The organism is Paenibacillus validus NBRC 15382 (genome assembly GCF_004000985.1).
Lineage (GTDB): Bacteria > Bacillota > Bacilli > Paenibacillales > NBRC-103111 > Paenibacillus_G > Paenibacillus_G validus.
Genome location: NZ_BIMH01000008.1, coordinates 57,672 through 169,388, shown reverse-complemented (window position 1 = coordinate 169,388; position 111,717 = coordinate 57,672). Strand labels below are relative to the sequence as shown.

The 111,717-nt window shown below is 54.3% G+C and carries 108 protein-coding genes and 1 riboswitch (1 of these 109 cut by a window edge); of the genes, 32 read left to right on the top strand and 76 right to left on the bottom strand.

The features are described from left to right. Nucleotides 1–262: 262 nt before the first annotated feature. The 7 genes from tsaD to PVA01S_RS08635 all read right to left on the bottom strand — a co-directional run bounded on the left by tsaD (nucleotide 263) and on the right by PVA01S_RS08635 (nucleotide 4,820). The gene (tsaD, locus tag PVA01S_RS08665) at nucleotides 263–1,330 is read right to left on the bottom strand and encodes a tRNA (adenosine(37)-N6)-threonylcarbamoyltransferase complex transferase subunit TsaD (protein WP_054797575.1); all 1,068 of its coding nucleotides are present in this window, start codon (nucleotides 1,328–1,330) and stop codon (nucleotides 263–265) included. A gap of 67 nt (nucleotides 1,331–1,397) precedes the next feature. Then, nucleotides 1,398–1,898, bottom strand: coding sequence for a ribosomal protein S18-alanine N-acetyltransferase (gene rimI, locus PVA01S_RS08660; RefSeq protein WP_127606848.1), 501 nt, complete (start codon nucleotides 1,896–1,898; stop codon nucleotides 1,398–1,400). A gap of 16 nt (nucleotides 1,899–1,914) precedes the next feature. After that, entirely contained in the window at nucleotides 1,915–2,802 is an 888-nt protein-coding gene (gene tsaB, locus PVA01S_RS08655; protein ID WP_244932926.1) for a tRNA (adenosine(37)-N6)-threonylcarbamoyltransferase complex dimerization subunit type 1 TsaB, read from the bottom strand. After that, nucleotides 2,763–3,239 (bottom strand): tRNA (adenosine(37)-N6)-threonylcarbamoyltransferase complex ATPase subunit type 1 TsaE, encoded by a 477-nt coding sequence (gene tsaE, locus PVA01S_RS08650; protein ID WP_054797573.1) that lies wholly within the window; start codon nucleotides 3,237–3,239, stop codon nucleotides 2,763–2,765. The genes tsaB and tsaE overlap by 40 nt, the downstream gene beginning before the upstream one ends. Nucleotides 3,240–3,241: 2 nt before the next feature. Continuing rightward, nucleotides 3,242–4,300: a thiamine-phosphate kinase gene (gene thiL / locus PVA01S_RS08645; protein ID WP_127606846.1), complete on the bottom strand. Its 1,059-nt coding sequence runs from the start codon at nucleotides 4,298–4,300 to the stop codon at nucleotides 3,242–3,244. A 137-nt stretch (nucleotides 4,301–4,437) separates the two neighbouring features. Continuing rightward, nucleotides 4,438–4,620, bottom strand: coding sequence for an H-type small acid-soluble spore protein (locus PVA01S_RS08640; RefSeq protein ID WP_054800003.1), 183 nt, complete (start codon nucleotides 4,618–4,620; stop codon nucleotides 4,438–4,440). Then, nucleotides 4,617–4,820 (bottom strand): hypothetical protein, encoded by a 204-nt coding sequence (locus PVA01S_RS08635; RefSeq protein WP_054797571.1) that lies wholly within the window; start codon nucleotides 4,818–4,820, stop codon nucleotides 4,617–4,619. The genes PVA01S_RS08640 and PVA01S_RS08635 overlap by 4 nt, the downstream gene beginning before the upstream one ends. A 200-nt stretch (nucleotides 4,821–5,020) precedes the next feature. Here PVA01S_RS08635 and ku point away from each other — a divergent pair, with 200 nt between their 5' ends. After that, nucleotides 5,021–5,902, top strand: a complete 882-nt coding sequence (ku, locus tag PVA01S_RS08630; RefSeq protein ID WP_127606844.1) for a non-homologous end joining protein Ku — start codon at nucleotides 5,021–5,023, stop codon at nucleotides 5,900–5,902. Nucleotides 5,903–5,984: 82 nt separating this feature from the next. On the opposite strand, the gene PVA01S_RS08625 is transcribed toward ku, so the two are convergent. Then, nucleotides 5,985–6,968: an ATP-dependent DNA ligase gene (locus PVA01S_RS08625; protein WP_372813757.1), complete on the bottom strand. Its 984-nt coding sequence runs from the start codon at nucleotides 6,966–6,968 to the stop codon at nucleotides 5,985–5,987. Nucleotides 6,969–7,152: 184 nt separating this feature from the next. Here PVA01S_RS08625 and PVA01S_RS08620 point away from each other — a divergent pair, with 184 nt between their 5' ends. The 5 genes from PVA01S_RS08620 to ligD all read left to right on the top strand — a co-directional run bounded on the left by PVA01S_RS08620 (nucleotide 7,153) and on the right by ligD (nucleotide 11,602). Further along, nucleotides 7,153–7,443 (top strand): ArsR/SmtB family transcription factor, encoded by a 291-nt coding sequence (locus tag PVA01S_RS08620; protein WP_230876192.1) that lies wholly within the window; start codon nucleotides 7,153–7,155, stop codon nucleotides 7,441–7,443. Between the two features lie 16 nt (nucleotides 7,444–7,459). Next, a complete protein-coding gene (locus PVA01S_RS08615) occupies nucleotides 7,460–8,752 on the top strand; it encodes an arsenic transporter (RefSeq protein WP_127606842.1) in 1,293 nt (430 codons plus the stop codon). A 43-nt stretch (nucleotides 8,753–8,795) separates the two neighbouring features. Then, the gene (arsC, locus tag PVA01S_RS08610; protein ID WP_127606840.1) at nucleotides 8,796–9,218 is read left to right on the top strand and encodes an arsenate reductase (thioredoxin); all 423 of its coding nucleotides are present in this window, start codon (nucleotides 8,796–8,798) and stop codon (nucleotides 9,216–9,218) included. A 235-nt stretch (nucleotides 9,219–9,453) separates the two neighbouring features. Then, the gene (locus tag PVA01S_RS08605) at nucleotides 9,454–10,605 is read left to right on the top strand and encodes a cation:proton antiporter (protein ID WP_127606838.1); all 1,152 of its coding nucleotides are present in this window, start codon (nucleotides 9,454–9,456) and stop codon (nucleotides 10,603–10,605) included. Between the two features lie 85 nt (nucleotides 10,606–10,690). Then, entirely contained in the window at nucleotides 10,691–11,602 is a 912-nt protein-coding gene (gene ligD / locus PVA01S_RS08600) for a non-homologous end-joining DNA ligase (protein ID WP_127606836.1), read from the top strand. On the opposite strand, the gene cls is transcribed toward ligD, so the two are convergent. Then, complete coding sequence (cls, locus tag PVA01S_RS08595; RefSeq protein WP_127606834.1) at nucleotides 11,595–13,025, bottom strand: cardiolipin synthase; 1,431 nt, start codon at nucleotides 13,023–13,025, stop codon at nucleotides 11,595–11,597. The two genes, ligD and cls, sit on opposite strands and share 8 nt — an antisense overlap. A gap of 224 nt (nucleotides 13,026–13,249) precedes the next feature. Here cls and PVA01S_RS08590 point away from each other — a divergent pair, with 224 nt between their 5' ends. The 4 genes from PVA01S_RS08590 to PVA01S_RS08575 are packed head-to-tail and all read left to right on the top strand — an operon-like array spanning nucleotide 13,250 to nucleotide 17,724. Continuing rightward, the gene (locus tag PVA01S_RS08590; protein WP_127606832.1) at nucleotides 13,250–14,878 is read left to right on the top strand and encodes a spore germination protein; all 1,629 of its coding nucleotides are present in this window, start codon (nucleotides 13,250–13,252) and stop codon (nucleotides 14,876–14,878) included. Further along, nucleotides 14,875–16,044 (top strand): Ger(x)C family spore germination protein, encoded by a 1,170-nt coding sequence (locus PVA01S_RS08585; RefSeq protein ID WP_127606830.1) that lies wholly within the window; start codon nucleotides 14,875–14,877, stop codon nucleotides 16,042–16,044. Before PVA01S_RS08590 ends, PVA01S_RS08585 begins: the two co-directional genes overlap by 4 nt. Continuing rightward, complete coding sequence (locus PVA01S_RS08580; protein ID WP_127606828.1) at nucleotides 16,041–16,271, top strand: hypothetical protein; 231 nt, start codon at nucleotides 16,041–16,043, stop codon at nucleotides 16,269–16,271. The genes PVA01S_RS08585 and PVA01S_RS08580 overlap by 4 nt, the downstream gene beginning before the upstream one ends. 31 nt (nucleotides 16,272–16,302) lie before the next feature. Continuing rightward, complete coding sequence (locus tag PVA01S_RS08575; protein ID WP_127606826.1) at nucleotides 16,303–17,724, top strand: GerAB/ArcD/ProY family transporter; 1,422 nt, start codon at nucleotides 16,303–16,305, stop codon at nucleotides 17,722–17,724. Between the two features lie 10 nt (nucleotides 17,725–17,734). Here PVA01S_RS08575 and PVA01S_RS08570 read toward each other — a convergent pair whose 3' ends face one another. Then, nucleotides 17,735–18,112 (bottom strand): hypothetical protein, encoded by a 378-nt coding sequence (locus PVA01S_RS08570; protein WP_230876181.1) that lies wholly within the window; start codon nucleotides 18,110–18,112, stop codon nucleotides 17,735–17,737. A 134-nt stretch (nucleotides 18,113–18,246) separates the two neighbouring features. Between PVA01S_RS08570 and PVA01S_RS08565 the strand changes: the two genes are divergently transcribed. From PVA01S_RS08565 to PVA01S_RS08555, 3 genes are all read left to right on the top strand, one after another. Next, nucleotides 18,247–19,281, top strand: a complete 1,035-nt coding sequence (locus PVA01S_RS08565) for a M23 family metallopeptidase (protein ID WP_127606824.1) — start codon at nucleotides 18,247–18,249, stop codon at nucleotides 19,279–19,281. Beyond that, nucleotides 19,278–19,724, top strand: a complete 447-nt coding sequence (locus PVA01S_RS08560; protein WP_127606822.1) for a bactofilin family protein — start codon at nucleotides 19,278–19,280, stop codon at nucleotides 19,722–19,724. The genes PVA01S_RS08565 and PVA01S_RS08560 overlap by 4 nt, the downstream gene beginning before the upstream one ends. Before the next feature lie 132 nt (nucleotides 19,725–19,856). Beyond that, nucleotides 19,857–20,624 carry an HAD family hydrolase gene (locus tag PVA01S_RS08555; RefSeq protein ID WP_127606820.1) on the top strand — a complete coding sequence of 256 codons (768 nt, stop codon included), beginning with the start codon at nucleotides 19,857–19,859 and terminating at the stop codon, nucleotides 20,622–20,624. On the opposite strand, the gene PVA01S_RS08550 is transcribed toward PVA01S_RS08555, so the two are convergent. Together PVA01S_RS08550 and PVA01S_RS08545 are read right to left on the bottom strand one after the other, a co-directional pair. Beyond that, complete coding sequence (locus PVA01S_RS08550) at nucleotides 20,608–22,200, bottom strand: DUF4153 domain-containing protein (protein WP_244932925.1); 1,593 nt, start codon at nucleotides 22,198–22,200, stop codon at nucleotides 20,608–20,610. The two genes, PVA01S_RS08555 and PVA01S_RS08550, sit on opposite strands and share 17 nt — an antisense overlap. Then, the gene (locus tag PVA01S_RS08545; RefSeq protein ID WP_127606818.1) at nucleotides 22,172–22,621 is read right to left on the bottom strand and encodes a hypothetical protein; all 450 of its coding nucleotides are present in this window, start codon (nucleotides 22,619–22,621) and stop codon (nucleotides 22,172–22,174) included. The genes PVA01S_RS08550 and PVA01S_RS08545 overlap by 29 nt, the downstream gene beginning before the upstream one ends. A 162-nt stretch (nucleotides 22,622–22,783) precedes the next feature. Here PVA01S_RS08545 and PVA01S_RS08540 point away from each other — a divergent pair, with 162 nt between their 5' ends. Both PVA01S_RS08540 and PVA01S_RS08535 read left to right on the top strand, forming a co-directional pair. Then, nucleotides 22,784–24,580, top strand: a complete 1,797-nt coding sequence (locus PVA01S_RS08540) for an ABC transporter substrate-binding protein (RefSeq protein WP_127606817.1) — start codon at nucleotides 22,784–22,786, stop codon at nucleotides 24,578–24,580. Nucleotides 24,581–24,641: 61 nt separating this feature from the next. Then, a complete protein-coding gene (locus PVA01S_RS08535) occupies nucleotides 24,642–25,157 on the top strand; it encodes a hypothetical protein (protein WP_127606815.1) in 516 nt (171 codons plus the stop codon). A 93-nt stretch (nucleotides 25,158–25,250) separates the two neighbouring features. Here the strand turns inward: PVA01S_RS08535 and PVA01S_RS08530 are convergent, their stop codons facing one another. From PVA01S_RS08530 to gltB, 3 genes are all read right to left on the bottom strand, one after another. Beyond that, nucleotides 25,251–25,682, bottom strand: a complete 432-nt coding sequence (locus PVA01S_RS08530; RefSeq protein WP_164751777.1) for a SlyX family protein — start codon at nucleotides 25,680–25,682, stop codon at nucleotides 25,251–25,253. A 124-nt stretch (nucleotides 25,683–25,806) separates the two neighbouring features. Beyond that, nucleotides 25,807–27,291, bottom strand: a complete 1,485-nt coding sequence (locus PVA01S_RS08525; RefSeq protein WP_127606811.1) for a glutamate synthase subunit beta — start codon at nucleotides 27,289–27,291, stop codon at nucleotides 25,807–25,809. Nucleotides 27,292–27,307: 16 nt separating this feature from the next. After that, nucleotides 27,308–31,903, bottom strand: a complete 4,596-nt coding sequence (gltB, locus tag PVA01S_RS08520; RefSeq protein WP_127606810.1) for a glutamate synthase large subunit — start codon at nucleotides 31,901–31,903, stop codon at nucleotides 27,308–27,310. Nucleotides 31,904–32,232: 329 nt separating this feature from the next. Between gltB and PVA01S_RS08515 the strand changes: the two genes are divergently transcribed. From PVA01S_RS08515 to PVA01S_RS08505, 3 genes are all read left to right on the top strand, one after another. After that, complete coding sequence (locus PVA01S_RS08515; protein ID WP_127606808.1) at nucleotides 32,233–34,068, top strand: PAS domain-containing sensor histidine kinase; 1,836 nt, start codon at nucleotides 32,233–32,235, stop codon at nucleotides 34,066–34,068. Nucleotides 34,069–34,330: 262 nt separating this feature from the next. Continuing rightward, on the top strand, nucleotides 34,331–34,903 hold the full coding sequence (locus tag PVA01S_RS08510) for a thymidine kinase (protein WP_054797562.1): 573 nt from the start codon (nucleotides 34,331–34,333) through the stop codon (nucleotides 34,901–34,903). Between the two features lie 123 nt (nucleotides 34,904–35,026). Next, entirely contained in the window at nucleotides 35,027–36,475 is a 1,449-nt protein-coding gene (locus PVA01S_RS08505) for a hypothetical protein (RefSeq protein WP_127606806.1), read from the top strand. 135 nt (nucleotides 36,476–36,610) lie between these two features. On the opposite strand, the gene hisC is transcribed toward PVA01S_RS08505, so the two are convergent. Continuing rightward, entirely contained in the window at nucleotides 36,611–37,753 is a 1,143-nt protein-coding gene (hisC, locus tag PVA01S_RS08500) for a histidinol-phosphate transaminase (RefSeq protein WP_244932924.1), read from the bottom strand. A gap of 187 nt (nucleotides 37,754–37,940) precedes the next feature. Here hisC and PVA01S_RS08495 point away from each other — a divergent pair, with 187 nt between their 5' ends. Then, complete coding sequence (locus tag PVA01S_RS08495; protein ID WP_127606804.1) at nucleotides 37,941–38,414, top strand: hypothetical protein; 474 nt, start codon at nucleotides 37,941–37,943, stop codon at nucleotides 38,412–38,414. 163 nt (nucleotides 38,415–38,577) lie between these two features. Here PVA01S_RS08495 and PVA01S_RS08490 read toward each other — a convergent pair whose 3' ends face one another. Then, nucleotides 38,578–40,551: an ABC transporter substrate-binding protein gene (locus tag PVA01S_RS08490; RefSeq protein WP_155615017.1), complete on the bottom strand. Its 1,974-nt coding sequence runs from the start codon at nucleotides 40,549–40,551 to the stop codon at nucleotides 38,578–38,580. Between the two features lie 131 nt (nucleotides 40,552–40,682). Between PVA01S_RS08490 and PVA01S_RS08485 the strand changes: the two genes are divergently transcribed. Together PVA01S_RS08485 and PVA01S_RS08480 are read left to right on the top strand one after the other, a co-directional pair. Further along, the gene (locus PVA01S_RS08485) at nucleotides 40,683–41,921 is read left to right on the top strand and encodes an MFS transporter (protein WP_164751776.1); all 1,239 of its coding nucleotides are present in this window, start codon (nucleotides 40,683–40,685) and stop codon (nucleotides 41,919–41,921) included. A gap of 114 nt (nucleotides 41,922–42,035) precedes the next feature. After that, the gene (locus PVA01S_RS08480; RefSeq protein WP_127606800.1) at nucleotides 42,036–42,509 is read left to right on the top strand and encodes a YdeI/OmpD-associated family protein; all 474 of its coding nucleotides are present in this window, start codon (nucleotides 42,036–42,038) and stop codon (nucleotides 42,507–42,509) included. Nucleotides 42,510–42,631: 122 nt separating this feature from the next. Here the strand turns inward: PVA01S_RS08480 and PVA01S_RS08475 are convergent, their stop codons facing one another. Then, a complete protein-coding gene (locus PVA01S_RS08475; RefSeq protein WP_054795787.1) occupies nucleotides 42,632–42,838 on the bottom strand; it encodes a MarR family transcriptional regulator in 207 nt (68 codons plus the stop codon). Nucleotides 42,839–43,030: 192 nt separating this feature from the next. Between PVA01S_RS08475 and PVA01S_RS08470 the strand changes: the two genes are divergently transcribed. The 3 genes from PVA01S_RS08470 to PVA01S_RS08460 all read left to right on the top strand — a co-directional run bounded on the left by PVA01S_RS08470 (nucleotide 43,031) and on the right by PVA01S_RS08460 (nucleotide 45,442). Next, nucleotides 43,031–44,686, top strand: a complete 1,656-nt coding sequence (locus PVA01S_RS08470) for a hydroxysqualene dehydroxylase (RefSeq protein WP_372813767.1) — start codon at nucleotides 43,031–43,033, stop codon at nucleotides 44,684–44,686. Between the two features lie 52 nt (nucleotides 44,687–44,738). Then, complete coding sequence (locus tag PVA01S_RS08465) at nucleotides 44,739–45,035, top strand: Rieske (2Fe-2S) protein (protein WP_054795786.1); 297 nt, start codon at nucleotides 44,739–44,741, stop codon at nucleotides 45,033–45,035. 68 nt (nucleotides 45,036–45,103) lie between these two features. Beyond that, nucleotides 45,104–45,442, top strand: coding sequence for a L,D-transpeptidase (locus PVA01S_RS08460; RefSeq protein WP_054795792.1), 339 nt, complete (start codon nucleotides 45,104–45,106; stop codon nucleotides 45,440–45,442). Nucleotides 45,443–45,455: 13 nt separating this feature from the next. Here the strand turns inward: PVA01S_RS08460 and PVA01S_RS08455 are convergent, their stop codons facing one another. Both PVA01S_RS08455 and PVA01S_RS08450 read right to left on the bottom strand, forming a co-directional pair. Then, a complete protein-coding gene (locus PVA01S_RS08455) occupies nucleotides 45,456–46,184 on the bottom strand; it encodes an HD domain-containing protein (protein WP_236595701.1) in 729 nt (242 codons plus the stop codon). Then, on the bottom strand, nucleotides 46,184–46,567 hold the full coding sequence (locus PVA01S_RS08450; protein ID WP_127606796.1) for a hypothetical protein: 384 nt from the start codon (nucleotides 46,565–46,567) through the stop codon (nucleotides 46,184–46,186). The genes PVA01S_RS08455 and PVA01S_RS08450 overlap by 1 nt, the downstream gene beginning before the upstream one ends. 361 nt (nucleotides 46,568–46,928) lie before the next feature. On the opposite strand from PVA01S_RS08450, the gene PVA01S_RS27195 reads away from it, so the two are divergent. Together PVA01S_RS27195 and PVA01S_RS08440 are read left to right on the top strand one after the other, a co-directional pair. Then, nucleotides 46,929–47,030 carry a sporulation protein YjcZ gene (locus PVA01S_RS27195; RefSeq protein WP_127606794.1) on the top strand — a complete coding sequence of 34 codons (102 nt, stop codon included), beginning with the start codon at nucleotides 46,929–46,931 and terminating at the stop codon, nucleotides 47,028–47,030. Between the two features lie 111 nt (nucleotides 47,031–47,141). Continuing rightward, the gene (locus PVA01S_RS08440; RefSeq protein WP_127606791.1) at nucleotides 47,142–47,402 is read left to right on the top strand and encodes a hypothetical protein; all 261 of its coding nucleotides are present in this window, start codon (nucleotides 47,142–47,144) and stop codon (nucleotides 47,400–47,402) included. A gap of 89 nt (nucleotides 47,403–47,491) precedes the next feature. Here PVA01S_RS08440 and PVA01S_RS08435 read toward each other — a convergent pair whose 3' ends face one another. The 8 genes from PVA01S_RS08435 to PVA01S_RS08400 form a co-directional block, all read right to left on the bottom strand. Then, nucleotides 47,492–48,127 (bottom strand): stalk domain-containing protein, encoded by a 636-nt coding sequence (locus PVA01S_RS08435; protein WP_127606789.1) that lies wholly within the window; start codon nucleotides 48,125–48,127, stop codon nucleotides 47,492–47,494. A 134-nt stretch (nucleotides 48,128–48,261) separates the two neighbouring features. Beyond that, entirely contained in the window at nucleotides 48,262–48,567 is a 306-nt protein-coding gene (locus PVA01S_RS08430; RefSeq protein WP_054795782.1) for a DUF2325 domain-containing protein, read from the bottom strand. A gap of 186 nt (nucleotides 48,568–48,753) precedes the next feature. After that, nucleotides 48,754–48,873 carry a sporulation protein YjcZ gene (locus tag PVA01S_RS08425; protein ID WP_127606787.1) on the bottom strand — a complete coding sequence of 40 codons (120 nt, stop codon included), beginning with the start codon at nucleotides 48,871–48,873 and terminating at the stop codon, nucleotides 48,754–48,756. A gap of 123 nt (nucleotides 48,874–48,996) precedes the next feature. Then, nucleotides 48,997–49,794, bottom strand: a complete 798-nt coding sequence (gene bacA / locus PVA01S_RS08420; RefSeq protein ID WP_127606785.1) for an undecaprenyl-diphosphate phosphatase — start codon at nucleotides 49,792–49,794, stop codon at nucleotides 48,997–48,999. A gap of 164 nt (nucleotides 49,795–49,958) precedes the next feature. Beyond that, a complete protein-coding gene (locus PVA01S_RS08415; RefSeq protein WP_127606783.1) occupies nucleotides 49,959–52,388 on the bottom strand; it encodes a heavy metal translocating P-type ATPase in 2,430 nt (809 codons plus the stop codon). Nucleotides 52,389–52,531: 143 nt separating this feature from the next. Next, complete coding sequence (copZ, locus tag PVA01S_RS08410; protein WP_054799133.1) at nucleotides 52,532–52,732, bottom strand: copper chaperone CopZ; 201 nt, start codon at nucleotides 52,730–52,732, stop codon at nucleotides 52,532–52,534. Between the two features lie 23 nt (nucleotides 52,733–52,755). Next, the gene (locus PVA01S_RS08405; RefSeq protein ID WP_127606858.1) at nucleotides 52,756–53,073 is read right to left on the bottom strand and encodes a metal-sensitive transcriptional regulator; all 318 of its coding nucleotides are present in this window, start codon (nucleotides 53,071–53,073) and stop codon (nucleotides 52,756–52,758) included. Between the two features lie 183 nt (nucleotides 53,074–53,256). After that, nucleotides 53,257–58,053 carry a cadherin-like beta sandwich domain-containing protein gene (locus PVA01S_RS08400; RefSeq protein WP_164751775.1) on the bottom strand — a complete coding sequence of 1,599 codons (4,797 nt, stop codon included), beginning with the start codon at nucleotides 58,051–58,053 and terminating at the stop codon, nucleotides 53,257–53,259. Nucleotides 58,054–58,551: 498 nt separating this feature from the next. Between PVA01S_RS08400 and PVA01S_RS08395 the strand changes: the two genes are divergently transcribed. Next, complete coding sequence (locus PVA01S_RS08395; protein WP_127606779.1) at nucleotides 58,552–61,116, top strand: HAD family hydrolase; 2,565 nt, start codon at nucleotides 58,552–58,554, stop codon at nucleotides 61,114–61,116. Here PVA01S_RS08395 and PVA01S_RS08390 read toward each other — a convergent pair. The 17 genes from PVA01S_RS08390 to PVA01S_RS08310 all read right to left on the bottom strand — a co-directional run bounded on the left by PVA01S_RS08390 (nucleotide 61,085) and on the right by PVA01S_RS08310 (nucleotide 79,554). Further along, nucleotides 61,085–61,843, bottom strand: a complete 759-nt coding sequence (locus PVA01S_RS08390; protein WP_127606777.1) for an acyl-[acyl-carrier-protein] thioesterase — start codon at nucleotides 61,841–61,843, stop codon at nucleotides 61,085–61,087. The genes PVA01S_RS08395 and PVA01S_RS08390 overlap by 32 nt on opposite strands. 467 nt (nucleotides 61,844–62,310) lie before the next feature. After that, on the bottom strand, nucleotides 62,311–63,642 hold the full coding sequence (locus tag PVA01S_RS08385) for a nickel pincer cofactor-dependent isomerase, group 22 (protein WP_127606776.1): 1,332 nt from the start codon (nucleotides 63,640–63,642) through the stop codon (nucleotides 62,311–62,313). A 62-nt stretch (nucleotides 63,643–63,704) separates the two neighbouring features. Then, nucleotides 63,705–64,667 carry a phosphoglycerate dehydrogenase gene (locus PVA01S_RS08380; protein WP_127606774.1) on the bottom strand — a complete coding sequence of 321 codons (963 nt, stop codon included), beginning with the start codon at nucleotides 64,665–64,667 and terminating at the stop codon, nucleotides 63,705–63,707. Further along, entirely contained in the window at nucleotides 64,667–65,497 is an 831-nt protein-coding gene (locus tag PVA01S_RS08375; protein WP_127606772.1) for a carbohydrate ABC transporter permease, read from the bottom strand. The genes PVA01S_RS08380 and PVA01S_RS08375 overlap by 1 nt, the downstream gene beginning before the upstream one ends. 10 nt (nucleotides 65,498–65,507) lie before the next feature. After that, nucleotides 65,508–66,380, bottom strand: a complete 873-nt coding sequence (locus PVA01S_RS08370) for a carbohydrate ABC transporter permease (RefSeq protein ID WP_230876177.1) — start codon at nucleotides 66,378–66,380, stop codon at nucleotides 65,508–65,510. Between the two features lie 76 nt (nucleotides 66,381–66,456). After that, entirely contained in the window at nucleotides 66,457–67,809 is a 1,353-nt protein-coding gene (locus PVA01S_RS08365) for an ABC transporter substrate-binding protein (RefSeq protein WP_054795773.1), read from the bottom strand. 232 nt (nucleotides 67,810–68,041) lie between these two features. Then, on the bottom strand, nucleotides 68,042–69,700 hold the full coding sequence (locus PVA01S_RS08360) for a response regulator (protein ID WP_127606770.1): 1,659 nt from the start codon (nucleotides 69,698–69,700) through the stop codon (nucleotides 68,042–68,044). Nucleotides 69,701–69,702: 2 nt separating this feature from the next. Continuing rightward, on the bottom strand, nucleotides 69,703–71,409 hold the full coding sequence (locus PVA01S_RS08355) for a sensor histidine kinase (protein ID WP_127606768.1): 1,707 nt from the start codon (nucleotides 71,407–71,409) through the stop codon (nucleotides 69,703–69,705). Next, entirely contained in the window at nucleotides 71,406–72,734 is a 1,329-nt protein-coding gene (locus PVA01S_RS08350) for an ABC transporter substrate-binding protein (RefSeq protein ID WP_230876176.1), read from the bottom strand. The genes PVA01S_RS08355 and PVA01S_RS08350 overlap by 4 nt, the downstream gene beginning before the upstream one ends. Before the next feature lie 186 nt (nucleotides 72,735–72,920). Continuing rightward, a complete protein-coding gene (gene mobA / locus PVA01S_RS08345; protein WP_164751774.1) occupies nucleotides 72,921–73,550 on the bottom strand; it encodes a molybdenum cofactor guanylyltransferase in 630 nt (209 codons plus the stop codon). Further along, nucleotides 73,547–74,086 carry a molybdopterin-guanine dinucleotide biosynthesis protein B gene (mobB, locus tag PVA01S_RS08340; protein ID WP_054795771.1) on the bottom strand — a complete coding sequence of 180 codons (540 nt, stop codon included), beginning with the start codon at nucleotides 74,084–74,086 and terminating at the stop codon, nucleotides 73,547–73,549. Before mobB ends, mobA begins: the two co-directional genes overlap by 4 nt. Before the next feature lie 22 nt (nucleotides 74,087–74,108). Continuing rightward, on the bottom strand, nucleotides 74,109–75,362 hold the full coding sequence (locus PVA01S_RS08335) for a molybdopterin molybdotransferase MoeA (RefSeq protein ID WP_127606764.1): 1,254 nt from the start codon (nucleotides 75,360–75,362) through the stop codon (nucleotides 74,109–74,111). Between the two features lie 169 nt (nucleotides 75,363–75,531). Beyond that, nucleotides 75,532–76,311: a MerR family transcriptional regulator gene (locus tag PVA01S_RS08330; protein ID WP_127606762.1), complete on the bottom strand. Its 780-nt coding sequence runs from the start codon at nucleotides 76,309–76,311 to the stop codon at nucleotides 75,532–75,534. Nucleotides 76,312–76,429: 118 nt separating this feature from the next. Further along, nucleotides 76,430–77,278, bottom strand: a complete 849-nt coding sequence (locus tag PVA01S_RS08325) for a MetQ/NlpA family ABC transporter substrate-binding protein (RefSeq protein WP_127606760.1) — start codon at nucleotides 77,276–77,278, stop codon at nucleotides 76,430–76,432. A gap of 49 nt (nucleotides 77,279–77,327) precedes the next feature. Further along, nucleotides 77,328–77,990, bottom strand: a complete 663-nt coding sequence (locus PVA01S_RS08320; RefSeq protein ID WP_054795768.1) for a methionine ABC transporter permease — start codon at nucleotides 77,988–77,990, stop codon at nucleotides 77,328–77,330. Beyond that, nucleotides 77,983–78,999 carry a methionine ABC transporter ATP-binding protein gene (locus PVA01S_RS08315; RefSeq protein ID WP_054795767.1) on the bottom strand — a complete coding sequence of 339 codons (1,017 nt, stop codon included), beginning with the start codon at nucleotides 78,997–78,999 and terminating at the stop codon, nucleotides 77,983–77,985. Before PVA01S_RS08315 ends, PVA01S_RS08320 begins: the two co-directional genes overlap by 8 nt. A gap of 306 nt (nucleotides 79,000–79,305) precedes the next feature. After that, entirely contained in the window at nucleotides 79,306–79,554 is a 249-nt protein-coding gene (locus PVA01S_RS08310) for a hypothetical protein (protein WP_127606758.1), read from the bottom strand. A 325-nt stretch (nucleotides 79,555–79,879) separates the two neighbouring features. Between PVA01S_RS08310 and PVA01S_RS08305 the strand changes: the two genes are divergently transcribed. After that, nucleotides 79,880–80,182 carry a hypothetical protein gene (locus PVA01S_RS08305; protein ID WP_127606756.1) on the top strand — a complete coding sequence of 101 codons (303 nt, stop codon included), beginning with the start codon at nucleotides 79,880–79,882 and terminating at the stop codon, nucleotides 80,180–80,182. 52 nt (nucleotides 80,183–80,234) lie between these two features. Here the strand turns inward: PVA01S_RS08305 and PVA01S_RS08300 are convergent, their stop codons facing one another. The 3 genes from PVA01S_RS08300 to PVA01S_RS08290 all read right to left on the bottom strand — a co-directional run bounded on the left by PVA01S_RS08300 (nucleotide 80,235) and on the right by PVA01S_RS08290 (nucleotide 81,591). Then, a complete protein-coding gene (locus PVA01S_RS08300) occupies nucleotides 80,235–80,744 on the bottom strand; it encodes a metallophosphoesterase (RefSeq protein WP_127606754.1) in 510 nt (169 codons plus the stop codon). A gap of 85 nt (nucleotides 80,745–80,829) precedes the next feature. After that, entirely contained in the window at nucleotides 80,830–81,249 is a 420-nt protein-coding gene (locus tag PVA01S_RS08295) for a DUF1284 domain-containing protein (protein ID WP_127606752.1), read from the bottom strand. An 81-nt stretch (nucleotides 81,250–81,330) separates the two neighbouring features. Beyond that, a complete protein-coding gene (locus PVA01S_RS08290; RefSeq protein ID WP_127606852.1) occupies nucleotides 81,331–81,591 on the bottom strand; it encodes a YqkE family protein in 261 nt (86 codons plus the stop codon). Between the two features lie 165 nt (nucleotides 81,592–81,756). Here PVA01S_RS08290 and PVA01S_RS08285 point away from each other — a divergent pair, with 165 nt between their 5' ends. Continuing rightward, nucleotides 81,757–82,767, top strand: coding sequence for an LLM class flavin-dependent oxidoreductase (locus PVA01S_RS08285; RefSeq protein ID WP_127606750.1), 1,011 nt, complete (start codon nucleotides 81,757–81,759; stop codon nucleotides 82,765–82,767). A gap of 285 nt (nucleotides 82,768–83,052) precedes the next feature. Here the strand turns inward: PVA01S_RS08285 and mreB are convergent, their stop codons facing one another. Continuing rightward, nucleotides 83,053–84,120 carry a rod shape-determining protein gene (gene mreB, locus PVA01S_RS08280; RefSeq protein ID WP_127606748.1) on the bottom strand — a complete coding sequence of 356 codons (1,068 nt, stop codon included), beginning with the start codon at nucleotides 84,118–84,120 and terminating at the stop codon, nucleotides 83,053–83,055. A 177-nt stretch (nucleotides 84,121–84,297) separates the two neighbouring features. Further along, nucleotides 84,298–84,384: riboswitch (cyclic di-GMP riboswitch) on the top strand. A gap of 94 nt (nucleotides 84,385–84,478) precedes the next feature. On the opposite strand from mreB, the gene PVA01S_RS08275 reads away from it, so the two are divergent. Next, nucleotides 84,479–87,382 carry an EAL domain-containing protein gene (locus PVA01S_RS08275; protein WP_164751773.1) on the top strand — a complete coding sequence of 968 codons (2,904 nt, stop codon included), beginning with the start codon at nucleotides 84,479–84,481 and terminating at the stop codon, nucleotides 87,380–87,382. A gap of 72 nt (nucleotides 87,383–87,454) precedes the next feature. Here the strand turns inward: PVA01S_RS08275 and PVA01S_RS08270 are convergent, their stop codons facing one another. Then, on the bottom strand, nucleotides 87,455–88,780 hold the full coding sequence (locus tag PVA01S_RS08270; protein ID WP_127606744.1) for a hemolysin family protein: 1,326 nt from the start codon (nucleotides 88,778–88,780) through the stop codon (nucleotides 87,455–87,457). A 257-nt stretch (nucleotides 88,781–89,037) separates the two neighbouring features. Here PVA01S_RS08270 and PVA01S_RS08265 point away from each other — a divergent pair, with 257 nt between their 5' ends. After that, a complete protein-coding gene (locus PVA01S_RS08265; protein WP_127606742.1) occupies nucleotides 89,038–89,811 on the top strand; it encodes a DUF1836 domain-containing protein in 774 nt (257 codons plus the stop codon). Between the two features lie 133 nt (nucleotides 89,812–89,944). On the opposite strand, the gene PVA01S_RS08260 is transcribed toward PVA01S_RS08265, so the two are convergent. From PVA01S_RS08260 to PVA01S_RS08225, 8 genes are all read right to left on the bottom strand, one after another. Next, a complete protein-coding gene (locus PVA01S_RS08260; RefSeq protein WP_054799122.1) occupies nucleotides 89,945–90,535 on the bottom strand; it encodes a fumarylacetoacetate hydrolase family protein in 591 nt (196 codons plus the stop codon). Nucleotides 90,536–90,664: 129 nt separating this feature from the next. Beyond that, nucleotides 90,665–91,585 (bottom strand): ribokinase, encoded by a 921-nt coding sequence (rbsK, locus tag PVA01S_RS08255; RefSeq protein ID WP_054795759.1) that lies wholly within the window; start codon nucleotides 91,583–91,585, stop codon nucleotides 90,665–90,667. Next, nucleotides 91,582–92,586: a LacI family DNA-binding transcriptional regulator gene (locus PVA01S_RS08250; RefSeq protein WP_127606738.1), complete on the bottom strand. Its 1,005-nt coding sequence runs from the start codon at nucleotides 92,584–92,586 to the stop codon at nucleotides 91,582–91,584. The genes rbsK and PVA01S_RS08250 overlap by 4 nt, the downstream gene beginning before the upstream one ends. 306 nt (nucleotides 92,587–92,892) lie before the next feature. Beyond that, nucleotides 92,893–93,504 (bottom strand): flavin reductase family protein, encoded by a 612-nt coding sequence (locus tag PVA01S_RS08245; RefSeq protein WP_127606736.1) that lies wholly within the window; start codon nucleotides 93,502–93,504, stop codon nucleotides 92,893–92,895. A 2-nt stretch (nucleotides 93,505–93,506) separates the two neighbouring features. Next, nucleotides 93,507–94,139: an alpha/beta hydrolase gene (locus tag PVA01S_RS08240; protein WP_127606734.1), complete on the bottom strand. Its 633-nt coding sequence runs from the start codon at nucleotides 94,137–94,139 to the stop codon at nucleotides 93,507–93,509. Beyond that, on the bottom strand, nucleotides 94,136–95,086 hold the full coding sequence (locus PVA01S_RS08235; RefSeq protein WP_127606732.1) for a ring-cleaving dioxygenase: 951 nt from the start codon (nucleotides 95,084–95,086) through the stop codon (nucleotides 94,136–94,138). Before PVA01S_RS08235 ends, PVA01S_RS08240 begins: the two co-directional genes overlap by 4 nt. Before the next feature lie 75 nt (nucleotides 95,087–95,161). Continuing rightward, entirely contained in the window at nucleotides 95,162–95,560 is a 399-nt protein-coding gene (locus PVA01S_RS08230) for a DoxX family protein (RefSeq protein WP_054799119.1), read from the bottom strand. Between the two features lie 76 nt (nucleotides 95,561–95,636). Beyond that, the gene (locus PVA01S_RS08225) at nucleotides 95,637–96,086 is read right to left on the bottom strand and encodes a MarR family winged helix-turn-helix transcriptional regulator (RefSeq protein WP_127606730.1); all 450 of its coding nucleotides are present in this window, start codon (nucleotides 96,084–96,086) and stop codon (nucleotides 95,637–95,639) included. Between the two features lie 874 nt (nucleotides 96,087–96,960). Between PVA01S_RS08225 and PVA01S_RS08215 the strand changes: the two genes are divergently transcribed. Then, nucleotides 96,961–97,290: an alpha-helical endospore appendage domain-containing protein gene (locus PVA01S_RS08215; protein WP_127606726.1), complete on the top strand. Its 330-nt coding sequence runs from the start codon at nucleotides 96,961–96,963 to the stop codon at nucleotides 97,288–97,290. Nucleotides 97,291–97,381: 91 nt separating this feature from the next. Here PVA01S_RS08215 and PVA01S_RS08210 read toward each other — a convergent pair whose 3' ends face one another. The 18 genes from PVA01S_RS08210 to PVA01S_RS08125 form a co-directional block, all read right to left on the bottom strand. Beyond that, on the bottom strand, nucleotides 97,382–97,918 hold the full coding sequence (locus tag PVA01S_RS08210) for a hypothetical protein (protein WP_054795757.1): 537 nt from the start codon (nucleotides 97,916–97,918) through the stop codon (nucleotides 97,382–97,384). A gap of 14 nt (nucleotides 97,919–97,932) precedes the next feature. Then, entirely contained in the window at nucleotides 97,933–98,235 is a 303-nt protein-coding gene (locus PVA01S_RS08205; protein ID WP_230876189.1) for an alpha-helical endospore appendage domain-containing protein, read from the bottom strand. A 104-nt stretch (nucleotides 98,236–98,339) separates the two neighbouring features. After that, on the bottom strand, nucleotides 98,340–98,723 hold the full coding sequence (locus tag PVA01S_RS08200; RefSeq protein ID WP_127606722.1) for a hypothetical protein: 384 nt from the start codon (nucleotides 98,721–98,723) through the stop codon (nucleotides 98,340–98,342). Between the two features lie 65 nt (nucleotides 98,724–98,788). Beyond that, nucleotides 98,789–99,754, bottom strand: a complete 966-nt coding sequence (locus PVA01S_RS08195; RefSeq protein ID WP_054795755.1) for an anti sigma factor C-terminal domain-containing protein — start codon at nucleotides 99,752–99,754, stop codon at nucleotides 98,789–98,791. Continuing rightward, on the bottom strand, nucleotides 99,741–100,238 hold the full coding sequence (locus PVA01S_RS08190) for an RNA polymerase sigma factor (protein WP_054795754.1): 498 nt from the start codon (nucleotides 100,236–100,238) through the stop codon (nucleotides 99,741–99,743). Before PVA01S_RS08190 ends, PVA01S_RS08195 begins: the two co-directional genes overlap by 14 nt. A 206-nt stretch (nucleotides 100,239–100,444) precedes the next feature. Beyond that, nucleotides 100,445–100,873: a threonine/serine exporter family protein gene (locus tag PVA01S_RS08185; RefSeq protein ID WP_127606718.1), complete on the bottom strand. Its 429-nt coding sequence runs from the start codon at nucleotides 100,871–100,873 to the stop codon at nucleotides 100,445–100,447. Further along, complete coding sequence (locus PVA01S_RS08180) at nucleotides 100,870–101,646, bottom strand: threonine/serine exporter family protein (RefSeq protein ID WP_127606716.1); 777 nt, start codon at nucleotides 101,644–101,646, stop codon at nucleotides 100,870–100,872. Before PVA01S_RS08180 ends, PVA01S_RS08185 begins: the two co-directional genes overlap by 4 nt. Next, the gene (locus PVA01S_RS08175; protein ID WP_127606713.1) at nucleotides 101,618–102,670 is read right to left on the bottom strand and encodes an ATP-binding protein; all 1,053 of its coding nucleotides are present in this window, start codon (nucleotides 102,668–102,670) and stop codon (nucleotides 101,618–101,620) included. Before PVA01S_RS08175 ends, PVA01S_RS08180 begins: the two co-directional genes overlap by 29 nt. A gap of 343 nt (nucleotides 102,671–103,013) precedes the next feature. Continuing rightward, a complete protein-coding gene (locus PVA01S_RS08170) occupies nucleotides 103,014–104,744 on the bottom strand; it encodes a methyl-accepting chemotaxis protein (protein WP_127606712.1) in 1,731 nt (576 codons plus the stop codon). A gap of 86 nt (nucleotides 104,745–104,830) precedes the next feature. Further along, nucleotides 104,831–106,105: a TRAP transporter large permease gene (locus PVA01S_RS08165; protein ID WP_127606710.1), complete on the bottom strand. Its 1,275-nt coding sequence runs from the start codon at nucleotides 106,103–106,105 to the stop codon at nucleotides 104,831–104,833. After that, on the bottom strand, nucleotides 106,102–106,572 hold the full coding sequence (locus tag PVA01S_RS08160) for a TRAP transporter small permease (protein WP_127606708.1): 471 nt from the start codon (nucleotides 106,570–106,572) through the stop codon (nucleotides 106,102–106,104). Before PVA01S_RS08160 ends, PVA01S_RS08165 begins: the two co-directional genes overlap by 4 nt. A gap of 85 nt (nucleotides 106,573–106,657) precedes the next feature. Continuing rightward, nucleotides 106,658–107,701, bottom strand: coding sequence for a TRAP transporter substrate-binding protein (locus PVA01S_RS08155; protein WP_127606706.1), 1,044 nt, complete (start codon nucleotides 107,699–107,701; stop codon nucleotides 106,658–106,660). A 35-nt stretch (nucleotides 107,702–107,736) separates the two neighbouring features. Next, nucleotides 107,737–108,519, bottom strand: coding sequence for a carbon-nitrogen family hydrolase (locus PVA01S_RS08150; RefSeq protein WP_127606704.1), 783 nt, complete (start codon nucleotides 108,517–108,519; stop codon nucleotides 107,737–107,739). A 3-nt stretch (nucleotides 108,520–108,522) separates the two neighbouring features. Then, nucleotides 108,523–109,206 carry a DUF2848 family protein gene (locus PVA01S_RS08145; RefSeq protein ID WP_127606702.1) on the bottom strand — a complete coding sequence of 228 codons (684 nt, stop codon included), beginning with the start codon at nucleotides 109,204–109,206 and terminating at the stop codon, nucleotides 108,523–108,525. Beyond that, complete coding sequence (locus tag PVA01S_RS08140) at nucleotides 109,206–109,874, bottom strand: GntR family transcriptional regulator (protein WP_054795748.1); 669 nt, start codon at nucleotides 109,872–109,874, stop codon at nucleotides 109,206–109,208. Before PVA01S_RS08140 ends, PVA01S_RS08145 begins: the two co-directional genes overlap by 1 nt. A 317-nt stretch (nucleotides 109,875–110,191) precedes the next feature. Further along, nucleotides 110,192–110,536 carry a cupin domain-containing protein gene (locus PVA01S_RS08135; protein WP_054795747.1) on the bottom strand — a complete coding sequence of 115 codons (345 nt, stop codon included), beginning with the start codon at nucleotides 110,534–110,536 and terminating at the stop codon, nucleotides 110,192–110,194. A gap of 338 nt (nucleotides 110,537–110,874) precedes the next feature. Next, a complete protein-coding gene (locus tag PVA01S_RS08130; RefSeq protein ID WP_054795746.1) occupies nucleotides 110,875–111,228 on the bottom strand; it encodes a Rieske (2Fe-2S) protein in 354 nt (117 codons plus the stop codon). Further along, a protein-coding gene (locus PVA01S_RS08125) for an amidohydrolase family protein (RefSeq protein ID WP_127606700.1) crosses the window boundary here: on the bottom strand, nucleotides 111,225–111,717 show its 3' portion. The gene runs 611 nt beyond the window's last position; the window shows 493 of its 1,104 coding nt (coding positions 612–1,104); its start codon lies beyond the right edge, outside the window — the gene reads right to left on this strand; the stop codon is at nucleotides 111,225–111,227. The genes PVA01S_RS08130 and PVA01S_RS08125 overlap by 4 nt, the downstream gene beginning before the upstream one ends.

The window sequence follows — 111,717 nt, the reverse complement described above, 5'->3', positions numbered from 1 at the left end:
AATCTACTATTCATAATCCCACTGTTCCGGTCGGTTCAATCAACCTCTCGAAGCAGCTTTCATATATTAACACGATCGATTCGTAAATTGCAAGTCTTTTTTTTAAAAGTTTCTTGTAACGAATGCAGCCAATCGTGCCTGCCTCAGAAGCGGCAAAAAGTAATATACCAAAACTAAGAATGAAAAGCAACCGAAAAGTTCGAGGTAATTCCTGCCAGACATAAAAAGCCGCCCGCTCTCTCAAAGAACGGACGGCTGCGCCTTATACCGACCAGGCCTCCAGCTTCAGCAGCGGCTCGGCTTTCAACTCCAGCGGCGCGAACTGACCGCGCCGATATTTCAAGAACGCCGCGGCGGCAATCATCGCCGCGTTATCCGTGCACAGGCTCAGCGGCGGCGCCAGCAGCGGCACGCCCGCCTGTGCACAGCGCGCCTCCAAGGCGGCGCGCAGCCCTTTGTTGGCGGCAACCCCGCCCGCCAACAGCAGCTGCTTCGCGCCGTAAGCCTTCACGGCGCGAAGTGCCTTCTCCACCAGGACATCGATGACCGAGTCCTGGAATCCCTTGGCCACGGCCTCCGGCGCCAGTGGCTGCCCTTTCATCGCCGCGGTATTCAACGCGGCCAATACCGCCGACTTCAGCCCGCTGAAGCTGAAGTCGTAAGAATCCGGCTCCAGCCAGGCCCGGGGAAGCGTCACCCCTTCCCCGGTTTCATGCGCAAGCCGGTCAATGTGCGGGCCGCCCGGATACGGCAGCTTCAAGGCTCGGGCCACTTTGTCGTAGGCCTCGCCGGCCGCGTCGTCACGGGTCTGTCCGATAATGCGGAAGACGCCTTCGGATTCGACGTATACAAGCTCGGTATGCCCGCCCGAAACCACGAGCGCGACGAACGGATACGCGAGCTCATGAACAAGCTGATTCGCATAAATATGCCCCGCAATATGATGCACGCCAATGAGCGGCAGCTCCAATGCGAGCGCTAATGTCTTGGCGGCTACCATACCGACCAGCAGCGAGCCGACGAGACCCGGGCCCTGCGTGACCGCAACCGCGGAGAGCGCAGCCGGAGACACCCCCGATTGTTCGATCGCTTCCTCGATGATACAGGTGATCGTTTCCACGTGCTTACGGGAGGCTACCTCCGGCACTACGCCGCCAAACCGCTCATGCGTGGCCACTTGGCTGGACACGACGTTGGACAAAATCTCTTGGCCGTCTCGCACGATCGCTACCGAAGTTTCGTCACAGCTCGTTTCCACCGCCAGTATATAGACGGGCTCCCCGCCGGACCTTTCCCCCGGCCCGTGGCTTGCCCCTGCTTTCGTATTCACAGACGTATCGCTCCTATCCAAATCCTCTATCAAACTGAGATAAGCTTTCCGGCAAATTGAGCTAAGCCTAAGCCTTCCGGCTGATCTTCGGCAAGTCCGCCCACATGATGATCGCGTCTTCCTGGTTGTCCGTGTAATAACCGCGGCGCACACCGACCGACCGAAAGCCTTTTTTTTCGTACAGCCGCCGGGCAATCTCATTGGAGGGCCGCACCTCAAGCGTCATGCGCTGCACGCCGAATAAGCTGGCCGTTTGCTGCATTTCCGTCAGCAGACGTTCGCCGAGCTTTTGCCCGCGGTACTTTTGGCGAATCGCAATGTTCGTCACATGCGCCTCTTCCATGATAAGCCACATGCCGCCGTAACCGGCGACCTCACCGTCGAACTCCAGCACGGTATATTTGGCAAATTGATTGTTGGTCAATTCGTTGTGAAAAGCGCCTGCCGTCCATGGCGTCGTGAACGATTCCTGCTCAATTTCACAAATAGCGGGAATGTCCGCCTCGGTCATTGCACGAAATCGAACTGTATCGTGATCGGCCTCCGCCGTATGATGGAACTCATTCATCTTCGCGAAGCCTCCCTTAGGTCCCTTGGGCGAGAAGTTTCGCCTCGGCTTCCGCCAATTGCGTATAGTTCGGAACCAATGCATGAACATGCTCCAAATCCCCCCGCTTCCAGCGCATACGACCGAGCTCCGCCACGAACCGGGCTCTCAAGCCATGCTCCGTCGTGTGCACAGACCCGCTCCAAAGATTCGCCATCGCTTGAATCGTCTCCCGATGCAGCCCGACTTCGCCTGTAAAAATAATTCGAACCGGCTTATCCGCTTCCGTCTGTACGCGCAAATCGTCCATCCAGGCCGCCATCAGCCGGATGCCGTCCGGCACGACACAACGCCAGCCGGCGGGCGAAGCTTCGTAAACCGCAGCAAAAGCTTGTCCTCTGCGGGCTTCGATCATCGGCACGACCCAGGTCTTCTCCTGCTGCCCGTTCGCCTGCTGCAACACGACATCCATCGCCGCCAGCCGGCCTCCTTGACCGACTATTGTTTCACCGGTATCCGCCTGCTCCCCCGTCGCGGTCATATAAGCGCCGCCCAGAGCCATCGCTTCAAGCGTCGATACCCCGATTAAAGCGAGGTTATGCGTCCATGCGAACGTTTTGGCCACGGTGACGCCAATCCGTACGCCCGTATACGAGCCCGGACCAACGCCGACCGCAAAGGCAGACAGCTCCTTCGGCCGGATACCGGCTTCAGCCATCAGCTTCTGCAGGGTGGGTACCAAATATAACGAATGGTTCCGCTCCGCATAGGAGGTAAGTTCTCCGGTCCATTCGCCGCCGCGCGAGAGCGCCGTCGTCATCGACGTCGTGGACGTATCGACCGAAAGCATCCATAGTTCATCATCGTATTGCCGCGCCGCTGTCATCATAATAACAATCCGTTCTCCTTTAACTGTATGCACCATTGCCGATACGGCTCCCCTTTCGGGACGATACGAAAGCGGCGGGACTGGTTCTCCCCGTGCTCCAACTGAATCGAAAGACGCTCGGGAGGAAGCAGCTCCTCGATAAGCGAAGCCCATTCGATCAGCGTAATCCCTTCGCCGTAGAAGTAATCGTCAAGCCCAAGCTCGTCCGCTTCCTCCAAGGACAACCGGTACACATCCATATGATAAAAAGGGAGCTTCGTTCCCTCGTACTCTTTAATAATCGTAAACGTGGGGCTGTTGACCACTTCTTCCACGCCGATCGCCTTCGCGACGGCTTGAGAGAATGCCGTCTTGCCCGCCCCGAGTTCGCCGTCAAGCGCGATAACCGTCCCCGGCACAAACAACGAGGCCAAGCGTGCCGCAAGCTTGACGGTATCCTCCAGCCCATGTGCGATAAATACATATGAGGACATGGTTACACCCCGTCCTTTCCGCCGACGTCGTTAAAATGATTATACCCTTTCTTGTCAAGCGGCATGACTTCGCCGCCGCTGCGAATCAAACGTACGCCTGAATGCTCGCCGTTCACGTAACCGATCAGGTGAAGAGAAACACCCGCCTTGCCAAGCGCAATCTGCAGCTCCAAGGCATGCTCCGCGGGAGCGGTGCCCAGCAGCTCGTAATCTTCGCCTCCGTAAAGCACATAGTCGAGCGGGTCTTTGCCAGAGGCTGCCGCGTAGGTATAAAGCTCGTCCGCAATCGGGATCCTCTCTTCGATCAAATCGATTCCCACGCCCGATGCTTCAGCGATTTCCCATGCTTCACTCGATAATCCATCGCTCACGTCGTTAAGGGCGCGGCACAGGCCGGACTGGCGAAGCGCGAGCCCGGCTTCGATTTGCGGAAGCGGACGGCAGTGCGCCTCCACCAGCTTCGCATAGGCGAGCGATTCGGCATCCGCTCCCTCGGGCTCAAGCGGCAGATTGCGTTGCAACAGCCAGTCCAGTCCTGCAGCGGAACGCCCCAAGTACCCCGTGGCGAAAACAACATCTCCCACTTTCGCCGACGAACGAAGCAGCGCCTGACCGGCGGCCGTCTCGCCGATAACCGTCACCGATACGGTCATGCCGCCGATCGAGGAGGTCGTGTCTCCGCCAACGACGCGAACGCCGTAGCGGTTGGCGCAATCATACAAACCTTCATATAAGCTGCGAACCCGTTCCAAAGGCGTTTGCCTCGGCAAGCTGAGTGCAACCAGCGCGAACCTGGGCTTGCCGCCCATCGCCGCAATGTCGCTGACCGCCGAAGCCATCGCTTTGAACCCGATGTCCCTGGATCGCATCGTCACAGGCTTGAAGTGAATATCTTCCGTCATCGTGTCACAGGTTAGAATCAACTGTGTGCCCGGATTCACATTCACGACCGCCGCATCATCACCGATCCCGGTCTCAACTCCGCCCTCCCGCTGAAAGGCGGTCGATTGCTTGCCGCCGGTCAGCAAGCGGATCAGCGCAAATTCATCGACCGTTCCCAAAAATATCCGCCTCCGCAATACGTAATGACCCCATTATAGACCTTGCGAATGGTTCGTAGCAACACAAAAGCTTCCCGGCTCGCACGGGCGTGGAAGCTCGCGCAAGCCGGGAAGCCTGGCTTTCGTTCGATCGTCTTCTATTCGATCTCCTGCAGCGCTTCGACCGGAACGACTTTCACATCGGCCGGCTGATCTTCAGCGTGCACTTTGGCCGTTTTCTGCTCCAGGTCCACGCTATCGATCCAGACGGGAACGCCGTTGAATTCAACCTCGATCTTCGTCTCGGCGTTCAAAATTTCTTGCGCCCGATGCACTCTCATCGTTCCTCACCTCCGGTCACCGAGTCGGGATGATCCATCGTATCCGTTGTCGAATCGTCGATCAGGCCGTTGTGCAGAGTAACGTTGCCTCCACCAAGACCTTCGTTGATCATCCGATCGATGTCCATAAAATGCGAGTCTCTTCCCTCAAGCGTGGAATCGTTTGTTTCCAAACCGCCGGATGTGTTCGCTTCGCTCACCCGTATTCACCCTCCTCTCATCGTTTAAATACGCTAAAGAGCCGACAAGCTCCTTACACGGTAGCTTGTCCGGCGAAGCTTTCGTCCATTCGCCGGGCGGAAGCCGCAAAAAACTTCCCAGCCAAACCTTCAATGAGTGGAGCCCTCTCTGCGCATACTATGGAAAAGGGCCCGCACTTCGGTCCAAAGGAGGCTTGCTTATGCATACCGTATGGAAAGGCGCAATCAGCTTCGGTCTTGTGCATGTGCCGGTTAAGATGTTCTCGGCCACGGAAGATAAAGATATCTCAATGAGAATGATTCACACCGCATGCAACACGCCGCTCAATTTCGTGAGAAAATGCCAGCACTGCGAGAGAGAAGTCGAATGGGGAGAAATTTCGCGCGGATATGAGTATGAGCCGGGCGCTTTCGTCTTGTTTGAGAAGGACGAACTGGAGAAGCTGACCGGCGAGGTGACGAAAGAGATTAAAATTCTCGACTTTGTGGATTTGTCGGAAATCGATCCGGTTTATTTCCAGAAGACGTATTACTTGGCGCCGAATGAAACGGGGGCCGGCGCCTACAGTCTGCTGCTGGAAGCGATGAAGCAAACCGGCAAAATCGGCATAGCGAAAGTATCGATCCGATCGAAGAGCAGCTTGGCGGCTATCCGTATTATCGACCGCTGCATTGCGATGGAAACGATCTTTTATCCCGATGAGATACGATCTGTGGATCAGGTTCCGAATTTGCCGGAGCAAAGCAACGTCAACGACAAGGAGCTCGACATGGCGAAGATGCTGATCAGTCAGCTTTCCACGCCCTTCGAGCCGGAGAAGTATAAGGACGATTACCGGGCCGCCGTGCTGCAGGCCATCGAACAGAAGGTGTCGGGCCAGCAAATCAGCGTGGCGCCGGAGCCGCACCGTGCGAACGTTATCGACTTAATGTCGGCCTTGCAAGCAAGTCTGGAGGCGGTCAAGCCTGTCTCGTCGGAGCCGACGCCTCTACCTGCAGACCGCACCAAACCGGACAAGCCGAAATCGAGAGCCAAAAGCACAAAAGGCAAGGCCAAAGACAAGGAAACCGTGCCGTCGTAAACGGATAGACCGTCGGAAAGTCTCCGGCATGATATAAACCTGGCTGATTCGGCTAGGTTTATTTGTGCGGCAGCCCCCTGTTTTATTTATGTACAATTTGCTTCATCGTACATTGATTTGGAGGTATATCGACAAAAGCCTGAATACTCGGATGCCTCATCGTTTGCCCCGGAGTCCACTCCAAAAACTGTACTTTAACGACAATTTCCGGGGTTACCCAAACAGCATCTTTGCTTCTCTCAGGCTCATTGGCAAACGGTTTAACTCTAGTAGCAAGAGGGGCCACTCTTTGCGTCAATTCACGCCACTCGCGATGGGTGACCTTACCGGTGCCTGCATGACCGATGTAGTACAGCTTTCCTTCCTGATCATACAATCCAAGCAGCAAGGAGTTAACGACATCCCCCCTGAAAGTAACGCCTGCCACTACCGCGAAAAGATCCCAAAACACTTTACGCTTCTGCCAGCGCTTATCTTTCCCGTTTATCGCGTAGGAGCTGTCCAGCTTCTTGCAGATGACCCCTTCCATTTGATGCTCGATCATGACGGCCAGCAATCCTTCGGCGTCGGTAAAGTTTTGAACGGTCTGGACGTCGGGCTGCGAAATGATCAGGTCTTGTAAAATTTGTTGTCTCTCCGAAAGGGCTCGGTCTGTTACCCATGCTCCATTGCAGAACAAAATGTCAAATACCATATACGTGACGGGGGTTTGAGCGACCGCGAGCTCTATACTTTGTTTTTTTCTCAAGCTATCGCGCTTCATAATCTCATGGAACGACGGTTTGTTATCGTCAAATGCGATGAATTCGCCGTCCAATATAAACGAAGAAGCCGTACAGTACCGGGAGGGAGACAAAAACTCAGGATATTGCAGGGAACGATTATTTAATTTCCGATTCACCAATTGGACGTTCGATCCGTCGAAGTAGGATAACATGCGAACTCCGTCCCACTTTACTTGCGCAACCCAATGATCCCCTGCTGGAAGTTTATCGGTGTTTATAGGTTCGAATGGAACGACCGGCTTTAAAATCATAGCGCCTCCTTCAGCTGTTTCATGACTCATCAAGTTCTCTCCTTAGCTTTAGTCATTTGAAGTCCAATCATGTAGCCGGTACGCATCCGTGTCTTTACACAAAATTAAAATATAAGCCATTGATTATATAAGTAATTGATTATATATTTATACTATGATTTAAGGAGCAGCAAAAGCGTGCTTAGGGAGGTTGAATGTGGAGCAATTGGAGGTCATGGCCGAACATTATAAGATGCTTAGCGACAAGTCCCGCTTGACCATTCTTGCATGCCTGAAAGAACGGGAAATGTGCGTGTGCGACCTGGTTGAAATTTTACAGTCGACCCAGCCTAACGTAAGTCAGCATCTGCGCAAGCTGAAAGCCGCGGGGCTAGTTACGGAAACCAGAAAAGGACAATGGGTTTACTATGCTCTTAACGTGAGCGACAAACCGTATTTGGAGGAGACATTAAACTATCTCCCTTCGTTTAAAGAAAAAGTGCTTCAAGTAAAAGGGATTTGTTAACCAACAGGAGGAACTCATGGCCATCGCCGCATTATTGATTTTTACCATTACGTTGATTTTTGTCATTTGGCAGCCGAAACAACTAGGCATCGGCTGGTCTGCAAGCGGCGGCGCTGTTGCAGCGCTTCTATGCGGTGTAGTTTCCATCACTGACGTATGGACCGTTACCGGTATCGTATGGAATGCCACTTTAGCTTTCGTGGCCATTATCCTCATCTCTCTTATACTTGACGATATTGGGTTCTTCGAGTGGTCGGCGCTTCATATGGCCCGTTTGGCCGGGGGCAACGGCGTTCTGATGTTCGTCTATATGGGGTTGTTGGGTGCGGCGGTTGCCGCTTTGTTCGCCAATGACGGCGCAGCTCTGATCATGACGCCTATCGTATTGGCTATGGTGAGAGCGTTGAAATTTGAAGAGAACAAGGTTCTGCCGTTCATTATGGCCAGCGGCTTTATTGCGGACACAACCTCGTTGCCGCTTGTCATCAGCAACCTGGTCAATATCGTGTCGGCCGATTATTTTGGAATCGGCTTTGCGGAATATGCGAGCCGGATGATCGTACCGAACCTCTTTTCGCTGCTTGCCAGCCTGCTTGTACTGTATCTGTATTTCCGCAAAAGCATACCCGAAGCCTATCGCTATGAGGACATCAAGAAGCCTCACGAGGCGATCAAAGATATCCGGTTGTTTCGATTATCATGGGTGATCCTGGGGGTGCTGCTGGCTGCCTATTTTCTAAGCGAGTTCATCGCTTTGCCTGTTTCGTTTATTGCGCTGGCCGCCGCTCTTACGTTTATTGCGGCCGCGCGGAAAAGTCCGCATATGGAAACGAAACGCATCGTCAAAGAGGCGCCATGGGCGGTCGTCATTTTCTCGATAGGGATGTACGTCGTCGTGTACGGACTCCGAAACGCCGGGTTGACGGATATATTGGGTGGACTTATACAAAGGATTGCCGATCAAGGCCTGTTTGCTTCTACAATAGGAATGGGGTTCATTGCCGCCCTGCTATCGTCCATGATGAACAACATGCCTACCGTCATGATTGATGCGTTGGCTATTCAGGGCACGAATACGACCGCTGTTATTCGGGAGTCGCTGATCTACGCGAATGTCATCGGTTCGGATCTTGGACCGAAAATCACACCGATCGGATCTTTGGCAACGCTGCTGTGGCTCCATGTTTTGTCCAAGAAAGGGGTCACCATTACATGGGGGTATTACTTTAAAATAGGCGTCTTGCTGACCGTTCCCACTTTGCTGATCACCTTAACAGGGCTTTATTTGTGGCTAAGCGTGATTTCGTAAGACTCGGTTGAACTTCAAATGTAATTCAAAAGGAGAGCTTATCATGGATAAAAAACGGGTTTACTTCTTATGCACAGGCAATTCTTGCCGCAGCCAAATGGCCGACGGGTTTCTGAAAGCGCTCGGCGGCCACAACTATGAGGTGAAAAGCGCCGGTTTGGAGGCACACGGCTTGAATCCGAGAGCGGTACAGGTCATGAAGGAAGCGAACGTCGACATTAGCGGGAATTCCTCCGATGTGATCGATCCCGAGCTGTTGAACAAGGCCGATTATGTCATTACGCTTTGCGGACATGCGGATGAGCATTGTCCCGTCATCTCGAATAAGCATGTTGTGAAATGGCACTGGGGCTTCGAGGATCCGGCTAAAGCGACGGGCACCGAGGAAGAGATCCTGGCCAAATTTCGTGAGGTTCGCGATGCCATCAAGGCGCGTGTGGAACAATTCGTCGCAACCGGTCAATAGCATAATGGTTTGTAGCCTGATTTAACGGCCCGGTTATGAAACCTTTACATCTTAGCCGCGTATAAGTATCAAGTCCTTGCACGTGTTACCTTAACAATTAAATCTAACATTGTTTTTCGGAGGAGTCTGTCACCCTGGCCTTGCTATGTTCATTTTAGCGGCTATGGTTTGACAGGCTCTTTTTGTATTTTTTTCGTACTTCCACAAAGAATAAAAAATGAAAGGTGGAATCATCATGCTTATTTTTCAACTAGCCGTCATCTTGCTTGCCTCCAAAATCGCCGGAGACCTCAGCGTCAAGCTGGGACAACCCTCCGTGCTGGGCAAGCTTCTCATCGGTATCTTCTTAGGACCAAGCGTGCTTGGGATTGTCACCAACACGGATATTCTGAAAGAAATCAGTCAAATCGGCGTTATCTTGCTGATGTTCATTGCAGGGCTGGAAACGGACACGGAAGAGTTCAAGCGTACCGGGAAAGCTTCAGCCTTCGTAGGGGTTAGCGGCATCGTTGTACCTTTTTCACTGGGGTATTTGGCCGGTATGACCATCGGTCTGGCTCCGACCGAGTCTATCTTCCTTGGACTGCTGCTCTCGGCTACAAGCGTGAGCATCTCCGTTCAAGCGTTGAAGGAAATGGGCAGATTAAAGTCGCGCGAAGGGACCACCATATTGGGCGCGGCCGTGATCGACGACATTCTCGTCGTTATTGCGCTCGCGTTTGTCATGAGCTTTGCAGGCGGCGATGTCCATCTGGGGACCGTCGTTCTGAAGAAGGTTGCATTCTTCGCGGTGGCCATCCTTCTGGCTTGGAAAGTCGTTCCTTGGGTTCTGAAAAAATTCGCGCCCCTTCGCGTCACGGAGGCGGTCATTTCCGCAGGTTTAATGATTTGCTTTGTTTATGCGTATTTAGCAGAATATGCAGGCGTGGCTGCTATCATCGGAGCCTATATCGCCGGTGTTGCCATCAGCTTGACAAAATACAAGCATGAGATAACGGAAAAAGTCGAAACGATCGGCTACTCCATCTTCGTTCCCGTCTTCTTCACATCGATCGGTGTAACCGCTGAATTTAGCGGAATCGCACAGCATATCGGGCTCATTATCGGGCTAAGCCTGCTCGCCATAGCAACGAAGCTGGCCGGGTCGGCGATCGGAGCGAAATTAGCCGGATTTTCATGGAGGAGTTCCTTAGGGATTGGCGCAGCTATGGTATCCCGCGGAGAGGTTGCACTCATCATTGCGGCTATCGGTTTGGAAAGCAATCTGCTTCAACCCGAGTTGTTTTCTGTGATCGTCGTCGTCGTGCTGGTCACCACGATTGTGACTCCGCCCATGATGAAGCTGTTCTTCCATAAACCGGAGACCGGGAAGCAGCAGAAGCAGTAGGCCACGCCTTGACGAAACACCCGTATAGTTCCCTCTCCGGCAACGGATAATAACGGCAATCCGACAAGGAAAGAAGGGACGCCGATTGAGCCCCACGACGAAACGACCGCCGGTGAAAGGGACGATCACAATCGACGGCCAGGAGCTTACCGTGACGAATCCGGAGAAGCCGTTATGGCCGGAGAAGAACATTACGAAAGCGATGTATCTGGAGAAATTGGCACAGCTCGCCCCCTATTTGCTGAAATACTGCCGCGACCGGTATTTGACGACGATCCGCTTTCCGCACGGGTGGAACGACAAGTCGTTTTATCAAAAAAACGCCCCGGAGCCTACGCCCCATTTCGTGAAAACGGCGACGCTGGAGGACATTCGCTACGTGCATCTCGACTCGCTGCCGACCTTGCTGTGGCTCGGCAATCTCGCTTGTCTGGAGTTTCACCCGTCCTTCCACCGGATCGGCGAAAAGCTGCCGGTGGAATGGCTGATCGACATCGATCCGAGCCTTGATCCGGAGCCGCGCATTATGGAGGCTGCGGAGGTGATCGGGGACATTCTCGACAAGATGAACATCCGTTCCATCCCGAAGACGTCGGGCGCCACCGGCGTACAAATTTACGTGCCGATTCCGGCGGAGCGCGGATATACGTTCGAACAGCTGAGACGGATCGGCGCATTCGTCGCCCAGTATGCCGTTCAGAAGTATCCCGGGCTGTTCACCGTCGAGCGCCTGAAGAAGGATCGCGGGACGAAGATTTATATCGATTATTTGCAGCACTGGTACGGTAAAACGTTATCCGCCCCCTACACGCCGCGTGCCCGGCGGGATGCCACGGTCTCGACGCCGCTGGATTGGAGCGAAGTTCGGCTGCGCTGCGATCCGCGGGAATTTCATCTGTTGAACATCGTAGAACGGCTGCAGCAAAAGGGCGATCTGATCGCCGCCGTCCCTCCGCAAAGCCTGGACCACGTTCTCTCCATCCTGCCTCCTACATAAGCGGCGATAAGAGCCGCGCTACCACTTCCTTGCCTTTCTGATACCGGGAGCGTCTTTCGAACTGGTCCAGCTTCAGCTCCCGGCTATCCTTCAAATCCTGCAAGTAATCGGATTCGATACGCTGCAGCGTCTCCTTATCGAATAAAACCGCGTTCATTTCGAAATTGCTGTAGAAGCTGCGCATATCCATGTTGGCCGTGCCGACGGAGGCGAGCAGATGATCGATCAGGATCACTTTGGCGTGAACGAATCCTTTGTGGTAAGCGTAGAAGCGAACCCCCGCTTGCATCAGTTCTTCCATAAACGATAACGAGGCGTAGTTGACGATCCGCGAATCGGGCTTCTTCGGATAAATGACGCGCACGTCGACGCCGCTGATGGCCGCCGTTTTCAACCCCATGATGATGCTGGCCTCCGGAATAAAATAAGGCGTCGTGATAAAGATCCGCTTCTTCGCTGTCGTAATCGCTCCGAAGTACATCTCCAGAACCGTGTCCCAATGAGCATCCGGGCCGCTGGACAAAATTTGCACCGGCTTCCGGCCGGCGCATTCGTGCTCTGGAAACAAGCCCGTATCGGTCAAACGATAGCCGCTGACGAAATGCCAGTCGGTCAAGAACGTATTCTGCAGCGCATAGACCGCATCCCCTTCGAATGCTATATGCGTATCGCGCCAAAACCCGAGCTTCGGATTGCCGCCCAAGTATTCATCCCCGATGTTCATGCCGCCCAGAAAACCCTTCAAGCCGTCGACCACGACGATTTTCCGGTGATTCCGGTAATTGATCCGCTTATCGAAGAAGGCGATCAACGCCGGCAAAAAGAAATACACCTCGCAGCCCGCTTGCTTCAGTTCACCAATGAATTTCTCGCTGAGCTGGTAGCTGCCGATTCCGTCGAATATGCACCGTACCTTAACGCCTTCGCGCGCTTTGCGCATCAGCACGTCTTGAAACTTCCGGCCTGTCGCGTCGTGCCGGATCGTATAAAATTCGAAATGGATGAAGCGCTCGGCCTTCTCCATCGCTTCCAGTATCGCCGGATAGGCGACTGACGCATTCGTCAGCACCTTCACTTCGTTGCGCATCATGATTTGCGAACCCGGCATGTTATTCAAAAGCGCGAACAACCGTGGCTCCTGCCGCCACCCTTGAAGCCGCTCCTCCTCAATCTCCACATCGAAGGGGATTTGCTTCTTCCCCATGTGCCGAATATCCTTTACGAGCCGAAGCCCTTTTCGTTTTACTTTTTTCCGCTGGGAATATTCAGTTGCCAAAAAATAATAGACAACGAACCCGATCACCGGAATAATGAACAAAACAAATAACCAGGCCATCGCCTTGGACGGGTGCCGGAACTCCCCTATGAGAATCGTCAAAATTTGAATGACAAACAGGACAAGTGCGATGACGAGCCAAAGCACCGCTTCACCTCCTCATACGGATGCAGGATACCGCTTCCTTCTTCAAAATTCTTTTCTAGCTTAACCACTCTCTGGATACCTGATTCCTCCCAAACCCCGGCTTTTTCTTTCTTACCCGGCTTTTTCCATCATCGCTGTCATAAATTTTTGAGTTTGGTGAAAAATATACCGGACATGGGAAAGGCAAAGCTTGGCTCTGTTACCGCGAGAAGGGAGGAAGCGTCATGGTGACGACGAGAGGCCGGAAGAAAAAGGAGAGCAGCGACGAGCACTCGCTTTTCAAAAAAGATTACCGATTCATCGACGAGCTGCGTTCAGTCCCGATCTCTTTGAAGCTCGAGGATAACAACCGATATTTGAAGGATTTGTTTGAGGACTGCTCCGACTTCGTCATTCGGGAATTTAAGCTCCAGGACAGTTTGAGAGCCATCCTCTTTTTCGTAGACGGGATGGCCAAGACGGAAGAAGTGCATGAAGCGATGAGGGCGCTCATGATTCTTGAGGGCGGAGAAAGCATCATCGATAACATTTCGGAGAAGGTGCTGCCCGTCTCCCAGCTTCAGAAGGCGGACAATTACGGAGATCTGCTGCTCTCGATTCTCGGCGGCGACACGGGCTTGATCGTCGACTGCAACAATCAGGCGCTGCTGCTCGGCATCCGGGGGATGGAGAAACGGTCGATCAACGAGCCGGAAACGGAATCCGTCGTACGCGGTCCGAAGGAAGGCTTCGTGGAAAATATCCGGACCAACACGTCGATGATTCGGCGCAAGCTGAAGACGCCTCATCTGAAGATGAAACCGATGATCATCGGACGGGAGAGCAACACCAACGTAATCGTCACCTATCTGGATGATTTGGCGAACCCGAAGATCGTGGAAGAAGTCATCGGGCGGCTGGAGAAAATCGACATCGATGCGGTTCTGGAATCCGGTTATTTGGAGGAATTCATTCAAGATTCGGCTTACTCGCCATTTCCGCAGCTTCAATATACCGAGCGTCCCGACATGGTTGCCGGCGCCCTTCTGCAGGGCCGAGTCGGGATTATTGTCGACGGCACGCCATTCGTACTGCTCGTGCCGTTCATCTTCGCCGAAATTATGCAAGCGAGCGAGGATTATTACGAACGTTTCCAAATCGCCACCCTGGTCCGGTGGTTACGTTACTTCTTCCTGATGCTCTCTCTTCTTACGCCGGGGTTATACGTAGCCATTACGACCTACCATCAGGACTTGCTGCCGACAACGCTGCTGTTATCCGTTGCGGCGTCGCGCGAAGCAATCCCGTTCCCCGCCGTCGTGGAAGCTCTCATTATGGAAGTAACGTTCGAGGCGCTGCGGGAAGCCGGAATCCGTCTGCCCAAGACCATTGGCTCCGCCGTCTCGATCTTGGGCGCTCTGGTGGTCGGGCAAGCGGCGGTTCAGGCGGGCATCGTATCGGCGCCTATGGTTATCATCGTCTCGATCACGGGGATCGCTTCCTTCACCATCCCGCGCTTTAATGGTGCGATTGCGGTGCGCATGCTCCGCTTTCCCATCATTATCGCCGCCTCGTTGTTCGGCATGTACGGCATCATGACCTCCGTGCTGCTGATTATCGGCCATATGGCGTCCTTGCGTTCGTTCGGTATCCCTTATTTATCGCCGCTCGGTCCGCTCTCTTCTTCGGATCTGAAGGATATCGTCATCCGTGCGCCCTGGTGGGCGATGAAGAAGCGTCCGGCCTATCTGCCTGTACAAGACAGCCGGCGCATGAGCGACGACGTTGTGGATGAAATTATGGAGCAGTCCGGACAACGCGGGAAGCACGTCCGCCATGAGAATCATGGTCACGGAGAGGAGGATGAATCATGATTCGTACTTGGTCTCGATTCGGCTTGCTAGCCACAGCGATTCTCCTGCTGCCCGGCTGCTGGGACCGGACCGAAGTCAACGACCTGGCCTTCATCCTCTCTACCGCCCTCGACATCGAAAAGGACGGATCGATTCGGTACAGCGTCATGGTGCCGCTGCCGGGTTCGATGGGCGGGGCTACGGGGGGAGGCGGCGGCACCGCCGGCGATAAGAGCTACTATATCGATTCGGAGGTCGGCAAAACGTACCGCGAAGCGCAAGCCAAGCTGCAGAACCGCATGCCGCGCCGTATGTTTCTGGCGCATCGTCGGACGGTCTTGATTGGAGAACAATTAGCCAAAGCAGGCGTGTTCAAAGTATTTGACGCGACTTCCCGGTCGCCCGAAAGCCGGATGACCACCTATTTCATCGTCACCAAAGGTAAAGCCTACGAGCTGCTGCAGGCCAGCCCGCAGTTCGAACGATTTCCTTCGGAAGCGATTCGTGAATTGGCCAAATCGAAAGTGATTATCGACATGAACATGAAAGATTTTGCGCTGGCGCTCAGTTCGCCGGGCGGCGACCCCGTCGCCATCTATATGGGCGTCCGGGAATCCGAGAAAGGGACCAAGCCTTCCAAAGAAGTCGAAGTGCTCGGCTACAGCCAATTCCGCGGTGACAAGATGGTCGATACGTTGGAAGGGCGGGCGGCCGCGGGCTTAGCCTTGTTGAAAGAGCGGTTCGTTAACGTCTCCATTACGCTGCATGTGGAGAATACGGACATTACCGTTCGGATTTTTGAGGCCCACAGCGATGTGCAAGCAAGACTAGCCGGCAACCAATTGCAGTTCGACATCAATTTGATAACGAAAGCGAAGTTGTTGGAAAGCACGGGGACTCAAGACTTTACCCGGGCCGATCAGATCCATCTCATGGAGGCGCGGCTTGCCGAACAAATGAAAAAATCCGTTGAAGACACGTTAAAGCAGATGATCGACAACAATTGCGACTCGGCTCAGCTCGGGGCCTACGTATGGCGCGCCTATCCGAATTTGTGGACCGAGCGTTTCAAGAACGAATGGCCGAACGGCTTAAAGACTGCCAAATTTAACATTAAGGTGAAAAGCATCTTGTCGGAAACCGGAATGATTTACGATAACGTTACAAAATCGGAGGATGCAGAATGAACTTACAGTTCATGGTTCTTTTCCTCGTGCTGTCCCTTATCCTGATGTTTTTAAATTTGAAGCATTGGTCCACCCTCAAACGGGGGATGCGCAGGCTCTATTTTTTGCTGTACGCCATGACCTTCGGCTTGTACGCAGCTGTTCTTTTGGGATACAAGATCCCGATGCCGACCCAATTTTTCATCGCCCACGTTTCTCCGTGGATGTTCTCACTCATTCATGGTTAACAAGGCTTCCAGCTAAAGAGGGAGTGACAGGATGCCAGCCCAAATACAAATTATTAACCACCGGCAATTCGCCTGGTTAATCGCTTCGCTGCTCTCCGGAGGCGGATTGATCAGCATTCAACATGAGCTCATCCGACTAGGCAGAATCGACGCCTGGCTGACTTATTTGTTTCCGGGCTTATACGCACTGCTGATCGGGTTCGTCTTGACACAGTTGGCCCGACGATTTCCACAGAAGCATCTGTTCGAAATTACCACGATCGTATTCGGCCGATGGATCGGCACTTGCGCCAACCTGCTGATCCTCGTTCACTTATGGATGGTGCTTATGCGGGATTTGCGTGCGTTCGGGAGGTTCATCGGCACGATCCTTCTGCCGAACACTCCTCAAGAAATTCTCGTGCTGCTATTCGTGCTGCTGCTCGCCTTCTATGGAAGGACGAGCGTTGAAGTCGTAGGAAGGGTTAACGACTTGTTCTTCCCCTTCTTCTTCGTGCTGCTCTTGTCCATGCCGTTCTTGTTATCGAACGAATTGGACACGCAATTAATCCGGCCAGCCTTAACGGTCAAACCCGTCGAATACTTCTATGCCAACGTGCTCGGGATCGGCTGGTTCGGCGATATTCTGTTCGTCGGCGCTTTCCTGCATACGATCTGGAGCTCGAAGCAAATCCGTTCGGCGTTTCGTCACGGCACTCTCATCGCCACTTTCCTGCTGACGTTGTCTTTGCTTTTGCAGGTGCTTGTGCTCGGACCGGTCATCCCGGGCCATATGGTTTATCCGAACTATAGCTTGGTCCAACACATTCACATTACCGATTTTTTAGACCGCGTCGATCTGTTTATCCTTAGCATCTGGTATCCGATCACCGCGTGTAAAGATATTTTGCTCTACTTGGCGATGTTGACGGGCATCGCAAGCCTGTTGAAGGAACGGGATTATACGTCGATCAATTCGCCCGTCAGCTTGTTTTTGCTGCTGACTACGCTGCTCGCCTTCGACAGTGCGGCCGAGGTGTTCAGTTTCGGTAACTACAGCTCCCCTGTCATCATTCTCGGCTATCAACCGCTGCTGCTCGCCGCGCTGCTCTTGTTCATGCGCAAATACCCGGTGCGGGAGCTGCGCCTGGACCAGGCGCAGAGCGGGACGCCATCGCCCGGCAAGCAGCAGGAACAACCTGCGCAAGGCCGTTCCGACGCTACCACCAGCTCCCGGTTCATCAGCCGGATCGAGTGCATCCGGCACTCCACCTGGATTACGGCCGGGAATGTGCTGCTGCTGTTGAGCGCATGCCTGGTATTCTTAGGCATCTGGCTCGGGATGACATACGCTGTCGTCGGAACGCTAAGCGGGATCGGTTACGCCATTTGCTTGGTCGGAGCGGTGGTAACCTCCCACATGGAAATGAGAGCGGCGAAGAAGTTCGTGGTTCGGCATTCGTCCCAGACATAACCCGGTGTCGTTACCCGATTCGTTCGACGCTGATGACCTGATTCAGAGGAATAAGCATCCGGAGCTCTTCTTCCTCTTCTTCCCGGGTAACGAGCAGCTCGATGAAATCGAAGCCCGTCCGGACAAGCTTCGCTTCGAACGTGCCGGCATAGGTCGTGCGGATGCTTGCAGCCGCTCCCGTTACTTTCAGCGAAGCGCCGAGCAGTACGATTTCCTGCATCGTACTCGGAACGAAATATTGGTTGTTGACGCGCATGAAGCGCTTGCCGACTTTCTGCAGCACGCCGGGCTCGCTGGCGAAGCCTTCGGCTTGCAGAGCGACCTCGAATTTTACATGCTGGGCGAGCCGCTCCTGTAAAGTCATGCGGCTTGTTCTTAAAAACGACAATGGAATTCCCTCCGTTCCCCTTCACATCACGTTCTAGTACAAATCTATGTGGGGGAAGCTTATTTCTTGACAACATACGTTCAATGCCATCTAATTGCCGCCCGCCGGCGGCCACCATACCGAAAGGAGTCGTCATGAATTTCAAGTGGTTTCAAAATAAGCTGACGTTCGTTATCATTCCCGAAGCGAACGGCAGCGTCGTTCGCCTCAAATTGGCCCGGGGTGTCGTATGGAGCGTGGCCGCCTCCGTCATGATCACAGTCGGAGCGGCTGCATTCCTCTACTTGCAGCATGCGCACACGGCCGCTTCAACGTTTCTGAAAACCAGCGAATTGAGCGGTCGAACGGCTAAGCTGGAGCAAGCGTTAACAAGCAAGAATCGAAGAATTGAAGAATTGCAGAACGACATCTACATGCTGTCGAAGCAAGCGGCCGAGGTTCATAGTCAAGTTGCGCAGATGAAGAAGCTCGAGGAGGATTTGCAGAAGCTGGCCCCTGTCAGCGCGGAGAAAAACGCGGAAAGCGGCGGCCTGCCTGCGGGCGAAGCCTCGACCGCAGGCACGGAGGCTGCCTCCGCCGCGCTCGGCATGGGAGGTCCGGCCGTCCCCGTCACCCATGAGGAAATCCGGCGCTTAGCGATGGCGACAGGGGCCGCCTACATGGCGCTGCAAAACGAAATGAACAAGCTGGAGACGAGCTTGTCCGATTCCAGACAGCAGTTGCAGGAAAAGCAAGAACGGCTGCGGAGGACGCCGACGTTATGGCCGACCGACTCTCGCATCGTCACTTCAAATTACGGCTATCGCCAGGATCCCTTCACGAAGAAGCTTAGCTTCCATCGCGGGGTCGATATCGCCGGCAAGCTGGACGACCCGGTCTACGCGGCGGGCGGCGGTGTCGTGCATGAGGTCGGCTACGATAAGCTCCACGGTCATAACGTCATCGTGGAGCATACGTCCGGGCTGCTCACGTGGTACATGCACTTGAACCGGGCGACTGTCCGTAAGGGCGACCTCGTGGACAAAGGCGACCCGATCGGCAAGCTCGGCACGACCGGACGCAGCACCGGCCCGCACCTGCATTACGAAGTGCTGCTTGGCGGTAAAAGCACCGATCCGTCCGGCTATTTGCCGATGGAACGAACGAAAGAGGAGAAAACGAAATCATGATCGGATTATTCGGTAAACCGAGCAACCGCTCGCGCGGGAACGGCGCCGTCACTTTAATCAGCGAAGGCAGTCGGATGGAAGGTGTCATAACGTCTCAAGCCGATCTGCGGATCGAAGGCGAATTCATCGGCACCTTACATGCGAACGGCGAGGTGGCGATCGGCGAGAAGGGAGCCGTGAGCTGCAAGGAGCTTCGCACGCAGGACTTGATTGTCGCCGGACGATTGGACGGCTCCGTGCACGCGGAAGGCATAGTGCGCATCACCTCGACCGGAAAGCTAACCGGGCGCATCGCCGCCGGACAGCTTATCGTCGAGAAAGGGGCGGTATTCGAGGGACTGAGCGCGATGACCGGGCTGGAAGAAGCGCCGGCGGAGACCGGGAGCGGCGCTGCTGCTTCGGACGGACCGATACGGCTGGCCGGCGGTTCGGAGGCCGGGTAAGAAACCTGCTCGCATGGCTTCCCGGGCAGCACCCGCGGGCCGAATGAAACCCGGCAAAGATGCAACCTTGGGTACCCCATGCTATAATGGTTGGAAAAACGCGGATACGCGGGTAAAGCAGGAGAAAAGCCTATGACGAAGCAAATCATCCTTTTCGATATGGACGACACGCTAATTTACTGTAATAAATTTTTCGATTTAGTCATGGAACAGTTCGCCGATCAGATGGAAGCCTGGTTTCACGGGTACAAGCTGTCCATCGACGAGGTGAAGAAAAAGCAAGCGGAAATCGACCTGGAGCGCGTGCTGGTCGAAGGCTTCTCGCCGGATCATTTCCCCCAATCGTTCGTCGACACGTACGACTACTATTCCGACTTGACCGGGCGCCACAAAAGCGAAGAGGAAATCGAGAGGCTGATGGAGCTCGGCGCTTCGGTTTACGGCCACAGCATCGAGCCTTATCCTTATATGGAAGAAACGCTTCGCACCTTAACGGCCGAAGGCCATGAGCTGCATTTGTATACGGGCGGCGATCCGGCAATTCAAATGCGGAAGGTCAAGGAAGCCGGGCTGGAGCGTTATTTCGCCGCTCGGATACATATCACCCGTCACAAGAACACCGAGTTTTTGGACGGCTTGATCCGCTCGCACGGCTTCGACCGCAGCCGCACCTGGATGATCGGCAACTCGCTGCGTACGGACATTATTCCGGCGCTCACCTGCGGTATCCATGCCATCTTCATGCCGGCGGAGCTTGAATGGTCTTACAATCAAGTCGAGGTCAACGTGGCTCCGGTCGGCGCCTACTTCACTTTGTCCTCCCTGCATCTGATTCCCGAAACGATTCGGGATTACACTGCTGCCGCCCGGCAGGCCGAGGCTCCTAACGAGCCGGCTTGACCGGTTGCAGCATCTGCGAGGCTCTCCGCTTGGACACGTTAAACTCCGTCCAGGACGCAGAGCCTTCTTGTCGTTCCAGCCGATAGGTAAAGTTATGCAGCACACCCTCCACGGCGTCCAGCTCCGGGTGATTCTTCCGCAAGTCGACCAAGTGCGGCACCGCTTCGAAGCTCAACCCTCCTAAATAGCCTACGTCGATGACGCCGCTGTTCTCGTAACGCTTGATATTGTTCTGGGCGATCATCGCATCGATCCCCATGTAATTGATCAGGACGTAGGCAGCGAGCGCCGTTATCCCATAATATCGCAGCAACGGCAGCTTCTCCCGCCAAAGTTTCACTAAAGCGAGCACGAACAGCACGAGCAGGAATATCATGAACGCATGGACGAGCAGGCGGGTGACGGTATATCCATACGCTTCTTCGTACATAGAAAGACGCAAGTAGGCGGAGCTGAGCATAATGCCTGTGCAGCCTACCAGAAGCGCAAGCAGCGTGCGCAGCAGCGTCCATGCAAGCGGCCCCGGGCGGCGGACGCCGTATAGAAATGTAATCAGCACGGTTAAGTTGATCAGCGTCACGACGACGAGCTCGGCAAAGCCTTGGCGCGCATAAGAAGCGTATGTGACCCCTTCGGGCAATGCGGCTGCGCCTGCTCCCCCGCCTCCGCCGAAGAAATATGAAAACTGGACGAAGGCAAACAGCAAGTAAACGGCATTCAGCGCGATCAGCACGGTAGACGCGACCGTCGGATCCAGACGAAGATCGGACGGTGCTGCGGATGGAGCGGTCGCCTGAGAGACGGCGCCGTCCGAAGCGAGGACGCCCCATTCGACATTCGCGGACGGGACGCTTGCGGTCTTCGGCATATAGGGAGATGCCGGCCGGGCCGACGACCACAACTTCGGCTGCAGCAGCCCGGCGACGTAAGCGAACACGCCGACCGTTACGGCGCCAATCCACAACGCACGGAATAAGGTACGCCCCAGCTCTACGTCTTCAAACAAATTCGGCAGCCGGGCCAGCGATCGATCGAACATCGTATCGGCCGAGGCCAGCAGCCCGACCACTGCGGCGAGCAGCGGAACCGATAAAAGCAAGCCGAGCAGCACCTTCATCAGCGTCCTGGAGCGCCCGGCTTTCATCCTGACGGACATCCATCCGAACAGGACGGCAAAGGGCCTGGGGGCATAGAGCAGCGTCTGGACGAACACTTGCTCCAGCATGCGGACCCAGATCGGTGCTTTACCGCCCCGGCTGGTCAGCCAGGTTGTATGCAGCACGACAAGGAAAGGGATCGCAAGCGCATTTAAGACGGCAAACAGCATATTCGTATACAGCGCATACGTGAGCGCGAGCAACCCGACCGGCAGGAGCAGCAGCAGCGACGGGTCCTTTTTGCGTCCGATATGTCCTTGAGCCATTGTATAGAAGAGCAAGTAAAAACCTAACACAAATACCGGAACGGAAACGCCCCAGCTTCGATCATAAAAGAGATAGTGGTGGACAACTCCACAACCTAAGGAGGCGAGCAGCAGCTTCTTCTCGTTAAATCGTTCGTTCGAATGCAGTTTCACCGGCGGCGGCCCTCCTTGCAGGATGAAATATCGCGGGGACGACTTCAGCCTCCGGCTGCTTCGCACCTCTGAGCATTCGTAGAAGGTGACTTCCGAGCTCCCGCAATAACGGCTCGTTCAACAAATCCGACAACGCCGAAGCGCCCTGCCCGACCTGCTCGTGAACCTGATAGACGGCGCGCAGTTCCCGCTCAAGCTGAGGCGAAAGCCCGAGTTGCTCCGCTAGTCCCCGATACGTCTCCGACGGGTCGGCATGAAAGCCTTCCAGCGCGCTAACACCGCACAGCCTACCGTAAGCGAGCTGGGCGACGGCCCAAACGGACAACGCCAGCGATCCTGTGTCTTCTGCAGTTCGCAGGTCCTTCTCCGCCTCCTGCAGCAATTGTTCTTCCCACGATAACGTTAAAAGCAAAGCATTCATCTAAAATTCCTCCCATCTATGGGTAATTTTATATATTCAGGGCGCAATAGGGATGTTCGTCTATATGAATCATTGTACCTTGTAAAACAGGAATAAAAATAGCAACTTTTGAAACATGAATTTCGTATTTTAATAAGACTGAATTGGAGGCGATCGTTTGCTATGAAGCTAGCCGCTCATTATATGCGTCTGCATGATCAATATCCGCACGCCGGGGTTCAGCATGAGCTCTCCATCACCTTGAACGAGCTCGCCGAGGCGCTGGGCTGCTCCCCTCGCAATGCGCAGCTGCTGCTGAAAAAGATGCAGGACCTCGGATGGCTGGAATGGACGCCGAAGCGCGGGCGGAGCAACCGCTCGCTGCTGTCTTTCCGCGTTCCGGCCGAGGAGATCGCCCTCCTGCTCGCCAAGGAACTGGTGGAGCGCAAAGATTTGCGCGGTGCGTTGGAGCAGTTGAGCCTCTCGACGCTGGAGGGAACGGTGAAGGAAAGCTTCCACCGCTGGCTGAGCGGGTATTTCGGCATTACCAGCGAGGTGCTTGGCGACAAACGGCTGGATACGCTGCGCTTTCCGTTAACGCAGCCGCTGCAATCACTCGATCCCGCGACCATCCATTTCTCGACGGAGGCGCACCTTGTGCACCAGCTGTTCGACCCGCTCGTGCGGTACAACCGGCTCACGCAAACGATCGAACCGCATCTCGCCCACGCCTGGGAGGTAAGCGCCGACCGGAAAGTCTGGACGTTTCATCTGCGTAAAGGCGTGCTGTTTCATCACGGGCGGGAACTGACGGCGGAGGATGTGGCCTACACGTTCAACAGGCTGCAGCGCTTGTCCGAGGGCGCGCTGTACAGCTGGGTTCATCAGCAGATCGAACGCGTCGACATCGTCGATCCGATAACCGTCAGCATGCGTTTAACCGAGCCGAATGAGCTGTTCCTGCAATTTGCAGGCACGAACCGGGCGTCGATTGTGCCCGCCGACGCTTGCGAGGACAAGCAGGAATCGTTCGCGCTGGCCCCTGTCGGCACGGGGCCGTTCAAGCTGACGCATCTCGACGAATCGTTGTGCATGCTGGAGGCATTCCCCTCCTATTTCCAGGGGCGGGCCCATCTGGACCGGGTGGAGCTGTGGCATATCCCGAATTTGCAAACGCAGGATTACGACCGAACGCTGGAAAGCTTCCAGGTCATCCATAATTTCCGGCTCCCCCTTGATGCGCCGAACCAATGGGAGCAGGTTCAACAGCAGGGCGCTACATGCCGGTTTCTAACCTTCAACCTGCTGAAGCAGGGGCCGATGAACGACCCGGCGCTGCGTGGACTCGTCATGGCCGCTTTGGACCGCGGCAAGCTGCTGGAGAGGCTTGGCGGCGACGCCATCTACACGGCCGACAGCTTCATCCGGTACGGCGAAGGCTTGTCTTCTCCGGTGGCGGAGCCGTATACCTATGAACCCGGACGGCTGAAGGCGCTCGTGAAGCGCAGCGACTACCAAGGCCAAAGGCTGCGCATCTGTACGATCATGCAGTACGAAGAAGACGCTTTGCTTGTGCAAGCGCTGCTGCAGGAAGCCGGCTTCGCCTGCGAGGTCAAGCTGCTGTCCGCACAGGCTTTCAAGAGCGAGCAGCGGCTGCACGCCGATCTGCTGCTGTTCTCCATCATGCTCGATAACGACGCCGAGCTGCGCTTGTTCGATCTCTACACCAGCATGCAGCGACATTTGGAGCCATCGCTTAAAAGCAGCGTCGCCGCCCTGCTCGGGCAAACGCTGCTGGAGCCCTCCCAATCGCGACGGGCTGAGCTGCTGCAGCGAGTGGAGTCGCTGCTAACGGCGAGACGGGTGCTTGGCTTTTTATACTTCAAGCGGCTGAAGACCGTGTATCACACTTCCGTAAAAGGCATTTCGCAGGGCGCCCTGGACTGGGTGCAGTTTAAAAACATCTGGTTCAAGCCATAGGCCAAGTCTCCTTCGCATACGATGGTAGGAAGAAAGCGCAACCGGAAGGAGCGAAGGAGAAGTGGCCAAATCGTCCGATCTGCTGTACAGGAACGATAAATACGGCTTTACGCTGCGTTTTCCGTCGTGGTGGCGGAATTATTGTGTCGTCAGTAAAAAAAAGCTGGAACCCGACTCGGAATACGAGCTGCATTTTCGGTTTAAGTATAAGGGAAACGTGTATGACGATATTTTCACGATACTGGTGTTCCGCATGACACAGGAGGACTGGCTGCGGCTCGGCTATGGGGATTCGCCCTTGTCTTTGATTGCGGCCCGCGACGGGCGCGTGTTCGCCTATTTGACGCCGGATGAGCTGCCGCATGAATTTATCAATCGCAAAACCGGCGATTACGATTACCGCAAGTACGGGACGCCCATCGGGCTGCTGAAGCGGATGGTCAACCGCGATGTGCCGCGTATTGTGCAGACGCTGCGATTTTCCTCCCGTGCGATTACGATGAAATCGACGCCTTACCGATCCAGTAAAGTGTGCAGCTGCCGGATCCCCCGCCGCCGGAGAAAACCGCGTCGTTAAGACCCAAGTTGATTCATGTATTCCTTATAGGCTTATCAACGATAAAAGGGACATCCGTGAAGTCATCCGACTCTCAGGACATCCCTTTTCCAGTTATAGTGAAAACCATCGGCCAATGCCGGTATCTTCATAAGGCTTCGTCCTTTTGCGCCCGTGCGTTTCGGTACGGGAAGGAAGAAGAAGCGCGTCCTCCCTCATGAACGGTTCAACCTGGTTCTGAGGGGGCGACGGCTCCCCGGTTATAGAAGCCAGGTCGGACGCCTGGACGCCCGGACAACCGGCCCGCTCCAGCTTCTCCAGCCGGTCGGTCAGCCGATCGACGGTTTGCTCCAAACGCGCAATTTCCTTGTGCAATTGGGCAACCTCTTGAGCAAGCTGGCGCCCGACGTGATCGGCGTATCCCTGCGCGGCCTTCTCCTCTTCGGCGGGTAACAACGCCTGTAGTTCCTCAGGCGTCAACATCGTTCTCAATTCCTTGTGCACCTTCTCAGCCTCCTCGACTTCCGCGCCGCGATTGAATCTCATATCTGTCCGCTACATAAACTAAATGCAGGCCATCCCGATTCAAACATACGGAATCCACATGGAGACTGCCCGACAAACAACCCGCCTCCGACCGAAGGGAGACGGGTTAGACGCGTTGGCCCGATTAAGGCAAGTTGCTCGAGCCCATCAAATAACGGTCGACTTCGCGGGCCGCTTCCCGGCCTTCGTTGATCGCCCACACGACGAGGCTCTGGCCGCGCCGCATATCCCCGGCGGCGAACACGCCCTCGACGTTGGTCACAAAGCGGCCGTAAGCCGCTTTGGCGTTGCTCCGCTCGTCACGTTCAACGCCAAGCTGCTCAAGCACCGGATTCTCCGGACCGAGGAAGCCCATCGCGAGCAGCACGAGCTGCGCCGGATACACCTGTTCGCTGCCCGGCACCTCAACCGGCACGAACCGGCCTTGGTCGTCCTTCTTCCACTCGATCAGCACGGTGTGAAGTTCCTTGACATGTCCGTTCTCATCGCCGACGAACTTCTTCGTCGAGATCATATATTTACGCGGGTCCTCGCCCTGCACCGCCGCCGCCTCCTCTTGGCCGTAGTCGACCTTGAGCACCTTCGGCCATTCCGGCCACGGGTTGTTCGGTTGACGCTTTTCCGGCGGCTTCGGCATAATCTCGAACTGCGTCACGCTCGCACACTTATGGCGAATGGAGGTGCCGACGCAGTCCGTGCCGGTATCGCCGCCGCCGATGACGACGACATGCTTGCCTTCGGCCGAAATAAAAGCGCCGTCCTGATGTCCGGAGTCGAGCAAGCTCTTCGTATTCTTCGACAGGAATTCCATCGCCAGATGGATGCCCTTCAGCTCGCGGCCTTCGATCTTCAGGTCGCGGCCCAAGGTCGCTCCGCCGCACAAGACGACCGCGTCGTTCTCTTCCTTGAGCTTCGATGCCGGAAGGTCCTTGCCGATTTCCGTACCCGTTACGAAGGTAACGCCTTCGGCAGCAAGCAGCTCAACCCGGCGCTGCACGTATTTCTTATCCAGCTTCATGTTCGGGATGCCGTACATCAGCAAGCCGCCCGGACGGTCCGCGCGCTCGTACACCGTAACGGTGTGGCCGGCTTGGTTCAATTGCGCCGCGGCGGCGAGCCCGGACGGGCCTGAGCCGACGACGGCGACCTTCTTGCCGGTACGCGTCTTCGGCGGGTTCGGCACGACCCAGCCATCGGCGAAGCCGCGGTCGATAATCGACTTCTCGATGTTTTTGATCGTCACCGGCGAGCCGTTCAGGCCGACCGTACAGGAGCCCTCGCAAGGCGCCGGACAGACGCGTCCCGTAAACTCGGGGAAGTTGTTCGTCTTATGCAGACGATCCAGCGCTTCCCGCCATTGCCCGCGATAGACGAGGTCGTTCCACTCGGGAATCAGGTTGTTGACCGGGCAGCCGGCGGCCATACCGCTGATGATTTTGCCCGTATGGCAGAACGGGATTCCGCAATCCATACAGCGTGCGCCCTGCTGCTGCAGCTTCTCTTCCGTCAAAGGGATGCTGAATTCCTGCCAATGCGCGATGCGCAGCAGAGGACCGTTGTCGATCGGGACCTCGCGCTCAAACTCCATAAAACCGGTAGGTTTACCCATTTCGATCGTTCCTCCTTTAGTTGCCGCTGACGCGCGAGACGTCTTTCATATTTTCCTCAAAAGCGACCAGCATCGCATCCTGCTGGGATAAGCCGGAACGCTTCACGCGCTCGATCGCTTCGAACATCCGCTTGTAATCCTTCGGAATGATCTTCACGAATTTCCACAAATAGTGCTCCCAATTGTGCAAAATACGGTGCGCCACAGCGCTGCCCGTATACGTCTCGTGGTGCTGGATCATGTTCTTCAGCTCTTCAGCCTCGTACACTTCCTCCACGTTCTCCAGCAGCACCATCTCCTTGTTGCACTGGTCGGCGAACGTCCCGTGCTCGTCAAGCACATAAGCGATGCCGCCCGACATGCCTGCCGCAAAGTTGCGCCCGGTCGGACCCAGCACCACGACACGGCCGCCTGTCATGTATTCGCAGCCGTGGTCGCCGACGCCTTCCACGACGGCGCGCACCCCGGAGTTGCGTACGCAGAAGCGTTCGCCCGCCATCCCGCGAATGTAAGCTTCCCCGTCCGTCGCCCCGTAGAACGCCACGTTCCCGATGATGATGTTGTCTTCGGCGATGAACGTCGATTTCTCCGATGGGAAAATGGCCAGCTTGCCGCCGGAAAGCCCCTTGCCGAAGTAATCGTTCGCGTCGCCCTCGAGCGAGAGCGTCATCCCGCCGGGCACGAAGGCGCCGAAACTTTGACCGGCCGAGCCGTTGAAGTGCAGCCGGATCGTGTCGTGCGGCAAGCCTTCCTTGCCGTAACGCCGGGTCACTTCGCTGCCGACGATCGTGCCGACGACGCGGTTCACGTTGTGCACCGGCACAATCGCATGCACTTTCTCCCGCCGTTCAAGCGCCGGTTCGCAGATCGCCATCAGCTCCTGCACATCGAGCGACTGGTCGAGTCCGTGATCCTGCTGCATGGAGCAGAAGCGACCGACCTCCTCCCCGACCTCCGGCTGATGGAGCAGCGGCGACAAATCGATGCCCTTCGCTTTCCAGTGCTGCACCGCTTGCTTCGTCTCCAAGATTTCGGTGTGCCCGACCATCTCTTCGATCGTGCGGAAGCCGAGCTCCGCCATCAGCTCGCGCGCGTCCTGCGCCACAAAATGCATGAAATTCACGACATGCTGCGGATCGCCGGCAAATCGTTTGCGCAGCTCCGGGTTTTGCGTGGCCACACCGACCGGGCACGTATCGAGATGACAGACGCGCATCATGATGCAGCCAAGCGCAATGAGCGGCGTCGTGGCGAAACCGAACTCCTCGGCGCCCAGCAGCGCGGCGATCACAACATCACGGCCGGTCATCAGCTTACCGTCCGTCTCCACGGTAATCCGGCTGCGCAAATTGTTCAGCACAAGCGTCTGGTGCGTTTCGGCAAGGCCCAGCTCCCACGGCAAACCGGCATGGCGGATCGACGTTTGCGGCGAAGCGCCCGTACCCCCGTCGTAGCCGCTGATCAGCACGACGTCCGCTTTGCCTTTAGCCACCCCGGCGGCAATCGTGCCGACGCCCACTTCGGAGACGAGCTTCACACTGATGCGCGCCCGCGGATTGGCATTCTTCAGATCATGGATCAGCTCGGCCAAGTCCTCGATCGAATAAATATCGTGATGCGGCGGCGGCGAGATTAAGCCAACGCCCGGCGTCACGCCGCGCACTTCGGCGACCCACGGGTACACCTTGGAGCCCGGAAGCTGGCCGCCCTCGCCCGGCTTTGCGCCCTGCGCCATCTTGATTTGAATTTCGTCGGCATTGACCAGGTAGTGACTCGTCACGCCGAAGCGCCCCGACGCGACCTGCTTAATGGCGCTGCGCCGCAGGTCGCCGTTCCCGTCCGGCTGGAAGCGGTCCGGATGCTCCCCGCCTTCGCCCGTATTGCTCTTGCCGCCGATGCGGTTCATCGCGATCGCGAGACTTTCATGCGCTTCCTTGGATATCGAGCCGTACGACATCGCTCCTGTCTTGAAGCGCCTGAACATGGATTCGACGGATTCGACCTCCTCGATCGGCACCGGTTCGCGATTCGAACGGAACGAGAACAGCGAACGGAGCGACATATAACGCTCGTTCTCCTGATGAATCAGCTTCACGAAGCTTTTGTACATCGTATAATTGTTCGTACGCACCGCCGTCTGCAGCGCGTGAATGGTCTCGGGGTTATAGAGATGCTCCTCCCCGTTCTTGCGCCATTGCAGCTCGCCGCCCGTATCAAGCACCCGATCCACGCCCTCTTGCGGCGAGAAAGCGCGCCGGTGACGAAGCAGCGCCTCTTGCGCGATCGCCTCCAGGCCTATTCCGCCAACCGGCGTATACGTCCAAGTGAAGTAACGGTCGACTACGGAAGCGTCCAAGCCGATCGCTTCGAAAATTTGTGCGCCGCGATACGACTGGATGGTCGAGATGCCCATCTTCGCCAGCACCTTCACAACGCCTTTGGTCGCCGCCTTCACGTAGTGGTAGACGGCTTTCTCGTAGGCAACGCCCTTCAGCAGCCCTTGATCGATCATGCCCTGAAGCGATTCGATCGCCATATACGGATTGATCCCGCCGGCCCCATACCCGAGCAGCAGCGCAAAGTGATGCACCTCGCGCGGTTCGCCCGATTCAACGAGCAGCCCTACTTTCGTACGCGTCCCTTCGCGGATCAAGTGGTGATGCAGCCCGGACACCGCGAGCAGCGCGGGAATCGCCGCCAGCTTCTCGTTCACGCCGCGATCCGACAAAATGAGCAGCGTCGCGCCGCCGGCAATCGCCTCATCCGCCGACACGAATAATGCCGCCAATGCCTTCTCCAGCCCCTCCGCGCCGTCCGCCGCCGGAAATACCATCGGCAGCGTTGCGGTTCGGAAGCCCTCCCGTCGGATATGACGCAGCTTCGCCAGCTCCGCATTCGTCAGAATCGGCGTTTCGATCCGGATTTGCCGGCAGCTCTCCGGCTTCGGATCGATCAGGCTGCCTTCCGGGCCGATTGTCGTGCCTTGAGCCGTAATGATTTCCTCGAAGTTCGCGTCAATCGGCGGATTCGTCACCTGCGCGAACAATTGTTTAAAGTAGCTGTACAAGAGCTGCGGCCGTTCGGACAACACCGCAAGCGGCGCGTCAAAGCCCATCGAGCCGATCGGATCGACACCGGTGCGCGCCATCGGCTCCAGCACCTTGCGCAATTGCTCAAACGTGTAGCCGAACGCCTGCTGACGCTGCAGCAGCGCTTCGCCGGCGGATACGCCGGGCACCTCCGGGGCCTCCGGCAGCTCGCTGAGCGAAACCAAATGTTCGTTCAGCCATTCGCGATACGGGTGCTCCCGCACGATCCGTTCCTTGATCTCCTCGTCCGCAATAATCCGGCCTTCCGTCGTATCGACGAGCAGCATGCGTCCCGGCTGGAGACGCTGCTTGGAGACGATGCGCTCCGGCGCCACCGGCAGCACGCCCGCTTCGGACGCGAGCACGACCCAGTCGTCCTTGGTGACATAGTAACGCGCCGGACGCAGGCCGTTGCGGTCAAGTACGGCGCCGATCGATCGACCGTCGGTGAACGAGATCGCGGCCGGGCCGTCCCACGGTTCCATGAGGCAGCTGTGGTATTCGTAAAACGCTTTCTTTTCGTCGCTCATCGTTTCGTGTTTAGACCACGGTTCCGGAATCATCATCATCGCCGCATGCGGCAGCGAGCGGCCGGAAAGCATTAGAAATTCCAAACAATTGTCGAACATCTGCGAGTCGGATCCGTCCGTGTCGATGATCGGCAAAATCGCATCGTAGTCGTCGCCGAACAGTTCCGTACGGCACACGGCCTGTCTGGCACGCATCCAGTTCACGTTGCCGCGAAGCGTATTGATCTCTCCATTGTGAATGAGGTAACGGTAAGGGTGTGCACGCTCCCAGCTGGGGAAGGTATTCGTGCTGAAACGGGAGTGAACCAGCGCCAAGGCCGATTCGAAGTCGGGGTCTTGCAATTCGATGTAGTAGCGGTCCACTTGCTCAGGGGTTAACATGCCTTTATATACGATCGTGCGGCTCGACAAGCTGGCGACATACAAGGCGCCGCCGCCCTCAAGGCGCCTTGCGCCGTTCTCGGAACTTTTGCGGATGACATACAGCTTCCGTTCGAAGGAGAGCTCCTCCGCCGCGTCCTCGGAAGCGCCGATAAAAATTTGCCTGACATACGGCTCGGAGCCCTTCGCCGAATCGCCGAGCGTTTCGTTGTTCGTCGGCACCGTTCTCCAGCCGAGCAGCCGCTGCCCCGCATCGCGGACCGCCTGCTCCACAAGCTGCTCACAGGCGATGCGAGTCTCCACCTCTTGCGGCAAATAGATCATCCCTACGCCGTAACGGCCTGCCGCCGGCAATTCGATTCCCTCCGTACCACAAGCCTTACGGAAATACTTATGCGGAATTTGCAATAAGATGCCCGCGCCGTCTCCCGTATTCGTTTCGCAACCTTGACCGCCGCGATGATCCAAATTGCAAAGCACGGTAAGCGCCGATGTCACAATATCGTGGGAGGGATAACCTTTCAGATGGGCGACGAAACCGATGCCGCAAGCGTCATGCTCTTGGGCCGGGTCGTAAAGACCTTGCTTCACGGGTAAACCTGTTCTGTTCATTCCTCGCGCTTTCCTCTCATCTACGGATTTTTTGTTGAATACTGTCCAGTCCGATGGGCATGGGTACGAAGCTGTCTAGGGGGATCGATGCGGAAGAATGGGAGCTTCTCCGCCGCGCCCAAACTGTGGAAATCTATGAACCATACAGATAATATGTCTTATATTAACATTCCATTCTTATTATAGCAATTTAAAAAAAGAGCGCTTTATTGTCTAAAATTTCATATATAATCTGATTATTTCTGACATTGCTCTCAACCAAAAAGAGGGATATGTAGATTTTTGACGAATGTTATTTGCATATCGTAATGCATGGAGGAAATGGTGGCATGGATGACCGGATTGCCCGCGATCGAATGCCTGAGAAGCTGCGGCAGGGCGAAAGCGTCAGCTTGGAAGGGATTCTTGTCGAATTGGCTTTAAAAAGCTTCACCAGCTCCCAGGCCGGAGCCGTTCTGCTGGATACGGACTGCAACCTGGTGCTCGCCGGAGATTCGCTTAGCCGACAGCTCGGGTACGGACCCGAAACGCTGCAGAAGATGAATTTGCAGTCGCTGCTCCACCCGGGAGAGCTTCTATTATGCATGCATCACTTAAGCCAGATGGTCGCCGGGCAATTGCCCCGTTACGAAGCGGAACTACGCTGGATACGGGCGGACGGAAGCACCGTGTGGTTAAATGTAAACGCCTACGGTCTGTACGGAGAGAATGCGCTGCCCTCTTATATTTATTTGCAAACGCAGGACATTTCAGAACGTAAAGGGCTCGAGGAATCGTTAACCGAAGCGCTCGTACGCATGACTTCATTAATGGAAATGATGACGGACGCCTACGTGATGCTCAACCGCAAAAACGAATTCGTATACGTGAACAGAGGCGCGGAGCTGCTGCTTGAGCACAACCGCGATGAACTGCTGAACCGGAGCCTGCACACCGTGCTGCCGGAATGGATCAACTCGGGGTTTTATAAGCAATGCCAGCGGGCGATGGATGATGCCGCTCCCGTTTATTTCACTTATTATTTCCAGATGCTTGACAAGTGGCTTGAGGTCAGCTGCCATCCGTCCAAGAATGGTTTGTCGATTTTTTTGCGCGATGTCACGGCGCTTAAGAACCAGGAAGAAACGCTGCGCGCAACCAAACAGCAATTAAAATCCATGATCGAGCACGCTGCCGACAACATCTCGATTTTGGATGCCGATTTCCGGCTTATTCAAGTCAATAAAGCGTTCGTCGAGACGTTCGGTTACTCGAAGGAAGAGCTGCTGGGCGAACAGCCGCCGAATGTACCGGACGAGCTGCTGATCGAATCGGAGCTGCTGTACCGCCAAGCGTTGCAGGGCAAGCAAATTTCCGGGTTCGAAACCAAGCGCCGTCGCAAGGACGGCGCCATGCTCGATCTCAGCTTGACGATATCCCCGGTTGTCGGCTCCGACAACGAGATTACCGGCATCTGCATCATCGGGCGAGATATCAGCGAGCATAAGAAAACCGAGGAGCTGCTGCGCAACTCGGAGAAATTATCCGTCGCCGGCCAACTGGCGGCAGGCGTGGCGCATGAAATCCGCAACCCGCTGACCTCGCTCAAAGGATTTACGCAGTTTATGAAAACAGGCGCTCATTATAAAGAGCAATATTTGGATATTATGATGTCCGAGCTGGACCGCATCGAACAAATCATCAATGAACTGCTGCTGCTGGCCAAGCCGCAAGCCGCCGCGTTCCAGCAGCGCCCGCTCTCGCCGATTCTCGTCCACGTCGTATCCTTGCTTGAATCGCAGGCAAATCTGAATAACATTCAGTTCGACACGCAAATTCACGGCGACCTGCCGTCCATTCATTGCGAAGAGAATCAATTGAAGCAAGTGTTTATTAATATTGTAAAAAATGCGATGGAAGCGATGACCGGCGGCGGCAGGATCCAAATCGCCGTGGAGCAAACCGACCCTCGCTATGTGACAGTCGTCTTCTCCGACAACGGTCCGGGCATCCCGGGCGACGTGCTCAAGCGGCTGGGCGAACCGTTCTTTACGACAAAGGAGAACGGCTCCGGCCTCGGACTTATGATCAGCCAAAAGATCATCACCGAGCATAACGGCCGTCTCGAAATCAAAAGCGAACCGGACCGGGGAACCGTCGTGAAAATTACGCTTCCCATTGGATAAACCTGCTTAAACCGCTCCTCTGTTCCCGACGGAAGAGCGGTTTTTGGCTGTCGCGCCTTCCCCGTCGCCCGATGGAAGCCTGTCCCTCCGGATCATGCTTCCCCTCGAATGGCCGGCGGCCATTTCCTCGAAATTTGTCGAATTTTCGTTTGTGCTACGTCGGGTCTTAGGGAATTTTCCCGAACGCTTCACCCATTTCAAAATCCAAACCCGTATGATATGATAGGTTGCGTCATTCTATCAAGCGGGGTGTAACTATCGCATGGCCCAATTGTATTTTAGATACGGCGCAATGAACAGCGGAAAATCGATAGAAATTTTGAAGGTAGCGCACAACTACGAGGAACAAAACAAATCCGTGCTTATTTTCACCTCGGCGGTCGATGACCGCGACGAAGTCGGCTATGTCTCCTCGCGCATCGGTTTGCGTCGCGAGGCCATTCCCATTTACGCGCATACGGACGTGTTCGCGTCGGTGCAAGCGAACGCCGCAGGCATTTCCTGCATCCTGGTCGACGAAGTGCAGTTTCTGGGCAAGGAGCAAATCATGCAGCTGGCGCGTATCGTCGATGAGCTGCGCATTCCCGTTATGGGCTTCGGGTTGAAAAACGACTTTCAGAACGAGCTGTTCGAGGGCAGCAAATATATGCTGCTGTACGCCGACAAAATTGAAGAAATGAAGACGATCTGCTGGTTTTGCGAGCGCAAGGCGACCATGAATCTCCGGGTCGATGCGCAAGGCAAACCGGTCTACACCGGCGAGCAAATTCAAATCGGCGGGAATGACGCCTATTACCCGGTATGCCGCAAATGTCACGCGAATCCGAAGCTTTAAGTCCGGCCTTAACCTTGCAGCCGCAGGATAAGGCTTTTTCATGTTCCAGGCTCACTTTGATTGAGAACGGCCCATTCGGTGTATTACTTAACTAGAGATTCACCGAGACAGGGAGAGATGGATATGAGCGGAATCGCTCTTCACGAGAAGCGGCTGCGGGCCGCTCAATTTCAATTTATTTTTCCGTTTTCCTTGGACCATAACTGTCAGGACAAGCTGGAACGCGAGCTGCTCACGGACGGCTTCGTTTCCTTCTCGCTGCAGCAGGAGGAGCTGGAAACCGCATTCTACGGCAGCGGTTGCGAAGTTTCCCACCGCCGGCTCGAGAAGTTCTTTCTTCCTTTCGCCAAAAATATGATTTTCCCCCGGCAGCCCGATGCACACGCCTTTCGGCGTTATTCCAAACGCATCGATTTGCCGTGCCGCATGACCGCGAATGAACACCATTGGCGCTTTCATCTGCATGCCGCGGACATGTTCGTTTGCCCCTTCGATATCGGCTTTCTGACCTTGCGGGTGGAATTGACGGATGGGGGCGAGCCTGCGTTCACGTTCTCGCAGGCGCTGGCGTTCGCCAGCCGGTTTCGCATGCTGCAAAGCATGAACGAGGCGGAGCGGAACATCCGCATCGGGGCGGCGGACTGCGAGTCCGAGGAAGTGGAGGGCTTTATTTTCAAAACGGTCGTGCCGGCGTTGACACGGTTCCTGGACGAGTCGGACCTGGAAGAATCGTTCTTCGAGAAGCTCCCCTATTTTGTCGATGAGCGGATGTATGTGCAGGGCCTGCTTGCCTTCGAACGGCAGGAAGAAATCACGACGGTCGACGCTTACAGAGCCTCCCGGCTCGACGGCATGGACGATCGGGGCAGGCCTTACGTCAGCGCCTGCAACACCGCCTATATCGAACGTTTCTGCAGCGAGCGCATATACGACCGTTGGTCGCCGGAAACGTGGTATATGATTGAAGAGACGTCGTTCGTCTGTCTAACGAGACAATCCGGCCACCGGGTGAAGCAGCTCGTCAGCCATATATACGGCGAATACTATTACGCGTTGCTGATCAATCTTTTTCACAAAATTGTACTCCTCAAATTATCCAACCGTTACTCCCATGTGCAGATCGATAAGGACCCGGATAAAATCGAGAAGCTGATTCGCGATATTACGACGTTCTCGTCGAAAAATTTCTTTATAGAAGCGGTATCGCAGTCGCAAGGCAAAGACATGTACGTTCGGCTGCGCGAGCGTCTGGGGATCGAAACGTTGTACGGGGACGTGAAACGGACGCTGGACGATTTGTTCAAATACGAGGAAAACTTCGCTGCCAAACGCTCGAATTATTTGCTGCTCATCCTGACGATTTACACGGTCGTCAGCGGTATTTTCGGCATGAACCTGGTCGTCGAAGATTTGAAGGAGCCGACCGATCTAAGCCGTTTCGCAAACTATTCGGCGTTTCAGTACATGGCCTTGCTCGTAGCCATGACCGGCGTCGCCGTCGCCTTCGGTCTGGGCATCGTCACGATCGTGCGGCTTGTGCGGGAATGGCGCAAAAGCCGGCTTGAACGTTGACCGGGCCATGGGCAGCTGCTGACACGGGGTTCTACCAGCAGGTGAACAGCCATAAGCTAGAGCAGAATAACCCGAAACAAGGGACGGAGCGAATGCGTGCGATTCGCTCCGTCCCTTGTTTCTTCCCGCTCTCGCTTATCGCGATTCTTGAAGGACTTGTTCGAGACATTCGAGGAAAAAAATGTTCTCCTCCTCGGTGCCGATGCTAACCCGGATATGCCGCGGCAGCCCCCATATATCGCCGTAACGAACGATAACCCCTTTGGCCATCAGCGCCCGGAACAGTTCATGGGCGCGCGCTCCCAGCTCGACCAGCACAAAGTTGCTCATGCTCCGCGTATAGGCGAGCCCGAGCTGGTCCAAGCCTGCGTACAGCCGCTCCCTTCCCTGTGCGTTAAGCGCTCTCGAACGGAGCACATGCTCCTTGTCGGATAGCGCAGCCGCTGCTGCCGTCTGGGCAAGCGCGTTGACGTTGAAAGGCTCTTTCACCTGCATAATGCGGCGGATAATCGCTTCCGGCGCAGCGCCGAAGCCGACGCGAATTCCGGCCAGTCCGTATGCTTTGGAGAACGTTTGGAGCACAATCACCGGCCTCCCGGCCCGGACGAACTCCAATCCGTCGGTATAATCCTCCGCGGCTGTATAATGGCAATAAGCCGCATCGTACACGAGCAGGACGCCCTGCGGCAGCCCGGCCAGAAGACGCTCCAGCTCCTGCCGGGGCATGTAGGTGCCGGTCGGGTTGTTCGGGGAGCACAGCCAGACCAGCTTGGTCCGCTCGTTCACGGCGGCTAGCAGCGAAGCGGCTTCATAGCGGAAGCCTTCGGCAAGCGGAACGGAGACAACGCGCGCATCCATCAGGTGCGCGCCGAATTCATATTCGCTGAACGTCGGGAAGGGCGCCACGATCTCGTCGCCGGGCTCGAGGAACGTTTCGGAGAGCAGCGTGATCAGCTCGTCTCCCCCGTTCGTCACAACCAGCTGCTCCGTCCGCAGCTGCAGCTCCTGCGCCAGCGCTTCCTTCAACAGCACCGACTGCGTGTCGGGATACCGGTGAATGTCCGGGAGCGCCGCTTGGATCGCCTCCAGCGCCCCGGGGGACGGACCGAGCGGATTTTCGTTGGAAGCGAGCTTAACGACGCGTTCGAGTCCAAGCTCCCGCTGCACCTCCCAAATCGGCTTGCCCGGCGAGTAAGGCTTCAAGCGGTCCAACACTTTGCGCGGCCGCACCTCGCCCTGTGCCGGCGCTTCTGCCTGCATTCGTTGATCGTTGTTCATAGCGTGATCGAGACTCCTTTTCGCATAATCTACTTTATTGCTTTACTTCAATAAATAAATATTACATTAATGCGTTAATAAAGTAAAGTATTTGTTGATAGGCATACCCGAGAAGCAGGCAACAAACACGCAGCAAAAGCCTCCTGCATATGATGTACCATCCGGTACAAGCAAAGGAGGGACATCCATGATTCCGGTACGTCCCAGTTATAAGTTCGGCATCATCGGTTATTTGCTCGCTTGGTTCGTCGGCAGCTTTTGGTTCGGGGGACTCCTTAAAAGCGGCACGGTAACCTCCGTACTCGGCGTCCATATGGCCGGTTTGGAGCACTACGTTTATTACGCATTAGCCGGCGCCATCGGCGGCACGCTGTACGCTTTGCGCTTGCTGCATGAATATTACGATCAACTGACCGAGCGGTGGCTGGTCTGGTATTTGCTGCGCCCGATCAAATGCGCCGGGGCTTCCGTCATGACGATCGTGCTGTTTCAAAGCGGCATTATGCTGCTGCAAACGGGTAACAGCGTTTATGCCAAAATCGGCATTGCGTTCCTGGTCGGCTTCGGCTACGGCAAGCTGATGGATAAACTGAAGTCGCTCACCGAAGCGCTGTTCAACGGCTCCAAAGAGCAGACTCCGGACAACAAGCCACCCCAGTGATAAAAGCTTTGAAAAACCGTTCGGACGAACGGTTTTTCAAAGCTTTCGCCACGAAGCACCTGAACACGAGGGCCGCAACGCCGCTCACGCTTGGAGCATTGTGCGGTTGCGACCGCCGCCGTCCTTGACGTTCCGCTCTTCGACTCACGCTATTTTCAGCCTATCATGGCGTTATTCTCTCGGCTGACGACATCGCTTCGTCCTTCAAACCCGCGCGAAACCATACGTTCCTGTAATCGGCCCAACCCAGCGCATTAATTGTAACCCCCTCCAGCTCCTGCGGAAAAGAGGCGGTCTGCCGCCAGCGGTACCAAGGTACGACAAACCGCTCTTCGATAAGCTTGGTCTCGATCGCCCTCAGGTCGCGCAAGCGCCGCTCCCGGTTCGCGTGCCGAAGCGCATATGTAACCCGCTCCCCGACCTCCCGTTCGGTCGAGACGGGCAAGCAGCGCCGGACCGGGCCGCCCGGATTCGCCAGAATCGTAAGCAGCGTCCATTCGGCGTCTTCTCCGACGGGCTGCTCCAATAAGAAAAGATCGGCGCGGGCGAGCGTTTCCTCATCCAGCAGGCGTTCGTATTCGACCTGTTCGACCTCTGCGGCAATTCCAAATTCCACAAGTCTGCCTTCAAGCCATTCGGCGTCCCGTTCGTGGCCGGCCCCCGGGTAGGTCACAATGCGCAAGGGGCGATCCGGACGGACAACCGTTGTTGCCGGTTCGATTTGTTCAGCCGGTTCGGCCTGCCGGGCTCCAACGATCCATTCAGTCTGCATACGGCCGGTTAACTCCGTGCCCGTACCCGTACTCGTACTCGTGCTTGTACCTGCATCGGTGACTTTACCAGTATCCGAATATGGAGCCTGTCCATTTGCTTCTTCGTACCCGATGAACGTATCGGCGAAATCGCCGCGGTTGCCGCCCAGCTGCCGGACAAAGGCCGGATCGCGGAGCGCGCGAAAGATGCATGCTCTCATTGCCGGATCGTTCAGCGGACCGGGCTTGCCCAGGTTTAGGCACACGTATTTGCAGCCGCGGTCTATCCGCTCCACCTCGCGCCACCGAGGGCCGAGCGCCGCCTCCTCCCGCTCCCGATAATGGCGAAAATTCAACTCGCCCACTTCGTTATCGCCCTCAAGCCTAACGGCTCCGTCGTTCGATCGGATCGGCTGCCACCGCCACATCTCCACCCGGTCCACATGAGCCGGACGCAAGTAATAATCCGCGAACGCCTCCAGAATCAGGCCGCGGGCGTTGGGCCGTTTTAACCGAAACGGCCCCGTTCCGACCGGCAGCGAAGCAAAGTCGGCAGGCAGCTCCGCCGGCACAATCGACGCGGCCGGAGAAGCCAGCAGCGAGCCTAGATAGGGCGCAGGCGCATGCAAGCGGACCAGCAAACGATGCTCGTCCAAACATTCGATGCCGCTCACTACGGCGAACAACGAGGCGTATGGAGACCCGGCGTCCGGATCGGTAAGTCTGCGCAACGTAAACGCTGCATCCCTTGAGGTGAACGGCTTGCCGTGGTGAAAGCGGACGTGCTTCTGTAAATAAAAGACCCATCGGTCTCCGGCCTCGTTTCGCTCCGCCTCGTGAGCCAGGCCCGGTCGGAATCGCCCGGAAAGTTCGTCGTAGACGAGCAGCGTATCGAACAATTGCCGCAGGAGATGCAGCTCCGTTCGCCGGGTCGTGTAAGCCGGGTCCAGCGCGGCGGGAATCCGATAAGCCGGAAAACGCAGCACGCCTTCGGCGCTTGTTCCGCTCCCCGGCTGCAGGCGGTAACCGAAAGCCTCCCGCAGCAAAACGTCCATTCGGGCCGCGCCCTCGTCCGTAAAAGCCCCCCGTTCGGTCAATGCCATCACTTCTTGAAAGCGGCCTTCAGCCAGAAGCCGTTCCGTCTCCGCCGCCAGCATCGACTCCGGGTCGACCGCGAACGTCAGTCTGGAACGGTGACCGCGTCCTAACCCGGCGCGCCATTCGATCCACAGCCGCTCCCGCATACGTCGAAGCAGCAGCTTCACGTTCCGTTCCGAGCAATGCAGCAGCTGCGATAGCTCGGGAAGCGTCACCTCCGCCTGACGATCCGTCAACCGGAGCCGCAGGCCGCGATACAACTCCAGGTAATGTTCCTCCAGCCTCATACGCCGCTCAACTCCTTCACCGCCCTGCCGAGAAAAGGGGAAATTATTTACGTTCATTTTACCCTTTTCGTACCCTTTTTTCTACGTACAATAAACCTTATCACTTCACGCAGAAAGCGGGTTTCGCCAATATGAACGATACACGACACGCGCCTATCGCGATCGCCTGGATTACGGGCGTCTGCTTGTTGGGCGACTCCATGCTGTACATTGTGCTGCCGGTCTACGGTATGCAGCAGTACGGACTGGATTCCTTCTGGCAAATCGGCCTCCTGCTGTCGGTCAACCGGCTGGTCCGGCTGCCGCTCGGTCCGTTGATCGGCTGGCTGTACGCCCGGATGCCCGTCCGCGTCGGCATCACCGCAGCCGTCGCAGCGGCCAGCCTGACCACATTGGCGTTCGGCCTGGGAAGCGGCTTTGCCCTGCTGCTCGCGGCACGCGCCTTATGGGGGGCCGCCTGGTCGCTGCTGCGGATCGGCGGTTACCTCGTCATCCTCGATGCGTCCGCCCCCGGCGGCGGCGACAATCGCGGACAACTGCTGGGCCGGTACAACGGCATTATGGGCATGGGCAGCCTGGCCGGCATGCTGTTGGGTGGCATGCTGGCCGACGTGCTCGGCGTGCGCCTCGTCGCAGCGGTTCTCGGCGCTGTTATGCTGCTCGCTCTGCCGGTAGCTTGGCGCCGCTTGCCTGCGCGGGCCGCTCACAGCAAAGCTGGCGCGAAACAGCCCGAAACGCAGCCGCCCCAGCGAACGGCCGCCTCCCTGCGAAGCTCACGCTTTGCCGTGCTTACACTAAGCTCCGGCTTGGGGATGGGGTTCGTCTTCTTCGGCATCCTCCTGGCCGGGCTCAGCCCCCTGCTCGCCTCCCGCTTGCCGAATGGAACGGCGATCACGCTGTTTGGCGCGAGCTTGGGCGCCGCCTCCCTCGCCGGGATCGCGCAGGCGATCCGCTGGGGCTGGTCGCCGCTGCTCTCGCCGTGGATCGGCAAGCGCTCCGACGCCCTGCCCGACCGGCGCGGACTTTATGCCGCCGTGCTAGGCCTTGGCGCGGTCTCGTTCGCGCTGCTGGCCGCGCCGGTGCCGCTGCCGCTCTGGCTGCTCGCGCTGCTCGGCGTCATGCTGGCCAGCACCGCGATCACGACGCTGACCGACGCCATGGCTTCGGATGCAGCTGCAGGCCGATCCGCCGTTACCTTCATGACCACGTATACCGTCGTCATCGACGTCGGGGCCGCGCTTGGGCCGCTGGCCGCCGTCGGTCTGCTCACTGCGCTCGGACCGGACGGCCTCAGCAGCGCCTGCGCAATCTGTTTGGCGCTGCTGACGGCGGCATGGCTTATTTTCGGCGGCAAGCGTGATGTGGTATAATGCCTGTCAAACACACGTTCGCTGGTTGAGAGGTCAGCCGGGCATCCTGCTCAGCGATTTTTAAGGGAAGTTCAGGAAGATGGGGAAGCGAGATGGAAAGAGGGAGCGAGGGAGATGCGCAAGATGGAGTTTGAAGCCAAGCTTCACCGACCGGAAGGAATCGGAACATGGACGTATGTGAAGGTGCCGTTTCAGGTGGAAAGCGTGTTCGGCGCCAAGGGCCAAGTCAAGGTCAAAGGAACCGTGAACGGCGTGCCTTACCGAAGCTCGGTCATGCCGCAGGGCGATGGCATACACTACTTGGTCGTGAAACGCGAGCTGAGGGAGGCTGCAGGAGCCGCATCCGGAGATACCGTGAAGGTATCTATGGAACGGGATACGGAAGAGCGAACGATCGAGGTGCCGGACGACTTGTCGGCCGCTCTGCGCCAGTATCCGGCAGCTGAGTCCAGGTTCGAGCAAGCTTCGTATTCCCATCGCAAGGAGTATGTCGACTGGATCGTCTCCGCCAAGAAACCGGAAACCCGTGCCGGCCGGATTGAGAAAGCGATCGGCATGCTCGCTGAAGGCAGAAGGCTGAAGGGCTAATCCGGGTAAGGCTGCCGGACGACGTAAACCGGAACGCGGGCTAAACGTTACCGGAGAAGGAGCAGCATATCGCCGGTGCCTGTTATTCCTTGAAGCTTTACAGGATCTGGCGCTGGTGAGGATTACACCCGCTTGATGATCTCGTTAACCGTGCTCAGCGGCAATCCGGTGTGCTGGCAAATGTCGATCAAGCTGGCTCCCGGATGCAGCTGCAGATAATGTTTGATCTGATGCGAAACCTCAATGTGTTTCTTCAAGCAATCTGTGCATAACGTTTCGAAACGGCCGGTTTGCAGTTTGCCGCACCCGCTGCAATTCGACAATTGCATATTATTAAAGCCCCCTCTTCGGACAAGCCGAATGTTGTTTTACAACATTCGCGGCCTTGTCGACGGTTGAGGGGGTTTATTTTTGTAAAATATCGCTTTTTTTGCTATTTTTCTCATTTTAATCAAAACTTGATTCCTTAGGCCTATGTATTCATGGTATAAAAGATCTAGGAATACATAATTAGGGGAGCGGTGTCGATGAGCGCGAAGGTTGTCGTATTAGGAGGCGGAGTCGCCGGTATGAGTGCGGCCCAGGAATTGGCGGAACGAGGGTTTGAGGTAGCCGTGTACGAGATGCGCAGGCTGCCCGGGGGTAAAGCCCGTTCCATGCCGGTGCCGGGAAGCGGTACGGAGGGACGGAAGGATTTGCCGGGAGAGCATGGATTCCGGTTTTTTCCGCGTTTCTATAAGCATATTGTCGATACGATGGAACGGATTCCTTACGGGGATAACGAGCAGGGCGTCGCCGGCAATTTAGTCGAAGGCACACGGCTCGGACTGGCTCGGGTGGACGGGCCTCCGGTGGAGTTTCTCACCGAGTTTCCACATTCCATTGAAGATGTGAAGGACGCATTCAAGTCGCTGTTCGACAATAATCTCGGACTGACCGATGAGGAGATCCGCCTGTACATGGAGCGCATCTGGCAGGTCATGACCAGCTCCGACGATCGCCGGCAGCAGCAGTACCAGAACATCCCGTGGTGGAGCTTTATCAACGCCGATGAGCAGTCGGCCCAGTTTCGCCGTGTATTCGCCGGGATGACGCGCATTCTGGTCGCAGCTAAAGCGCGGGAAGCCAACACCAGCACGGTCGGGGCCGTTGGCGCCCAAATTATGCTTGACATGGTCGTGCCCGGCGGCAGCGCGGATCGGCTGTTGGACGGACCGACGAACGAAGTGTGGCTTCACCCGTGGCTTGAGTATTTGCAAAGTCTCGGCGTCGACTACCATCTGGAAGCCAAGGTCGAGCGCATTCATTGCGAGAACGGCGTCATCAGCGGGGCGACGATTACGGAGAACGGGCAAACCTGCGAGGTGCAGGGGGATTATTACGTCGCGGCTTTCCCCGTTGAAGTGATGGCGCAATTTGTCACTGACGAGATGCTGCACGCCGACCCGACGCTCGACGGAATTCGGCAGCTGGCGGAAGATGTCGATTGGATGAACGGCATCCAGTTTTATTTGAAGCGGGACGTTCCGATCATCCACGGCCATATGATCTATATGGATTCGCCTTGGGCGCTGACCAGCGTGTCGCAGAAGCAATTTTGGCCTGATTTCGATTTGGCCGATTATGGCGACGGCATGGTTCAAGGCGTGTTGTCCGTGGACATTTCGGACTGGGAGGCACCGGGCGTCCTCTTCGGCAAACCCGCGAAGAGGTGCACGCGCGAAGAAGTGATGCAAGAAGTGTGGACGCAGCTGAAGCAAAGCTTGAACGTGAACGGGGCCGTCGTCCTGGAGGACGACAACGTGCATTCGTGGTTCCTCGACGAGGATGTGCATTTGCCGAATCCGGACGGGGTTGCGGTCAATTTGGAGCCGCTGCTTGTGAACAAGGTTTACACGTGGAATTTGCGCCCGCAGGCATACACCGCCATCCCCAACTTGTTCCTCGCCTCGGATTACGTGAAAACAAATACGGACCTCGCCACCATGGAAGGTGCGAACGAAGCCGCCCGGCGGGCCGTCAACGCGATTATCGAACGCTCCGGGCTCGATGTGCACAAGTGCAAAGTGTGGGAGATGTACCAGTTCCCTCTGCTGACGCCGTACCGAATCCACGACGAGTCACGGTTTAAGAAAGGGCTGCCGTGGGATGGTAAAATTTTCACTCCGATCGGGTAACCGGTAGGAGGACGAACGGGCCATGTCGAATTAGGGAGCTTGAGGTGAGGGGATGAAAGAAATCGTATTGGGCGCAGAGCAGCAATTTCAAAAGCTGCCTGTCGAGGTCGAGGTCGAACAACGTCCCTGCTTTCTTCTGAAAGACCGTGACGTTTACCGGCTCGTCTCCCGCAAATGCCCGCACGCCGGCCAGCTTGTCGACATCGAGGATGAAGAGTTGGTCTGCCCGATGCACGGCTGGTCTTTCGATCCGCATAAGGGCGCTTGTCTGAACGTACCTGCCCGCAGCTTGGCTGCTTATTCGGTCGTAGTCAGGGACGGGATGCTGATCGCTCAGGTGGATGGCTAACTTCGGAAGGCGCGCTTGGGATCGAGCTTGCGTACACTGTAACATCTCGGAAAAAGGAGATGTTGGTTGTGCCTACCTATCGTATCATTGTAGATCTTTCGGATCGAAAGCTGCACGTGTTAGAAGGGAACCGCGTTTATCGGACGTATCCGGTCGGCATCGGCACCATGTTGACCGGCACGCCCAGCGGCGAATTTACCATTATTAACAAAGAACCGAACCCCGGAGGGCCTTTTGGCGCCTACTGGCTGGGGTTATCGAAGCCGCATTACGGAATACACGGCACCAATAACCCTTCCTCCATCGGAAAACTGTCCTCCCACGGCTGCATCCGCATGCACAATGCAGATGTAATCGCGTTATCCAGGCTCGTCTTCGTGGGCGACCGCGTTACGATTCGTCCATAGTCCGCTCCGGAAATTACTTCACGTCTTTTGCGCTGACGCTTGTCCCCCAGTCGTTCTCCACGCCCAACTCCCGGTAAAACTGCGCCAGGAACGCCTCCATATACCGATGACGCTCTTCCGCGAGCTCACGGGCGGCCGTCGTGTTCATCTTCGTCTTCAGCTTCAACAGCTTCTCGTAAAAATGATTAATCGCCGTACTCGGCTGCTTGCGGTACTGCTCTTGACTCATCGAATCGCGCGGGCGGAGGTCCGGGTCGAAAATCAGCTGCCCTTTCCAGCCCGAATAGGCAAAGGTTCGCGCGATACCTACCGCACCCAACGCATCAAGCCTGTCCGCATCCTGAACGATACGTCCCTCCAGGGTAGACAATTGCCCCCCATGTCCGCCGTTGTAAGACATATTGGCGATGATGTCCATCACATGCAGGCGATCCGGCTCAGCCGCGCCATTCTCGATCAGCCATGTATTCACTTTATCCAATCCGGCTTCCTTGCTCGGATTCAGCTTCTCGTCCGCGATGTCGTGCACGAGCGCGGCCAGCTCGCATAGGAAGGCATCCGCCTGTTCACGCTCTGCGAGCAGGCGTGCCGTGCGGGCCACCCGGGCCGTATGCTGCCAGTCGTGACCGCTGCTGTCTCGCCCCATTTCCTCCTGCGCATACGTTCGTGCGCGTTCCAGCAGTCGCTCTCGGTACGTTTCGTTCATTTCGTTCATCTCCCGTTCATCTTCCCTTCCTTCCATCAATCTCCGCCGCCACCGCTGCTGCTGCTTCCGGTATCTCCACCACCGCCGCCACCGCTGCTGCTGCTTCCGGTATCTCCACCGCCGCCGCCACTGCTGCTGCCATTGTCTCCTCCACCCCAGCCGCTTCCGCCGCCGTCAGCCCCGCCGCCCCTACTGCCTGAATCGGTGGAGCGTCTCGAATCGAGGTCGCCCGAACCGCTATAATGATGATGATGACGTCGGGCCATGTCGTCCTCCAAAGACGACGACGCAGGCGGGAACATGAAGCTTTCCCCGCTGCGATGCCGCCTGCCCAGGCCGGAATGCCCGCTCCTTCTACCTATCGAGCTTACGATCACGACGATTGCGAACACCGCAAACAGGATAAAAATAATGCTCATGGATTCCGCCTCCTTCTGTACTTAGTATAGACTGCCGAAGCACGGAAAGAGTTTCGGACTTTTTACAAAAAAGGACAGCAGCCCCTTTATTTTGCGCAAAGCCTTTGAAATTGCCCAAGCAACGCACTATATTTCTTCTATATTTGCACCGGAAGGGGTGAAGAATTCCGTAGAAACGCAAAAAGCGCCTGTTACACAGACGTCGTTCGTGAGCAGGCGGGTGTGAAGATGGGTTCGACTGCCCATTTTCAATGGCTGCGCGGCATTCGCCCATCCAGCCGAATGCCCTGCGACATAGTATGATTATGTGTTAATGAGCTCACGCTCCACAACAACAACAACTCTAGAGGAGGAATGAACAATGGGTGGTTTCTCTTGTTCTTGCGGAGGTTTTACATCGACTGGTGTCATCTTGGTTCTCTTCATCTTGTTGGTAATCGTAAGCCGTGCATGGTTGATCTAATCTGACTAAAAGCACAAAACTACGGCCAAAGGGAAACCTTTGGCCGTTTGCATGTTACGGCGAAGACGTACATATGGTGGTAAGGTATAACTTTTGAGAGAGGTGAGGAGAATGCCTTCGGGTCACACAATCGACCGCAGCGAAGCGAAGGAGCTTTCGGTCAAGGATTGGATCTTGACGATGATCATTCTGGCCATTCCGATCGTCAACATCATCATGCTGTTCGTCTGGGGGTTCGGAGAAGGCACCAACCCGAACAAGCGAAACTATGCGAGAGCCGCCTTAATTATCGCCGCGATCGCGATCGTCCTTTATTTGATCTTCGCTATCGTGTTTTTCGTTGTGCTGAGCGCCTCGATGTCCATGTCATGACGAAGAGCCGGTCCTCCTCCAAGGGGAAGGCCGGCTCTTGAGCAAGTCTGGTCGTGGAAGTATCCCGAGTTGTTCAACCTATACGGCCGCTATTCATAGAGCGCCCCGGCCGTCGATCCGTCCGGATACACGATATGGGTATAAATATGCCGCTCTCCGTTATCCGCTCGGGACGTATACCACAAATCATAACGGTCTACTTGGCCTTCGCCGTTCCAACGAATGAACAGCTGTGCGTCCAAGTCTCCCCGCTTCAGTCCTTGCACGTCGGTCTCGTTCAAGCTCCCGAAGCGATAATCGGTCTTGGCTCCGAGATCATACCGCCAGATCTGCTGGCTCGAGCTATCGATCCACGTCACTTGAGACGGGTCGCCGAACCATCGCTTAACGTCCTTGCTCCCCATGCCCCGCTCCAACCTATACTGCGCAGCCCATACTTTCCGCTCGGCCTCCGTTCCGCCTACAGGCTCCTTCACGACGGATACGGTTCGCGTCTTCTGATCATAAGCGGCGCCCGCTCCAAGCTCTTCCGTCATCAAGCGCAGCGGCACATACGTATGCCCCTCGTAATTGAGCACCGTAAACCGGGACCCGATGTCACGGCTTTCGCCGTCGAATTGAAACTTGACCGGAAACAACAGCGCCCAAACCCCGTCTGCCGCATACAGCGTTGTGGAAGCGGTCAGCGCCGCACCGCACATCATGCCTAACAAGAACTTTTTCAAAGGCGTAAGCTCCTTTATTCTGATAGTCACCGATAGCTCTAGTATACATGACAACCAGAAAACGCGAAAACCGCCCGGCACAAGACCGGACGTCGCTTCGGAGTCCGGCGGTGCGCCGGGCGAGCTCCGACTTCTTATTTATTCAACCATTCGCAGCTGTCGGCACAGTCGCACAGCGCCTTCTTCACGGAACACCATGAACGCTTAGCGTAATAAATCGGCACTTCCTGATCCTTCGCCTGCTGCTTGATCACTTTGGTCAAATTGTGGTTGACGTAATCGGTCAGCACGAGCACCGCGTCAACCTTATCCGGAATACCTTTGCGCACCATTTGGCACTTGCGACCCGACATATGCACCACATCATCAAATCCGATTTCCGCCAAATGTTCGGGCATATTGCCCAAATGATCGGCGCCTACGACCAATATCGACGGCATGCTCTAATCTCCCTTATCTATGTATTTATCATCAATGATAATCATTCTCAATTCCTTATAAATCAATGATAATGGTTCTCAACGCTAATGTCAACCTTACCCGGCTTATTTTTCTAGACTCCCTGGATAATGGCCAAAAAGCCGCATCGCGGGAAATTCGCGATGCGGCGAGGACAGTCTCGTCACTTAGATGAAATAGAGACCGGCAAACAAGATGATGACAAGCAAAATATAGAGAACCAAAATAACGCCCGTTGTCGTAAAGTAACCGCCGCCCCATCCGAAGCCTGCACCCGCAGCACCCATTCGCGATCCACTCCCTCTGTTGAGTTAGCCGTGGGTCACTCTCCCGCGAACATGGTTCAATATATGTCCTGAGCGGGAATCGGTATGGACAATTAACGGGGGGTCTCTAAATAATGGCCCGTTTTATAAGAACAGAATGAGGTAAAATACAATCGCTAACACAAAACGGTAATACGCAAACCACGATAGGCTCAGTCGTTTAATGATGTTCAGGAAGGTCACCACGGCGATCATCGCGACGATGAAGGAAGCGGCCAGCCCTGTAACGAAAAGACCTAAGTCGTCCATGGACAACAAATCCCGGCTTTTGTATAAATCCAGGAAGGTCGCGGCGAACATGATCGGCACGGACACGATGAACGTAAACTCAGCTGCCGCCTTCTGGCTCGTCCCGAGCAATATCCCTCCGGAAATGGTCGAGCCCGAGCGTGAAAAACCCGGCCATAACGCTAAACATTGAAATAAGCCGATCCCGAACGCCTGCTTATATGTAATGTCGTCCATCGTCTCGGCCGTCACGCGCACGCGGGCCCGATCGGCTATAATAATCAGAATTCCTCCGGCCACCAGGCTTATGAGCACAGTTCCCGGTCCGAACAAATATTTCTTGACCAAATCGTGCAGCGCCAAGCCCACGACGACCGCAGGCAGCATGGCCAGCGCGATATGAATCAGGTTGACTCGACCGCTGTTCGAGAGGCTTCGCTTCAAGTTGAGAAAGCCGAAAAACCTCCGCCAATACAAGACAAATACGGCTAGAACGGCACCCAGTTGTACAACGATCTCGAACGTCTTCGCCTTTTCGCCCGTGAAACCAATCAAGTGCGCCGTCAAAATCATATGACCCGTCGAAGATACGGGCAAAAACTCCGTCAATCCTTCCACAATGCCCAGAATGACGGCCGACCAAAAGTCGTTCAATTTCCTCACACTCCCATATACTCTCTATTGTCCACCATTCCTCATTATAGAGGATCGGGAGTCAAGAGAGAAGCGGAAAAAGACGGCTGATCCCTGGTTGGCCATTTTGCCAAGCAAAACCGGAACAGCCGGACCATCAAGGCCCGGCTTGTCGAAGGTGGGAATTAGAGCTTCATCCGCTGCAGGCGCAGCGCGTTCAGCACGACCGAGACGGAGCTGAGCGCCATGGCGGCTCCCGCGAGCCAAGGGGCGAGAAAGCCGCTTGCTGCGATCGGAATGCCAATCACGTTATAGGCGAGCGCCCAAAACAAGTTTTGGCGGATGTTGCTCATCGTTTTTTTACTTAAAAAGATGGCGTCCGGAATACTGTTAAGATCGCCCCGCATCAACGTTACGTCAGCCGCTTCCATGGCGACGTCCGTTCCGGTTCCGATCGCCATGCCGATGTCCGCTGTCGCAAGCGCAGGCGCGTCATTGATGCCGTCGCCGACCATCGCCACCTTGCGGCCGGCGTCTTGCAGCTTGCGCACTTCGGCGGCTTTTCCTTCCGGCAGCACCTCGGCCAGCACCCGGTCGATACCGGCTTTCGCGGCAATCGCCCGAGCCGTCCGCTCGTTGTCGCCGGTGATCATCATGACTTCGATCCCGAGCGCCTGCAGGCGGGCAACCGCCTCTTTCGATGTCTCCTTGATCGTATCGGCGACGGCCACCATCCCTGCATAGGTACCGTCCACGGCGACCAGCATGGCGGTTTTGCCAGCCTCTTCAAGCATGCTCATCGTCTCAAGCGCCGCGCCGGGGCTAACGCCAAGCTGCGTCATAAGCTTCCGGGTGCCGATGGCGATCTGCTTGCCTTCCACCTCGGCGCGAATGCCGAAGCCGGGAATCGCCTCGAATTGCCCGGCTTCCGGCAGGGCAAGGCCCTGCTCTTGGACGCCTGCCACAATCGCCTCGGCGAGCGGGTGCTCGGAGTTGCGTTCCGCGGCGCCCACCCAACGCAAGAAGCTGGATGGGTCGATGCCTTCGGCAGGCAGCACGTCGGTCAATTCCGGTTTGCCCTTCGTTACCGTGCCCGTTTTGTCCAGGACGATCGTGTCGATTCTGTGCGTCGCCTCGAGGTGCTCGCCGCCCTTGAACAGGATGCCAAGCTCTGCGGAACGCCCCGAGCCGGCCATGATGGAAGTCGGCGTCGCTAGTCCCAGGGCGCAAGGGCAGGCAATGACGAGCACGGCGATCGCCTTCTCCAGCGCCCCGGCGAATTCGCCCGGTTCGACGAAGAAGAACCAGACGAGGAACGTGACGAGGGCGATCCCGACAACGATCGGCACGAAGATGCCGGAGATGACGTCCGCTACCCGTTGAATCGGCGCTTTGGAGCCCTGCGCTTCCTCGACGACTTTAATGATTTGCGCCAGTGCGGTTTCTTTGCCGACTTTTGTCGCCTGGATTTTAAGCATGCCGTTCTTGTTTAATGTAGCTCCGATGACACGGTCTTGGGCGCTTTTTTGCACGGGAATGCTTTCTCCCGTCAGCATCGATTCGTCGACGGAGGACGTTCCTTCAAGCACGAGGCCGTCCACCGGAATTTTCTCGCCCGGCTTCACGATGATCACGTCGCCGGCCATCACTTCATCCACCGGGATTTGCAGCTCTTGCCCTTGGCGGAAGACAAGCGCCGTCTTGGCTTGCAGCCCCATCAGAGATTTAATCGCTTCGGAAGAACGTCCCTTGGCCAGTGCTTCGAACAGTTTGCCGAGCAATATTAACGTGATCAGGACGGAGCTTGTTTCATAGTACAACTCGACTTGATGCCCGTGAGCGTTCAACGATTGGACCGTAAGATAAAGGCTGTAAAAATAAGCCGCTGAAGTGCCCAACGCCACCAGCACGTCCATGTTGGCGCTGCCGTTGCGCAGCGCTTTGTAAGCGCCGGTATAAAACTGGCGGCCGATCGCGAATTGTACCGGTGTGGCCAGCGCGAGCTGGAACCACGGGTTCATGAACAGAGCCGGCACCCAGATGAAGGACGTGAAGGAGAAGTGACCGACCATCGCCCACAGTAAAGGCAGGGAAAGGAGGGCTGATACGAGCAGCTTCATCCGCATCTTGCGGATCGCCTGCTGCCGGTGGTCCCCGCTTTCCCGGGACTCTTGCTTCAGGGCGGCGGTGTAGCCTAGCTGCTCGACCTTGCGCACCATGTCGGTTATCGACACTTGGGCCGGATTGTACTCGATACGGGCGGTCTCGAGCGCCAGGTTCACATTCGCGCGAGTGACGCCGCCGAGCTTGCCGAGCCCTTTCTCGATGCGGGTCGCACAAGCCGCGCACGTCATGCCGCCGATTTGGAAATCGGCCGTTTCTTTGACGGTACCGTAACCAAGCGCCTCGATTTTTTGCTCCATATCCTGGAGCTTTATTTGATCCGGGTCATACGTGACCGACGCTTGTTCCAGTGCGAAATTGACGGTTGCTTCGGTGACGCCATCGAGCTTGCCGAGCCCCTTCTCAATCCGGTTGGCGCAAGCGGCGCAGGTCATCCCGGTAATTTGCAAAGTCGTCTGCTGCTGCGTTCCTGCCTGGTCGGTTTTCTCCATATCTCTGCTCTCCCCTACACACTTCCTGGCCTCTCTTGCAATCGCCGCTTTACATCCGGTTATGTCGATTCTGTTGTCGAGTTATAGGAAAGAGAGAGCACACCAAGTTAATACCCAGGTGCTCTCTTTCGCGCGATTCGTCGTTACACGACATCATAGCCTTGATCTTCAATCGCTTCTTTAATCGCGTTCAAGGAAACCTTGCTTTCGTCGAATTCGACGGTTACCGATTTGGCTGCAAGGTCTACTTTGCCGACAGCGCCCAAATTTTTCAGCGCTCCCTCGACGGAATTTACGCAATGGTTGCAGGACATGCCCTCTACTTTCAACGTAACGTTCGACATGCGGTATCCCTCCTTCGCTGATATTATTTCATTAATTTGTTAACCGTAATCAGGAGTTCGTCGATCACGTTGCTTTCGCCGGCTTCGATCCGCTCGATAACGCAGCTTTTCATATGGGCCGCGAGCAGCAGCTTGCCGACTCCATTTAAGGCCGCTTGCACCGCCGCGATTTGGTTCAGCACATCGTCGCAGTACGCATCCTTCTCGATCATGCCTTTAACGCCGCGAATCTGACCTTCAATGCGGTTCAATCTCGCAGTCAGGCTGGCCTTTTCTTTCTCGAAATGATGGCTCTTTCTTTCATCGTCCGGCGGGTAGCAGAGAGTATCGCTGCAGGACATCGGATCTTCGACTTCGTGAGAACTGTTCATCATGGTGGGCACCTCCTGTTCCGATACCGATATCATACAGTACCCCCCTACCCTATGTCAACGGTTTTATAAAGTCGTTTATTTGACTAAATCTCCTCCTTTTACTGAAAAATAAGGGCTGACGACATGCAGCTTATCGTCAGCCTCCTCCTTTTATTCAGATGATTCACGGCGGGCCGGAATGAGCTTCAGCAGCGCCTTCATGTCGGACGAGTCGACCTTCCCGTCCTTATTCCAATCGCTGAGACTCTTCGCCTGCCCGATGACATACTCCAATGTCGCCGCGGCCCGAACCGAACTGTTCCGTTTACCGGACTCGACCGCCACCACGTGTACAGGAGTCGTATGCCCGATTGTCGGCTTGGCTGCCGGATTGTAAAGAAGCGACTCTCGTCCCGGTTCTGTTCCGTCCAGCGAGTAATAATAAGATATGCCGCTCACGGAAGGCAGCACAAGCTGAGATTGTTCGTTGAACGAAACGATCGGCGCAGCCGCCGTATCGGCTTCGAACACCCCGTACGTGGAGAAGTGCGAGATGTGCACCGTGACTTGACGGGTATCCGGATCGATGGATGTTGGTAAAGCTTCCCATTGTTTTGTCGATTCGTTGTAGTCGAATACTCCGACTTTGGATAAGTCCGCCGCGGCATTCACCGGCAAGGTAAGGGCAACGGTACTGCCCGGAGCCAGCGTTACGTTGGACAGTGAAATATGTGCCACGCTGCCTGCTACTTGCATGCCTGGTCTCATATCGTCCGTTGCGCCGGCGGTCACCAATACGGTTGCACCGCTGCCCACGCTGGCACCGGCCAAATTAAGGATGATGCCGCCGTTAAATACCATAGGCCGGTTGGTATCCGCAGTTACAGGCTCACCCATAGGATACGGGGCCCTTTTTACAACGGTAACCGTAAATAGTTGTTGAACGCTTGCCCCGCCCCGGCTAATCGTAGCCGTTAAGGTAACCGTCGCATCGCCCGCGCTGTAAGCCGGTCGATTCACCGTACCGTCATTACCGACCACCGCCGTATGGCTCGAAATCCATGAAATCGATGAACCTTGCGCTCCTGTCGCAGGTAACTGCATATTCGTCGTAATACCGCCCAGGTTATAGGACGTATGGATGAACTCCGTCAACTCGACTTTCGCTCTCTCTACGGCTGTCTGGTCTTCCGCCCCTGTCGGCTCCAGCTTCAGCACCTTCACCACAAAAAGCTTCTCGCTGTATGCTCCGCCGCGGCTAATGACCGCTCTCAGCGTTACTAAAGCATCGCCCTGGCTGTACGACGGTCGCACGACGGTTCCATCCAGCGCGATAACCGAAGGTTGGCTCGAGCTCCACTGAATCGTTGTTCCTTGTACACCTGCGGATGGGAGGTACACGCTTGACGTCACGCTATCGATGTCCGTGTTCGCCTGGCGAAGCTCCAGCCAAGTTAAGGCATGATAGGCCGCGTTTACCGCGATGGCATCCGCATCCGTCTCCGGTTCTTCCTCAAGAACGGTAAGGATGAACGGCTGCAGGGCGCTCGCGTTGCCTCGTGTCAGCTTTGCCGTCAGCGTCACTGTAATGTCGCCCGAACCGTAGGCGGCTCTCGTGACCGTTCCGTTTGGTGAAATGACGGACGATGCGCTGGAGCTCCATGTAATCATCGTTCCCCTTGCGCCTTTCGTAGGGAGGGCGAGATTCGAAACCACTCGATCCGGCGCGCTGTTCCAGCCGCGGATCGACTCCCACGTCAGCGCCGCCTTCGCGGCTGCCACCGCCGCTTCATGGTCGGCCGTTGCCGGCTCGGCCTTCAGCACCGTTAACTCAAATGTCTTTGTCTGCCATGCGTTTCCTTTACGAATCGTCGCTGTCAACGTAACATTCGCGTTTGTCCCGTAAAAAGGCGGGCGATGGACGGTACCGTCCACGTCCACAACAGCGGTCTGATCGCTTTGCCATTCAATCGTCGTACCGTGCAAACCGATAACCGGCAAATGCACATTTTGCGTGACGCTCGCCAGACTCAAGTTATCGCTTTTAATTTCGTTTTCGTCTAATGCCGCTTTCGCTTCCAGCACCATATCCAGCGCGCTCAGCGCCGGACGCGCGATGCGAACGTCATAGTGCCTGGTCGTACCGTCCGTCGCCGTTGTTGTCAGATGAAGCGTCGAAACGCCCTTCGGAAGCGGATCGATCGTAATCGTGTTATCGTTCACCGTATAACTCAAAGCAGCCGGCGATGTATCGTGGACCCTAAACGAGCTGCTGCTGTCGCTCATGATAACCGACAGCATGACGCTTTCCGCCTCCACCTCTGCCGACCAAGCCGGGGGCGTCGTGCTTGCATCGTATTCGAAGTCGTTTTCCCCTACCCGAACCTTGGCGATATCCGCGTTGCCCGCCACTTCGGCCAGCAGGTAAGGATCGCCGGCAACGCCGCTGCCGGTCGTCTTGCTAACACTCGGCTTCAAATACACAACCGGACGAACCGCGGACGGGGCGTCCGAGTAGCGTACATGGCCCAATGAATCTACGGCCAATATGAAATGAGCATTTTCGGACTCCGCCCGAATCGGATTCATCAGAAAATACGTGAACTCCGATTCGTAAGCGGACAGCTCCGCCTTGAGCGCTTCATACCGGTCAACCCCCAGCAGGCCTACATTCGCTACAACCTTACTTTCGAACGAGCTTCTCGTCATGTCGGCAAGCGGAGCTTCGTAATTTAGCAAATACAGGGTTTGATCGAAAGGATGACGCTGAACCAGGCTCTGATCGGCACCCAGCTCCCCCCAGAACATGTGGTTCAAATAATGGGCGATACTCCCCGGCTGCTCGGGCCGGAACACATAACCATCCGCTTCTGCGCCCTCAAAGTACCATGAAGAACCGCTGACGCCCCAATGGCAAGTACCGTCATTGTCCGTCGAGTCAGGGCAGCCCGTATCGACCTCTTTCAACAAAAGCTCGCGGCGGTCTTTATCGACGACGATCCATTCTTTGGAGCCTAGAGACACGATATCTCCATTGTTGATGCCGATCAGCGGAGACGATTCACGGAAAACCGTCAGTCCGTATACGTTGTGATCGGCACCCTTGGAAACCGTAATCGTGATTTCGTTCGAGCCCGGCCTCAGCGAAGGCAGCGTAATTCGACCGTTCGCATCCAGCACATCGGGCGATACCGAGAGAACGGCGTCTGGATCGTTCGTCTCGGGCGTCAAACTTAGGGTGCTTACATCGTTCGGCACCTGGATATAGTAATGCTGAGCCTCATCCGAAACTTCGGGAAAAACAGCGTAACCGCCGTCCACAGCCAACGAAGACAAGTTCAATTCGCTGCTGTACTGGATAGTTGCCGTATAAGGGTCGCTTTCGTTCCCCGCCCAGTCCGAAAATTTCAGATAAAGGGTGTGAACCGGATCACTCCCTCTGAGCAAATAATCAATCTGAGGCACATACGGGTAATTAGCCGTATGCTCAAATTCGGGATCCTCCGATACGATGACGCCGGACACGCCGGACCCCGTTCCATCCGTTGCGCTCAAATCCAAGGTTACCCGGCGGGAGAACGTCTTGGCCGCTCCGCCATTCACCGTAAAGCCGCCGGTCGGTTTCGTTTCGTCCATCTCATAGATAACGGGGAAATAGTCCAAAACCTGTTTTTGATCATCGGTGCTTACCCCAATCAGCAAAGGCTCTGCGCTTTGCCAGCTGTTGGCAATGCCCGCCGCGGGGCTAAATTCCAGCGATACCGGGCTGTCGGCTGCAATGATCTGATCCTTCGCAGGCGTTAAATAGTACACGCCGTTCCCATCCGATCCGATGTGCTGCAGCGCCGTATCATTTAACCGGACCGTTTCGGCCGCCTCGTTGCTTATATGGAACGGCACTTTCAAATAAATCCGGTTATGCTCGCTGATTTCGCTTCTCGCCGTATAGGTCAACCTATAGGCGACGTTCTGCGCACTTGCCGTCAGATTGGAGGCTGCCACGTTTAACGAGCTTGGCGCTATCGTACCGTAAGCGACAGCCGGAGTCGTGTCCTTGCTCGTCGTCACTTGAAATTGAACGCTGCCCATCGTCGGCGGGTTACGAAGAGCTCCTTGCTTCAAGACAACGTTAGCCGTCGAAGAAGCAGGCATCTCACCGAGCCAAATTTCCAGAACGTCCTCGTTCGAAGTGTTTGTCGTAAGGATGACGGCGCTGGCAGGAATGTCGTTCACCGTCACCGCAGGGAGGCCGCTCCAATAAATCCTGTTGTTTTCTTTGAAATTGAAAGTAAACCCTGGCGTCAGGGCCAAATAAATCTTATCTTCGTGCGTCAATGGCTCCGTAGGCGTAAAGGAAAGGCTCCATTCGGTCTCGTTATACACCCTTGCAGTTTCCGGCGACGCCGTTACGCTCAAATGATCAACAGCGCTCGGAGCAGCACGGTGTACCCGGATCGTATAGGACACATGCAGGTTGCCGTCATTCGAAGTCGTCGTGATGACGAATGTGTTGGATCCGCTTGTCAACGACAAATGGTAAGGGATGCCCGGTTCCATCGTTTCCGTACCTAAATGCAAAGTGATGGTCGACTGCAACATGCTATATGCGGTAATGTCGATGCTCTCCTGACCGTACGGGACGTCTACATCGAATTCAAAATGCGGATCGAAAGCATTGAGACGAGAAGTCAGATCTTCGGTTCCGACGATTAATCCGGTCAAAGACGGATTTTCCACGATGCTGACGGGTTCCAATTGCCTGTTTACCTTGAAGGCATACGTGCCCGCTCCCGGGTTGGTTAATCCGGCTGTCGGCAGCAGCGTGACATCATTCTGCTCGTGCGCTGCGATCGGCAAATCCGTACCCGTTCCGCCGGAAATCGAAGCAGCCGCGGATTTATCGGACACGGCCATCGGCAAAATCAACAGCAGCGCGAAGAAGAACGGCAGCAGCCACCTCATCCGCATCCGCGGCTCTCCTCTCTGCCGTATGTAATGAAACTCATCCCCAATCATGCGAGCTTGCTCCCTTCGGATCGATAAATAGTAGTATAATTATACCATAAAAGGAGAGATAGGGATTGACTTTCGAACTATTAACGGGCCGAATTGACCAAGCATATAAAGTTTTTCCCGGTGCCGCCCATGACGACATTCCGTCCATCGCCCAAACCATTAACTGCGTCAAACTTTAATCCGATTAAGGATGAAAGGGGATGACGGGCATAGCTTAACAGCTTAAATATTCATGTACGTTATGGTTACTGTAAATGATTGTTAAACAAATGAAACGTGTGCCCTCCGGCAAGAAACTCTCCATGGCGAACGGTACAAGCCGCTTCCGGGTTTCAAGGAAATCAGCCTCGAACGTCGAAGGATATAGCACGACCTTCCCGCAGCTGTTCCATCGGGTAAGCCGATGTCGGTTGCCGGTTTAACCGGTCGATGAATTGGAGGCTTGTAAGGATGAACCGTATGCTGCATTCCCTGGATTTATGGAAAGGTGACCGGTATTTGGCGCCGCTGGCCAGAGACGATACGTACGAAAAAATAGAAATGCTCAGCCTGGATATCTTCGATACGCTGCTGCTGCGGGCGTGCGACCATCCTACCGACGTCTTCAGGAGAACGGCCGAACGCGCGGTTTCGTCCGGCTCGTTGAAGCGGTCCGTCAGCCCGCACGAATTCCGCTCGATGCGCGGAACGGCCGAACGCCGGGCCCGGGATAAGCAGCTGCGGCTGCAAGGCCACGACGAGATTACATTGAGCGACATCTACGCCGAAATGCCGGCGCATCTCGGCCGTCCGGAGGAGGTTCTGCGCATCGAACTCGCCACGGAGGCCGAGACGTGTTATTTGAACCCGAACGTGGCCTCCCTGCTGCGTTGCTGCAAGGCTGCGGGCAAACGGATCGCCCTCCTGTCGGACATGTACTTGTCCTCGGAGCAGCTGCTGGACCTGCTGGCGGCGGCGGGGCTGGAGCGCACGGAGATCGACGTGCTGCTCGTCTCAGGAGAGCAGCGCCGGAATAAGTCGACGGGCGGCTTGTTCGAACGGCTGCTGGAGCTGTGCCCCGGCCTGTCGCGCGAAGCGATTGTACATATCGGGGACAACGAGCGGGCGGACGTGCGAGGCGCTGCGCTGCAGCGCATTCGCGCCATTCACTATGCGGTCGTGCCCGAGTCCTTCGACAGCGCTTACCATTGGGAGGCGGTCCGGCATCGCGACGTGCTGCCGCCGTTGAAATCGCTGCGCAAGCTGGCGGGGGTCAGTCAGCGTCAGCCGGAGACCGGGGCGCCTGCCGCTGCTGAGGCGGCAGCCTTTCACGAGATCGGCGCGGGGATGGCCGGTCCGTTCTTGACGGCGCTGTGCGACTGGGCGATTGACGTATGCATCGCGGAGAACCGCACGGAAGTGCATCCGCTGATGCGCGAAGGGGTGCTGCTCACACCTATGCTGGAGCAGGCTGCTCGTTCGCGCGGCATTCCGCTGCGCGTTGTGCCGCTTTACGTATCGCGCCAAGCGACGTACTTGGCTTCGCTCAGGCGCTTCGACGAAGCCGAGCTTGAACGCTTGTTCCGTTCCGGCGACGCGAAGGTCGGCGAATTGCTGCAGAAGCTCGGCCAGGCCGAGGAGGCGCACGCATTCGGGGAAGCGCTGGGCCTCTCGCTGCAGGAATGCCGCACGATGAAGGATGAGCAGGCCGGCACGCTGCTTGAGAAGCTGCGGCGGTTTCTGCTCGATGCGCGAACACGCGCGAAAATCGACGCCGCCATCGCGCACCACCGGCAGCTGTTGTGCGATTACTTGAAGCAGACCTGCGAAACGCCGGAGCGTATGGTGACGTTGGATATCGGCTTTCACGGCAACATCAAAAAGTCGCTGCACGCCGCGTTGAAATACGGTCGCGTTCGTCCGGAACATCCGGAGCAATCGGAAGGCGCGGCATCGCGGGCCGGGGAAGATCCGCCGACGATTCATCTGCTTGCCGTCGGCGGCGCCGGAATCGGCGACCTGCTACTGGAGGGAATCGATATTCGTTCGTTCCTCGGCAGCTCGGGCGAGAATGAGGAGCTCGGCAAAGCGCTGGTGCGCAGTCCCGCCTTTCTCGAAGAATTGATGATGGGCGCCTTCGGCTCGACGACGGGATACGCGAGGGACGAGCAGGGCCGTGTACAGCCGCAGTTGGCGCACGTATTGCTTAGCGGGGAGGAGCTCGCCTATAAGCGCGCTTTTCAGGAGGGGGCTCTGGCGTTTCAACGTTATTATTACGCGTGGAAAGCGGAACGCCCGGATTGCCGCCCGGCGCTGGGCGCCCGCGAATCCTTCAAACCGCTGCATCGGCTGATTGACATGCCGACGCCCCAAGAAGCCTCGCTGCTCGGCAATCTCCGGCATCAGGATAACCATTTCGGAACGTACACGCGCATATGTGAGCCGGTGGACGAGCGCTGGTTCGAGCACGGACGCCTGCATTTCCTCGATCACGGGAGCTATGACCCGTCGGTCGTTAACGTATACTGGCCTCAGGGCACGCTGACGCGGCGGCATCCGTATGAGCTGTACCTTCATCACCTCCGGCAGCAGGACGCGACAGGCTATCAAGGCTTGCTGCTCCGGATGTGTCTGGCGGCGAAGGAGCAAGGGGCAGCCGCCCTGCATCTGGTCGGATCGGGCGCTTTCCTGGAAGCCGCCAAACGCGCCGCCTTCCTGCACAAGCTCGCCATCGCCGAAATCGTCGATCCCCGGCGGGAGGAGAGCTGGGCCGCCTTCCTGCTTGCGGCGAAGCGTGCGGAGTCCAGCGGCGGGCGGCGGCATATTTGGCTGGCCTCGGTGTCCGAGGCCGAGGTCGTCGCGTGGCGCGAAGCGATCGCGCAAGCCGTTCGGGGGAGCGGCACGGGGGCAGGAACGTGGGAAGGAACGGAAGCCGGATCGGGAGGCACAGCGGAAACCGGAACGACGATTGCCGATCCGTTCCTCGCGCCGGTGTTGACTCTCCTTACAGCGCCTCGACTTCCAGCTCGGACGTAAAAATCGTGCGCCCGTCCTGCTCGCTCCGCCCCTCGATATAAATCAGGCCCGCTTCCGCCAGCGCGGATGCGTCGCGGAAGAACGATATCGTATCGCCGGGCAGCGCTTCCTGGACATAGTTGACCTGGATCGACTTCACCCGGCAGCTTCGATATTGCTCGATGGAAAAACAATCGACGATGAAATCGACATACTTGGAGTTGTTCAGGTGGCCGTTAACGTCGATGTCGCTGATGCCGATCACCCGCTTGTAAACCGGCTCCGGCGTACCGGACGGCTTGATTTTGCCGAGTTTGCACAGGATGGCTCTCTTCGTCTCGAACGCCGGGAGATCGATCGCCACCGAGTCGGACTTCAAGAGCTCCCTCTTGTCGATGTCCAGCAGGACCCAGGTGGAAACCGCCCTCAGCAGGACGTTCCCCTCGTTGTCCATGACCGCATAATCCCGCTCGAACTCATATTTCTTCGGCGGCTGCGGCCAGGTCTCGATTCGAATCTCTTCATTCCACCGGGGGCGGCGCAGCAGCTCGACGAGGATGCGGGTTAATATCCACGCCGCATTCCGCTTGAGCTCGACAGCCTGAATACTCAAGCCGAGATGATCCGCATGTCTGCTTGCGATCTCTTGAAAAGCGTTGAATACGGCGCTCAGCTTCATGCTTTTTAGAAAATCGACATCACCCAAAGCAATACGGTACGTGTTCGTGTACACAGCGCGCTTCTCCATCTTCGATCCGTTCCCTTTCGTCAGGAAGCCCCGAATGCCTTCGATTCGGCCGCCTCGGTTTACTCGCCTGCCTGCAGCAAGCTTTCCGAAGCATACCGGACCGTTGTCCGTATGTCAACGGCCCTTGTCCCTATTTGTTTCCTCTCCCGAGAACCGCACACGCGGCAGAAATGTAACGCATTTGAAATATAGCGATGATATTCTCTTAACATTCATAGGTTATGATTTAGTTAACCCCCCTTTTTTCATATAGTAAGCTTTAGGCCCGCCGCGTGCGGGCCGTTTTCTTGCCCCCGGGAACGCAAACGACCGACTCCCGCCGGACGTACCGGAAACGACGGATATGGAAAACTTCCGCGAACGAAGGACTAAGATGCGATGGATACGCAAGTGGACGGATCATAAAAAAACGCCGCTCCATCCAGGAGTGACGTTAAATGAATGATTTTGTGTTAAATCGAAGCGGACTACCCGATCAAATGCCCGGTCGCATCAAACTTCCATTCCCGGGCGGCGCCGGTCGCTTCCATCATCGGATGAGCTTCTACCTCCGGAAGCAAGTTCTCCGAGACGAGAATGTCCTCCAAGGCCAGCGTATGCTTGATCCTGACGACCTTCACCTGATCGTATTCTCTTCTTCCCGCCGTGCAGACGGCTACGGATATGGCCTCTTCATCATTGTGAAGAACGAGGGGCAGCTTCCCTCCGCCTATTTCCATCGCGGTAATCACGTTAGTATACATGGTCGCAAAGTCGATTTGCTCCACAACCCGGCGTGTTGTAAAATCGGCCAGGCCGATGCCGACCGCGCTTCCTTTCGTTTCCTCCGTTAAGCCTCCGACTACAATTTTCCGGATCGCCGGGCCTTCCCCGAACGTCCTGCTCGCGCCGGAGCGCCCGATAATATTGGGGTCCATGCCGCTGCCGCTGATGTTTTTCCCGATTTCATCGACGATCAGAACATCGATGTCATTCAGCCACAAGCGGGGCATCAACCGTTTCGCCTCGGCGAGCAATTGTTCTTCCCGGTGCGGAAGCTGCTCCTTCGGCACAAATTCAATATGCGCCGTTTCATGGTACGCATCTTCGACGATGCCCACGCCGCCAAGAATGGGCGTCCGCTCCATCATCAGCGCTCCGACAGCCGGCAGAAGGGTGCCGAAGCGTTCCATGCCGAATTTGTGCAAATAGCTGGCCCCTTTATGTTTGCCAAGGCCGATGCCGAGCATCTTGAGAATGCCGCTTTCGATCGGGCCCTTAAAGTCGGTATGGGGCTTAATCCGCGCAACGACGATAATACCGTCCGCCTGCTCGTAAGCGATTCGATCGAAGTGAACCTCCACACCGTCAAGCACGGTGCCCAGATAGACGGTATCCATCGAGGCCCGGACCGGCGCCCCCACATTCTCTTCGTGAATGCCATACCCGGCGAGCAGCCGCTCCTGGCCTTCCGCTCTTCCTCCGCCATGACTGCCCATGGCCGGAACGATGAAAGGCACCGCGCCCAGCTTCTTCAGTTCCTGAACGACTGCGCGGACAATGAGCGCGAGATTCTCGATCCCCCGGCTCCCGACGCCTACGGCAATTCGCATGCCGGGCGTAATTTTACCGCGAACGTCTTCTCTCCGGAACTGACCGCCGATGATTGCTTCCATGTCCTCCGGATCGATGCGCCTCGCATCGAACCGCTGTCTGACCGGAACCATCCGAGGCAGCCGGACAGGCTCCATCGCCGCAAGATTCACGCGCCCCAAGTTCAAGTGTATCCCTTCGCCCCGGCCGTCCGACGCACCATTCATAAAGCGGACTCCTCCCGAATCTTGATCGCTTTCAGCCTGTGCATGACAAAGCTGCGCCCCGGCTAGCGAAGCAAATTCGCCGGTTCTTTACCCGCGAACACATCAAGCAGCGCTTGCGCCGTAACCAGTCCTACCCGGCGGTACGTTTCAACCGTTTCGGCTGCCGTATGCGGCGTCGAAATCAGGTTGTCGAGTTGAAATAACGGATTATCCGCCGACACCGGCTCCTGCTCATATACGTCAATGGCCGCGCCTGCTATAGATCGCGTTTGCAACGCACGGTGAAGCGCCTTCTCATCGACAAGCGCTCCCCGGGCCGTATTTACGAAAAACGCGGTTTTTTTCATCATCGAAAATTGCTCGTCGCTCATCATATGATACGTTTCTTTCAAGCTCGGCAGATGCATGCTGACCACGTCGCTGCGCTTCAGCACATCATCCGAAGAAACCAGTTCAACCCCATATTCTTTCGCTTTATCTGCGTTCGGATATTTATCATAGGCGATGAGCTTCACATCGAAGCCCTGCAGCTTCTTCGCCGTCATCTGCGCGATATTGCCGAATCCCAGCAGCCCGACGGTTTTCCCCTGAATTTCCTCCCCCACATAGCGGTCCCAATACCCGCGTCTGGCGGACTGATGCAAGGCAGGGATGTTGCGGATCATGGACAAGATCAGCCCTACGGCCAGCTCGGCTACGGCGTTCGCGTTGCCTCCCGGCACGTTGGTCACCTGAATGCCGTACTCGCGCGCTTTGGCCAAATCGATGTTGTCGACGCCTACGCCGAAACGGGCGATCGCCTTCAGATTCGGCGCCAGCTTGAACACGGCTTCATCCCAGGTATCGACGCCTGCAATGACGCCGTCGATATCCGATACGAGAGGAACCAGCTCCTCGAACGTATGCGGACGTCCCACCCGGTTCTCGATGATTTCGCAGCCGCCCTCTTCCAGAAGACGCTTCGCTTCCGCGCACAGCGTCGAATAATTGGTCGCCGTAACCAGCACCTTGTTCAATCTTGTCATTATTTAACTCCTCCTACGGTCATGCCGCTAACCATATATTTTGAAGTGAACAGATACATGATGATGACCGGAATGGAAGCAATGATGGAACCGCCCATCAGCGGACCCCATGCAAAGACGTCACCCACGATCATGTCGGACAATCCGAGCGTAATCGTCTTGTCGACACTTTTGGTCACGACGACCAGCGCGTACAAGTATTCGCTCCAGCACAAGGTGAACGCGAAAATGAATGTAGCCGCAATCCCCGGAGCGGACAGCGGGAAGATGATGCTCAGCATCGTGCGGGCCCGTGTGCAGCCGTCGATCATCGCCGCCTCTTCGATTTCAACGGGAATCGATTTGAAGTACGAGATCAGCATCCAGGTCGCATACGGAATCGTAATGGTCGGATAGATCAGCATCAAACCAAAGATCGAATCATTCAATCCAATCGTGGAGACCAGCATGTACAGCGGAATGAACAGCACCGCCCGCGGCATTAAATAGGCATACAGAATGCCTTTGGAGATCATGGTGCGGCCCCGGAAGCGCAGCTTGGAGATCGCATAGGCCGCCAGCATGCTGACGACAATCGACAGAAAAGCAACGATCAGCGAGACCAGCAGGCTGTTCTTGATGTTGGTAAGAAAACCTTTCTCCATAATCAGCTTCACATAAGCCGACCACGTGAAATTTTTAGGCCAGAAGGATGGCGTCATATTATAGATTTCGCCTTGCGATTTGAAGGACGTATTCACCATCCAATAAAGCGGAAACAGCGCGCATATTAAGAGGACGGCCAGCGTGACGTAAACGACAATTTGTTTGCCGATCGATTTATTTTCCATGCGCATTCACCTACTCGTCGGACGAAAGCGAACGCTTCGTGACGAAGTTGATCAGCATGATCAACGGTGGCATCGTCAGAATGGCAATGGCAATCGCTTTCCCCAAGCTCATATTTAAAAATCCGATCGTATAGCTAAGTGTGGATAAAACCTGTGTGCCGTTGGATGGGCCTCCGCGTGTCAGCAGCCAAATGATTTCAAAGTCGTTAAGCGTCCAGATCGTCGTCATCACGGCAGCCAGCACCGTCACTTCCTTGACGGAAGGCAGCGTCATGTAGATGAACCGCTTGACCGCGCCCGCGCCGTCCAGCATCGCCGCTTCGTACATTTCCTTGGATACCGTCTGCAGACCCGCCAGAATGGCAATCCCCATGAACGGAATCCCTCTCCAGACGTTCACCAGAATAACCGAGAACATGGCAAGATCCGGGGTAGCCAGCCAGCCGACCGGAGCGCCGATCAGTCCGGTCTTCAGCAGCAGAAAATTCAGCACGCCGCCGACATCGGAATAAATCCACTGCCACGTAAATACCGACACGATGGTCGGAATCGTCCACGGGAGGAACAGCAGGACCCGGAACACATTGCGCAGCACGATTTTCTCATTCAAAACGAGCGCCATGATCATGCCGAATACCGTTTTGCCGATAACCGCCACGACCGTGAAGATGATCGTATTCCATACCGCTTTCCAGAACAACGAATCCTTCATGAGCTCGATATAGTTGCTCAAGCCGGTAAACGTTGCCGGTACGCCCACAACCTTATTCGTAAAGCTTAAGTACAGCGCCCAGCCGAACGGAAGGACCATAACGGCAAGTAAATAAATCAGCACGGGACTCATCAGCATATAGGCAAGTTTGTTGTCCGTATTCGTTCTCAAAGCTTATCCCCGCCTTACTTGTGAAGCTATGGAACGACCGCACTGCGCGATCATTCCATAGCGTGAAATGTAAAGATTACTTTTTGTTGTAAACTTCCTCAATCTTCGTGTGCAGATCCTTAACCGCCGTCTCAGGCGTATAATTCGGCTCCAGGAGCAGCTTCTGGAACGCGTCGTTCACGATGCGCAGGTTGAATATTTCTCCGGCCTTCGGATTGTACTCGCCCGGGAAGCCCAAGAAATTGAAGCCTTTGACCGACTCGACGAAAGCTTTATTCTTCTCTTCCTGCCAAACCGGCTCGGTCGTTAATTTGGTATAAACCGGTCCTGTCAACGGCGCGCCCTTCTCGATCCATGTTTTATACCAGTCGGCATTCAGCATGAACTCGACAAACTGCTTGGCCAGATCCTTGTTCTTGGAATCTTTGAAAATCCCCAGGTTGTTGCTGATTCCCGGAATGAAGGTTCCCTTCGGTCCTGCCGGATAAGTGGCGATCCCGGTTTTCTCATACAAATCCGGGTTATCCTTCTTAATGGTGGCCAAGGTGCTTCCGACGTTGAAAATCATCGCCGCCTGGCCGCTTAAATACGCTTTGTTGTTCCCGCTGTCATCCCATCCGAGCGCGCTCGGCGGCGTGCTCTTGTCCGTCAGGAAAATATCGCGGATAAATTTCGTCGCTTCGACCGATTCCGGCGAATTCACGATGACCGTCTTGCCGTCCTTCGTATCGAGGGAGCCGCCGTAGGACCAAATAATGCCGCGCGTCAGGAATTCCGCATCGGAGTTGCCTTTGCCGTAGCCCATGCCGGCGCCGTATACGCCTTTGCTCGGATCGGTTAACGCCTTGGCCATTTTTCTGAACTCTTCCCACGTTTTTGGAGGGGCGTCGAAGCCCGCGTTCTTCAGCAGATCTTTCCGATAGTAAAGCACCTGGGATTCCGTCCAGAACGGCACGGCGTATTGCTTGCCCTGGAACGTGACCGCCTTCTTCATGCTCTCCTGGATTTCGCCGTTCGTGCCCTCCAGCTTCTTGACCACGTCGCTCAAGTCCTCCAGCACGTCTTTGCCGTAGAACTGGCCGACCTCCTGGTAGCCGAAGTACGAAACGTCAGGGGTTGTTTTCGACTCGATCGCCGCGGACCATTTCGGATAAAAATCTTCATAAGCGATCAGCTCGATGTTTACGTTCACATTTTGGTCCACTCCGAACTGCTTGGCCCGTTCCAGAATCAGCTTGTTCTGATCCTCGAACAGCTGCTTTTTCATCCAAAAGGTCAAGGTTGGCTTCTGCCCGCCGCTTGCCGCGCTTCCGCTTCCTTCCTTGGTCGTCCCTGTTCCGGTTGTGCCGGCGCTTCCGCCGCTGCTGCAGCCCGCTGCAAGCGAAGCCATCAATGCGACGGCCACCGTTCTTGTCATCCATGTTTTCATACGAAGAAAGACCTCCCGTGGTAATCTCGTTTAGGCGGCTATCGCCTCTGCGCGATTAGCCCCTACATCCATAGTAAAGCGTTTACTTGCGCGTTAAAATGACAACAATTTAACCCCGATGGCACATTCTTAACGTGATCTGCGATTCGCTGCATGAAAAGGAAAAACTTTGCCAAAGACGAAGAAAAACCCGCCTTCTGAAGAAGGCGGGCTGCACGGAAGACGACCAGAGCTACTGGTCTTCGCCCTTGTCCAGGTTTAAGCGGAACTCCTGCGGAGTTACCGAATAGTACTTTTTAAACACCTTAATAAAATAGTTCGGATTTTGATACCCCAGCTGCAGCGCGATCTCATAGTTTTTCAACGCGGGGTTGGCAAGCATGGCGGCAGCCTGTTCCATCTTCAGCCGCAGTACGTAATCGCTTAGATTTTCTCCGGTTTCGAGCTTGTAAATACGCGATACATGAACCGGATGCATATACATATGATCCGCGATGGCCTGCAGCGAAACGTTCTCCACCAGATGCTTCTGCACAAAATGCTGGATTCTCCGCACGGCATTCTCGCGCTCGTTCCTCGTTTCGTTCTCCATGCACTGCTGAAGCAGCCTGAACGATTGAAAGATCCATTGATGCAAAGCTGTGATCGAACGGCACGGCGTCAAACCGGCCACATCGGATAAAACCGGGCCAATCATATCGGCCAGCTCGCGCCCGTTTTTATGAGCGTAGGAGCTGAAGGAAGCGTAGATGGAGAAAAACACTTCCACCAGATGCTCGTGGGAATCCGCCCATTTCCGGTTTAGCTCCTCCCAGATCGCCGCTAACTTCTCCTCGGTCTGCTCCCAATTGCCGGACTCGAGCAAATGCACGAGCAGCGGGGGCTCGTAAAGCCGCTGCAGCGCATGTACTGGCATCTGCTCCATCTCGTCAGCGACATAAACTAACAGCCCGCTTTGACTGCCCACCCGTCTGCGGAGAGAGAACAAGCTGTCCTCGTACAGCCTCTTCACATCATGCGGGAACACCCCCCACTTGCTGATTAACGCCGAGACGGTCCCCTTCAAATAGTGGTTCACACTGAGCTGCAATTGGGAGGCCATCAGTCGGAGCTGGCCCGCCGCTTCTTCCATGAAGCGCTCGGCGGAAGCCTGCTCCGCCTTCTTCTCACCGGATAACGTCACCACGAATGCCAAATATCCATGTACGTCCTTGCATGACCAGAGCCGGAACCCGTCTTCGAATATTTCCTCCGCCATGTTCGCGACCGCGTATTCCATGAGAGATAAGCTGTATAGATCAAGCTCCGACAGCTGGCCTTCCATCCGGACGAGCAGCAGAGCGAACGGCTCCTCGCGCACAATGTCCATTTTCAGCATATCCAGCTTCTCCGCCAGGCGCGCAGCCGAATAGTTCATGCCCTGCAGCAGCTCATTCAACAATTCGCCCCTGAGCTTGGGGAGATTCTCCTCCAGGGTCTTGACCACCCGCTGGTAAGATTGATTCTCGTCTCGTTCCTTCTGCAGCGCTTCCACGGCGTTGCCAACCTTCAGCAGTACCTCTTCGTCGCTGATCGGCTTCAGCAAATACTCATAGGTATCGTGGGCAATCGCTTCCTGCGCATAGGAAAATTCCGCATGCCCCGAGAGCAGGATGCATTTGATCTTCTTCCAGCTGCGGCGAACCCGCGCGAGCAGCTCCAGCCCGTTCATGCCCGGCATCCGAATGTCGGTCATCATAATATCGATGGAATTCGTATTTAAAATCTCCAGCGCTTCACTGCCCGAATAGGCCTTGAATACGGTTCCGATTCCAATCTCATGCCACGGAAGGGTGTCGGCCAGACTGTCGACGACGCTGGCCTCATCGTCGACGAGCAGCAACTGAAACATGTCTATTCCTCCTTGGATAAAGCGGTCTTGTCCTCCCAAATCAGTTCAACGCGAAATCCGTTTAGCGGCGATTGCGAGAAATATAAGCCGGACGTTCCTTCGTACAGGTGAATCAACCGCTGATGAATGTTCCACAAGCCGCAGCCCGTTTCTTCTTCCAAAGGCTCGGCGACTCTTCGCTGCAGCTCCTCCAGCTTGTCCGCCGAAATACCGACGCCGTTATCGTCGACAATAATCTTGTTGATCCCGTTCACCCGTTCGCCCTTCACTTGAATCACGCCGAATTGAAGGCTGTTTTCTACCCCGTGGATCACCGCGTTTTCAACCAACGGTTGAATCAACAAGCGCGGAATTTCAAGCGTCTGCATCTCCTCCGGGATGTCGATTTCGTAGTGTAAGCGCTGTAAGCGGAGCGTCTGGATCATCAAGTAATTTTCGATCAGCTTGACTTCTTCCTTGAGCTTCGTCATCGTGCTCTCCAGCCTTGTCGTGTACCGGTAATATTCGCCCAGGTTCAGCGACATCGCCACCACCGCTTCCTTATCGCCCAGATTAGCCATGTTCTTGATATAAAATAAACAGTTGTACAAAAAGTGCGGATTGATTTGCGATTGCAGCTGCTTCAGCGTAGCTTCCCTCGAGCGGAGCGTTTCCTTATATACCTTCTCGATAAGCTCTTGAATCTTCTCCGCCATTTCGTTGAAGCTGATGAACAGAAAGTCGAATTCATTGTTCGGCTGCTGCTTGAGCCTGGCGGAATACTGGCCGTCCTTAATGCGCTGCACGCCCCGTATCAGCAGCTGAATGGGCCGCTGCACGTTTCGGTACAACAGCAGGGTAACCAGAAGACTCATCGCCGTCAGCAAGCCGATGGACGTATAAAATAAATTTCGGCTGGTAATGATGGGCGCGAAGATGCTTTCCAGCGGGACAATATCGACCAGATACCACCCGAGACTTTCGGAGCGAATATAATTGACGATATATTTCTGCTTGTTGAGCGATACGGTAATACTGCCGCTGTGCTGAAGCTCCTGACGGTCCAACTGCTCGACGACCCGGCCGACCAGCGTCCGGTCTGCCGTGTAGTTCAGGATCGGCTCCATCCCGGATTGATACAGGAAAGGCTCCCGCTTGTCCCCCTGCTTCAATAAATTCAGCATGTTCTTGATGTTATCATCCGTAAATCGAATCTCAATGTACAGGTTGGGAATATCCGATTCCTTGATTCTGGAAAAAAACGTTTGGTACATCCCGTAAGTAAGCGCGCTGCGATGCGACCACTTCTTCAACTCCGGATTCCGGAGATAGTTCTCGTCGTATTGGACCGAGTAATCGGTAGAGATGATCTCCTTGGAATCGAGCAAATATAAGATGATCTGATTGTTCCAGGCGCTTGTCGCAATTTGCATGTTCAGCATGTCGACAATCCGCATTTGCCGCTGCAGCTGAACGAGCGGCTTGCTCGTGTTCCGCCCGTCCAAATATTCTTTAATGCTGTAATCCCGACTGGCTGTCACCGAATATTTGGTTAATTGGTCGATCATCATCTCCATTTGGCTCATGAAGAAGGCAAGCCGGTTCCGGTTTCCTTCCTCCACCGTTTGGCGGACTACATTAACGCTTACCTGATTCGAATACATGTACAAAAGAATAATCGGAATAAGCAAAGAAATGACGAGCGTGATGACTTTTCCGAACGTATTCATCGGCTCTTCTCCTTGTCGATGAGCGATTGAAAGCTGATGTTGGCCTTGTCCGCGGCGGCCTTAATATCTTCACCCAACAAGCCCTGAATGACAATATCCCCGATGATCTCGCGGGCCTCGCCTACATTGATCACCTGCGGGCGGTCGTGCCCCACTCCGACCCGCATCGATTCCGTAACAACAGGAATATACGCAGCCGGAAACCCGGAAACGCCTTGAGGATCATTCCATACCGACTGGCGGGCGCCGGGATTTCCCCGCTGCTGGGAATGCATCACGAGGTCTTTGCTCGTCGCCCACTGGATGAAGCTCCATGCCGCCTCCTTGCGGCCCGATGCGGCGCTCATCGCCAACCCCCAAGCGGTTATATTAAAAGGCTTGGCGCCGGCTTGTCCCGCAGGAAACATCGCATACCCGATCTTGTCGCCGATCGCCGATTGACCGGAATTGATGACATTGGTATAGATCGCGCTGGCATCGGTATACAAAGCCGCTTTGCCTAACGCGAAAACGCCTGCGGCTTGCTGCCAGCCCATATTAAAGACACCGGGGGGCCCATAATTTTTCAACAACCGGATATATCGGGTCATCCCCCTGATCGCTTCCGGCGTATTGATCGCCGCAAGATCGTTCTTCTGAAAATCCCCGCCCTCGGAATACAGGAAGGAGGAGAGCTGCGTAACCAAAGCGTTTCTTTGGCCCCTGGCGACAAAGCCGTAAACGCCACTGGCCGGATCGTGCAGCCGGCGTGCAGCCGCTTCAAGCTCATCCAGCGTCCGGGGAACGGCCAGCCCGGCCTGCTCGAATAAATCCTTCCGGTAATATAAAATTTGCTGCTCGGTAGACAGCGGGATCGAGGTTAACCGCCCCCCGGTTGTCGTCGAATCAATGGCCGATTGAAAGAAATCGTCAAAGTCATAGCCCGGATCTCTTCGTACGTATTCGTCCAAGGGCTGCAGCCATCCGTTCTTATCAAACAGCCTGAGCTCTTCCAGCGGGCGGATCATGAACACATCGGGACTTGAACTGCCCGCCGTAAGCTGGACCGAGAGCTTCTGGCTCAGCTGTTCATTGGTAAAGCTGAGCAGATCTACTTTAAGGCCGGTTTGGGCTTCAAATTCCGGAAGCAGGGACTTGATCGTATCCGCGGCCGCGCTGTTCCCCATATAGACCGTGATGCTTTGTCCGGTAAACGGGTTGCCTGCTGCAGGGCTAGTAGGATCCGAGACGTCACGGTCCGCGGCGGCGCTGCAGCCGATCACCGCACCTGCCGTCAGCAGCATGCAGCTAATTAGAGCGATCCGGCGAGTAGCCTTCATAGACATCGTACCTTTTGGCCTCCTAAACATGCTTACTATTCATTTTATGGGCTTTCTTAAATTTAGATATGCTATTTATTTAACAATGGGGATATTAAATTAGCAACGTGGAACCGGCAGGAAACATTCTCCATATGCGCACCCGTCCAATAAAAGAATGAAAACGCCGCCCCCCTAGGGAACGACGTTCGATTACAAGGAGCGGTCCGCTCTAGCTTCCGCCTTAGCCGCGCACCGGGCGTACTGCTCCGGATCGTTAAAGCTGAGCGCGAAATCGATGTCCAATCCGGCTGCGGCCAGCTCCTGTTCCGTCGCGAAGTCAGCCCCGATCTCATGCAGCCAGCGAATCAAGCCGGTGGAGCCCCCGCGGATTCGCGCTTCCACGGACGGCAGGCACGTTCTGCGGTACAGCCCGTGCAGCGGATGCGCCTGTTCCCCGGCGCACGGGATGACCGCCGGTGCAGCGCCCGCTTCGAGCCGCCGCAGCAGCCATGCCGCGACCCTCGACGAGACGAACGGCATGTCGCATCCGACGACCCAATGATAATCGTGCGACGAACCCGACAAAGCCGCATGCAGGCCGCTCATCGGCCCCTTATGCGGGATGATGTCGGCGATCAGCTCCGCGCCAGATCCGACCGCTGCAGCGTAAAGCTCCGGTTCGTTCGCGACGACGACGACGCTGTCGCAAACCTTATGCATCTCCGCAACCGTACGCCCGATCAGAGGCTGCCCGGCGATCGGCATCAGCCCTTTCGCCTGCCCCATACGCGTATTGAGGCCGCCGGCCACGATGACGCCCTTCAACATACGGCGCTTCATCGCTTCTCCTCCTGCCCGCCCGCGATATCGAGCCCGAATTTGTCCGCAACGACGCGAAGCAGCGCCTCCGTGTCGTCGATCGCCACGATAGGCGTTCCCCCTGCATGGGGGGCCGCCTGCTCCGGAGCAAGCCATGCCGCGACGGCGATCGGATGGGATACCCGGCCGATCAACGCCAGATCCCCGGCTTCCCGGACGATCACGATTTTCGGGTAATCCTCGGACTTAAAGCCCTCCACCACCACGATATCCAGATGCGCCATCCGCTGTACCAGCTCGTTCAAGGCAAGCGGCCGCTGCTCCAGGATGAACGTCCGCCCTCCGCCGTCCGAGGTGATGGCCACGGCCTCCGCTCCCGCTTCGCGGTGCTGCCATGTATCCTTGCCCGGCAGGTCGATCTCGAAGTCGTGCGCATCGTGCTTGATCGTACCGACCGAATACCCTGCCGCGCGGAACAGGCGGATGAGACGGCACGTGAGTGTCGTTTTGCCCGTATTCTTATACCCGACGACTTGAAAAACCGCTTTCGTTGCCATCCGATTCCTCGTCCTTCCGCCTCTAGCTTAATAGCAGCACGTCGACCAAATCCCCCGGCTGAAGCCCGCTGCCTCCGGCCGGGATCACGATGAGCGCCGTCGTATCTTTAATGGAAATGAGGCTGCCCGATTGATTGTGCCGATGCGTGACCGCATATACTCGCCCTTCGGCAAAAGACAGCGTCCCCCGCACATAACGGGGATAGTTGTTCACCTTCGGAAACCCTTCGCCCAGCAGCGCGCGGATGCGCTGCAGCGCCGGACCGGCCGTTCCCTGCATCGCCGCCAAGGCCGGACGCACGAACAGCTCGAACCCGACAAAACAAGCGCCCGGGTTGCCCGAAAGCGCGAAAATCAGCTTCCCGTTCAACACGCCCGCACTGGTCGGACTGCCGGGGCGCATCGCCACCTTCGTAAACAGCGTCGTCCCCTCCCAGGAGACAAGCCAGTCGGCGAGCACGTCGTAATCCCCGACGGAAACGCCCCCGCTCGTAATAACGGCGTCGGCTTGCGCCAGCGCTTCAAGGATCGCGGCCCGCACATGCTCCAGCTCATCCGCGGCCGTCTCCAGCACGAGCGGGATGCCGCCCAACGCGCGCACCCGCTCGGCCAGCATCCAGGCGTTGCTGTTGCGGATTTTGCCCGGTTCCAGCGGCGCGTCCGCCGGCAGCAACTCGGAGCCCGTGGACAGGATCGCGATCGTCGGACGGCGGTATACCGGCACTTCCGTGATGCCGAAGACGGCGAGCAGCGCAGTCTCGCCTGCGCCTATGACACGCCCTTCTTCCAGCAGCAGCTCCGCTTCGCTCACCTCCGAACCGATCCCGGACACGTTCGTGCCCGAAACAAGCGGCTTCATAACCGAGATGCAGGCCGCACCGTCCCGCTCGATCGTCTCCGTCATCTCAAACATGACGACCGTATCCGCTCCTTCGGGCAGCATGGCCCCGGTCATGATTCTCGACGTTTGGCCGCTGGCCACAGGGCGCTCCGGCACGCAGCCGCACGGGATGTGCTCGACGACCTCGAGCACGACGGGCGTGTCTCTGCTAGCCGCGGCGAGATCCGCCGCCCTTACCGCATAGCCGTCCATCCCCGACCGGCGGAAGGCCGGATACGGATGCGGTGCGGCGATCCGCGCCGCCACCCGTCGGCCGGACGCTTGCGCCAGTGGAACCGTCTCTGTCTCCAGCACGCGAACATGCGCTTGAATGCGGTTCAGCGCTTCTTCCACCTGAACGGTGTCCCGGTTGTATTTCCCGCTTAGGTTCGGCATCCTTCCGTTCCCCTCTTCGCTTTCTTCGACTTGTTAACAAAATTTTATCATTCCGCTTGGTAAAAGGACAGCGTTTATCGCACAAAATGTTGCCGGCGTATGCCGCTGCAAACATAGCGGAGCTGCGACGCTTGGTTAGCGTATCCTCCGCCCTTCGCTTTGCTTCTTTTCAACCCGGCTCGCCTTCCCTTTCTTCCCGGTCGCAGTATACATGCATCGCTTTTTGCAAGAAAGCGGCATACCCCGGCTTGTTCTTATCGAGGTTGGCAGTGAACCGACCATCGGTCACGTATAAATCCCCGAGACCGCGGAAAATCTCCAACGTACAATCGTAAAAATGTTCGGTGATGTACTGCCTCAGCTCTCCCACGCCTTCCTGTACCTCCGGGTCGGCCGGGCCGCGCTCCATGGCGGCGATAATTTTCGCGTTGATGGCCTCGTTCCTTGCCGTTATTCGCGCCCAATCTTCCTTCGTGTACGCGTTGGTCCGTTTCTCGATCGCGTCCATCGTCGCATCGCCGTATGTTTGCCGCGCTTCCGCGGCGTACTTTTTCTTGTGCTCCTCAATCGGCGTCATGTCGAAGCCCTCGAACAGTTCCTTGTCGCTCATTGCGCTCCCTCCTTCAATGGATTGGATCGTCCGGGTCACAGTGTCGATCATACCGTCAAGCCGCCGTTTCTTCTCCAGCAGCAGCTCCCGGTGCGCCTCGAGCGCGCTTTTCCGGTCAAAGCCGGGGCTATCCAGGATGGCTTTAATTTCGTTCAACGAGAACCCGATTTCACGGAAAAATAAAATTTGCTGCAGCCGTTCCATTTCCCGTTCCGTGTAGAAACGGTAGCCGGCCGAATTAACCGCCCCCGGCGTCAGCAGACCGATCTCATCGTAGTGATGCAGTGTGCGCACGCTCACCCCGGCGATCTCGGACACTTCCTTCACTTTATACGGCATCTCGTTCACCTCCCCCATTCATCGTAATCCATCACGCAACGTGAGGGTCAAGGATAAGAAAAAAGCAGAACCGTATTTCCGTATAGGAAATGCGTTCTGCTTGCTTCTTCGTCCAATCTTACTTAAACGCAGGCACAACCGCGCCATTGTATTTATCGTTAATAAACTTCTTCGTATCTTCGGAATTCAGCGCTTTCGCCAGCTTCTGGATCGCCTCCGAATCCTTGTTGTCCGGACGGGAGACGAGAATGTTCACATACGGCGAATCCTGGCCTTCGATAAACAGCGCGTCCTTCGTCGGCACGAGCTTCGCTTCAAGCGCATAGTTCGTGTTGATGAGCGCCAGATCGACTTCACCGAGCACGCGCGGCAGCATAGCGGCCTCAAGCTCTTTAATGGTCAGCTTTTTCTTGTATTCGACGATATCCTTGACAGTCCCCTTGACGCCGACGCCGTCTTTCAGCTTGATCAGGTTGTTCTTCTCCAACAGCGCAAGCGCGCGGCCTCCGTTGGACGGGTCGTTCGGGATCGCGACGGTGGCGCCGTCTTTGAGCTCCTCGATTTTCTTAATCTTTTGCGAGTAAGCGCCGAACGGCTCGATGTGGACGCCGGTGACGGTGACGAGGTTCATGTTTTTATCCTTGTTGAACTGCTCCAGGTAAGGCGTATGCTGGAAGAAGTTGGCATCCAGCTGCTTTTCGAACACCTGTACGTTAGGCTGCACATAGTCGGTGAATTCTTTCACCTCGAGGTTAACGCCCTGCTCCTTCAGCTTGGCTTTGACCGAGTTCAAAATTTCAGCATGCGGCACAGCGGTTGCGCCGACCTTCAGTGTGACTTCTTTCTTCTCTCCGCCTGCGGCGCCCGCAGCGGGGGTGTTCGCGCTTGGCGCTGCTTCCTTCTGGCCGCAAGCGGCGATTGTGAAGGCGAGTACAGCGGATAATGCGGTAATCATGACTTTTTTCATTTCGAATTCCTCCCCATTTTTAACTGAACGATATCTATTTAGTAAATCCTTATTTCCGCTGGTATCTCCGCACGAGCCGGTCGCCCAGAGTTTGCAGGATTTGAACTAACGCGAGCAAAACGAGCACGGTGACGATCATCACCGTCGTTTGGAACCGCTGGTACCCGTAGCGAATCGCGAGATCGCCAAGACCGCCGCCTCCGATAACGCCCGACATCGCCGTGTAGGAGACGAGCGTCACGGCCGTGATCGTGATCGCCGCGATCAAGCCGGGACGGGCTTCAGGCAGCAGGACGCGGCTCACAATCTGTCCGTACGACGCGCCCATCGCCTGCGCCGCTTCGATAACCCCGCGGTCGACTTCGCGCAGCGCCGTTTCGACGAGCCGCGCGAAGAAGGGCGCGGCTGCAATCACGAGCGGCGGGATTGAGCCGGGAACGCCGATCGAGGTGCCGACAAGCAGCTTCGTGAACGGAATCACCATGATCATCAGGATGATGAAGGGTACGGACCGCAGCACATTGACGACCAGCGAGAGCACGCCGTACACCGTCCCGTGCTGAAGCATCTGGCCGCGCGAGGTCAGAAAGAGCAGGATGCCCAGCGGCAGCCCGATCAGCACCGTGAAAACGGTAGACAGCCCGAGCATGGTCAGCGTATCGAGCGTGGCACGGCCGATCTCCGTCCAATCGAGCTCCATCAGCTTATCCATAGCGGATCACCTCCACATCGAGACCGCGGCTGCGCAGCAGGGCTACCGTCTCCTCCGCGTCCGCCCGGCCGCCTTGAATTTCGACCACCATCTGTCCGTATGGCGTGTCCTTGATCCGGGAAATCGTCCCCTGCAGAATAACGAGCGGCACGCTGGCCTCCCGCATCGTTTCATACAGAATCGGCGCATACGTCTGTTCGCCCAAATACGTGATCCGCACGATCGTCCGCTCGTGCGCCGGCGAAGAGGCGGCCTGCAGCGGCTCCGAGCTGTCCGACAGCTGCTCCACGAACTCGCGCGTCGTCGGATGCTGCGGCTTCAGGAACACATCGGTCACGGGCCCGAGCTCTACGATTTTACCGCCGTCGATCACCGCCACCCGGTCGCAGATGGAGCGGATCACGTGCATCTCGTGCGTGATGAGCACGATCGTAATATGCAGCTTGCGGTTAATATCGAGCAGCAGCGCCAGAATCGAATTCGTCGTCTGCGGGTCCAAGGCGGACGTCGCCTCATCGCACAGCAGCACCTTCGGACTCGTCGCGAGCGCACGGGCGATGCCGACCCGCTGCTTCTGCCCGCCGGACAGCTGCGCCGGGTATTTCGCGCCATGCTCTTCCAGCCCGACCAGCTGCAGCAGCTCGCGCACACGGCGCTCCACCGCGCCCGGCTGCTGCTTCGCGAGCCTTAACGGGAACGCGATGTTATCCGCAACGGTAGCGGAAGAAAGCAGATTGAAATGCTGAAAGATCATCCCGATCGAGCTGCGCTCCTGCTGCAGCCGCCGGCCGTTCAACGCCGTCATCTCTACCCCGTCGACGAATACTTGTCCGCCTGTCGGCTGCTCCAGCACGTTAATCGTGCGAATCAGCGTGCTCTTTCCGGCGCCGGAGTGCCCGATAATCCCGAAGATTTCGCCTTTGTTGACCGTGAGATCGATATTCCGCAGCGCCGCAATGGAACGGTCGCCGACCTGGTAGGTTTTCGATACGTTGCTCAGTTGGATCATGTCTTGTCGCACCTCATATGTTAAAGCACTGGCGTATAATTCCTAAGGGTTTGGCTAAATGGTGCGCCGATCTCATAGAATTTATACGCGAAGGGTATCCCCCATGCCATATGGCCCTTGGGCCATTAAATCTTTGATATGATACTAGCAAATCAGCCACCTGTCAATACCCTAGATTTTCCAACAACAGAAAAGACATTCCCGGGTACGAGAATGTCTCCGCTGTACGGATGACTTAATTCATACTAATTTAATAGGAATAGTGATATAATAGCACCGCGCATTTTCCCCTGTCAATAGACCGCTTTACCGCTGTTCCGCAGTTAACCGTTCATACAGGAAGTCCACGACGTGCTCCGCCTTCATCCGCTCCGTCATGCCTTCCAGCACGTGGCTCACATCCTTCACCCGCTCGGCAAAATCATTCGCCGCCTCCGCATACGCCGGATCGTCGTGCAGCAAGTGCCGTACTATCGCGGGATACAGAGGCAGGGGCGTTGGAGCCCCGCCTACGGGGACCGGACGCAGCCGGGCGGGCAAACGCAGTCCGTCCACGGAAACGGCTTTTAGTAAAATGTGTAAATGATTTGTTACATAAATGAAATCTAATTTTCATCTGTCTTTAAGCTTCCCCGCCTATAATAGAACTCGACCCCCTTTTGATATATAAACTTTTAAGACCCGCAAGCCTTGCGCTCGCGGGTCTCTTTCTGTCTTGCCCACCTGCTCGTTCTCTGTGCTCTGTTGTTTTGTTGCCCTGCCCCTCTGTTTCTCTATTCCATCATTCCCCATGACGTCCTGGGCGAAGATCGCAACCCGACGATCGTCTTGATATAATGAACAGTAACTTACCACTGTGCAAAGGATGAGATAGCGGCGCATGGCATTCGGAATTAAACGAGAAGAATTGACGGCGTGGAAGGAAGCGGTGACGCGCGGGGAAATCGCTTATTTGACGCATTATTGGCTGGACCCGCGGTTTCCGGGCATTACGTCGGTGACCAAGGTAGGTTGTGCGGATCTCGAACGGCTCGAGGCATGGTGCCGCGGCAACGGCCTGAATCCCGCGTATATCCATAACCGCCCGCCCTATCCGCACTACGATCTGATCGGACCGAAACAGAAGGAAATATTGCGCCGGGAGCGGTTATGGGATCATTTGGAGCGCTTTAAGCTGTTATAAACCAGACACGGGGCCGCGGCGGGGAGCAGGCGGCAAGAAAGGCAGCTCCGGCTCACTGTTCTTCGCTCGGCACAACCCTGGCCTTAATCGTGTCGAAAGGAACCGGTGTATAGTCCCAATGCTCGACGCTAACGTTGACGTACTGTGTCCCCTCGTACTTTTGCCCGTGGATGTGACCGTGAATGTTCACGTAGGGCATATGCTTGTTCATGTACATCGGCTCGTGGGACAGGAAGAAAAATCCGCCGTACACGATCGGATACTCGCTTACTTCATCGAACCCGGCGTCGAGCCACCAGCGGCGGCCGCGGCCCCGGTCGTGGTTGCCGAGAATCAGCACTTTGTACCCGTTAAGAGCGGACACGATCTGCTTCGTTTTCTCCATATTTAAGAACGAGAAATCGCCCAGATGAAACACCTGATCGTCCTTCCCCACCACAGCGTTCCACTTCTCCGTCATGACTCGCGTCATCTCTTCGCTACCGGTAAACGGCCTCGATTCGAAATCGATAATGTGCTTGTGGCCGAAGTGATGATCGGAGATCATAAATACGTTCGCCATCGTATCCCCCCTGTCGATCCTTAATACTGCCTCTAACCATCGGTTCCCTCATTCGATCCGGAATCGCATCGCAGCCCGGCACCGGCTACGCCCCTACCGGAGGCAGCTCCTCGCCCCGCTTGATTCGCTGCACGCCGTCCTCGCATACCCCGTACGGCTCCCAAGGGCAGCCGGCGCAGATCCGCCCGATGTCGCCTGCCTCCATCGTCTCATCGACCGCGCCGCATACGTCGGCCCAGCTCATCTCGCGGCCGACCCGCAGCCCGAGCTTCTCCAGCACGCGCGAATCGCGATGCGCTACGCTCGTTTCTTCGCAGTGCGGGGGCTTGTCCTTCGGATATGCGGCGCAGATGTCGTCCGGCCCCTCCACCAGCACGACCCGCGTCTGCGGCTGTTCACGAAGCCGCTCATAGATCGCCGTCATGTTGGTGCAAAAGTCGGGCGAGTAGCCCATCCCCCGGTAGCCTAGCAAACATAATAAATGATGCCCTCGAAGTCGAATCATCCGGTGTCCCATCCTTCCCCTTACTTGCGGTCCGTGGTGTCATGAAACAACAGGCTGCCCCGCGGGCAGCCTGATCTTCTCTTACTTATATTGGCGCCAGTCGAGACCGCTGTTGTTCAGCAAATGATCAAAGTCGTTCTCGAGACGCTTCTCTTCGGCCTTGCGGGCTTCCGCCGCTTTTTGCTTGGCGGCTTCCTCGCGTTTAGCCGCTTCCGCTTTCATATCGTCCGCCTGCGCCTTCAGCTTGTTCACGATATCCGGATTCAGAAGATCCTTCAACGTGGCCGGTTTATCGGAAGTAGCCGGCTGAGCGGCGGATGTCGGCCGTTTTTTCTTGACCATATCCATCACCTCGGTTTCATCCACATTATAGCAGGTTTCACCGGGTCGCACTACTGCGCGGTCCCCCGGCAATGGTTCGCATTTACTTATTAAAAATACATCGCTTGCTAAAATATAGTGAATTCATTACTCTTAGATTTAGAACATGAATCGGAGGTGCGAACCATGAAACTCGGAATTTTGGATCAATGCCAAGTCGGCGAAGGACAAACCGCCGCGGATGCGTTGAAGGAAACGACGCGGCTGGCGCAAGAAGCGGACCGGCTCGGCTATGCCCGATACTGGGTATCCGAGCATCACGGCAGCAGGATGCTGGCCTTCTCCAGTCCGGAGGTGCTGATCGCTCACCTGGCCGCGGCGACCTCGCGCATCCGTGTGGGCTCGGGCGGCGTGATGCTGCCTCATTACAGCTCTTATAAAGTGGCGGAAAACTTCAAGCTGCTTGAGGCGCTTCATCCGAACCGCATCGATCTCGGACTCGGCCGCGCACCGGGAGGCATGCCGCTGGCGACGCGAGCGCTGCAGGAGCATAAATATGTAGACACGGACCGCTATCCCCAGCAAGTCGCCGATTTAACGGGGTTCTTGTACGAATCGCTGCCTCCCGATCATCCGTACGCCAAATTGCAGGCGGCGCCTTCGATCGCAACCGCTCCCGACTTGTGGCTGCTCGGTTCAAGCGATGAGAGCGCCAAAATCGCGGCCCAACAGGGGACAGCCTACGGATTCGCGCAGTTCTTCGGCGCGCCCGGCGGGGAAGCGGCGATCCGGTATTACCGGGAGCACTTTCAACCGTCGAGCTTGAACGATCGTCCGCGAGCCCTTGCTGCGGTCCTGGTCGTATGCGCCGATACGGAGGACGAAGCGAACCGGTTGGCGACAAGCTCGGATCTGTTCTTCCTTCGCTTGGGCAGCGGCCTCGACCAGCATGCCTTCCCTTCCGTACAGACGGCTATGGACTATCCGTATACGGAATACGACCTGCTGCGCATTCGCGGGGCCCGTGAGCGCCGCTTCGTAGGCACGCCCGACCGCGTCAAGGCCCAACTGCTCGATTTTGCCGAGCGGTACGGCACCGATGAACTGATGATCGTCTCCCCGATTCACAACTTCGGCGCACGCGTACACTCCTACCGTCTGCTGGCCGACGCCTTCGGGCTTCCGCAGACGCCATGAACCGAACAAGCGACCGCTCCCCGATACAGACCGGGAACGGTCGCTTGCTCGATCTATCCGGTCCCGGCGACTTCCGCCCGGGATAACCGACTCTCTTTTAACCTGTGTATAACCTCGATTGTGGATATGTTAATGAATGTACTAAAACCTATGCACAGGAAGATGAGATAGCCTGTTAGTAATGTGTATAAGCCTGTGAATAACGCAGGTCATTTCCTTGTCACGGATGCGGACGATCGTCTTGCCGCCGACCGGCAGCCGCCCCATGGACTGTTCACAGCTTCCTTACATTTCGGCTTGCTGGCCCGCATCCTGCTGCACCGCCGATTCCGGTTTGGCCTCCCGCCACGCCGGTACGCGCTTGCTGTTGTGCGCGCCGAGCATCATGCCGGTGCCAAGAGCGGTACATTCAAGCGGATGCTCGGCAATATGTACGGGAACCCCGGTCTCCTCGCGGATCCGTTCATCAATTCCTTCCAGCAGAGCGCCGCCTCCGCACAGCAGAATCCCCTGCTCCACCACATCCCCGGCAAGCTCGGGCGGGCACCGCTCCAACGTCGCGCGAATAGCTTCGACCAGCAGCTGCAGGAAATCATCCACCACCGTGTATATTTCCCGGGAGCTCAACTGGATCGAACGGGGCAATCCGTTAATCACATCCCGCCCCTTAATGCCGAGAGTACGTTCTTCGGAGGAAGCACGGGCCGTTCCGATTTGTTTCTTGATTTCTTCGGCCGTTCGTTCCCCGATCTCCAGGTTGTACTGCCGTTTCACATAATCCATAATATCTAGGTCAAGAGACATCCCCGCCCGGTTCACCGTATGGCTGGCCACAATGCCCCCGAGCGACAAGATGGCCACTTGACAGCTGCCTCCGCCAATATCGAGCACCAAATGACCGATCGGCTCGTCAATCGGAAGTCCTGCCCCAAGCGCAGCAGCCAGCGGTTCCTCGACCGCAATCGCCCGTTTGGCTCCCTTATGGACGATCGTTTCTTCAACGGCCCGCTTTTGCACATTGGTAATGCCGCAAGGCACGGAAATATATACTTGAGAGCTTCGCAGCAAAGACGAGCGGCCTTGTATTTTTTTGATAAAATGCTGAAGCATGCTGCTGGTCAGATCGAAATTGGCGATGACGCCATTCCTCAAGGGATAGGTGATGTCGACATGAGCGGGAGCTCGTCCGATCATCGCTTGCGCCTCCGCGCCTACGGCCAGCAATTCGCCGGTGCTTTGATGAAAGGCGACTACAGACGGTTCGCTCAGCACGATGCCTTTACCCTGCTCGAAGATCACCGTGTTTGACGTTCCTAAGTCAATACCGTATAACTTGTCAAATCGTTTAAACATGAAACTTCTCCTCCTTTATTGGAAACCCGATGCGCGATTTGGAGGTGGATCAGCCGGATCTTCTATAGTATTCTGCTTCACTTGCAAATTTGAGGGGTAACTAGCAAAAATCGTGAAAATCTTCAAATATTTTTGACAAAATACGACAGATCGTTTATTTTTAAATGATATAGAACTAAATACCTACGGCAAACTCGTTCGAAAGGCGGGGACGCAAAGCCACAGGTCTTCCGCAGTTTCTGCGATGATGGCTGGGTTGCAATTTAAGACACTACCTTTCGGTAGTGTTTTTTGCTTAGTGGGCGGTTTGTCATTCACAAGGTATGGATCAAAACTATCGTGGATGGGAGCAGCTATTTTGTTTACAAGAACTTCTTCACCTGTCGTTTCATTCTTTTACCTGGTCCTGTTGCTGGTCTTGGCTTGTTTGGGAAACATCATGAACCTGTCTCTATTTTATGGAGTCGACTTTATATTCGGCAGCATCTTTGTATGGCTCATCATGAAGCTCTATGGATTTAAATGGGGATTGATCGGGTCTGTTCTCGCAAGCAGCGCTACCTTAATTTTATGGAATCATCCGTATGCTATGCTGGTCTTTATTGCAGAGACGATATTCGTCGGCCTCTTCTACCGGCAGAAGATCAGCAACTTCGTCTTCCTGGTCGCGTTGTTCTGGATCCTGCTGGGCATGCCGATGATCTGGTTATCCTATCATTATGGATTGCAGATGGACGCTACGGCTACGTTGACAGTTATGCTTAAGGATGCTGTCAACAGTATTTTAAATGCTTTGATTGCAAGCCTTATCCTCACTTATTTGAGGGCTCCCATGGGGACCGGTCGAACCTCCAAAAAAACGTCCCGTTCTTTGTACGATATTCTTTTTAACATTTTTGTCGCCTTAATCGTCTTTCCCCTGCTGCTTGTCATGATCATGGTGAGCCGAGAGGAGATTAAGAAAACCGATGCGGCGATTCAGGAAGCGGCGGAACGCCAATCGGAAATCATTGAGAACGATATCAGCAACTGGAGAAACGTTCATGTGTCGGCTGTCGGGCAATTTTCCAATCTCGCGGCTGAAACTGATCTGAACGATGCAGAGGCTCTGCAGAGGCTTACTGCTCATTTTAAACAAATTTTTCCTGATTTTCATAATATGTTCATCACCAATGCTGCAGGAACAACCGTAACCTTCTATCCCTTACATAATATGAACGGCCAACCTACGCTCGGTTTGAACTTCTCGGACAGGCTGTACTTTATACAAAACAAAGAAAGCTTACAGCTTGTCATTTCCGATGTTTTCGCTGGAAGAGGCGGCGTGTCCGAACCCGTCGTAAATATCAGCGCTCCGATCATGAGCGGCCGGCAGTTCCAGGGCATTGCCGGCGGGGCCCTGGATCTCGGTTATATTAGCCAAAGAATTCAAGCACTCACAACATATACGAACATCCATGTTACCATCGTGGACCGCAACCGGCACGTGATCGCCAGCACCCGTTCCGCGAATGCCGTTATGCAGGAATATGACTGGAAAAAAGACGGCGAGATTCACGACTTGAAGGACGGCTTCTACTATTGGCTCCCCAAAAATATCAAAAATCCGATGAAACGGTGGGGAAACTCGTCATACATCAAGATCACGCCGTTATCAGGCCTTGGGGACTGGACCGTCATCGTGGAATCGTCGTTTGCGCCTTATCAGAACGGATTGTACAAGTCCTATATCAAAACACTTACGATCCTGTTGATTTGCGGACTGATCGCAATCATTACGTCCTTCTTCATCAGCCGTTCGATCGTAAGGCCGATCATTCGGTTAGCGCATACGACAACGGACTTACCCAATAAAATATTGGAGAAAAACGCCGTTCATTGGCCCAGCAGCCTATTGACCGAAATTACGATTCTCATTGCGAATTACCGGATCATGGCCGAGAGACTTCACTACATGTTTCGTGAAATTCAGCATCTTGCCTATTACGACCATTTAACAGGCCTTCCCAACCGGGTGCTGTTCAATCAGGAATTGGAAGTTTCGTTAGAGCAGAGTAAACGTAACGGGCAGACGGCAGCCATCCTTTTTATTGATTTTGATCGTTTTAAAGTGATTAACGATACCCTTGGACATCGGAACGGCGACCTTCTGCTGCAGCAAGTCGCGGAAAGGCTGAAAGGCAGCATCGAAAGCAATGATTTCCTCTCTCGTATGGGCGGAGACGAATTTACTGCGGTATTCCCGAACATGACCCGTGAACAAGCCGCCCAAGCCGCGCAAAGCATGCTTGATCTGTTTACCGCTCCTATCCTGATTAGCGGTCACGAAGTGTTCATCACCCCCAGTATCGGAATCAGCATGTATCCGGACGACGGGGAAGATCAGGAAACGCTTCTTAAGAATGCCGATCAAGCGATGTATGCCGCCAAAGACAAGGGCAAGAACATGTATCAATTTTATACGTCCGAAATGGATGAGGCTTCCTGCAATCAAATGACGCTGGAAACCATGATGCGTAAAGCGTTGGATCATGGCGAATTCGAGCTTTACTATCAGCCCAGAATGAATGTAAGGTCAGGAACGTTCAGCGGGCTGGAAGCCTTGATTCGCTGGAGACATGCGGAACGCGGCTGGATTCCTCCGACCGATTTTATTCCTCTGGCTGAAGAGACGGGGCTGATCAATCCGATCGGAGAGTGGGTTTTATATACGGCTTGCGCGCAAAATAAAGCTTGGCAGGATGCCGGATATCCGCCATTTTCCGTTTCCGTCAACCTGTCCGTCAGACAATTCCGGGAACAAAACCTTGTCGAGCTCATCCCCCGGGTACTGCGGGAATCCGGACTGAAGCCGCAATATCTGGAGCTGGAAATTACGGAGAACCTCAGTATGCATCATATGGAATATGTGCTGTCGATATTACATGAGATCAAAAGGTTGGGCGTCAAAATATCCATGGATGACTTCGGGACGGGCTATTCTTCGCTCAGCTATTTAAAAAAGTTTCCGATCGACCATCTTAAAATCGATCAATCCTTCATTCGGGATATCCAGGATCACAAGGAAGACCATTCGATTGTTAAAGCGATTATCGATATGGCGCACAGCCTTGGGATGATTGTCGTGGCGGAAGGCGTAGAAACAGAGGCTCAATCGGCCTTACTGCGCGAGATGAAGTGCGATGAGATTCAGGGCTATTTGATCAGTAAACCTAGTTCAGTAGAGGACATCGAGCACTTCCTGCAAACGGTCAAATTCTGATATCGCGACAAAGTAAGAGGCAATCAACGCGTTTCCACGTGATTGCCTCTAATTCATGAAGAGTTGGTTTAATCAGGCATGGCTTTTCTCTAAAGAAGCATCGTCGGCAACGGTTCTTTGTTTGCTTACTTCGATACGCCGGATACGATGGCTATCCTTCTTTAAGACAACGAAGGTCAACCCGTCATAAGTCCAGGATGTGCCGACTTCGATATCCGGATTGGCCGCGAATAGCCATCCCCCGATGGTGTCAACGCCATCGTTCTCCAAATCGCTACCGAACAGGTCGTTCACTTCACTCAAAAGCACCTTGCCGTCTAAAATATATTTGTCATCCTCAATTTTTTCGATTTCCTTGGCTTCATCGGCATCGAATTCGTCACGAATTTCTCCCACAATCTCCTCAAGGATATCTTCCATGGTGATCAGTCCCGACGTACCGCCGTATTCATCCACGAGAATCGCAATGTGAACCCGTTCTTTTTGCATTTTGGCCAGCAGCGTATTGACTGGCATGTATTCGGGTACCGTAAGTACCGGATGGACCAATTTATTGAAATCGAATGAATCAGGATTGTTATCATAAAGCAGGAAAAAATGTTTGGTGTTCACTATTCCCACAATATTGTCCTTGCTGTCCTTCGCTATAGGAAACCGCGTGTATTGCTCGCGGCGAATGATTTCCAGGTTTTCCTTCAATGTATTATTCGTATACAGACAAATCATGTCCGTTCTCGGAACCATGATTTCTCTTGCCAGCATGTCATCGAAAGCGAAGATGCGGTTCACGTAACCGTACTCCGTTTTATTGATTTTCCCGCTTTGATAGCTTTCCGAAACAATAATCTGAATCTCTTCTTCGGAGTGCGCTTCCTCATGTTCCTTGGCCGGCTTTAAACCGACCATACGAATGAGTGCATTGGCCGACCCGTTTAATAACCAGATGAACGGATACATGATTTTATAAAATAACATGATCGGTTTCGCGACCAGCAAACTGATTTGCTCCGCCTTCTGAATAGCTAACGTTTTCGGCGCCAGCTCGCCAAGCACGACGTGAATATAGGTCATCAGAACGAAAGCGACAAGGAAGGATATTAAGCTGCTTACTTCAGCCCCAAGACCGAACGCATCAAACAGCGGATGCAGCAATTTCTCAACGGTCGGTTCACCCAGCCATCCAAGTCCCAAAGCCGTAATCGTAATCCCCAATTGGCACGCGGAAAGATACCCGTCGAGATTACTTTGAACTTTTTGCACCGCGATCGCATTATTTCGTCCTTCCGAGACCAACTGGTCTACCCGGCTGCCCCGTAACTTAATAATGGCAAACTCCGTCGCGACGAAAAATGCGGTAAGCAAAATAAGAACGGCTACAAGAAACAAATTTAGGCCCATATCAACCTTCCTTAGTCTATAATATTAGGATCACTCACATTTGAGAGTTCTTATGAACTTATTATATATTACGTCTTATGAATAATAAAACGGTATATAGGGCTGAATTCACCCTGTTTACGTTCTTTTCGTATTAAAGTTAACCCTAACAGGCATTTTTCATTCATTATCTCCCTTTGACAAACTCATACGAAACGTTTTATGATGAGTTCAATTGAACTCATAAAGATTGAAATGATGTAGAAGGAGAAGTTTTCATGGAGACTTTCACATTAACGCGTAAAGAAATGGCGATTATCCTCCTCTCCTTGAAAGGAAGAGCTACCCGATCTCCCCTCACTGTTCTGCAGGAGGCATGGAAAAAAAACCACCAGGCGGACATGGAGCACGGCACATCCCTATCCGCTTTTCTTTCTACCCATCTTCCCCCCGTGCTTGAGAAAATGATCAAGCATAATCGGGTTGAAGGCTTTTCTCTGCAAGACATCGTCTCTCTTGGCAATCAAATCGAATATACCAATATGTCCATTACCTCGATGCAGAATTGGGTAAAACGAGATTTCAAGGATTTTTTAGGTTCTCCCAAAGTAGGCAAAAAATATTCGGTCGATCAAGCCGCCATGCTTTTTATCATAGACGATCTAAAAAACTGCCTGGATTTCGAATCCATCCGGAAGCTGTTTGAAATTATATTCCAGCAGCCTGACGACGAGACTGACGACCTGCTGGCGCCTGCTGACTTATATGCGACCTACTCCCGTCTGTTCGAAGAGCTTGATGCGAACAACGATCAGCTGCTCGACGTTCAAGGACATGACTCGGGCAAGCGCAACCATGACGCTTTAACGGAATCGACCATTCGCCAGAAGGCGAATCAATTTGCGTGCAGCATGGAACATTTGAACCCTCAGCAAAGGGAAGCCGTCCGAAACATGCTGATGATTGCCATGGTCTCTGTTCAGACCGCTTATTTCCACTCCTTGGCGAGAAGGTATTTAAACGCTACGTTATTTCTTCATAACTTGAATTAACCGAAACTTTACGCGATGACTCCGTATCCGCAAGCAGTAAGGAAAACACAAACATCCCGATCCGCTTGTTACCTGACGGATCGGGATGTTTGTTTGGATAAGCTGTGAGCCGCTGCGGCTTGTATGCTCCGTATTAGGAACGAACCTTGTTTGTGACAACGCCCAACTGCGGACTGCGAATTTCGATCTTGTCTCCCGGCTGAATCTCAAACGGGCCTGCGGGTGTCCCCGTCAGAATAATATCCCCCTGCTCCAAGGTAATAATGGAAGAAAAATAAGCGAGGATACGGGCAAAAGAGAAGCCCATCTCGGAAGCGGACGCCGATTGCTTTAATTCTCCGTTCTGGTAACTTTCGATACGAATGGAAAGCGGATCGTCCACCTTAACGAATGTCCCGAGCGGGGTGAACGTATCATAAATTTTCCCTTCGCCCATCACCTTCGGACCGACGGCCGTTAAATCGTTGGCGATTGCGTACCCGCCAACCGCGGACAAATCGGCCATTTCCTCCTCGGTAACGTTACGCAAGGTACGGTTGACCAGCAGGGCAATTTCCACCTCTGCAATCACTTTCTCAGCCTGGCTCGGGATTTGAATCTCCTGACCGTCGCGTACAATCGTTGTCATCGGCTTCAGGAACAGATGAGGAACGTGATCCGGCGGGAAATTCTTCGCTTTCAGCAATGCCGGATAATGGGGCCCGATGCCGATTATTTTTGCCATGGTCTTGTCTCCTTTCATAAATCAGGAAAAAATCGAAATGAAAACCTCTTTAGGATACACTTATTCTTCGCCAGGCTGCAAATTTTTTTCAATATGGGCTACCGGGCCATCCCCTTCGTTGACTGATCCTTAAGCGTTGTCTACGGCAAATCGCTGAACTTCTTCCAGCGTCGGCAATGAACTTTGCGCGCCCGGGCGAGTGACCGTGATGGCCGCTACGATTTGCGCCTGCTTGACCGCCATATCGATATCCCGGTTCTTCACGTAGCTTGCCGTAAAGCCGCCGATGAAGCTATCTCCTGCAGCCGTCGTATCCTTTGCCTTCACTTGATGGGCCGGATACAGCTGGAAACGGTCTTTATCCACATAGCAGCACCCCTTGTCGCCCAGCGTGACCAGAACCGCTTTCACTCCTTTGGCCAGAAGGGACCGGGCCGCTTCCTGGAGACTACGTTCATCCGCAATCTCCATCCCGGATATTTCCGACAATTCATGTTCATTGGGGATCAAGATATCGACGTTCTTCAACATCTCTTCCTCCATGATTTTCGCTGGAGCCGGATTTAAAATGGTTGTTTTGCCGGCTTCCTTCGCCAATTGAAGGGCGCAGTTTACGGTTTCCATGGGAACTTCCAGCTGCAGCACGACCATCTCGCATTGTTCGATAACGTGTCTTTGGTTCCGGATATCGTCCGGCGTCAGGTCAAAGTTCGCCCCCGGGACGACAACGATATGGTTTTTCCCGCTTTGGTTCACCGTCACTAATGCGACTCCCGTTCTATTCGGAGAAGTTAGAATATGCCGGGCGTCTACATTACTTTCTTTCAAAGAATCGAGCAGGGCGGAAGCATAAGAATCCGCTCCGACTTTGCCGATCATACCGACCGAGGCCTGCAGCTTTCCGATCGCTACCGCTTGATTGGCGCCCTTGCCGCCGGCTATTTCCGAGAACCCTGTTCCCAGAATGGTCTGGCCTTCATGAGGCATTTCCTCGACATTGATCACAATGTCCATATTCAGACTTCCAATAACTACGATATTTGGATTCATAAGCTCGTGTCCTTTCTTGTTGAATCTCTCGGGATTAAGGTTACCTCTAATTCATGAACCTTATTTTCCACATCGACCCCATTGACTTTCTGAATAAGCAGCTTGGTTGCTAACGCGCCAAGTTCATAGATCGGCTGGGCGACGGTCGTGATTTCCGGTTCGACAGCCTCTGTCAGATGAATCCCGTCAAACCCGCAAACAGCCACTTGCTCCGGTACCTTGATCCCCATCCGAAGCAGCGTCTTTAATACGCCTACCGCCATCAGGTCATTACCTACGAAAATCCCGTCGACATCCGGGTGCCGCTGCATTAACTCTTTCGCAGCAGACATTCCGCCGTCCAGACGAAAATTCCCCGGCACCATCAAGGTCGGCGTGTACCACCCAAAATCTTTAACCGTCTCCTCGTATCCTTTAAGCCGCTCTTTGGCCGTCAAGATCTCCTGCGGACCGTAGATATGCGCAATCTTCCTGGATCCCCTATCCAGTAAATGCCGGACGGCCATCCTGGCCCCTTCCAAATTGTTCGAACGAACAACGCTGCACGCTTCTCCAACAGGAGCACGATCCAGCACCACGAATGGGATCTTGTTGCTTCTCAAGCGGACGACGTCATCCCTTTGCAGCGTATGTGAAGAGAAAATAATGCCATCGACATACCGCTGCTTCAAAACCTCGATGTACGACTTCTCCTTGTCTCCCTGATCGTCCGAATTGCCAAAAAGTACGGTATACCCATACGAACGGGCCACATCCTCGACAGCTCTCGCCAATTCAGGGAAGAACGGGTTCGTTATATTCGGGAGTATTAGGGCGATCGTTCCCGTCTTTTTACTCGCCAGCCCTCTTGCAACAGCATTGGGTTCATACTGCAATTTCTGTATGGCCTGTTTCACCTTGTGTTCGGTTTCTTGATTCACATAGCCATTCTTGTTCAATACGCGGGATACCGTTGAAGCGGACACCCCGGATAATTTCGCTACATCCCGGATCGTTGTCACTGACAGCCCCCTTTCCCAAACGGGTGCATGATAGCCCCAATAATATGAAACCGGTACCACACGAAGTAAAAATAGACCTCGACCAATCCAAATCAAGGAAGAGCCGGAACTCGATTATTCGGCCTACACGGGTCATGAAACCGGTACCATACTTTATGTTTACGAGTATACGTTGGAATCATTTTACTGTCAACACCTATCCATGAGGCTGCCCATACCACTGGTTTCCCTTAGGGAACCGGTACCACATCAACGGCACAAGCGGAAAATGAAAAAGCCACTTTCAACAAGTGGCTTACGGAAGTATTATTCAGGACGCTCCATGGCAAACATGGAGCCTAGCTTGGCATAATAATTACCTGCCATGCGACTGACCGGATTCAGTTTGCCGGGATCGATATAACCGTTCACATAGACGTCCTCCGCCAGGTGGAAGCGGACGACGCGGACGATCAGCAAATCGCAGGCGGGTTGACTGCCGGCACCGCCAAGCGGTATCGCTTGTTCGAGCAAGCATTCCATACGGATTTTGGCTTCCTTCACCCCCGGTACGCCGATCGTGTCACTGGCAACCGGCGTGAAGCCCGCCCTTGCAACTTCGCTCTCGAACGAGGGTAAATTGGCCGCCGTTTCATTCACTTGGCCGATGATCGATTCGTCCGTAATATGAATAACCAGGGCGCCGGCCTCAATCGCGTTCCTCGCCGTATCTTTCATCGCGCCTTGGTTCCGCTGAACAGCTACTGAGAGCATAGGCGGCTGGCTCGCTACAATCGAGAAGTAACTGAAAGGAGCCGCATTCAATACCCCGTCCTTCGATAGCGTAGTCACCAACGCGATCGGCCTGGGGACGATACTCCCGATCAACAGCTTATAATTGTCCCGCTCGCTCTGAGCGGCCGGATCTATAGATATCATCGTTATCTCCCGTCGATATCGGAATATTCGGTGAAGTGCTTGCGAAACCATAACGCGGCCGCGGCCGCTTCCGTAGACGTCAATTGATGTCCGTAACGCTCCCAATGTACCGTAACGGATGCGCCCGCTCCGCCGAGAAGCTCTTGAAGCTCTTCGGTTTCCCGCGCCGGACATATCGGATCATTAGTCCCGGCGCCGATAAAGACCGGAGTACCGGACAAATCCGGAATCGGAATCCCTCTCCGCGGAACCATCGGATGGTGGAGAATGGCGCCTTTCCAGGTGTGTTCATAATGGAAGAGCAGGCTGCCTGCGATATTCGCTCCATTGGAGTACCCTACCGCCACGAGATTGCCGCGGTCGAAGCCATATTGACTTGCGGCCTGATCCAGAAAATCGTGCACTTCCTTCGTACGGAAGATCAAATCCTCCTCATCGAATACGCCTTCCGCCAAGCGCCGGAAAAAACGCGGCATCCCGTTTTCCAGCACATTGCCCCTAAGGCTGAGAACGGAGGACTCTGGCGCGATATGCTTGGCTAGCGGCAGCAGATCGCGTTCCGTTCCCCCGGTGCCGTGGAAAAGAACCAAGGTCGGCGCCTCTTGGCGGGTCCCCTTGTCAAAAATATGGTTCATTTCTGCTTCTCCTCCAATACCCGCACTTCGATCGGGAGCAGGTTCGCCTCAATTTGGGAACGATGCGGCTCAAACCACTCCGGCAGCATCAGCTTCTCGCCTAACGCGTCGGCAGGCTCATCTAAAGCAAATCCCGGCGGATCCGTAGCGATCTCGAACAGTACGCCCCCGGCCTCGCGGAAATAAAGCGCATTGAAATATTGGCGGTCTACGATAGGGGTCGGGCGATAACCATACTTCTCCACCGAATTTCTCCACTCCGCATGCTGCTCGAAATCGTGGGCCCGCCAAGCGATATGATGAACGGTTCCGGCGCCGTCGCTGCCTCCGTTCATGGCCGAGAGCGGCACATCGATAACGTTGCCGATATCGCCGAACGACCGGTAACGGGCATACGCGACATCTTCGGCGACCTTGCTCAAACCAAGCAAATGTTCCAACGCGTCCATCGTTCTCTTCGGGTTGACGCTGAATAGAACGGCGCCGCCAAAACCCTTGATCGCCTTATCAGCCGGAATGCCGCCGAACGACCAGCCGCTGTTCGGTCCCTCTTCACGTTCGACGAGTTCAAGGCCTAAGCCCTCATTGTCCGTGAATTGAAGGTAGTTCTCCGAGAACCGGGTTACTTTCTTAACCGGAACGCCGAAGCCTTCCAGACGACTCTCCCAGAAGCCTAGCGAGCCTTGCGGCACGACATATGTCGTTATGCCCACTTGGCCGCCTCCGATTCGTCCCCTGCGCGCTTGCGGCCAAGGAAAGAACGTGATAATGGTTCCGGGGCTTCCTGCTTCATTGCCGAAGTACAGGTGATACACTTCCGGAGCATCGAAGTTGATCGTTCTCTTCACCAAGCGAAGTCCGAGAACACCCGCGTAGAAATCGACGTTCGCCTGCGGATTGCTTGCAAATGCGGTAATGTGATGAATGCCAGCCGTTCTTAGCGTCATGTAAAGTCCTCCCTTAATTCATTAATTTCCCCTACTTGTTCCTATCCATCCATAGGCCGTACCCATCATGCCGGTTTAGTTCAGAAGTGCATCCAAAGAATACGAGCCCGCGCCAGTCAAGGCGACTGCGATGGCGACCGCAATCAGAACGAGCGGGTATTCATAACCGTTGGTTGTCGACCAAACGCCGTTCTTGCCGTGTACTTTGACAATCGCGCCAAGCATAGTCACGGTAATGAGCGCAGCGGCCAGCGGAGTAAACAGTCCTGCAGCAAGCAGTGCGCCTCCAAGCAGCTCCATCAGCCCGGCCAACACGGCCATCGTAACTCCCGGCTTAATTCCTACCGATTCCATCCATCCGCCCGTTCCTTTCGGGCCGTAACCGCCGAACCAGCCGAACAACTTCTGTGCTCCATGCCCGATAAACAATAATCCAACGACCAGACGAACCACTAATAATCCAAGAGACAACATGACAATGACCCTCCATATATTTTAATTTCAATAATCTTTAATTTAAGATATTAGGCAAAACTATCGAGCCACGCGTCTAGCCATCCTCCGCCCCTTTTCCCAGCTTCTTGAGCAGTTCGATCGCGGCTTGCTTTTCATCGGGCGACAGAGCCTTCATGAAGGAGTCGATCACCGCGGCATGCTTGGGAAAAATACGGTCAAACCATGCATTCCCCTCCTCCGTAATTTCCGCATAAATGACCCTTCGGTCCTCCTTGCACGGTACGCGTTTCAATAGTCCCTTCTTCTCCAGCTTGTCGATATTGTAGGTTATGCTTCCGCTTGTAATTAATATTTTTTCCCCGATTTGCTGTAAAGGAACTTTCCCCTTCGTATACAACAATTCAAGAATCGTAAATTCGGAAGAGGACAACCCGTATTGCTTCATATCTTTGACAGCCCGGTCCATAACGGTCTTGTATGCTTTGGAAAGTACAACGAACAGCTTCAGGGATCTCAAACTGGAATCATCCAGATGAATCGTCATTGAAATCACCTCCCCTTAATATCTTAATTTAAATTATCTTTAATTAAAGATATATGATTATTCAAATCATGTCAATACGTTCATCAGAAGATTTTTGGACAGCAGCAGCGGAACAGCTTTACTCCCTTTAACCGTACAACTCTTTTATTATGCGAAGCGCCAATGGTTTGTGTATATAGGTCCTGCTGGGCATCAGCCCAATCCGAAGAATTCATTCCTACATATACTGCTTTAGCCCAATTTAGAAAAGGAGTGAAATCGAATGGCGTTTATGCCTCCGCCTGGACCACCACCTGGATCGACTGGACAACAGGGACCAGTATTCCCTCCTCCACCTTTTGAACCACCCATTTCTGCTTTTGCTGTTGACCCCAGAGCGATTTCCCGTTGCTTGCATCGAAACACTTTTGTTTGGCTTACTAATGGGAACCGCTTCTGGTTTTACCCAATTTTTGTGGGAGGTTTTTCGGTTACTGGTTATTGGTGGACCGGTAGGTTTTGGATGCCCTTGGCACTTGGCTTTAGAGAAATTAGCTCATTTTCATGCTTTTAAATTTTCCTAACTTCTGCATTCTGTCCGTTTTGATTTGTAAAAACGATAAGTAACCTCTCCAATCAAGGAGCCGCGTGGCAGTGAACTGCACCCCAATTGTTAGACACACATCTAACAATTGGAGGTGCTTTTCTTTTGGCTTGCTCACAAAAACTTTTGCACTTCATATTTTCCCCCGATTTGCCGCAAAGGAACTTTCCCCGTCCTATGCCTTGTACACTTATCTGAACGAAACAAATCCTTGGCGACTAAGGCATACGCCCGTGTCCAGATTGGAAATCCACCATATATATGTATTAACCTATAGAAAGAGGTGAGACCATGTCTCAGGCTGCTATTCCTAACCACACGATGACCTTGGATCAAACGGTACCTCTCTTGCTGGCTTCCATTGCTCAGGAGGAGTTTGCGCTTGCGTATATTATGAATGCAGAGGCAGAAAGATCGCAATTCCTAGTAGGAACTTTAACAACCAAGGCGGATGGCGCTGGCGCCAGCTTCTCGCCGACCGCTGTATCTTTATCCGACCTGCTTGCATTGAATGCCAGCGTGCGCAAAACCTTGCAGGATGTCATCAACAAAGACATGCTTCTGAACTACCGATTTGAGAATGTGTTAAATCTCATTCAGGCAACGCCTAAAAATCGCTAATCGGGACATAACCAGCCAACCTATCGAATAGGAGGACACCCAGACCGGTTACCCTGAATGACTACAATACGTAATCTTGAGCATCCTATCATCAGTCAACAACCGGTGCCTCTGTCCTGCTCTTCCTGTTATCGATCGGACTTCGCCAAACCTCTTCACTCTCGGTCATCCACGGACTCGCGGAAGGGGCATGACCGGGAGCGAAAGCTGTAAGCAGCTTGCGCTTCTTTTCGTAGTAGCCCATAAGCTGAGTCATGGTGTACACCAGATATTCCTGCCGGGAATTACCGGGGGCTATATGGGGGATCAGGCTGCGCACATTCCCTTGAAGCATCTTTTCTTTGTCCGCATCCCATCGCAGCCCGTCTTCGCCAAACTCCGATTGATGCCGCAATAGAACATGGAGCTTCCGGTACAGTATGCCCTGAAGATCAGTTACAACATGCAGCAAGAAGGCTGAGGTAGCCTCCAATGTATTGATGCTGCTGGATTCAGGGCTTTGGAACTTTCGCTCCCCGGACACTTTCGCCAGCAAGGCGGCGGCGCCGAGCATGTGGAATACGGCATCTTCCATGGAAAGATGCGAACGGCAGCAGCTTTTGAAGCTATTCTGTATGCTGTTCAGCAACGCACTCGTCCCCTTTACTCTTCATCCCATTCTTCCTGAACTTCAATCTGCAAGACATCCTCCAGTTTCTTAAGCAGCAGCCATTCCTTCATGACAATCGTTTCCATCATGCGGTTAACGGATTGGTTGACGGCTACTATTTCTTTGCTTGAAATAAAAGAACTATCTTTATATTGCCCGACGAACATCTGTATTTTTTCAGCCTCGGCATGAATTAAATGCGATAATGCCGTTTCTTCTAATGCAATAGATGCCAACAGATCGATTACGACTTCTTCAAGCGAGGGCCTGAACTTTTCTTCAGGAATTTGCGGCATACTCACAGCAGTCATCCTCCTTGCATCATATGATTCAGTGTATGATGAAGGTGTTGTAGGCGTCACACGATTTATAAGATTGTCTATGCCCCGGAATCGGAGCATCACTTCTTCCGGATTTCAAGGACATGGCCGTTCGTATCCTCGAACAGGATATAATCCTTGCTGTCCTTATCCGGGTGGTCCAAGTAGTTAATCCGGATGATGCTGCCGGCCTTTTTCCACTCGGTCATAGTCCAGTCAACCTCTCCGTTCTTGCCTTTGGAATCGCTGGATGCCTTCCATCCGCTGCCCGCCATTTCCAGGTCATAGTAAGCTTTGGCCGCCACCAGATCTCCGTCATTCAAGACGTACGAAGCTTTGCCCGGACTGGCTTCCATGGACGGAAACCAGGGCAGGTCGAAAGTCTTCGGTTCAGCCTGAGAGCTCGGCCCGCAGCCGGATATAACGGTAACAAATGCGGAGATGATGAGATAGAACTTTTTCATAGATGAACACAACCCTTTCCATCGTTAATAATCTGGCAAACTTGATGATTTAAGATTTCTTTCCTCTACATTTCGTCTGTCATGGCGCCTTGCACGGTGGCCCGCGCGAACGGGAGCCCCTTGAGCTGCTGCAGATCCTTGGCCGTCCCGGTGACGACAACCCCCAGAATCCGGATATCCTGTACCGTAGGTTCGGACTTGCCGGCACGCAAGTAATCATACAGCTTCTGAAATTCTTCGCGGTATTTCCTGCTTACTCTCAATCCGTTCTGTACCGCGAGGATGAAATCTTTCTCGCTGCCGTCCCCTCCTTCCAAGCCGCGGTCTTCAGCCTTAAATCCGTACACCGCCCCCGCATGTTCGGGGGACTTCCGCTCATCAACCGATTGCTCATCATAAGCATCCACCCAGTACCACTGCGCATGTACACCGTTCGGAAGCATGCCCTTGATCTGCTCTACCGTGTAAGGTTTATCGAAAGATACGGCGATCTCCGCAACCTTGTTCTCCTTTCTGTCGAGCTTATCGACGTCCTGGGCTATATAGGGATAGGGATGAGAAGGCAAGTAAAACCGCAATTCCCTTTGCGCTGTCTCTGCATTGAAGCTAATATGAGCCTCCTCCAGTCTCTGCGTGTCACGTTCGATTGGAACGGGTCTATTTAATGGATGAAAGGTGTTCCACATCGAATATTCATACAAGCGGTCCTCCCATTTAACCGGCTGTCCTTCGATCAGCTTATAGCTGCGATACTGAACGGTATTTCGGAAGAGTCCCTCACTCACCGTGGTGCTCTGCATAACCTCCACATTGGGCTGGGTAATGCGCTTCATCACGGCGATATCCCGCTCCAGTTGGCCGCGGCTTACTTCGTTTAGTAAATATCCTCTGGCTCCGACATATCCGGCTAACACGATCATCACGACCAACGCGGATATCCCGGCTTGTCTCCCTATGCTCTTTCTCTTCGCTTTCTTCAGCAGCCCGTCCATCCGATCGCTTCCCAGCTCAAATTGATCATCCGTGCTCATGTTGAACCCTCCTATATAGTTGCTGAAATTGCTGCCGCGCCCGATATAAAGACATTTTCACTACCTCTTCCGTGGTGCTGAACACTTCGGCCATTTCCTTATAACTAAAATCGCATTCGTATTTCAAAATCAGCATGTGCTTATACTTCGGGTTCATTTGCTCCATCGTGGCCTGAATGTCTTCTTTGCACTCGTGGTTCAACACCTCATCCTCCAAGGAACGCTTGCTTATGAACTCCAGCGTTTCTATAGGAATTTCCGCTCTTCTTTTTCTCTTCCGGACCAGATCGATGTACTGATTGTAAGCTACCCGAAACATCCATGGACCGAGACGGTCGCGATCCAGCTCATGAAGCAGGAGGATGACCTTACAGAGCGTATCTTGAACCACATCCTGAGCATCTTCATGGGATACGCCCATCTTCCTCAGATAGCGAAAGATGCTTGTTGCTTTTTCCTTCAATACATCATCTAATGAATCCACCTCATACCGTTCCTCCTTTCTGAGTAGAACACGAATGAAGCCCGTTTATGTTAACACCTTTTTGCAAAAAAAAAGGAACCTGTTCGCCAGGATCACACTTAAGCGCAGGTAACGTCCAGCACAATAAGCCCGCTGATCGTTTCTCAGCAGGCCCCGCGAGTTCGCTTTATCCAGTTTTCCTCACTCATCGTATCTTTCGCATAAGCCTACAGCCGCGACTTTCGGATCACGTGGTGCATCACCTCCGAAAAAACCAGACCCATGGCGATCGCCCCCGACAACATAAAGGCTTTGGCTGCCAGCTGCACGGCTAAATCATACTGGTTCTCGACCACGTTCCGCATCGTATCATAAGCCAATCCGCCGGGAACTAACGGGATGATACCCGCCACGCTGAATACAGTGATGGGGGTTTTATACATCTTGGCAAAAAATTGGCTCGTCACCGCAACAAAAAAAGAGGCAATCATCGTGGCCAAGATCGGATCGGCGGGAACCTTCAGCAAGGAAATATATAACAGCCAGCCGAACATCCCGACAAAGCCGCACTGTACCAGCGTCCCCTTAGGACCATTGAAGAGGATTGCAAAGGCCGCCGAAGCAATGAAGCTCATCAAGAGCTGTTCGCCGATCATCCGATCCCCTCCCCGCTGTAAAAAGAAAGAACAAAGGCGATGCCGGCTCCAATCGCAAATGCGGTTAAGAACGCTTCCGCCCCTTTCGAAACCCCGGAAACAAAATGCCCGGCCATTAAATCCCGGACGGCATTGGTAATCAGAAGTCCCGGTACCAACGGCATGACGGAGCCGATGATCATGTTATCCAAATCATGACCGAAACCTGTTCTCAAGAACAAATAGGCCGTCGAACCAATGATTAAAGACGCCAGAAACTCGGCGAAAAACTTAATCGGCACCCATCGGTGAAAATAGACCAGGAAGGAAAAGCCCGCTCCTCCGCATAGAAAAGTAGGGATAAAATCACCCCATGCCCCGCCAAACATGATTAAAAAGCAGGCGCTTGCCACGGCTGCCGCTGCGATTTTGAACCAAAGCGGATACCCGGGGTTCGCCCCATCGATTTCTTCCAATAACCGATAGGCCTCTGTCACCGATAATTCCCCCTGGCTAATTTTTCGGGAAATGGCGTTCACGACCGTAACTTTACGCAAATCCGTTGAACGTTCGGATATTCGGATTAATCGGGTTGTCTGTTCCGGGCCGTCTATCGAAAATATAATCCCCGTCGGGGTTACAAAGCTGTGAGCATGCCGTACACCGAATGCATCTGCAACGCGTGTCATCGTATCTTCCACCCGGTACGTTTCCCCGCCGTTCTCCAGCATGATCTTGCCGGCCAATAAACAGACTTGCGCGATCTCATAGGTTGAATTGGATAGTTGATTCATTCGCTAGCTCTCCTGGACTACAGATACTTTCACGACTGAAGGGAAACCTGACCACGAACGTTGTTCCTTCCCTGCCTGATTGTTTGACTTCTAACCGGGCCCTATGCCGTTCCGCAATGGAGCGGGACACGGCAAGCCCGAGGCCGGTCCCCGTTTCCTTCGTCGTGAAGAAAGGATTGAATATTTCTCTACGGACTTCAGGCGGGATTCCCTCACCTTCATCCGATATTTCTAAAATAATTTCTTCGGCCTCCGTATAAGTTTTGAAGGTTAAATGCCCGCCATGATTCATGGCTTCTATCGCATTCCGACTCAGGTTAAGCATCAATTGCCGAATCTCTTGTTCATCCAACATCAAATCGGGGATCGTCCCTAATGCGGCGATAATACATACATCCCCCTTACTAGCATCGGATTCGATTAAAGGCAGCATGTATTCAATGATGCTGTTTAGATTATGTTGTCGTTTCTCGATAAATTTATTATTCGCCAATGAAAGATATTGTGAAATGATGGCATTCGCCCGGTCCAGCTCACTAACCATTAAGAGGAACGTATCTTTATACGAACCCCAATCTTCTTTCTCCATCAGTAACTGCAGATATCCCTTCACCGTAGTCATCGGATTTCTTACTTCATGAGCAATACTTGCCGACATCGAACTAAGCAAATGATATGTATCGATATGAATTCCCGTTATATCCCGGCCGATCGCATAGATAAGCTGCGCTTCCCGATTGACTGAGCACGTCCATTGAATCCACTTGTAGGTTTGTTCCACATTCCGATAGCGGTTTAAAAAGGACACCGTCGCTTGTCCCCGGATGAGCTTCTGCACTTCCAACGCAGAATTATCCACATCGTCAGGATGAAGGCAAGCGAACACTTGTTCCAGTGAGGTCCATGATTCATTTTCCCCCAAAATTCTTGAAAACGAATGATTGACTTCGACAAGATTACCGTTAAAATCAATGATCATCATGATATCTAAAGATAAATCAAAGAAATCCCGAAAATGATCCACAAGATCCCCTCCGTTACCGAATTACAACTTCTGCAATTTTCCGCCGACACTATATATACCTAAAGAAAATACGATAAGGAATATGTTGGTTTTCCCTTCGCTTTCATCATTCAATTATCAACCTTAATGATACTTGTTAACCGCATAAATGGTTTATGATCTATATGGTAAACGCCTATAATATATAAGCTCTATAAGGCGACCGGATACCGTTCCCGTAATGAAAGAGCCGAGGAGAACAGGGGGCAACCCCCGATTCCCGCTCGGCGCGTGAATAAGTTATGTAAGCTTGGGACAAAACGGTAATTTGCTGAGGTTATTTCGGATAACGACGGGGAAGGCTTCAAGCCTCCGCTACGGAATCCGTAACAAACCGGTTCACGATGGTTTGCAGGCGATGGGAGAGCTTCGCCAACTCCTCAACGGAGCTGTTAACCTTATCCATCATGAGTGCCTGTTGACCGGACTTCTCCGAATATTCCCGGGTCACTTCATTCACACCGGCCGAATAGTCCTCGATTCGTTTCATGGAAATGTCCATCTGCTCGCTGCCTGCAGCCATTTCCTCTATGCCTGCCGAGATGTCCTGGATCATGCCGTTGATTCTTTCGATCCAACCGTTCATTTGCCGGAACGCCTCTGAGACTTCGCCCACCTTCTGCTGCCCCTCATTCATTTCGAGGATCCAGGCTTGGCTGGATTGAAGAAGGCTTCCTGTATCCTCCTGGATGTAGGTAACAACGCTTCGCACGTGGTCTGCGGCACTTCGGCTATGCTCGGCCAGCTTACGCACCTCATGAGCAACTACAGCAAAGCCGCTGCCCGCTTCCCCGGCCCGTGCTGCTTCGATCGAAGCATTGAGCGCCAGCAGGTTCGTTTCTTCCGCTATATTTTTGATTGTGGCGATAACGGTGTCAATTTCTTTGGAGCGGTCGGCCAATTGCTCGATCTTGCTTTCGGTTTCCCGTGATTTTTGCTCGATGAGCTGCATTTTCTCCAAGGTACCCTTAACGGAGGTTTGTCCTTGATTGGACAGCATCTCCATATCCGAGGACAGGTTGCTGACTTCATCGATGCTCGCAGCCATCTGCTTCAACCCGGCGGACATTTCTTTAATCACAACGACATCCTCATGAACCTTCTCTTTTTGCTCCCTGGAGTGATCAGCCGCCCGTTCCAGGCCTCCATAAATCTCCTGGGAAGATTGGGCTGTCGTCAATGCGTACTCCCGGATGCCATCGGATACATGAGAGAGCGTGCCGACCGTTTGCTTCGTTTGGGACACAATAGAGGCGACGCTTTCCCTCATAATCTCAAACCCGTTAGCCAGCAATCCAAGTTCATCCCTACGCTGGATCTCGACAGGTTGGGATAGATCCCCTTCCTCCACACGCTTAAATGCCTTCAAAAGCTGGCGGATAGGCAGGACGATCGAATACGTCAACACAAGTCCCATCACACTGAAAATAATAAGCGATACGACCATCAAAATGAGGGTACTCCGCTTCACTTCCTGATGTTTATCAATCGAAGATAGATATTTGGACTCCGCTTGCTGTTGATTCGTCTTGAGCAGCTCCTGGAAGATTTCTTCAATCCCTTCTTCCTTGGCCAAGAGCTGCTTATCAAACATCGATTTGGCCTGCTCCATCTGATTTTGGTTCACGAGTTGAAACACATTGTTAACGGTCGGCTGGAACGATTCCCACAATGAGCTTAACAGCTGCAGCTCGTCCTTCTCACCCTGCGTTAAAGATCGGTTATCCAAAGCGCCCAGTTTTTCAGTCACACTTTTCGTTTCCAAATCGACTTTCTCCAATTGCTTCTTTCTTGAATCCGCATCCGTCACCAGCAAATAACTGCCTACGGCGGTGTTGATCCGATGAATCGAGCCGGAGAGCTCATTCAGCTGCTCAACCATGCTCAAATTATTTTCATAAATATCAACCAAATTGCTGTGAATCGTCTGTGTATTTCTCAAGGAACCGATATTAGCCACTATGAGAATGATTAAAAAAGCAATAAAACAAACAACAAATTTCACAGGAATTTTAAGATTATGAAACCATTTCATTTGAAGTTTGCCTCCTATATAGAAAACTGATAAAAGTTGGAACACTCATAGGCGGGCTCCCGAATGGGAAACCCGCCTGGAATCTACTACCCGCCGAACAAGTGAGGCAGGAACAAGGATACCTGAGGGAAGTACGTTATGATGATAAGCACAACAAGTAAAACTAAAAATTGCGGCAACAAAGGTCGAACCATTTGCGCCAAATTGACTTTCGCAATCGAAGAAGTCACGAATAAGCAAACGCCAAGCGGCGGTGTAATCATGCCGATCGTCAGGTTAACCACGATGATGACGCCCAAGTGAATCGGGTCAATGCCGGCTGCCAGAGCGATAGGCAGGAACAGCGGAGTAAAGATGGTCAACGCCGAGATCGTATCGATGAACGTTCCCGCAATCAGAAGTACAATGTTGATCAAAAGCAGGATTACCCACTGCTGATCCGAGATGCTGCTTACCAGCGCTCCGAGTTGATCCGGAATGTCGTGGAATGTAAGCAACCAAGTGAACAGCGTCGCATTGGCGATGACGAACAAGATCGTTGCCGAGCTGAGCGCGGAATCAAGCAGTACCTTCCGCAGCTTTTTGAAGTTCAGCTCCTTATAAACAAAGGACCCGATAATCAGCGCATAGATGACGGCGATGACACCGGACTCCGTCGCGGTAAACATCCCGGAACGGAAGCCGCCTATAATAATAACCGGGAGTAGCAGCGCCAGGAACGCATCCTTGAAGCCGGCAGCAATCTCCTTGCGGGAAGCCATCTTATCCCGTCCGCGAATGTTGTTTTTCTTACCGTAATAGTACACGTAGATCATGAGTACGGCAGCCATCAGAATCCCCGGTGCGACACCTGCCAGGAACAAATCGCCGATCGATACGCTGGCCATAACGCCGAACAAAATGAACGGGATCGACGGAGGAATAACGGGACCGATGGTGGAGGCCGAAGCGACGAGAGTCGCCGAGAATCGGCGGTCATACCCCTGCGATACCATGGCCGGAATCAAAATCCCCCCGATGGCAGCTGCATCCGCTATCGCCGAACCGGAGATAGCGGAGAAGAACGTACAAGCCAGTACGGCGACCATGGCCAGACCCGCCGGCCAATGGCCGACAAGCAGCGACGCAAAATCGATGAGGCGCTTGGAGATGCCCCCCACCGTCATAATTTCACCCGCCAAAACAAACAAGGGAATAGCGACCAGCGTGAAAGAATCGATGCCGGAGAACGTTTTTTGGGCAATAATAACCAAATCCGTATCGGTCAGCCATAACCCGACCAGAGAGGTAATGCCGAGTGCAAACGCAATGGGCACCCGAAAGAAAAAAAGTACGAACAATAAGCCTAGAAGCCAAATCATGCTACTTCGCCCCCTTGCCGTTTCCCGCGAACTTCTTGGGCAAACGCCTTAACCAAGTAATACAGCATCAGCACGCCGGAGATTGGCATGATGATATACATGTACATCAACGACACTTGAAGCGTCGGTGTCGTTTGCAATTTGGAGTTCATCGTGTGAACCCAGCCGTAATAGGTGAAGAACGCGACGAAAGCAATCGTAACCATATATCCGACAGCGGTCACCGCAGTGCGGATTTTCGGCGGAAGCTGATTAATTACGTCAACATTCAAATGACTGTGATATTTCGTGCCGAGCACGGCGCCGATAAAGGCCATATAAGCAAACGCAAAGCGTGTGACTTCCTCTGTCCAAGGCGTTGGAATTTTGAGTACAAACCGGAACAGCACTTGCAGAAAGGTAACAACGACAACAACGGCCAGACAGCTGCCGGCGATGATCTCGAGCCAATGACGAAGCCATTTCATAACGGGATGTCCCCCTCTCTTCTTAAAAAGAAGGATACCAAAGTATCCTTCTTTTTCTTTTTTTAACAAACGTTATCAGATTCGCTTACTTCGCAGCAGCTTTAATTTTTTCGATCAAATCTTGCGGTACTTTGTCAGCTACAGCCTTGGATACATCCTTCGTTACAGCTGTAAACGCTTCGGCATCCGGCTTCGTAATGTTGACGCCTTTCGTTTTCAGCTCTTCCAGAGATTTGGTTTCAGCATCGGCAAGCGTTTTACGTGCAGAGGCAGTCGCTGCTTGAACCGCTTCCTGGACCCATTGTTTCTGTTCGTCGTTCAAGGAATTCATAAACTTTTTGCTCGCAATAACAGCTGCCGGAGTATAGGTATGGTTCGTCAGCGCCAATTGCTTTTGAACCTCGTAGAACTTCATGGACATAATCGTGGCGATCGGATTCTCCTGGCCGTCGACAACCCCTTGCTCAAGCGCACTGTACAGCTCGTTAAAGTTAACAGGCGTCGGGTTAGCCTCTAAAGACTTCATAAACTCGTTCCATACCGGAGCCGGCTGAACGCGAATTTTCAAGCCTTTCATATCCTCCGGCTTCACAACCGCTTTATTTTTAGTTGTCACATTACGGAAACCGACTTCCCAGTATCCGAGGCCGACCATACCTTTTTCATCGACCTTCTTCAGTAAGGATTTCCCGATTTCACCATCCAGCACGCCGTACACATGCTCTTTGCCCTTGAAGAGGAACGGGATCCCGAAAACGTTCATTTCCGGCACGACATTGGCCAGGGAGCTGTCAGCAGCTAACGTCGTCATATCGATCGTGCCGTTCTGCACGCCTTCAACGGCGTCCTTTTCGGAGCCAAGCTTAGCGTTAGAGTAGATTTTAACCTCCATGGCTCCCTTGCTCTTTTCTTCCAGCGACTTTTTAAACGCTTCAGCCGCAATATTGTACTGGTGCGTGTCCGAGCCGGTATGAGCGAGCTTAAATGTCACTTTAGGCGAATTCGCCGTTTGATTCCCCGCTGCCGCATCCTTATTATCGGTGCTCGAACCAGAATTGGAGCCGCAGCCCGCCAGCAAACCAGCCATCAATGTAGCGCTCAGAACTATCAAACCTGCTTGTTTTTTCATTTTTCTCATCCTCCTGATTGGCATGTTTTTTATGATTAATAAAGATCAAATCTCTGATCATCGAAAACAGGAATTCGTTTGCGGATTTCATCCACTTTGGCCAGATCGATGTCAATCACATAGACCTGCTCCGTGCCGTCGCCTTCGAGCAAAACCTCGCCCCACGGATCGATAACAAGAGAATTCCCCGGGAATGCAGTCTCACGGCTTGTCCCGCAGCGGTTAACGGCAATCATGTAAGATTGGTTCTCGATCGCCCTGGAAATGACGAGCGTTCTCCAATGGTCTACCCGTGCTGTCGGCCATTGGGCCGTATTGATGATCACTTTGGCACCTAAGGAAACCAGCTTGCGGAACAAGAGAGGAAACCGCAGATCGTAGCAAATCATCGTCCCGATACCCGTACCCTCATAATCAAACAGCCCGAAGCTATTGCCGGCCTTCAGATATTGATCCTCGTCCATCAGACGGAACAAGTGCACCTTGTCATACCGCAATACTTCATCGCCGTTCCGGTCGAAAACAAGCATCGTATTGGTGATGTCCCCGCTGCCTGAATCTTTATAAAGAACGCTTCCGCCCACAATCATGACGTTATGAGCTTTAGCGTAGGAGGAGAAGAGGGCTCTTGTCCTTTGACCGTCGGCATCCGCAAGGGCGTCGCCTTGTTCCAACGCATAGCCTGTGTTCCACATTTCCGGAAAAATAATGACATCCGGCGATTGAGCCATCGCTTCATCCAGGAAGCGCTCGACTTTCCGGTAATTCACTTCCGGCTCCCCGATTTGTACGTCCATCTGAACCAATGCGACCTTCATCGTTTAACCTCCTGTAATAACCGAATATTCGCCCCTCAAGCTCCGGCCCAGCACGGGATCGGATATTTCATATTCAAATTTGCTTCCGTATACGAACCCTTCCAAGGTCGGTACCGTTCCGGAGAAAAAGACGGTATGGGAAATGTCCGTATACCCGAACTCCTCTAATTTCTCTAACAATTTCGAGAATGGAAGCAGTGCAGTAAGGTCGTGCTCCTGATACAGCCGTCTTCCCCCTTCATCCGTGATCCAGGAACGAAGCACCAGTTGATCCCAATGATCCTCCACATCTTTAATTCTCCAGAATGTGGTGATGAAAGGCTTAGGACAGGCCGCTTTAGATTTAGCGATATCTTCTTTCTCGAGAAGACGATCCGTATGATCGCTGCCGATGGTCAGCAGCCAGTCGTCGCCGTCATGGTAAACCACATATTCCACTTCGCCGGATGTTTCCTTGCCGGGAACGGTAATCGTCTGCTCGTTTGTCAGTACGCTGATGTCTTGCGGATATAAAGCTGGAATGGTCGGTGGCGGAGCCACTCCGATCTCGGCAAGCTCATGAATATGCTCGTGCACCTTCTCGATATCTCTGCCCATGTAGCCCATAACAAGCACTTTTTGAACCACAGTCTCTTTCTCCGTCATGCTTCCGTCTTTTTCTTGAATGGTAATTGGATAAGTGTGCATTAATCTGTCTCCTTTTTGGACTTTAGGGAAGCTAGAACAGCCGTCCGTGTGTGTATGATATGTTCATGCATGGCTTGCTTAGCGAGCTCCACATCGCGCTTCTTCAATTGTTCGATAATCGCCCGATGTTCCTTCAAGGTTCTTTCCACCCGGTCTGTCGTATCCAACGCCACGATACCAAACCACCGCATTTGATCGCTTAATGTGTGCATAAGCTGGATTAATCGATCATTGCCCGTTAATTCAGCCATATGCATATGAAAATCTTTGTCCATCAAAATAAAGGATTGGTTATTCCCTGTGTGTCTTTCCTGCTGGACAAATATTTCTTCCAGCCGCTCGATGTGAGCGTCCGTGATCTTGGGGATCAGCAGCTCTACAACAAGGGCTTCATTGGCCCCCCGAAGCTGCAGCACTTCTTCGACGTCCTTCTCCACAATATGGCTGACGAAAACTCCCTTTCGCGGAACAGACTTCAACCACCCTTCCATCTCCAGCAGCTGGAGAGCCGCCCGAAGAGGGGTACGGCTAATCCCCAATTTCTCGGAGAGGTCCCGTTCGTAAAGGACATCCCCTTGAGCAATCACATGATTGATAATTGCATTCTTGATTTCATCATAAGCATGATCCCTAAAGGATTGGGGTTGTTGAATTTTCGTAAATTCCAAGGTTATGATCCCACCTTCAGATTGCAACTTGTAAGTATTTGAAATGCCACATCTGGTATGTGGTATACCAACCAGGCCGAAAATAAGAACCGTATTACGCTGTGGCATCTTTCATTCGTTCGAATGAATAATGCTCTGCTTCGTTCCGAGTTGGATTGATACAAATATAACGGATGGCACATTTCATGTCAATATAGTTATCATTTATTTTAGAAAAATATGATAGAAACCGATTTCATTCCGTTATGACCATATAAATCAGAGTTTTTATGTTATATTACTTTACAAAAAATTAATTATGAATCTGCATTTTGACCTCATTTCGCGTAATAACGTACTTCAAACAGTTTACAACCGTTCGGAGTTATCCATGGACCGTGCTTCATTCCCGGCGGGCGGCAGGCCACCATGCCTTGCGTAAATTCCTGATTGAGCGTCAAATCAATCATGGATCCTTCGATGATGTAAATTTCCTCCCAATAATCATGGGCCTGCACACCGTTCGGAGACGTATCCGTTCCCGGAACATAGCTAAGAATTCGTGTAACCATTCCGTTATCCGGATCTCTAGCGATGATTCTTTCCGTTATTCCTTCGATTCCGCCGACTGGAAGTTCTTCGAATTCATGATAGTCGATAAATTCCCGTTCTGGTTTGGCCATCGTCTGGTTATCCTCCCGCCGCTGATCATGATGCTGGTATGTGGTATACCAGTTCGGAAATAACTAAACATTCAAAATTTCCAGAATCCTCTAACAGTAAATGCTGAAATCAGTATATCTTCCATTTTTAGTCATGTCAATACTTTCTATAACCGCTTACAAGGAGCGATTGGATACCTGTTTCCACCATGCCAGGCAGCCATGTTATCATTGTTTACATGACCGTCCCTTTACCGGTAGACTGCTATCCATAGGCGATTGGCCGCCCCTTTGACTAGAAAGAGCGGCCGAAATGCCTGATATCCCCTGCGTGGTAACTTATGGCATCAGGTGGATACTTATTTCATCAATACGTAAACATCTTCATCATCCGCTTCGACGGGAAACCCTCTCAGCTTGACCGACGCATCCACCAGGTGATGGCCTGTTTTGAGATCGAATTCCCAGCCGTGCCAAGGACATCGCAAAATCTCTTGATCACGGCCGTGCTCGTATTCATATACCATCGAAGGCAGACGCGTCCCGGATACCCGGCCGACACAAATAGGTGCTGCCGCATGCGGGCAAACGTTGCGCCACGCATAATACTGGCCATCCACCAGGAAAATCCCCAGCTCCATCCCTTTAACCTCTACGATCAGTCTCCCTTTTTCACGGAGCTCTGCGACTTTGGCTACTGCGAATTTATTCATCCCGCTTCTCCCTCCGTGCCGGCTGCATCGACTGTTTGATCCAGACCGTACAGCTGAATGGCATTTTTGGCACCAATTTTTTCTCTTAGCTCGCGCGGAAACAAGGAGAGCACCATTTTCGGGTTATCGTAGTCCCAGTGCGGATAGTCGGAAGAATACATGATCATATCCTCGGCGCCGCTCATTTTAATAATTTGAACAAGGTGTTCGGGATCGGCAGGCTCCTCAATCGGCTGTGTCGTAAGTACTACATGCTTGCGGATGTATTCGGACGGCAGCTCTTTCAACCAGGGCACCGTATCCCGCAGCGCCTTGTAATTTTTATCCATACGCCACATCAAATGGGGAAGCCAGGAGATTCCCCCCTCGATGGCGACAAATTTCAACTTGGGGAACTTCTCGAAGACGCCTTCGCATACCAAGCTGTTCACTTGCGACATATAGTTGATCGGAATAATATTCTGCCATTCCATATAGCGGGTCGGGTAT

Coding starts and splice junctions, on each gene's coding strand:
- PVA01S_RS08240 (WP_127606734.1), bottom strand. CDS start 94,139: ATGAACCATATTTTTGACAAGGGGACCCGCCAAGAGGCGCCGACCTTG.
- PVA01S_RS08450 (WP_127606796.1), bottom strand. CDS start 46,567: ATGAGCATTATTTTTATCCTGTTTGCGGTGTTCGCAATCGTCGTGATC.
- PVA01S_RS08360 (WP_127606770.1), bottom strand. CDS start 69,700: ATGTTTCAGTTGCTGCTCGTCGACGATGAGGCCAGCGTCGTCGACAGT.
- PVA01S_RS08515 (WP_127606808.1), top strand. CDS start 32,233: ATGGATGACCGGATTGCCCGCGATCGAATGCCTGAGAAGCTGCGGCAG.
- PVA01S_RS08355 (WP_127606768.1), bottom strand. CDS start 71,409: ATGAATACGTTCGGAAAAGTCATCACGCTCGTCATTTCTTTGCTTATT.
- PVA01S_RS08285 (WP_127606750.1), top strand. CDS start 81,757: ATGAAACTCGGAATTTTGGATCAATGCCAAGTCGGCGAAGGACAAACC.
- PVA01S_RS08365 (WP_054795773.1), bottom strand. CDS start 67,809: ATGAAAACATGGATGACAAGAACGGTGGCCGTCGCATTGATGGCTTCG.
- PVA01S_RS08205 (WP_230876189.1), bottom strand. CDS start 98,235: ATGCCGCAAATTCCTGAAGAAAAGTTCAGGCCCTCGCTTGAAGAAGTC.
- PVA01S_RS08315 (WP_054795767.1), bottom strand. CDS start 78,999: ATGATCCAACTGAGCAACGTATCGAAAACCTACCAGGTCGGCGACCGT.
- PVA01S_RS08490 (WP_155615017.1), bottom strand. CDS start 40,551: ATGAGGCTGGAGGAACATTACCTGGAGTTGTATCGCGGCCTGCGGCTC.
- mreB (WP_127606748.1), bottom strand. CDS start 84,120: ATGTTTAAACGATTTGACAAGTTATACGGTATTGACTTAGGAACGTCA.
- PVA01S_RS08225 (WP_127606730.1), bottom strand. CDS start 96,086: ATGACGATTCATCTGGATGATTCCAGTTTGAGATCCCTGAAGCTGTTC.
- PVA01S_RS08260 (WP_054799122.1), bottom strand. CDS start 90,535: ATGGCAAAAATAATCGGCATCGGGCCCCATTATCCGGCATTGCTGAAA.
- PVA01S_RS08560 (WP_127606822.1), top strand. CDS start 19,278: ATGATCGGATTATTCGGTAAACCGAGCAACCGCTCGCGCGGGAACGGC.
- PVA01S_RS08330 (WP_127606762.1), bottom strand. CDS start 76,311: ATGCCGTATAAAGTGAAGGAAGTGTCCGAGATCGCCGGGGTGAGCGTG.
- PVA01S_RS08195 (WP_054795755.1), bottom strand. CDS start 99,754: ATGAGCACGGATGATCAATTTGAGCTGGGAAGCGATCGGATGGACGGG.
- PVA01S_RS08590 (WP_127606832.1), top strand. CDS start 13,250: ATGGTGACGACGAGAGGCCGGAAGAAAAAGGAGAGCAGCGACGAGCAC.
- PVA01S_RS08150 (WP_127606704.1), bottom strand. CDS start 108,519: ATGAAGGTCGCATTGGTTCAGATGGACGTACAAATCGGGGAGCCGGAA.
- PVA01S_RS08265 (WP_127606742.1), top strand. CDS start 89,038: ATGGAGACTTTCACATTAACGCGTAAAGAAATGGCGATTATCCTCCTC.
- PVA01S_RS08545 (WP_127606818.1), bottom strand. CDS start 22,621: ATGAATGCTTTGCTTTTAACGTTATCGTGGGAAGAACAATTGCTGCAG.
- PVA01S_RS08455 (WP_236595701.1), bottom strand. CDS start 46,184: ATGGAAGGAAGGGAAGATGAACGGGAGATGAACGAAATGAACGAAACG.
- PVA01S_RS08290 (WP_127606852.1), bottom strand. CDS start 81,591: ATGGTCAAGAAAAAACGGCCGACATCCGCCGCTCAGCCGGCTACTTCC.
- PVA01S_RS08145 (WP_127606702.1), bottom strand. CDS start 109,206: ATGCACACTTATCCAATTACCATTCAAGAAAAAGACGGAAGCATGACG.
- PVA01S_RS08215 (WP_127606726.1), top strand. CDS start 96,961: ATGTCTCAGGCTGCTATTCCTAACCACACGATGACCTTGGATCAAACG.
- PVA01S_RS08230 (WP_054799119.1), bottom strand. CDS start 95,560: ATGTTGTCTCTTGGATTATTAGTGGTTCGTCTGGTCGTTGGATTATTG.
- PVA01S_RS08335 (WP_127606764.1), bottom strand. CDS start 75,362: ATGCCGAACCTAAGCGGGAAATACAACCGGGACACCGTTCAGGTGGAA.
- ku (WP_127606844.1), top strand. CDS start 5,021: ATGCATACCGTATGGAAAGGCGCAATCAGCTTCGGTCTTGTGCATGTG.
- PVA01S_RS08495 (WP_127606804.1), top strand. CDS start 37,941: ATGATTCCGGTACGTCCCAGTTATAAGTTCGGCATCATCGGTTATTTG.
- PVA01S_RS08165 (WP_127606710.1), bottom strand. CDS start 106,105: ATGATTTGGCTTCTAGGCTTATTGTTCGTACTTTTTTTCTTTCGGGTG.
- PVA01S_RS08185 (WP_127606718.1), bottom strand. CDS start 100,873: ATGATCGGCGAACAGCTCTTGATGAGCTTCATTGCTTCGGCGGCCTTT.
- PVA01S_RS08510 (WP_054797562.1), top strand. CDS start 34,331: ATGGCCCAATTGTATTTTAGATACGGCGCAATGAACAGCGGAAAATCG.
- PVA01S_RS08525 (WP_127606811.1), bottom strand. CDS start 27,291: ATGGGTAAACCTACCGGTTTTATGGAGTTTGAGCGCGAGGTCCCGATC.
- PVA01S_RS08385 (WP_127606776.1), bottom strand. CDS start 63,642: ATGAATGGTGCGTCGGACGGCCGGGGCGAAGGGATACACTTGAACTTG.
- PVA01S_RS08465 (WP_054795786.1), top strand. CDS start 44,739: ATGAAAGAAATCGTATTGGGCGCAGAGCAGCAATTTCAAAAGCTGCCT.
- PVA01S_RS08555 (WP_127606820.1), top strand. CDS start 19,857: ATGACGAAGCAAATCATCCTTTTCGATATGGACGACACGCTAATTTAC.
- mobB (WP_054795771.1), bottom strand. CDS start 74,086: ATGGCAACGAAAGCGGTTTTTCAAGTCGTCGGGTATAAGAATACGGGC.
- PVA01S_RS08170 (WP_127606712.1), bottom strand. CDS start 104,744: ATGAAATGGTTTCATAATCTTAAAATTCCTGTGAAATTTGTTGTTTGT.
- PVA01S_RS08540 (WP_127606817.1), top strand. CDS start 22,784: ATGAAGCTAGCCGCTCATTATATGCGTCTGCATGATCAATATCCGCAC.
- PVA01S_RS08615 (WP_127606842.1), top strand. CDS start 7,460: ATGGCCATCGCCGCATTATTGATTTTTACCATTACGTTGATTTTTGTC.
- PVA01S_RS08585 (WP_127606830.1), top strand. CDS start 14,875: ATGATTCGTACTTGGTCTCGATTCGGCTTGCTAGCCACAGCGATTCTC.
- PVA01S_RS08155 (WP_127606706.1), bottom strand. CDS start 107,701: ATGAAAAAACAAGCAGGTTTGATAGTTCTGAGCGCTACATTGATGGCT.
- tsaB (WP_244932926.1), bottom strand. CDS start 2,802: ATGGTGCATACAGTTAAAGGAGAACGGATTGTTATTATGATGACAGCG.
- rbsK (WP_054795759.1), bottom strand. CDS start 91,585: ATGAATCCAAATATCGTAGTTATTGGAAGTCTGAATATGGACATTGTG.
- PVA01S_RS08530 (WP_164751777.1), bottom strand. CDS start 25,682: ATGAGATTCAATCGCGGCGCGGAAGTCGAGGAGGCTGAGAAGGTGCAC.
- PVA01S_RS08390 (WP_127606777.1), bottom strand. CDS start 61,843: ATGGAGAAGCGCGCTGTGTACACGAACACGTACCGTATTGCTTTGGGT.
- PVA01S_RS08625 (WP_372813757.1), bottom strand. CDS start 6,968: ATGAGTCATGAAACAGCTGAAGGAGGCGCTATGATTTTAAAGCCGGTC.
- PVA01S_RS08350 (WP_230876176.1), bottom strand. CDS start 72,734: ATGTCTATGAAGGCTACTCGCCGGATCGCTCTAATTAGCTGCATGCTG.
- PVA01S_RS27195 (WP_127606794.1), top strand. CDS start 46,929: ATGGGTGGTTTCTCTTGTTCTTGCGGAGGTTTTACATCGACTGGTGTC.
- PVA01S_RS08270 (WP_127606744.1), bottom strand. CDS start 88,780: ATGGGCCTAAATTTGTTTCTTGTAGCCGTTCTTATTTTGCTTACCGCA.
- PVA01S_RS08235 (WP_127606732.1), bottom strand. CDS start 95,086: ATGACGCTAAGAACGGCTGGCATTCATCACATTACCGCATTTGCAAGC.
- gltB (WP_127606810.1), bottom strand. CDS start 31,903: ATGAACAGAACAGGTTTACCCGTGAAGCAAGGTCTTTACGACCCGGCC.
- PVA01S_RS08565 (WP_127606824.1), top strand. CDS start 18,247: ATGAATTTCAAGTGGTTTCAAAATAAGCTGACGTTCGTTATCATTCCC.
- PVA01S_RS08505 (WP_127606806.1), top strand. CDS start 35,027: ATGAGCGGAATCGCTCTTCACGAGAAGCGGCTGCGGGCCGCTCAATTT.
- PVA01S_RS08400 (WP_164751775.1), bottom strand. CDS start 58,053: ATGCGGATGAGGTGGCTGCTGCCGTTCTTCTTCGCGCTGCTGTTGATT.
- hisC (WP_244932924.1), bottom strand. CDS start 37,753: ATGAACAACGATCAACGAATGCAGGCAGAAGCGCCGGCACAGGGCGAG.
- PVA01S_RS08475 (WP_054795787.1), bottom strand. CDS start 42,838: ATGCAATTGTCGAATTGCAGCGGGTGCGGCAAACTGCAAACCGGCCGT.
- arsC (WP_127606840.1), top strand. CDS start 8,796: ATGGATAAAAAACGGGTTTACTTCTTATGCACAGGCAATTCTTGCCGC.
- PVA01S_RS08375 (WP_127606772.1), bottom strand. CDS start 65,497: ATGGAAAATAAATCGATCGGCAAACAAATTGTCGTTTACGTCACGCTG.
- PVA01S_RS08440 (WP_127606791.1), top strand. CDS start 47,142: ATGCCTTCGGGTCACACAATCGACCGCAGCGAAGCGAAGGAGCTTTCG.
- PVA01S_RS08295 (WP_127606752.1), bottom strand. CDS start 81,249: ATGATTCGACTTCGAGGGCATCATTTATTATGTTTGCTAGGCTACCGG.
- PVA01S_RS08415 (WP_127606783.1), bottom strand. CDS start 52,388: ATGGAGAAAACCGACCAGGCAGGAACGCAGCAGCAGACGACTTTGCAA.
- PVA01S_RS08640 (WP_054800003.1), bottom strand. CDS start 4,620: ATGAGAGTGCATCGGGCGCAAGAAATTTTGAACGCCGAGACGAAGATC.
- PVA01S_RS08180 (WP_127606716.1), bottom strand. CDS start 101,646: ATGAATCAACTATCCAATTCAACCTATGAGATCGCGCAAGTCTGTTTA.
- tsaE (WP_054797573.1), bottom strand. CDS start 3,239: ATGTCCTCATATGTATTTATCGCACATGGGCTGGAGGATACCGTCAAG.
- PVA01S_RS08430 (WP_054795782.1), bottom strand. CDS start 48,567: ATGCCGTCGATATTGGTCGTAGGCGCCGATCATTTGGGCAATATGCCC.
- PVA01S_RS08575 (WP_127606826.1), top strand. CDS start 16,303: ATGCCAGCCCAAATACAAATTATTAACCACCGGCAATTCGCCTGGTTA.
- PVA01S_RS08395 (WP_127606779.1), top strand. CDS start 58,552: ATGAACCGTATGCTGCATTCCCTGGATTTATGGAAAGGTGACCGGTAT.
- PVA01S_RS08380 (WP_127606774.1), bottom strand. CDS start 64,667: ATGACAAGATTGAACAAGGTGCTGGTTACGGCGACCAATTATTCGACG.
- PVA01S_RS08320 (WP_054795768.1), bottom strand. CDS start 77,990: ATGGATAAGCTGATGGAGCTCGATTGGACGGAGATCGGCCGTGCCACG.
- PVA01S_RS08325 (WP_127606760.1), bottom strand. CDS start 77,278: ATGAAAAAAGTCATGATTACCGCATTATCCGCTGTACTCGCCTTCACA.
- PVA01S_RS08620 (WP_230876192.1), top strand. CDS start 7,153: ATGGCCGAACATTATAAGATGCTTAGCGACAAGTCCCGCTTGACCATT.
- mobA (WP_164751774.1), bottom strand. CDS start 73,550: ATGAAGCGCCGTATGTTGAAGGGCGTCATCGTGGCCGGCGGCCTCAAT.
- PVA01S_RS08160 (WP_127606708.1), bottom strand. CDS start 106,572: ATGAAATGGCTTCGTCATTGGCTCGAGATCATCGCCGGCAGCTGTCTG.
- PVA01S_RS08605 (WP_127606838.1), top strand. CDS start 9,454: ATGCTTATTTTTCAACTAGCCGTCATCTTGCTTGCCTCCAAAATCGCC.
- PVA01S_RS08480 (WP_127606800.1), top strand. CDS start 42,036: ATGCGCAAGATGGAGTTTGAAGCCAAGCTTCACCGACCGGAAGGAATC.
- PVA01S_RS08130 (WP_054795746.1), bottom strand. CDS start 111,228: ATGAATAAATTCGCAGTAGCCAAAGTCGCAGAGCTCCGTGAAAAAGGG.
- rimI (WP_127606848.1), bottom strand. CDS start 1,898: ATGAATGAGTTCCATCATACGGCGGAGGCCGATCACGATACAGTTCGA.
- PVA01S_RS08405 (WP_127606858.1), bottom strand. CDS start 53,073: ATGTCCTGCAGCGATACTCTCTGCTACCCGCCGGACGATGAAAGAAAG.
- PVA01S_RS08200 (WP_127606722.1), bottom strand. CDS start 98,723: ATGAAAAAGTTCTATCTCATCATCTCCGCATTTGTTACCGTTATATCC.
- PVA01S_RS08485 (WP_164751776.1), top strand. CDS start 40,683: ATGAACGATACACGACACGCGCCTATCGCGATCGCCTGGATTACGGGC.
- PVA01S_RS08245 (WP_127606736.1), bottom strand. CDS start 93,504: ATGATATCTATAGATCCGGCCGCTCAGAGCGAGCGGGACAATTATAAG.
- PVA01S_RS08425 (WP_127606787.1), bottom strand. CDS start 48,873: ATGGGTGCTGCGGGTGCAGGCTTCGGATGGGGCGGCGGTTACTTTACG.
- PVA01S_RS08580 (WP_127606828.1), top strand. CDS start 16,041: ATGAACTTACAGTTCATGGTTCTTTTCCTCGTGCTGTCCCTTATCCTG.
- PVA01S_RS08135 (WP_054795747.1), bottom strand. CDS start 110,536: ATGGCCAAACCAGAACGGGAATTTATCGACTATCATGAATTCGAAGAA.
- PVA01S_RS08305 (WP_127606756.1), top strand. CDS start 79,880: ATGGCATTCGGAATTAAACGAGAAGAATTGACGGCGTGGAAGGAAGCG.
- PVA01S_RS08300 (WP_127606754.1), bottom strand. CDS start 80,744: ATGGCGAACGTATTTATGATCTCCGATCATCACTTCGGCCACAAGCAC.
- copZ (WP_054799133.1), bottom strand. CDS start 52,732: ATGTCGAACGTTACGTTGAAAGTAGAGGGCATGTCCTGCAACCATTGC.